The following is a 115343-nucleotide window of genomic DNA, read 5'->3' as shown; positions in this document are numbered from 1 at the left end:
CCGGAAGGGCTGGCCCCCGGGCTGCGGTACACGGTGACGTCCGCCCAGGAGCGGCCGGAGGTCAACCTGCTGGCCACGGCGGAGGTGCCGGCCGGGGCGGAGGTGGCGCGGGTGCTGCGGGTCGCCGACGGGGTGCCGGAGTCGCTGCGCCGGTTGGCGGAGCAGCTCAGCGAGTCGACCGGCGCCCCGTACCAACGGGCGGCCGCGGTGGAGCAGTTCCTCGCCGAGCACTACCGGCTGGTTCCGGACGCCCCGAGTGGGCACGCGTACCCGAATCTGGAGTTCTTCCTGTTCGGCCCGCGTAACGCGGGCGGGCAGCGGGGAACGTCGGAGCAGTTCGCGGCGGCGTTCGCGGTGCTGGGTCGGCTGGTGGGGTTGCCGACCCGGGTGGTGGTCGGGTTCCGGCCGTCGGGCGACGGGCCGGTGCGGGCCGGGGACGCGTACGCCTGGCCGGAGGTGTTGTTCGACGGGCTGGGCTGGGTACCGTTCGATCCGCTACCCCAGCCGGACACCGAGCCCCAGCCGGTTGAGGAGGGGTTGCGTCCCCCGCCGGAGGAGCCGCCGACGCCGGAGCCGGAGCCGAGCACGGAGCCGCCGGTCACTCCGCAGGCCTCCGGCGCGCCGGTGGGGCCGGCAGACGCCGTCCGCGGGTCACCGTCGGTGTTGCTGGTCGGCGGTGTTGCGGTCGGGGGTGGGCTGGCCCTGGCGGCACTGCTGCTGCTGACGCTGCTGTGGCTACGCCGGGCGCTGAGTCGGGGCCGGCTGGAGCGCGGCTTCCCTGGTGAGCGGGTGGGCGGCGCCTGGCGGGAGGTGACCGACGCGCTGCGGCTCGCCGGGCAGCCGGCCACCGGTGATCTGGCCGCCACCGAGGTCGCCGTGGTGGCGCGGGAGGTGTTGGCGCAGGCCCGCGGGGCCGACGCGGAGCCGGCGCCGGCCGCGGCGGTGGGGGTCACCGAGTTGGCGGACCTGCTCAACCGGGTCGCCTTCGCCCCGGGCACGCTCACCGAGCAGCAGGCCGAGCGGGCCGCGGCGATCGCCCGGGCGTATGTCACGGCGCTGCGGGTGGCCCGTCCCTGGTGGCGCCGTCTGCTGTGGCCGGTCCACCCTGGCCCGCTGCGTCGGGACCGCGCGGATCGGCGCCGGCGGAGCGCCCGGCCCTGACTGTCGACCCGGTCAGCCGACGAATGAGTTTACGCAGTCCGGCCTGCCAGCCGTCGGGATCCTCCGCGCGGCGGCGGGCGTATTCGGCGACCTCCGGGTGCGGCAAGATCAGGAACCGTTCCTCGGCGAGCCCGGTGATCACCGCGTCGGCCACCTGGTCCGGAGTGAGTACCGTGCCGGAGGCGGCGACGACCCGCGCGGCCAGGTGCCCCGCGGCCAGTCCTCCGGTGAGCATCGGGGTGGCGACGCCCTGCGGGCACAACGCGCTGACCCGGATGCCCTGGTCGCGGTAGGTGATGGCGAGCCACTCGGCGAAGGCGACCGCGGCATGCTTCGTGGCCGCGTAGGGAGCGTCCCCCACCGCGGTCAGCACACCCGCGGCCGAACAGGTCATGAGCAGGTGCCCACCGCCGCGGGCGAGCATCGCCGGCAGCACCGCCCGGGCGGTGTAGACGTGGGAGAGCACGTTGACCCGCCAGGCCCGATCCCAGTCGGCGTCCGGGGCGGCCTCGCCCCCACCGGTAGCCACGCCAGCGTTGGCGCAGAACAGGTCGATCCGCCCGTGGCGTCGCTCGGTCTCGGTGACCAGCGCGTGGACCTGCTCCTCGTCGGTGACGTCCACCTCGACGGGCCGGGCGACGGGCCCGACCGTGTCGGCGACCGCGCGGGCGGCCGTGGGGTCCAGATCCGCTACCACCACGGCCGCCGCTCCCTCCGCCGCGAACCGCCGGGCCAGTGCGGACCCGATGCCCCCGGCCCCGCCGGTGATCACCGCCACTCGGTCGGTGAGGTTCATCGGGGCTCACCCCCGCCCAGTCTGGCGAGCACGTCGAGGAGTACCGCTACGTCGCCGGTTGCCAGCTCGGGCGTTGGCAGCAGCGCCAGTACGGGGACGTCCACACCGGCCGAGGCGTACCGCTGCACCTGGGCCCGGCACTCCTGCGGGCTGCCGTGCAGGACGAGCGCGTCCACCACCTCGTCCGGCACCGCCGCCCCGGCGCCCCGTCGGTCTCCCGCGGCCCAGGCCGTCCACATCGGGTCGAGGACCTCGGCGCGCCCCAGCCAGCGGTGGAACTCCGCGTACGCCGGGACGGTCAGGTAGCTGGTGATGAGCCGGCGGCCCAGTGCGCGGGCGTACCCGGCGTCGGTGGTGGGGCAGACGAAGATCCGCGCGACGACCTCGAAGCCGGGGCGAGCCCGGCCGAGCGCGCCCAGCACCTGCGGCAGGTCGGTGGCGGCGAGCCAGTTGAGGATCACGCCGTCGGCTTCGGCGGCGGCGAGCCGCAGCATGCCCGGGCGCAGCGCGGCGAGCAGCAGCGACGGTGGTACGGCCGGCGGGCGTTCCAGGGTGAAGCGCCGGACGGCGAAGGTGTCGTACGCTCCGTCGACTGTCTTTCCGGCCAGGGCGGCGCGCAGGAAGCGGAGCACATCGCGGGTGCGCCGGTACGGCTCGCTGAACTCGCCGGCGTTCCAGTCCCGGACGATCACCGGCGACGAGGCGCCGATGCCGAGGGCGAACCGATCGGGGGCGGTCTCAGCGAGAGCGGCGGCGCTCATCGCGAGCAGCCCCGGTCCGCGGGTGAAGACCGGTGTCACCGCGGTGCCCAGCCGCAGCCGCGGCGCCCAGGCGGCGGCCAGCGCCAGCGGCGTGAAGGCGTCCGCCCCGGTCACCTCGGCCGACCAGACGTCGGTGAATCCGACCTGGTCGAGTACGCGGTAGACCGTGGCGTGGTCGGCCAGCGGAATGCCGCTCAACGGTACCGTCATGCCCCATCGCGTCGTCATCGGTCGATGATGTCCGGCCGACGGGCGGTGGGCAAGATCTGGCCGGGCCTCCCAGCCCGGTCACCGCGCTACGCTGCGGCTCGTGACTTTCTCCCTCGTCGCCCGCTCCGCCGACGGCAAGCTGCACGGAGTGGTCGTGGCCAGCAGATTCCTCGCCGCCGGGGCGCTGGTGCCGGCCGCGGAGGCCGAGGTGGGCGCGATCGCCACCCAGGCGCACGTGAACCTGGCCTACCGGCCGCAGGGCCTGGCGTTGCTGCGAACCGGGGTTGGCGCGGCGGGCGTGGTCGCCGGGCTGGTAGCCGCCGACGACGAGCGCGACCACCGCCAGCTCGGTGTCGTGGGTGCGACCGGCCCGGGTGCCGGTTGGACCGGGCCGGCCTGCCGCCCCTGGGCGGGCGGGCAGTCGGGAGATGGCTGGGCTGCGCAGGGCAATATCCTCGCCGGTCCGCAGGTGATCGACGAGGTCCGCGACGGCTGGCTGGGTGGCGAGGGGCTGCCGTTTCCGCAGCGCCTTTTGGCCGCGTTGCGCGCCGGGGACGAGGCGGGCGGGGACCGGCGCGGACGGCAGAGCGCCGGGCTGCTGGTCGTCGAGCGCGGCGCCGGGTACGCCGGCACCGGCGACGTCCTGATCGATCTGCGGGTTGATGACCACCCGGATCCGGTCACCGAGCTGGCCCGGCTTCTCGCCGCACACACTCGACTGTTCAGCCGTCCGGACCCGGGCACCCTGCTGGATCTCACCGGGCCGCTCGCGGTCGAGGTGGCCGGCCTGCTCACCGCCCTCGGGCACCCCGCCGATCCGGAGGCTCCGCAGGAGGCGCTGGTCACCTGGGCGGGTCTGGAGAACCTGGAGCGGCGGCTGGTGCCGGGCCGGATCGACCCGGTCGTGCTGGAGCAGCTACGCCGGACCGCCCCGCTGGTTCCCGCGCCCCGTGCTGCCCGCGCCCGGCCCGCGTCCTGAGCGAGCTGGCGCCGGTCCCAGCAGCACGGCGGTCTCGGGCGGGCCCGGGCGCAGCTCCACCAGCGGGAGGTCTCGGAGCCGCACCCGCAGCGCTCAGGGCGCGAAGCTCAGCCAGCGGAAGTCGACGGCGGCAGCGGTTGCCTGCTCGGCGGGGGTCAACGGCAACCGGCCGGTCGTCTTGCGAATCAGGGTCAGCCGGTCCCAGCCCAGGGCGGCCGGCACCGGCTGTCCACCGGTGAACAGGTCGGCCAGCACGGCGGCGGCGGCCGGCGTCAGCCAGGGTCGCCGTTCGAGCGCCGCGGCCACGTCCAGGCCGTGCACCCCCACCTCGACCACGCGGGTGCGCAGAAACTCCAGCATTGTCATCGCATCGCCGTGCCGGGTGCGGACCAGCCGGCCGGGGGGCTGCGCGTCGATCGCGTCGAGGGTGGCCCGCCGGGCCCGGTCCAGGTCGTCGGCGAGCGTCGCGGCGTCCAGGCACCGTCCCGCTCGGTGGCCGCCGTTGATGCGGTCGGCGTCTACCGACGGGGTGAACTTGGCCGCGCCGAAGTAGCCGGCGGCGTCGACCTGCGCCCGGGGCGGGGCGGGGGCGGCGAGCATCCCGGCGAGCCGGCCGACACCGGTGTGCACGTGGGCGAGCAGCTCGCGGACGGTCCACGGCGGGCAGTTGGTGGCCCGGTCCAGGTCGGTCTCGGTCAGGTCCCGCAGTTCGGCAGCGAGGCGGACGCATTCGTCCCGAAACGCCGCTCGCACCGGGGTGAGCTCCGGCGGGCTTCCGACGGCCGGTTCCCTCATGGCCGGTTCCGTCATGGCTCAGCCCGCGTTTCGGGGGATGAGGCGGTGCGCACTGACCAGGACCAGGGCCATCACGATGGCCATCGTACCGGCGATCCCGGCGGCACCGCCCGCGTAGCCAGCGAGGAGGGGCCGGCGGGCCAACGCGCTCGGGACGATTCGGGGGCCGTCGGCGAGCCAGGCCAGGGCGAGACCGCCGGCGACGACCGCGAGCAGGCCGCCCGTGCCGAGTAGCACGGCGGCGAGCCGGTGCGCGTCGCCGGGGTCGACCTTCGCCCGCTCGCGCTGCATGGTTAACAACGCCAGCCCACCGAGCGCCGCCCAGACCCCGACCACCAGGTACGCGGCGATGGCGTCGCTGGGTCGGTGCCATCCGGCGGAGAGGGTGGCCACTCCGACGGCGGCGGCGTAGCCGGTGCCGAGCAACGCGCCCAGGACTCGGACCGTCGGTGGCAGGACGAGGACCAGCGCCACCGCGAACGAGGCGGCGACGGTGGCGTGACCGCTCGGCAGGCTGTTGCCGGCGAAGATCCGTTGCGGGTCGATGCCGAAGTCAGGCCGGGCGAGGCCGTACTTGAGCGCCTGGGTGGTGAGGTTGGCGCCGACGACGAGCAGGGTTGCGGTGACCGCGAGCGCGACCCGGCCACGGATCAGCGCGATGAACCCGATCACGGCGGTCGCGGCCAGCAGCGCCGCCAGCGACATGGCGTTGAGGATGTGGTTGACCGGTCCGTCGATGCGGTCCTGGCCGATCCGGTTACCGGTGAGGGCGACCGTGTCGAGCCACTGGCCGAGCTCGGTGTGCACGGCGGTGCGCCACACCACGATGAGGGCGACGGTCTGTGCCAGCGCCAGCACGGCCAACCAGACCGCCGTCTCGCGCCTTGCCGTGTCATGCACCCGCACAACCTAACGGCAGGTGACATCGGCTGACCGGGTGACCCACACCGTTACGATTTCACCTGTTCAGCGGAGAGCGGCGGGAAGTCGGAGTGTCAGCAGCCGACACCCCAGATAGTTGACCCATGTCAGATCCGGCCGTGCGCTCGCGCCCGAGTAAACGGAGGGCACTGCTGCCGGGGCCAGACCCGCTGCTGGTCGCGGGGCCGCACGGCGGGCCGGGCCACCGGTACCAGCAAGCCGAACGTTGACGGGGGCCGCGATGCCCACGCGCCACGTCGGCACCCTGATCGCGGTGGTGGTGACCGTCGGGTGGCTCGTGATCGGCGGTGTGGCCCACTCCTTCCCCGGCCGCCTGGACCAGGTCGAGATCGATAACTTCCAGACGTTTCTTCCCGCTGATGCGGAGTCGCAGCAGGCGCAGCAGGACAGCCGTGACATCACCGGTGCGGATTCCACACCCGCCCTGGTGGTCTACGAGCGTTCGACCGGGATAACCGCGGCCGACCAGGAACGGGCGGAATCCGACCTGACCCGCTTCGGTCAGGTGCGCTGGGTTGTCGGCCCCATCGCGCCCCCCGTCCAGAGCCAGGACGGGCAGGCCCTGCTGGTGGTCGTGCCGATCGACAACGCCGTGGGGCAGGCGGAGAACGACGTCATCGATCAGCTGCGTGCGATTACCGGCGGCGACCAGGGCGGACTGACCATCGAGGTCACCGGCCCGGCCGCCTTACGGGGCGACCTGATCACGGTGTTGGCCGGGGTGGGCGGCGAGTTGCTGGTCGTCACCCTGGGCGCGGTGCTGGTGGTCCTGCTGATCATCTACCGTAGTCCGATCCTGTGGGCGCTTCCGCTGATCGCCGCCGGGCTCTCGTACGTGTTGGCCACGGTCTTCATCTACTGGCTGGCCGACGCGGATGTGATCAAGCTGAGTGGGGAGTCGCGGGGAATTCTCACCGTGCTCGTCTTCGGTGCGGGCACCGACTACGCGCTGCTGCTCATAGCGCGCTATCGGGAGGAGTTGACCCGGAGGGAACGCCCTGTTGACGCGATGAGGGTGGCGTGGCGCGGTGCCGCTCCGGCGATCATCGCCTCCGGCTCGACGGTCATCCTCGGCCTACTCGCCCTGCTGTTGTCGGTGCTCAGTTCCACCCGCTCCCTCGGACCGGTCTCCGCCATCGGCATCGCCTGCACGCTGCTGGTGCTGCTCACCTTCCTTCCCGCCCTGCTCGTCCTGGGTGGGCGGCGGGTGTTCTGGCCGCGGACTCCGCGCCCGGAGCAGCGGGCCGCAACCACCTCCCACCGCTTCTGGACCCCGGTCGCCCGCCTCATCGGCCGGCGGGACCGACTCGTGTGGGTGATCGCCGCCATCGGCCTCGGCGTGGCCGCGATCGGGGTCACCCAGCTCGGAAAGCAGGCGATCAACCAGGATGACCTGCTCTTCTCCGGGAACCGGTCGTCGGTCAGCGGGCAGCGTCTGCTTGACCAGCACTATCCCGGCGGTACCGGCAGCCCGGCCATCATCGTGACCAACGCGGAGACCGTTGACCAGGTCACCGCCGCGGCCCGTCAGGTGTCGGGAATCGCCTCCGTGGCACCGGTCACCGCGGCGGGCGGGGCCTCGACCACGGCTGAGCAACCAGGGGCCGCACCGAAGGTCGTCAACGGACGGGCCCAGCTGAACGCGACCATGAGCGACGCACCGGACGGTGACAGCGCCGAGCGGACGCTGCGGCGGCTCCGCACCGCCGTTCACGCGGTGCCCGGCTCCGATGCGGTGGTCGGTGGCTTCACGGCAACAAATGTGGACACGGCCAACGCCGCCGACCGGGATCAGCAGGTCATCTTTCCGGTCGTCCTGGCCGTGATCCTGCTCTGCCTGGCGGTGTTGTTGCGCGCCCTGCTCGCACCGGTACTCCTGGTCCTGACCGTGGTGCTCTCCTTTACCGCCACCGTGGGAATCTGCGTGCTGATCTTCCGGTATCTGCTCAACGTCCCCAAGGTGGACCCGGAGTTCCTCCTGTTCGCATTCGTCTTTCTGGTCGCCCTCGGGGTGGACTACAACGTCTTTCTGATGAGCCGGGTTCGGCAGGAGTCAGAGCGGCTGGGCACCCGACGCGGAGTGTTATCCGCACTCACCGTGACCGGCGGGGTGATCACCTCAGCCGGTGTCGTGCTCGCGGCGACCTTCGCGGCACTGACCGTGCTCCCGGTTCGGCTCCTGGTGGAGCTGGGCATCGCCCTTCCGGTCGGGCTTCTCATCGACACCATCGTCGTCCGTTCCCTGCTGGTGCCGGCCCTCACCCATGACGTTGGTCGCCGAATCTGGTGGCCGAGCCGCCTTGAGCGAAGCGACGGCGGTCCGCCGGGCACCGGATGACCGGAGTGGCAGCCGACCCAACTGTCGCCCGGGTCGCGGACGGGAAGGGGCGGCGCCGACCTTCGGAGCAGCCGGACGACAGAGGCCACGGACTGATCCGTGGGAAAGGGCCGTCACCGTGATCGGGAACGAGTGACCAAGTCGATCAGAACAGCGGCAAACGCGATGACGAAGAAGCAGATAATGACCGCCAGCGGTATTCGGAAGGCGAGGAGCCAGTCACCGGTTCGGTCCAGGCTGGTGAAGAGGGCGGTGCCGACGACGGCGACCCCGAACCCACCCCCGAAGCGCTGCCCCGTCTGCAGCATCCCCGCGGCACTGCCGCCCTGGGCCGGTGGCACGTGTGCCAGGGCCAGGGTCTGGTTCGGAGCAATGACCAGCCCGCCCCCGACGCCCGCGGTGACGAGTCCACCGCCCAAGCCCGCCAAGAGCAGGGGCAGGGTGGCTGCGTGCGGGGAGCGTGGATCCGGTAGGAACAGGTCTGCGATCAACAGCATGGCGAGCCCGACTGCTCCACAGGCCAGCCCCGCGGCGATCAATGGCCGCCCGATCCGGCCGGCCCTGGCGCCGGCGGCCACCGAGCCAAGGGCCGTGCCCAGAGCCAGCGGCATGAGGGCGATGCCCGCCACCAACTCGTCGTGTCCGAGCCCTTGCTGCAGATACTCCGACACCAGATAGTAGATGGCCTCGTAGCCGGCGAAGTAGAACGTGGCGATGAATGCGCCCAGGGCGAATGACCGGATCCGGAACAGGCCCAGGTTGAATATCGGCTCGCCGTGGCGGGCATAGGACCGTTCCCAGTAGAAGAAGGCGACCAGCATCGCCAGGCCGGCCGGGAGGAGCAGCCAGCGGAGCAGCCCCGGCCACTGCTCTCCCTGCATCAGCCACAGCAGCCCCAACCCGCATATCAGCAGGAGCGCCCCGACCAGGTCCAGGTCGGGGCGCTGTCCCCGCTCGGCGATGGGGAACAGCCGCCACCCGAAGCCGGCGACGACGATCCCCAGCGGAACATTGATCAAAAAGATCCACCGCCAGCCCTGCTCGCCACCGAGGGTGACCAGGGCACCGCCGAGTATCGGACCGGCCAGTCGGGAGCTACTGACTCCGACGGCCAGCAGCCCGAGCGGACGTCCGCGGTCTCGGGGCGAAAACATTCGCTGGACCGCCCCGAACACCTGGGGTAACGCGACGCCGACGCCAACTCCCTGTACCAACCGAGCGATGATCAGCCATTTTCCGGAGGGGGCGAACCCGGCAACCATGCTCGCCACGACGAACAACATGATGCCGGCCACGAATATGTTGCGCCGGCCACGCTGGTCGCCGAACCGGCCCGCCGGCACCAGTGCCAGTCCGAGCGTAAGAAAGTACCCGGAAACCAGCCATTGCTGACCACTCGAGCTCAGGTCGAACACACTCCTGATCGTCGGCAGGGCGATCACGACCAGGGAGATGTTCAACCCGACCAGAAACACCGTCAACAGCCCGACAGTCGTCACCGGCCATGGTCGGATCGGCCGCCCCGACCCGGTCCGGGGCGCCTCCCCCGCACCCAGCTCACCCTCGTTCATCCGGCTGTCCGGCACCAGAAAGAACCATCGTGGCCGCACTCTCCGGATGGGCGACGGAGAGTGCGGTCACTCCAATCCCCACGCCGACCCCACTCACCCGTACCGAAGGTCAGCCTCCGACCGAACAACATCGACTCGGCGGCGCAGCACCGGCGCTCCAACTCGAAGTCATAACCCGAACCCACCCTATGGGCGACGCCACCAGGCGGACCGATCATCGGAACCGACTCACCCCAACGTGCCGACCTTCCGGGCGCCGTTGCCGGCTATCTTCCGGGCAGCCGACGGGTGCACCACGCCAACGTTCGGGTGCCCCGACAAGGACATGCACGGGTACGGTCCCACCATGGTCGAGTTATCAACGCGGGCAGCGCGAAGCTTCGCGGGCCGACATCGCGCCCGCCGGCTCGCGCCCCGGGTGGCGGGAGTTACTCGATCCGCTCGCCCGCTCCGCAGGGCCTCGCCGCTGACGTGCACCGCTGCGGCTGTTTGGCTGGCACTGAGTGGATGCTCGGACTACCAGGAGGGCGATTCGCTGGCGCGGACCATCGCCGAGGACGAAGCCGCGCTCCTCAGCAAGGACCTCGGTTACCACGATCACATACGGGGCGCCGAGCACCTCGCCGCGACCTGGGTCCGCAGGGAGGGGGTGGGCGCCGGGTCCACCGTACGGCGGGAAGCGGTGGGTTGGTCCGATCGGACCGTCGGATCGGATCAGGTCACGATCGATGTCCGGTTCGTTGTGACGGCCGCACCGTCGAAGAACCCCTTCGAACCCCGCGCCGATCAGACGGTCCCGGCGGCCCGATGCTACCGCTACCTGCTTAAGGTAGATCGCCACCCGACGTATCACGAGATCGACTGTCCTTCCGGACCCGCTCCAGCGCTGCCCTCCGCCTCGCCGGCCCCGAGGCTGCCGGACGACGGGCGTCAGCGGCTGGCCGCGGCGCTACGCACGGCCACGCCCGACACCTTGGCGAAGGCGGTGCGAGCAGCTTTTCCCGAGCCACACATCCGGGTCGATACCGTCACCCACGAGGGTGTCCTCGTCGCCGCGGTCGGCGTACCCGCCGAACGGGACTGTCTCCTCCTGATCCGCACTCCGAGCGGGGACATCGAGTCGCCCGGATTCAACAAGATCTGGTTGGAGCCCGGCGAACTGGGGTGTAACACCGGGCTGTATCTCTCACCGCCCAGATAGCAGGCATCGACGCACCCGACCGGCGGCGACCACGGCCGGTCGATTGGCACTCGGCTGTGGATGGACTCCGCCCCTAGGATCGCGACCATGGAGATCCTACGGTTCGCCGCGTTCACCACCGACCCCGCCGGCGGCAACCCGGCTGGGGTGGTGTTGGACGCCACCGGTGCGGACGACGCGGAGATGCAGCAGGTCGCGGCCGAGGTCGGGTATTCCGAAACGGCGTTTCTCGTGCCCGGCGACGCGGGGCATTTCGCGGTTCGCTACTTCAGTCCGAAAGCGGAGGTCCCGTTCTGTGGCCACGCGACCATCGCGTCGGCCGCGGCGTACGCCGAGCGGCACGGCCCTGGGGTGTTGCATCTGAGCACCCCCGCCGGCCCGGTCGAGGTCTCCACCACCGTACGGGCGGACGGCACCATCACCGCGACGCTGGTCAGCGTCGAGCCGCGCACCCAGCCGATCGCCACGGACGACTTCACGGCCCTACTCGAAGCGTTGCGCTGGAAGTCGGCGGACCTGGCGCCGACACTGCCACCACGGGTCGCCTTCGCCGGGGCATGGCACCCGATCATCGCCGCTGGAAGCCGAGCCCGCCTGGCCGATCTGGACTACGACATGGCCGCACTGTCCAGCCTGATGGCCGAGCGTGACTGGACCACCATCAACCTGGTGTACCGAGAGTCCGCACAGGTCATTCATGCACGAAACCCGTTTCCCCCCGGCGGCGTCGTGGAGGACCCCGCCACTGGTGCGGCCGCCGCGGCGCTCGGTGGCTACCTGCGGGAGCTCGGCCTGGTCGCGCCGCCCACGACGGTCACCGTGCACCAGGGTCAGGAGATGGGCCGCCCGAGCCTACTCACCATCGACATCCCGGCCCGGTCCGGAACCGGGATCGCGGTGAGTGGCGCCGCGGTTGCCCTCGCCCCACGCCGCGATCCGGACCGTGGCGCGCAGACGGCCACGATGTGAGCCCCCGAACAGCACACCGATCTGACCGAGGCTGAGCCCGCGGTCGAAGGGGAGCAGGGCCAGCACGGGCAGGGCCAGGCCAACCGGCAGCCACCGAAGGAAGTGGCACGTCCGGTTGCCCTCGACGGCCGGGTGGCTCGACACGGTAGCCGCTGGGGCCGGCCAGCTGGCGTCCCGCCTCCTGGCTGGCCCCAGCACCTCCGGTCCGACGGTGTCGGGCCACTGGCCCTGACACCGGGTGCGTGCCGGCCGAGCCGGGCAGCGAGTGCTGCGGGATACATCCCCCCGTTGCGCTCCAAATGGAGCTGATCCATCCCGCTGGCAATCCCCATCCGGGTCAGCGACCCGTCGCCCGACGCCTCTGAAACATGCGTTCCGTGTGCGGCGCTGCCGCTAAACACACGTTTCTCAGCGCAGAGTCGATCTTACGCTCACGTTCGGTACTCCTGTCAACAGCTATGTCGCGGCGCCCGTGGCCGCGACGCTGTCATCTATGTCACCCTCCGGCCAGGGACGACAACCTCCGGCCGCGCTACCGACCTGTTGCCGAAAGCCGCTACGGAGCCAGGAGCAGCGCTTCGGCGCCCACCGGTCGGAACCCCGCCGCCTGGAACGCACGCACACTGCGGGCGTTGCCCGCGGCCTGCTGTGCCCAGACCGGCTGCCCGGTCGGCGCCAGGTGCCGAGCGGCCCTCGCCAACGCCCGCCCGAGGCCCGCCTCGCGCCGCCCCTCGTCAACCTCGATCGCCGCTTCCCACCGGCCGGCCACACCCCGGCCTAGGATGACCACTCCCCCATCAGCCGCCCAGACCCGGACGTCGTCCCGTCGCTGGCGCGCCCGGGCTTCCCGGGGATGGGCGAGGTCGGTGAGCTCGGTGAGCCGCAGCGGGGGTGCACCAGCCAGCGGGCTCGCGACCGTCAGTAGGTCGATCGTGTCCATGGAACGTCCGGTGCGCTCGAGCAGCGCGCCCAGGAAGCGTGGGTGCATTGTGGCTGCCAGGCGGTCACAGTCGAGAGCGGCCAGAATTCCCCGGACCCAACGCGGATCCTCGTCGGTGAAGACCACGGAGTGAGCGGTGAACGCGATCACGCCGGCGTCGCGGTCGCCGGGCTGCGGCAGCACGGTCGTCCCACCATCCGGCGATGGGAAGCGCCCGACGGCCGCCGCTTCCAGGAGCTCGGCCAGTTCGCTTCCCATGGTCATTTCCTCTCGGCGCTACGGAGCCCGGGGCTGGATCGGTGGCGGACCACGCCTCCCCCGCGCCGACGGCCAGCATGTTCCAGCCGGAGCTGCCAATCGAGGGTAGGCCTCCTCCGGGGAACCAGCTTCGCATTCCGGGCCAACGCGGGGCGGGACACAGCGAAGGGCCCCGGCCCGGGGCCCTTCGTGCTGCGTCGGGCTAGCTCGACCGTGGCCATTGCTGGCGGACCGACTGCCAGCCATTCACTGCTTGTCGTATGCCTCCATCACGCCGACCGGGATGCGTCCACGGTCCGACACCTGATATCCGTTGGCCCGCGCCCACTCCCGGATCTCCTCGTTACGGGCGCGGGTGGAACGCTGCGCGGTCGCGGCTGCCCCCCGCACCGCCCTCGTGATCCCACCGTGGCCGCTGGCCCTACCGACGCGCTGACCAACGGCGATATAGGGGGCGAGCGCCTGCCGGAGCGTGGATGCGTTCTCGTCCGAGAGTTCGATGGTGTAGGCCCTGCCGTCGAGACCGAACTCAATCGTCTGGTCGGCCTCACCACCGGTTAGGTCATCAATCAGTTGGGTGATTACCTGTCGCGCCATGCTCGGGTTAACTCCATTTCACGAGTGCGAAGAGGAGGACATTAGCATCCAGACAGGGTGGTTGCTAAAGGACCCACAGTCGGGTTTCGCTCCACCACCAAATCTCCCTCATGGGTAGCGGTTACCACACCCGCCGTGGCTGTTCCTCCGGCCACCAATTGCGAGCCACGACCGCTTGTCATCGAGGCGGCTGAGCTCGCATTCCCGCCGACCGCGCTGCCGCCGCCAGATCCCGACCGCAGCGGTTCGGCGTCCAGCGGCGCCACCCGCGCCGACCACCGAGGCAGCCCGCCGTCCCGACCGATCCAGCCACCCGTAGCTTCAGACCACATATCAGCAAATTTTCCTATATCGTCCGGTTATGCACTCCCGGTCCCGCGGGTCGCCTCCGTCCCGACGGGTCGCCCTGATCAGCCTCTGCACCGCCGCCATGCTGGTGTGGCTCGCGTTCTCCAACCTCGGGGTGGCGTTACCGACCATCGCCACCGAGCTGAGCGTCAACCTGACCGACATGCAGTGGGCGAACAACGCCCTGAGCATCGCCTGCGGAACCCTCCTGCTGGCCGGCGGTCGTCTCGCCGACCTACACGGTCATCGAAAGATGCTGCTACTCGGCCTGCTGATCTTCGGTGTCGCCGCCCTGGGGACCGCCTTCACGCCCAACCTCGCCGGTCTCATCGCCGGCCGCGCGTTGATGGGCGCCGGTGGCGCACTCATCCTGCCCGCCACGCTGGCGATGATCCCGGCGCTCTTCAAGCGGACCGAGCAGCCCCCGGCCTTCGCCGCGTGGGCCGCGGTGACCTGGGCCGGGCAGGCCGTCGGGCCCGCCGTCGGCGGAGCCCTGACCACGCTGCTGGGCTGGCGGTCACTGTTCTGGTTGACCGCGCCGGTGGTACTCGTCCTGTACGTCCTGACCACACGAAGCGCACCCGAGGCGCAGAAGGGCCGGGGCAGGGTCGACCTGATCGGGCTGGCCACCGGGGCCGGAGCCGCCCTGTGCCTGCTCTTCGCGCTGACCGAGGGGCAACAGGTCGGCTTCGACGATCCGCTGATCATCGCGCTCTTCGGCGCCGCCGCGGCGCTCACCCTGGCGTTCGTGTTCGTCGAGCTGAGGATCACCGACCCGCTGGTGGATCTACGGCTGTTCCGCACCCGCAGCTTTGACGGCGCTCTTCTCGTCAACCTGACGATGAACCTGTCCTTCGCCGGCGCCCTCTTCGTGCTGTCCCTCTACCTGCAGGACGTCCGGGGCTACAGCGCGATCGCGGCCGGTCTACTCCTGGTTCCGGCCGCCGGAACAATCCTGATCTTCAACGCCGTCGGCGCACGGATCGTCAGCCGACACGACGCCCGCTCCCCCTCGATCTGGGGCCTCGTCCTGGTCGGCGTCGGCAGCTTCGCCGTCAGCGCCCTGCTGCCCTCCATCTCGGTACTCGCGGTGATCCTGGGCCTGCTCATCATCGGTGTCGGGCTGGGTCTACTCTCCGTGCCCGTGGCCGACACCATCGTCGGCGGCCCACCGGTCGCCCTCGCCGGCGCCGCGTCCGGCCTCTACAAGACCAGCAGCATGCTGGGGGGCGCGCTCGGCGTCGTCCTGCTGACCGCCGCGACCACCCGCTTCGGTCGGGCCGACGCCGCCCCGGTTAGCACCGCGGCCGGGCTCACCGAAGCCGAGTCGAGCCAGGTCGTCAATGCGCTGACCAACTCCCAGACGGCGATCGCCATCCTCGACAAGCTGCCAGCGAACGAGCGGAGCCTCGTGATCGCGGTCTATCACCAGGCATTCTCGGACGGAGTGTCGACAGCCCTCGTGCTCGGTGGGGTGATCGCGGTGATCGGCGCGATCCTGGCCGCCTGGATCTGGCCCCGCCAGCGAAAGAGCGGTAGCCCGCGGCAAGCCCAGCAGACCTGACCGCTCAGCCGGGGTCGTGTCGTCGCACGTCAGCCCAGGTCCTGTCGTCGGACGCTAAGCCCCTTGCCCCCGAACTCCGTACAGACGAAAGCGGGCTGGCGGGGCTTACTGAGAGCCGGTTCGTGGCGGTAGCCGATCTCGGCGAAGTCCACGATATCCGCCGGGTCCTCAACCTGGGCGGTCAGTAGCCATCGGGCGAAGGCGCCCCGGGCGATCTTGGCGTGTACGACAACGAACCGCGGCTCACCCGTCTTCGGATTGATCGTCAGAAAGCGGGGGCTGACGAACCGGTCGTGGGGCAGGAATCGGGTGACGATCCGGTTGTACTCGATGGCGGCCAGATCAATGATGACGCCGGTCGGCGGTAGGCACCGGGCAACGGCATCGCCCCAGAACTGGTAGAGGTTGGCATACGGCGGGTCCGGCAGGCGGTACCCCATCTCCAGCCGGTACGGCTGGATGCCATCGTCCGGGCGCAGAATGCCGTACAGCCCGGATAAGATCCGCAACCGCCCTTCGGCGTACGCCCGGTCGGCGGGGGTGAGGTCGGCGGCGCGGAGCCCGCTGTAGATGTCACCGGCGAAGCTGTCGATCGCCGGTGACTGCCGCCCCGGATCGGTGCCCCAATCGGCGAAGAGCCCGTGTGTTCGGGCGGCCAGTTCCGGAGAGAGCTCCATGACGGCGGCGAGTTGCTCCACCGAGAGCGTCCGGAGGTATGCCGCCAACTCCTCGGCCCGGTCCCGTAGGGCAGGCACGGTGAGGGTCGCGCCGCCCTGGGGCGCCGGTCGCATCGCCTTGGAGGTGTGAATCAGAATGATCATTTTCGCCTCGTGCCGAGATCAAGATCCCCTGAGCATAGCGGCCCGACCGGTGGCTCCGCGGCGACGAACCGAGAGCGCCAAGCCGACCAACGTGCCCCACCGGCCACCTCGCCCCCACCCACCTCGACGTCAGCCCCGGCGCCCGACGACGGAGATTCGCTACCGACAATCCAGGCGGCCCCGGGGCACGACTGCGGGACATTACCGCCAGTGCACCCGGGTCACCTCCAGGTGTTGTCAAGCCCCTCGGCGAGATCGTCTTCGCTGCTCGGGTTGTAATGTGGTTCCGCCACCTGCCACATTCGGCGGTAGCCTTCACCTCCTGGAGGAAGCTGTATGCCGGGAACGAACCTTCAGGAGCGTACGACGCCGACCACCGCCGCGCCGCCGCGGATCGTGCAGGCCGCCAATACCGTGACAGCGGTACGTACGATCGGCGCGGTCGCGGTCGCGATCGGCGCGATCGTCACCCAGGACCCGGTCCTGGCGGTAACCGCCTATCTAATCTACTGGGTCGGCGACACTCTGGATGGCTGGACAGCCCGCCGGCTGAACCAGGAGACCCGCTTCGGTGCGGTCTTCGACATCCTGGCCGACCGGCTCTGCTGCATCCTCTGTATCATCCCGCTGCTTCAGGCACGACCACAGATGGTGGCTCCCATCGCGGTCTTTCTGCTGCAGTTCGTCGTCGTCGATCTGGTGCTCAGCCTGTCGTTTCTCCGTTTCGGGCTACTCAGCCCAAACTATTTCTTCCACGTGCACCGTGGTGTCTTCCGGTGGAACTGGTCCCCGCCGGCGAAGGCTGCCAACACCAGCGCGCTGGTGCTGCTCGCGCTCTTCGTGCCGAGCCCCTGGCCAGCGCTCGCGCTGGCCCTGGCGGTGACCGTGATCAAGGTCGTCTCCCTGGTGGTGGTACGGCGACTACCCAGCAGCCGTCCACCGCAGCGCGGCCAAGCCCCCGACCCCGGCTGGCCCCCGTCCGCATGAGCGGGGCCGCGTCATGATCGAGGCCGGGATCGCGACCTTCCTGATGGCGTTCGCCTCGGCCTTCATCCCGGCGGTGCCGGTGGAGCCGTACCTCATCGGCGCGGCCACCGTGACCGGGCAGGGCGCCCTCCTGCTGGGTGTCACCGCCGGCGCCGGGCAGACCACCGGCAAGGCGCTGATGCTCCTGGGCCTACGCGGCACCCTCCGCTCCACGAGGCTGCGCCGCTGGTTGGAGCGGCACACCGCCCGCTTCGCGCCGGAGCCGGAGCCGGCGGCGGCGGCAACCGTGGCGGTGGCGCCGAGCGGTCCGGCACCGAGCGCGACGGCGCCGAGCGGTCCGGGTCTCGGCGCTGCGGAGCCGGCGGCCGTGCCGCCCCGAGTGACCGTCCGGACGATCCTCCGCCGGTCGATCACCGCCGTCGTCGCGGTGACCCGCCGCTGGAACAACCGACTCATCACCCTGCTCGACCGGCCTTTCGTGGCGGTACCGGTGGTGTTGCTGAGCGCGGCGGTCGGCCTGCCCCCGCTCCTGCTGGTCGTCTTCTGCATCAGCTCGACCCGGATGTCGGTGGCCATGTTCGCGGTCACGTGTTTCGTCGGCCGCACGACTCGATTCGCCGCGGTCAGCGTGTTGCCGGACCTCGCGCACCTCCTCGGATAACGCGTGGGGGTATCCGCCGTCCGGCGGATACCCCCAAGGCCGCGCTGGTCAGCACCGACGCCACGCCCGAGCCGCAGCTGCCCACCCGGCCGTGGGAGCTGGCGGCAACGCTCAGTCCCGGGCCATCATGGCGGCCGCCTCCCGCTCGACGTCAACGTAGGCCTCACCGGAGACATCCGCGATGACCTGCTTGATCGTGGCACCGGTCAGCTTCCAGGGACGGGCGCCGGAGTAGTCATAGGTGACGGGCGCGCCGCGGTCCTGGCCGACGTTGAAGCCTTCCCCGGCGAGCGCGAACTTGCCGAGTTGGGTCTGCATTCCCTTGCACTCACCCACCTTCTTCTTGCCGATGAACAGCGAGGCGTTGCCGATGCAGGCACTGGGCTGGTCGGAGCCGGGTGGAGAAATCAACTTGTCTTTCTCGAACGCGACGCCGAGTACCACCTTCCCCTTCGGCACATCGATGTTCGAGGAGATAACCTGCTCCTTCTCCCCCAGGTAGTTGTAGACGTACTTCAGTTTGCCGTCCTTGAGGTAGAGGGCGTGCCCGCCGAAGTTGGAGCCCTGTGCGAAGAGAACGCCTTCCGCGTCGGGACCATCGATGACAACGTCGGCTGCCAGGATGTAGGACCGCCCCCGGATGTTGACCGCGACCGCCTCGGGGACCTCCAGCGTGTTCGGATAGTAGACGTAGTGGTCTCGCGGTGGCGCCACCTGCGGTCGCGGCGTGCTGAGCAACTCGGCAATGGGCCGGTCGTCCACCGGGAGACCGAAGAACATGCCGGCCTGGTGATACCAGAGTGCCGCCAACTCCGCGGCCAGCTCGGGGTGTTGGTCGGCCACGTTATGGATCTCGGCACGGTCGACATCGGTGTGGTAGAGCGCCCACTGATCCAGACCGAAATGACCCCAGTCCGCCGGTGAGCTCGGGTGCAGAGCGTCGACCTTCCAGCCGTCCCGCCACAGCGCCCGGGTACCCAGCATCTGGTAGAACTGGCTTTGCTTCGCGGTCTTGGCCTTCGGCTTCTCGAAGGTGTGTTTGAAGCTGGAGCCCTCCAGTGGCCACTGTTTGAAGCCCTTGACCGTCTCCGGCAACTCGATGCCGAGGCAGTCATACACCGTGGGCACGATGTCGGTCACGTGCGCGTACTGGTCGCGTAGCTCGCCTTTGGCCTTGATCCCGGCCGGCCAGTGCACGATCATCGGGTCACAGATTCCACCCTCCCACGCGTCCTGCTTGAACAGCTTGAACGGGGTGTTGAAGGCAAAGGCCCAACCGGTCGAATAGTGGTTGTACGTGCCGGGCGAACCGAGAATATCGAGCATCTTGATATTCTCGTCGATATTACTCGGGACACCGTTGAAGAACGTGTTCTCATTAACGGCGCCGTCCGCCCCACCCTCACCTGACGCTCCGTTGTCTGAGATCACGAAGATGAGGGTGTTGTCCAGCTCTCCGGTGTCCTCGAGGTAGGCGATCAGCCGGCCGATCTCATGGTCGGCATAGCTGGAGAAGCCGGCGAAGACCTCCGCCATCCGCGTCTGCAGCTTCTTCTCATCGTCGCTGAGCGAGTCCCACGGCCGTACGTCGCTCATGGCGGGCGAGGGTTTGCCGTCCGCGCTGCGCACGTCGCTGAGCGGGTTGATCGGCGAGAGCTCGGTCCCCTTCGGCAGGATCCCCATCTTGATCTGCTTTGCCAGGATCTTCTCGCGGATCGCCTCGTACCCCATGTCGAACTTGCCCTTGTACTTGTCCGCCCAGGCCTTCGGTACGTGGTGCGGGGCGTGGTTCGCCCCGGGGCAGAAGTACATGAAGAAGGGGCGGTCCGGTGCGACCTGCTTGGCGTCGCCGATCATGCCGATCGCCCGGTCGACAAGGTCGGCGGTGAGCAGATACCCGTCCTTGCCCTCCTTCCACTCGTCAATACTTACCGGGTCGGTGGGCTGGTCGACGAACTGCTGGTCCTGGACGAGGTTCGGGTAGTACTGGTTGGCCTCTCCACCAAGGAAGCCGTAGAAGCGTTCGAAGCCACGGTGGGTGGGCCAGTTCCGCCTGGAGGAGGCCATGTTGGTCTCGTCTTCGGCGACACAGTGCCACTTGCCCAGCGCGTAGGTGTTGTAGCCCCGGTCGCCGAGGATCTCCCCGATAAGAGCCGCCTCCCCGGGAATGTGCCCATTCATCCCCGGGAATCCCTGGGTCGCCTCGGCGACGCAGGACATGCCGACGGTGGTGTGGTTGCGCCCGCTCAGCAGCGCGGCCCGGGTGGGCGAGCAGAGCGCGGTGGTGTGAAACTGGGTGTACTTCAGTCCGTTGTTGGCGAGCTTGCTCATGTTCGGCATCTCGATGGGCCCACCGAAGAAGTCCCAGGAGCCGAAGCCCGTGTCGTCCCAGACCAGGAACAACACGTTCGGCGCGCCTTTCGGCGCCTGGGGTTGGGCGTAGGGGTCCCAATCCGGCGTCGAGTCCTTGGCGCCCAGGTTGATAACGCCCTTGAATGCTTTACTCATGAACGGCTTCTCCTTCTCCCGCTCCCACGGCGAGACCCGCGGCCTGCCCGTACTTTGCCAATCAACTCTTCGCGGTGTCGGATGGCGCCACCTGGCCGGTGACCAACATTCGGATGCTCACCAGCAGAACCCAGGCCGGGAAGATGAGCGTGAACCAGAGATTCTGGTTGGTGAAGATCAAGAGCAGCACGGCCAGAATGTAGGTCAGGATCCAGAGCCACTTCGGCATCAGGCGGGTCTTCATCCCCACCGTTCCGAGCGCGAACATGAACACCGCTGCCATACGTACCGCGTAGATCCCACTCGCCTCAAGCATGATCGAGCGACCGAACCCCACCGTCTCGGTACCCAAGGACTGGGACCCACCTTCGGGAACACCATCCACAATGGCTCCCGCCACCACGACGGCGACAAATATCATGGCCAGGAAAAGAACCCCGCTCCCGATGAGCAGAGTGGAGAAGAACCAGTCTCCCAAGTTGCCCATGTACTCGCGCACCACGCCCATGAACCAGAGGAAGAAGATTCCGGCGAACGGGATGAGGAACAACGCCACCCGCATCCGGCCAGCTTCTTGCCGTACCCACTCCACATCGGCAAAAGGCTCCTTCGGGAGCGCCGACCGAAGCAGGATGATACTGATGGCGAAGACCACGGCGAAAAGTATGCCCGCGATCGCGACCCCGCGCGGATTTCGGAGCGCCCGCAACGTTTCTTGATCAGAACTCTTGCCCATCGGCAACACCCTTCACCAGCCGTTTCAACGGTCCCATGGAATGCACGCCCCTCCTTTTCTCGTTCTACCAGAGAACGGGGCACCCAGTGGCCGGAATGCCTCCGGCCACGAGCCGGGCTCGGAGCCGGAGCCTCACCCCCGGCCCGGACCGCCGATTCCCTGCCGGTCCGGCACCACGGCCCGGTCGTGGTCGACCTTGCCCCCGAAGCTCGCGGCCAGGGTCTGGTCCAGCCGGTCAAGCTCGGCGTCCACCGCCGGTCGCCGGTCGGCCGGAAGTACCTCGCGGAGATCCTCGAGCATGGCGCGGAGCCGCCGCAGCACCTGGACGGAGCTGGCCCCGTACTCGCGGATCTCGGTGACCGCCAGCGTGAGGTAGTCCTCCCACGTCCGGCCGGGCACAGTCAGCCGCGGCTGGCCGGACTCGTCGCAGTACCGCATCGTGCCGAGGGGCCGCGCCCCGATCATCCGCAGCAGCTCCTCCAGGTAGTCCATCATCTGCACCGCTGTTGTCGGATCGTTGATGGCCGAGGAGAGCGCCCGGGCCGCGCTGTCCACCAGAATCCGTACCGGAAAGGCCGGATCACGCTCGATGGTCCGCTCGATCCCCAGGGCCACCATGGCGTGGATCTGCTTGGTGGAGTCACCCGACGGCCTCGTCCCGAATATCTCCATCACTGGTTGGCCGGCGATGATGTAGTCGCCGGCCGCCACCTTTGACCGGAGCTGACAGTCGTGCTGGCTGGCCCAACGGACCAGGGCTGCCTCATTCAACGCCTGCACCGACCCGGACCGTTGGGACTGAATCACCAGAGTTGGATCCCCGGCCGGCTCCTCCTTGGTCACCACCGACCCGCCCGACTGGTCGCGCGCCGCCATCAGCTTCCGGGCGGTCTTGGTCACGTCGGCCGCGACCGCCACCGGTCGAAGTTGATGCACCAGATGGTTGAGGAAAACCACGAAGAGCACGAAGCTGACGATGAGGAAAATCCCCGAGATGCCGACACCGAGCGGCGGGATCTCCGCTGACCCACCAAGAGCCAGGAGCGTGAAAGCGAAGGCGACCGTCCCGAGGATAAACGTCACGACGGCCAGGTGGAATCGGTCCCGGTACAACAACCGCAGGTAGCGCGGAAAACTGTCGGCGTGGAGTTCGAGTACGACCACGCTCACGGCCACCACAAATCCGGCCAGCACCCCGGCGACCTCGACCACGATCGTGAGGAGCTCCTGTGCCGCGGACGGCTCGAACTCCCACGCCGACGGCAGGGTAATGACAGCGTCGACCTCGCGGACCACCAGGGCGAGCAGCCCTCCCACCACCAGGCCCAGCAGCGGGAAGAACCACATGCTCCCCACCAGGTTCTGGCGGATTCGGAAGAACTTCGCCCACAGCATCATCGAACTCCTCACCGCTTCGGGTAGGGACCCGACCGGAGCGTGTTGACGACCCGCCGCCGAAATTGCGTTGGGCAACCCATGTCTGCGGTTTTCCGCTGCGGGCCGAAACCAGCCCGGGCCAAGCGGCTGTCGCCTGCGAGCCTTCCACACGTTCTGGTTCGGATTGGGCGGAACCGTCAATCCGGGCTGCGGTGGACCGATCGGTCCCGCGCTACCTCGCGTGGGCGTAGCGGACGGTGGCCAGCCGGTGACCGCTGATCTCGTAGCTGCCGGTCGCCCCGTCCAGGACGAATCCCCGGCGCTCGTAGAACCTTCGGGAGCTGTTGTTCGCCGCGGCACACCAGAGCCGGACAACCGCTGCGTCGAGTTGGGCGATGGCGGCGTCCAGCAGGGCCGCACCGACCCCCTGGCCCTGGAACTCCGGTAGCACGTAGATCGCGTAGACCTCGGCGGATCGCGGATCCTGCCGGTCCGGCCCGGCCATCACCACACCAACGACGCGACCCGGGGTGAACGCCAGCAGTGTGCTCCGGGCCGGGTCCCGCCGACTGCGGAAACGCCGAGCCCAATCCGCCTCGTCCAGGGATGCCAGCACCTCGGTGGGCAGGAGTTCCGCGTAGGCGGCACGCCAGCTCCGCACGTAGACCGCCGCGACCGTCGCCGCGTCCTCGACGGTGGCCGGCCGGATGGCGGCGCCGCCAGCCGCTAGCGAGCCGTTCATGATCACGATTGTGCCCCATCCGGGATCACAGCCGGGTCGGGCCCCGCGCCACCGGTGTCGGTGCGTTGGGCGATTCCCACGGCGAGAGATCGCATCGGTGCCAGACTGTGAGGCACGGAGGAAGGAGGGTCCCTCCCTCCCGGCCCGGACCACACCGATTGCGGAGGCAGGGTGGCGGAGGAGACGGAGACCCGCTGGCGGCGCCGGTACGCCGAGCTGTTGCAGGAGCTGCGGATCGCGCAGACGGGGGTGCAGATCCTCTTCGCCTTCCTGCTCGCCCTCCCGTTCAGCTCCGCGTTCGGCGAGACCAACGCCTTCCAACGGACGCTCTACATCATCTCCTTCCTCGCCACCGCCGCCGCGGCGGTGGCGACCATCGCCCCGGTGGCGTTCCACCGGGCGCTGTTCCGGCAGGGGCGTGATCCGGAACTGGCGCGCTTCACCCACTGGATGACCACCACCGGCTTGTTGCTGATGATCCTGGCCGTGATCGTTGCGGTGCTCCTCGTCACGGACTTCATCCTCGAGCTGCCGCTCGCGCTCGCGCTGACCGGCCTGACCCTGATCTGGCTGCTGCTGCTCTGGGTGCTCGTGCCGATCGGTCGCAGCCGGACCGGCAGCGACTCCGGTACTACCGGATGACGCACCGGAAGCCGAGGTGGCAGGTCGAGGTGTCGATCGCTTCGCCCTGCCGGGCCGCCGGCCGATATCGCATGCAGTAGTTGGGGGCGCACAGGTGGGACCCGCCCTTGATGACGTGGCGGGGAATGCCCGCGCCCGGTCCGTCGGCGGTGACCGGCGTCGTACAGCACGCCTTCGCCGACGGGTCCGCGGGGTACGTGAAGACGTCCCGGGTCCACTCCCAGACGTTGCCGGCCATGTCGTAGAGGCGGTGACCGTTGGGCGGGAAGGCTCCCACCGGCGAGGTTCCCGCGTACCCGTCGAGGAGCAGGTTCTGCCAGGGAAACGCGCCCTGCCAGGTGTTGGCCATCATCTTGCCCTCGGGGGCGAACTCGTTGCCCCAGGTGAAGGCGGCACCGTCGAGCCCGCCACGGGCGGCGAGCTCCCACTCGGACTCGGTGGGGAGTTCCTTGCCGGCCCAGGTCGCGAAGGCCACCGCGTCGGCGTACGCGACGTGGGTGACCGGGTGCAGGTCTCTGCCGTCGATGGTGCTGCCCGGCCCCTCGGGATGACGCCAGGTCGCGCCCGGCGTCCACGACCACCAGTTGCGGTAGTCGGCGAGGCTGACCGGCCCGGAGGCCTTGCGAAACACGAGGGAGCCGGGGACGAGCAGCTCCGGGTCGGCGTCGGGGTAGTCCGCCGCCGTCGGTGCCACCTCGGCCATTGTCACGTGGCCGGTCTCCCGGACAAATCGCTCGAAATCTCGGACGGTCACCAGGTACTGGTCGATCCAGAACCCATCGACCTCGACCCATCGCACGGGCCCTTCTTCAGGATAGAAATCCGTTGATCCCATCCGAAACCGACCGCCCGGGATCCAGACCATCTCCGACCCCGGGCGGGTCGTCGCCGGGGAGCTGAGCGCCTCGTGCACCACGCCCCTCACCCTAAGCCACCCAAAGCACTGCAACTTGCCAATTATCGGATCACCTGGGTGAGCAGGGTGTTGCCGGGCGGAAAGTTCACCAGCGCCACCGAGATAGGCGATCGCGCCGATTTAGACCCGCTTTGTCTGGCTATCTGCGCCAAGCTGGGGACGAGTCATCCCATCGGGTGTTCTCGCGGTCACCGGTGAGGAATGAGGCGAATGACGGGCACGACGGAGCATGCGAGCCGGGCGTTGCTGGCCGTGGGCGGCCTGGTTCGCCGGGCCGAGGTCGCCCCCGACGGCCGGGCCCTCTACCAGGTCGGTGGGCGCCAGGCGGATGCCTTCTACCGAGACCGTTGGTCGTACGACAAGGTGGTGCGCTCCACCCACGGGGTGAACTGCACCGGTTCCTGTTCCTGGAAGGTGTACGTCCGCGACGGCATCATCACCTGGGAACAGCAGCAGACCGACTACCCGAGCGTCGGCCCGGATCGGCCGGAGTACGAGCCGCGGGGCTGCCCACGCGGGGCGGCGTTCTCCTGGTACACCTACTCCCCGACGCGGGTGCGCTACCCGTACGCCCGGGGTGTGCTGATGGAGATGTACCGCGAGGCCCGGCAGCGGCTGGGTGATCCACTGGCGGCGTGGGCCGAGATTCAGGCCGATCCGCAGCGGCGACGCCGCTACCAGCAGGCACGGGGCAAGGGCGGCCTGGTCCGCGTCTCCTGGGACGAGGCGCTGGAACTGGTCGCCGCGGCGCATGTGCACACCATCGCCGAGTACGGGCCGGATCGGATCGCCGGCTTCTCCCCCATCCCGGCGATGTCGATGGTGTCGCACGCGGTGGGGGCACGGTTCCTGTCGCTGATCGGCGGATCGATGCTGTCGTTCTACGACTGGTACGCGGACCTGCCGGTGGCGTCCCCGCAGATGTTCGGCGACCAGACCGACGTGCCGGAGTCCGGGGACTGGTGGGACGCCTCCTACTTCATCATGTGGGGCTCCAACGTGCCGGTGACCCGCACCCCGGATGCGCACTGGATGGCCGAGGCACGATACCGGGGCCAGAAGGTCGTGGTGGTCAGCCCGGACTTCGCCGACAACGTCAAGTTCGCCGACGAGTGGATGCCCGCCCAGCCCGGCACCGACGGGGCACTGGCGATGGCGATGGGGCACGTCATCCTCAAGGAGTTCTTCGTCGACTGGAACACGCCCCGGTTCTTCGACTACGTGCGCCGCTTCACGGACCTGCCGTACCTGGTCAGCTTGGAGCCGGCAGCCGACGGCGGCTACCGCCCGGGGAAGTTCGTCACCGCCGCCGACCTGGGGGAAGGCGACAAGGAGGCGGCCTTCCGGCCGGTGCTGTGGGATTCCGTCGCGGACGGGCCAGCGGTGCCGAACGGGTCGCTCGGGGACCGCTACAGCGAGACCGGCGTCGGCCGGTGGAACCTGGAGCTGGGCGAGATCGTGCCCCGGCTGAGCTGTACCGGCGGCGAGGCGGTGGAGGTGCTGCTGCCCCGGTTCGACACCGACCAGCCGGCGGTGCTGCGGCGCGGCGTGCCCACCAGCCGGGTCGGCGACCGGTTGGTCACCACCGTGTTCGATCTGATGCTCGCCCAGTACGGCGTCGCCCGTCCCGGCCTACCCGGTAGCTGGCCGACCGGGTACGACGATACGGCCGAGCCGTACACGCCGGCGTGGCAGGAGCCGCTCACGGGCGTACCGGCGGCGCAGGTGGCCCGGGTGGCCCGGGAGTTCGCGGACAACGCCGAGCGCTCCGGTGGCCGCTCAATGATCGTGATGGGGGCCGGTACGAACCACTGGTTCCACTCCGACACCACCTACCGGGCGATGCTGGCGCTGACCACGCTGACCGGCTGCCAGGGGGTCAACGGCGGCGGGTGGGCACACTACGTGGGGCAGGAGAAGTGCCGGCCGGTGACCGGCTGGCAGCAGCTCGCGTTCGCGCTGGACTGGGTCCGCCCGCCCCGGCAAATGATCGGCACCGCCTTCTGGTACGTCCACACCGACCAGTGGCGCTACGACACGTACGCCGCCGACGCCCTCGCCGCTCCCACCGGCGCCGGCGCCTTCGCCGGCAAGCACACCGTCGACCTGTTGGCTCAGTCGACCCGGCTGGGCTGGATGCCGTCGATGCCCACCTTCGACCGTAACCCCCTTGATCTGGCCGACGAGGCACTGGCCGCGAACCCGGACGACCCGGCGCGTTACGTCGCGGACGCACTGGTCGATGGCCGACTCGGTTTCGCCGGCACCGACCCGGACGCCCCGGAGAACTGGCCCCGGGTGTTGACGGTGTGGCGGGCCAACCTGCTCGGCTCCTCCAGCAAGGGCAACGAGTACTTCCTGCGTCACCTGCTCGGCACCGAGTCGAACCTACGGGCGGAGCAGGCTCCGGCCGGCAACCGCCCGGCCGATGTCGTATGGCGCGACGAGGCCCCGGAGGGCAAGCTCGACCTGCTGCTGAGCCTCGACTTCCGGATGACCTCGACCACGCTCTTCTCCGACGTGGTGCTACCGGCGGCCACCTGGTACGAGAAGCATGATCTCAGCACCACCGACATGCACCCGTTCGTGAACGCCTTCACCCCGGCGATCAACCCGCCGTGGCAGACCCGCACCGACTTCACCGCCTTCCACGGGATCGCCAAGGCCTTCTCCGCCCTGGCCCGCCGGCATCTCGGTGTACGCAGGGACCTGGTGGCGACGGCACTGCTGCACGACACCCCGGATGCGATGGCTACTCCGGGCGGGGTGGTGCGCGACTGGAAGACCGGCGACGCTCCCGCGGTGCCGGGCCGCACGATGCCGAAGTTCGTGGTCGTGGAGCGGGACTACGGCGCGGTCGCCGACCAGATGGCCGCTCTCGGCCCCCTACTGGACCGGCTGGGCACCACGAACAAGGCGGTCACCGTCGATGTGCACCGGGAGGTCGACTACCTGCGGCGGGTCAACGGCGTGGTGCGGGGTGGCGCCGCCGACGGCCGGCCCCGGCTGGACACCGACATTCGAGCCTGTGAGGCCATCCTGGCGCTGTCGGGCACCACGAACGGCCGCGTCGCCACCGAGGGCTTCCGGTTCCTGGAGCGGCGGACCGGTCAACGCCTGGCGGACCTCGCCGCCGAGGCGGAGGGGAAACAGATCACCTTCGCGGACACCCAGTCCCGTCCGGTTCCGGTGATCACGAGTCCGGAGTGGTCGGGCAGTGAACACGGCGGTCGCCGGTACTCGGCGTTCACGATCAACACGGAGCGGCTGAAGCCATGGCACACGTTGACCGGGCGGCAGCACTTCTTCCTGGACCACGACTGGATCCACGAGACGGGCGAGGCGCTGCCGATCTTCCGGCCGCCGCTGGACCTCCACCGACTCTTCGGCGAACCGCGGCTCGGCGCCAACGGAGAGTTGGAGATCACCGTTCGGTATCTGACTCCACACTCGAAGTGGGCTATTCACTCGGAGTACCAGGACAACCTGCTCATGCTGACGCTGTCCCGCGGTGGGCCGACGATGTGGATGAGTGAGGCGGACGCGGCGAAGATCGGGGTGCGGGACAACGAGTGGATCGAGGCGGTCAACCGCAACGGGGTGCTGGTCTGCCGGGCGGTGGTCAGCTACAAGATGCCCGAGGGCACCGTCTACGTCTATCACGCGCAGGAACGGGTGATAGACGTGCCGAAGGCACAGCTCAACGGCCGCCGCGGCGGGATACACAACTCGCTGACCCGACTGCTGGTGAAACCCACCCACCTGATCGGCGGATACGCGCAGTTCGCCTTCGCGTTCAACTACCTCGGGCCGACCGGCAACCAGCGCGACGAGGTGACGGTGGTCCGCCGCCGTTCGCAGGAGGTGCGGTACTGATGCGGGTGATGGCGCAGATGGCGATGGTGATGAACCTGGACAAGTGCATCGGGTGTCACACCTGCTCGGTGACCTGCAAGCAGGCGTGGACCAACCGATCCGGGGTGGAGTACGTCTGGTTCAACAACGTGGAGACCCGCCCCGGCCAGGGCTACCCGCGCACCTACGAGAACCAGCAGCGTTGGCAGGGCGGCTGGGTGCGCACCCGCTCCGGGCGGCTCAAGCCCCGCTCGGGCGGGCGCCTGAAGCGGATGTTCACCGTCTTCGCCAACCCGAAGCTGCCCTCCATGCAGGACTACTACGAGCCCTGGACCTACGACTACGAGCACCTGATCACCGCGCCATCCAGCGACGACATCCCGGTCGCCCGGCCGAAGTCCCTGCTCACCGGCGAGGACATGAAGATCACCTGGAGTGCAAACTGGGACGACTCCCTGGCCGGCGGGAACGAGATCACGGCGGGTGATCCGGTGCTGGCGAAGGTGTCCGAGCAGGTACGGCAGGAGTACGAGAAGACCTTCATGTTCTTCCTGCCCCGGATCTGCGAACACTGCCTCAACCCGTCCTGCGCCGCCTCCTGTCCCTCCGGGGCGATCTACAAGCGCAGCGAGGACGGCATCGTGCTGGTCGATCAGGACCGCTGCCGCGGCTGGCGGATGTGCATCACCGGCTGCCCGTACAAGAAGGTGTACTTCAACCACCGCACCGGCAAGGCGGAGAAGTGCACGTTCTGTTTTCCCCGCATCGAGATCGGGCAGCCGACCATCTGCTCCGAGACCTGCGTCGGCCGGCTGCGCTACCTCGGCCTCCTGTTCTACGACAGCGACCGGGTGGCCGAGGCCGCCGCCACCGAAGCCGAACAGGAGCTCTACGCGGCGCAGCGCTCGGTCTTCCTCGACCCCCACGACCCCGACGTCGTGGCCGCCGCGCGGGCGGGCGGGATCCCCGACGACTGGATCGAGGCCGCCCAGCAGTCCCCGATCTGGGACCTGATCATGAAGTACGAGGTGGCGCTGCCACTACACCCGGAGTATCGGACCATGCCGATGGTCTGGTACATCCCACCCCTGTCCCCCGTGGTGGACGTGCTGCGCGACACCGGCCACGACGGTGAGGAGGCCGGCAACCTCTTCGGCGCGATCGACGCTCTCCGCATCCCCGTCGACTACCTCGCGGAGCTCTTCACCGCCGGCGATCCGGCACCTGTCCGCGCGGCGCTCGGCCGGCTCGCCGCCATGCGCGCCTACCAACGCCGCGGCAACCTCGGCGAGACACCGGACGACGCCATCCCCGCCAGCGTCGGCATGACCGCCGACGAGATGGACGACATGTACCGCCTCCTGGCGGTCGCCAAGTACGAACAGCGCTACGTCATCCCCGCCGCCCACGCCGAGGACGCCCACCGGCTGGAAAAGATCGCCACCGAGTGCTCCCTGGACTATGTGGGCGGCCCCGGGATGGGCGGCGGCGGACCCTACGGGCAGGGCCCCTTCGGGGAATCCTCCGGCACGCCCGTACCGATCCAGGTGGAGACCTTCGACGCGCAACGCAGCCGGCAGCGGGCCGACTCCCTGACCGAGGCCGGCGACCCGGCCCAACGGACCAACCTGATCGACGCCGGTGGTGCGGGCGACCGGACCGGCGCCCGACCGCGGAAGGATCCGGCCGGCGAGGGCGGCGACGTGACCGGCCCGGGCGTCCTCGACATCAACCGGGACCAGCCATGACGACCGAACCGACGACCTGGCGGCCCGTCGCCGCCCGCGCCGCCTCGCTACTGCTGCGCTACCCCGACGAGGAGGTCCTCGCCGCGCTGCCGATCATCCGGGCCGCCCTCGACGCGCTCCCCGACGCCGTGGCGAAGCCGCTCCGACAGGTGCTAACCCACTGCGAAGCAACCGCCCCCGGCGAGCTGCGCGCCGCCTACGTGCAGCTGTTCGACTTCCGCCGCCGGTGCTGCCTGCACCTGAGCTACTACACCTGCGGCGACACCCGCCGCCGCGGGGAGGCGCTCGTCGGCTTCGCCGCCGCGTACCGTGCCGCCGGCCTGGCGGTGGTCGACGGCGAGTTGCCCGACTACCTGCCGGCGCTGCTCGACCTGGCCGCCGAAGACGACACCGGATGGCGGCTACTGCACGACAACCGGGTCGGCCTCGACCTGCTCGCCGAGTCGCTGGGCCGGGAGGAGTCCCCGTACCGGCACGCGGTCGAGGCGATCCGGACCATGCTGCCCGCCCCGCGCCCCGCCGACCTCGCCGCCGCGCTCCGGCTGGCCCGCACCGGTCCGCCGGTCGAAGAGGTTGGTCTCGAACCGTACGGACTCGTTGACACCACCGGGGGCCGCAGATGAACACGGTGCACGTGCTGCTCTGGGTGGTCTACCCGTACCTGGCCATCACGATCCTGATCGGAGGGCTGATCTGGCGCTATCGCTACGACAAGTTCGGCTGGACCACCCGCTCCACCCAGCTGTACGAGACCGCCTTGTTGCGCTGGGGCAGCCCCCTGTTCCACTTCGGCGTACTCATGGTGTTGATCGGACATGTGGTCGGCCTCCTCATCCCCAAGTCCTGGACCGAGGCCGTCGGCATCACCGAGCACAACTACCACTTCATGGCCGTCTTCATCGGGACCGTCGCCGGCTTCTGCACCCTCGCCGGAATGGTCATCCTGATCGCCCGCCGCCGTTTCACCGGCCCCGTCTTCGCCGCCACCACCCGCAACGACAAAGCGATGTACGTGTTCCTCGCGGCCGTCATCGTGCTGGGACTCTGGAACACGGTGCGGGGCAACATCACCGAAGGGGGCTACGACTACCGCGCGGACCTCTCGCCCTGGTTTCGGTCGCTGTTCTACTTCAGCCCCGATCCCGAACTCATGACCAGCGTGCCGATCGGTTTCCAACTCCACGTCGTGGCCGCCTTCGCCCTCTTCGCGTTCTGGCCGTTCACCCGGCTGGTGCACGCCTTCAGCGCGCCGATCGGCTACGTCACCCGGCCGTACGTCGTCTACCGCAGCCACGGGACCGGACCGCGCCCGTCTCGGCCGGGCTGGGAAGGACCGCCGACGCTGCCGACCCGCTCCTCGTCCCGAAGCCGACGGTGACGGGCTCCGCACAGAATCCAGGACCTTCGGCCCTGATCTGGGCTGTTGTGTGTCTGTTCGGTGGAACCAGGTCATGTTTCCGCAGACTCGTCCGGTAGACGACCGTGGAACACGATCTTTACGCCGATCGATGCTCTCAAAGGAGTGGTCTTGCTCTCGCAATCCTCAGCAGCAGTGGTAACGGCGACCCTGCCCGCTGTGCAGGCGCACGGTGAAGCGATCACCAGCCGGTTCTACCAGCGAATGTTCAAGGCCCACCCGGAGCTACTGAACATCTTCAACAAGGGCCACCAGGCCACCGGGGAGCAGCCGGCCGCGCTCGCCGCCTCCGTGGTCGCCTACGCCGAGCACCTCGTCAACGGCGACGACGAGAAGTCGTGGGAGCTGATCCTGCGCCGGATCGCCCACAAACACGCCTCGCTCGGCATCACCGCCACCCAGTACACGATCGTCGGCCGCCACCTGCTCGCCGCGGTCGGCGAGGTGCTCGGTGCGGCCGTGACCGACGAGGTCGCAGCCGCCTGGGACGAGGTGTACTGGCTGCTCGCCTGCGAGCTGATCGCCCGGGAGGCCCGGCTCTACACCCAGGCCGGGGTGGGCGAGGACGGGTCGGTGTGGCGGCACTGGCAGGTCGTGGAGTGCATTCAGGAGACCGCGGATGTCATCTCCTTCCGCCTGGTCCCGGCCGACGGTGGCCCGCTTCCCACCTTCACGCCCGGGCAGTACGTCTCCGTCGCGGTCGACCTGGACGGCGGGCGGCAGCAGATCCGGCAGTACAGCCTCTCCGGCCCACCCGGCGAAACCTACTGGCAGATCACCGTCAAGCGGGTACGCGCCACCGGCGACGCCCCCGAAGGCGTGGTCTCGACCCTCCTGCACGACCGGGTGACCGCCGGTGACACGCTCCGCCTCAGCCCCCCGTTCGGCGAGGTCAGCGCGATCGGGGATGGGGGCCCGCTGGTGCTGGTCAGCGCCGGTATCGGCCTCACCCCGGCGATGTCGGCCCTGCACCACCTGGCCGCGACCGAGACCGACCGGGAGGTGGTGCTGGTACACGCCGACCGCAGCGCCGCCGCCCACGCCCGCCGCCACGAGCTGCCGGAGTTGGCGGAGCAGTTGCCGAACCTGTCGGTGCTGTTGTGGTACGAGGACGCCGCCAACGGTGAGTTGGACCGGCTGAAGGCGGGGGTCAGCGCCGGCCAGCTGGATCCGAGCCGGGTCCCGCTACCGACCGAGGCCGACATCCACCTCTGCGGGCCGGTGCCGTTCATGTACCAGGTCCGCGCCGAATTCCTCCGCCGAGGCGTGCCGAAGGACCGGATCGGCTACGACGTCTTCGGCCCGGGAATGCTACGCGACTGAGTCCTTCGGGCTGACCCCACGGTTGGATCCTGCGGGCTGACCCCACGGCCACCCGGCCGTGGGGTCAGCCCGTCAGGAGACCAACACCAGCGTGCCGAGCACCAGCACCGAACAGGCGATCTCGATCATGCCGACCGGGGCGGGACGCAGCGCCCGGCCGGGCAGCAGCCACGCCCGGATCAACAGCACCAGGAAGATCGGGGCGAGCCCGACGTCGAGCAGGGTCGCCACGACGAGCGCCGCGAGGTGGAAGCCGATGGACAGGCGCCGGTAGGAGGTGCTGCCGCGCTCCCGGATCATGGTCTTGACGTAGCAGACGGTTCCGGTCAGGTAGAGCAGCAGCACCACGAAGGCCGGGACGACCCGCTCCGGCGACACCCCCGCGATCGTGGCCACGACAAAGATCAGCAGGCAGCTCTGCAGCACCGAGGCGAGGTCGTTGAGCAGGGCCCGCTCGCGCCGGCGCCACGCGTACCCGGCGTTGACCGCCAGCAGCGCCGCAAAGGCCGGGGCGTACCAGAGCACAGCCGGCCGAACGAAAACCACCGCCAGCGCCAACGGCGCCGCGACCAGGGCGTAGAGCCGAATCTGGGCAAGATAGCGACGCGGTCGACGACTCTTGATGGCCTGGAAGACGTAGTAGGACAGCAGGTAGCCGGCCAACCAGGCGCCGAGCAGCGGCAACTGCGGCCATCCCGGTCCGACCACGACGACCCCGACCAGGTACGGCAGGAGCAGCATCGCCCAGGCGCCGTGCTGCGGCGGTAGATAGCGGCGGAGCACCCGCTGGCGGTTGCCGGGCCGGCGGCTGGTGGCGGGGCCGGTGGTCTTGGGTGCCGCCGACGACTGGGTGCTCATACCGGTCGGGTGGCGTCCGACGGGAGGGAGAGCCGCACCACACAGGCGGTGGGCGCGCCGAACGGCTCCAGCACGGTGTCGCCCGCCGGGGCGCCCGCCTGCTCCAGCGCGCCCCGGACGACGCCGACGTGCAGCCCGCAGATGGCGTCTGGATTCTGACTCACCAGTTCGAGGAAGGGGCAGGTGTGCAGGTGGATCTCGGTGTGCCCGTCCGCCGTCTGCTTCAGGTCCGGGTCGAAGCCCAGGCCGCGCAGGACCGCAATCGCGGTGTCGACCGGCTTTTCCCCTCGGGGTGTCGCCGCCGCGAGATGCCGCCCCCAGTCGTGGCCGGCGCGGACGGCCTCGGCCCGGGCGTCGCCCCGGCTCTGCCGGGCCAGGTGATCGAGCAGAGCCGCGGTGAGGGCGCGGTACGGCGCCGGCGCGGGGGCCTCCTCGGGCACCGTCCGGTAGCGCCAGGCCGGCCGCCCCGGCTGCCCCCCGCTGGCGCGGGCCTTGACCAGCAGCCCGGCGTTGACGAGCCGGTCGAGGTGGCTGCGGGCGGTGGAGGGGTGCAGGCCGGTCCGCGCACTGATCTCGGCGATGGTGAGGCCACCCTCGGCAGTGCGGGTCAATTCCAGGATTGACGCCCGGCTAAAGGTGCCGAGCGCCCGATGCCGGGTGGTGTCGATGGCCTGCCCGGTCGGCCCAATGTTCACGGTTGTCACGCTTGACCATGTTACAACGTCAAACATCGTCAAAACTTGAGGCGAATCCGCCTCGGGCACGCCGCACCCCCGCTGCGCTGCACCGACTGGCCGAGGTCGGCCGGGCCGGGAATGGTCGGGCCGGGGCGGGGTGGCCGGGTGGGCCGGAGCCGGGTGGGTCGGGGGCGGGGCCGGGTGGGCCGCAGCGGCGGGGCGCGGCTACGGTCGAAGGATCCGACGCGCGGAGGGGTGGGCCGGTGCGGCTACTCAGCTGGTTGTCCGAGTCCGTTGACGAGCGGCCGGACGCGGTCCAGATCAACGACCGGGGCGTGTCCTGGGGAGAGCTACGGCGGCTCGCCGCGGCCGTCGCCGACGACCTGTACGGCCTGGACCGGGTGGCCGTCGAGGCCAGCACGGATCTGGCGACGGTGGTCGGTGTCGCCGGGGCGCTGCTGGCAGGCGCGGCGGTCGTGCCGGTGCCGCCGGACGCCGGGCCGCGGGAACGGGACCACATCCTGCGCGACTCGGGCGCCGAGGCGGTACTCGTACCGGCGCACGGGAAGCGTCGGGGCGACCACCCCGGCCGACCCCTCATCCCGGTCGACCTCACCCGCCGGGCGGACAGCATCCGCCCGGAGCCCGACCCCGCCGACCCGGCGCTGATCCTCTACACCAGCGGCACCACGGGGGCACCGAAGGGGGTGGTGCTCTCCCGCCGGGCCGTCGCCGCCTGCCTGGACGGGCTCGCCGACGCCTGGGGCTGGACGCCGGACGATCTGCTGGTGCACGGGCTGCCCCTGTTCCACGTGCACGGCCTGGTCCTCGGTGTGCTCGGCCCACTGCGGCTGGGCAGCCGACTGCACCACGTGGGCCGGCCCACCCCGGAGCGGTATGCGGGCGCGGCCGGCTCGCTCTACTTCGGGGTGCCGACCATCTGGTCCCGGATCGCCGCCGCGCCGGCGGCCGCCCGGGCTCTGCGCTCGGCCCGGCTGCTGGTTTCGGGCAGCGCCGCCCTGCCCACGGCCGTCGGCACCGGTCTCGCCGCGCTGACCGGGCGCCGACTCGTGCAGCGGTACGGCATGACCGAAACGTTGATCACGGTCAGCGCCCGCGCCGACGGTCCGCACCGGCCGGACGCGGTGGGGCTGCCGCTGCCCGGGGTGCACACCCGCCTGGTGGACGACGGCGACGCCCCGTTGCCCGCCGACGGGGAGAGCATGGGTGAGTTGCAGGTGCGCGGTCCCACCCTCTTCGACGGGTACCTGCGCCGACCGGAGGCCGATGCGGCCAGCCGCACGTCCGACGGCTGGTTCCGCACCGGCGACGTGGCCACGATTGGTCCGGACGGCTGGCATCGGATCGTCGGTCGGGCCGGCACCGACCTGATCAAGAGTGGCGGCTATCGGATCGGGGCCGGCGAGGTGGAGGACGCGCTGCTGGCCCATCCGGGGGTCCGGGAGGCTGCCGTGGTCGGCATCCCCGACTCCGATCTCGGCCAGCAGGTAACGGCATACGTGGTGAGCGACGGCGTGGCGGAGTCGGAACTGATCGATTTCGTGGCCCGACAGTTGTCGGTGCACAAGCGCCCACGGCAGGTACGGCGGGTCGACGCCCTACCCCGCAACGCCCTGGGCAAAGTGCAGAAGTCTCGCCTGACCACGGAGTGACCGGCCGCACCGTCGGGCCCCAGAATTGGATCTGACCGGGTCCGGAAACCACCCTCGACGCCGCCCAGGGTCCGGAACCCCGACCCAATTAAGATCTTTGACCCTAGGAAGATAAATGAAAATTGACATATATCTTAACAAGCAGTTAACTTAACTGTGAGAGCGCTCTCGTGATCCCACCACCACCCCCTGGAGGTCACGCGAATGAGCCGCAAGCTGAGCGCACTGATGGGTCTCGCCCTCGGCACCTGTCTCGTGGTCACTGCCACCCCCGCCCCTGCCAGCCCCGCCACTGTCAGCCCGGCCGTCGTCCCACCCGCGGTCGCGTCCGCCACTGCAACGACACCCGCTACCACGGCGGCCACCACACCGGCCACCGCTGCGCCGGCGTTGGTCCCGGCCAGCCAGCTCGACGCGCTGCGCCGAGACCTTGGACTGACCGCCGAGGAGCTGGCCACGCGACTGGCCGTTGACGCCACCGCGTCTTCGATCGAGCCGCGAATGCGGGCCGAGCTGGCCGACGCGTACGCCGGAACCTGGGTCGCCCCCGACGGACGCACCACGGTGGTCGGGTTGACCGACCCCACGCTCACCGCCAAGGTACGCGCGGCCGGGGCGAAGCCCCGGATCGTCACCCACAGCCTCGCCGAGCTGCGCCAGCTCACCACCAAGCTGGACCGGCGGGCGACGGTCGCCGGCTCCGCGGTACATGCCTGGCATATCGCTCTGCCCAGCAACACGGTGTCGATCGAGGCCAGCAACACCGCGGCGGCCATCACGTTCGCCCGCGCCGCGGGGCTGCCCGACGACGCGCTGTCGGTGGTGGCCAGCACCGAGGCCTACCGCCCGTTCTACGACATCCGCGGCGGCGACCAGTACGTCATCAACAGCCGCCTCATCTGCTCGATTGGCTTCGCGGTCGCTGGCGGGTTCGTCACCGCCGGACACTGCGGCAACGTCGGCGAACCCACCACCGGCTCCGGGGCCGCGCAGGGGGTCATCCGGGGCTCCTCGTTCCCCGGCGACGACCTCGGCTGGATCGAAACCAACGCCAACTGGATCCCCCGGCCGTGGGTGTCCACCTACGACGGCAATGTGGTCACGGTGACCGGCTCGCAGGAAGCCGCGGTCGGTGCCGCGGTCTGTCGGTCTGGCCGGACCACCGGTTGGCAGTGCGGCACCATCACCGCCAAGAACGTCACCGTCAACTACTCCGCCGGGCCCGTCTACGAGATGGTCCGCAGCACCGCCTGTGCCCAACCCGGCGACTCCGGCGGGTCCTTCGTCGCCGGCTCCCAGGCGCAGGGCGTCACCTCGGGTGGCTCGGGCAACTGCACCACCGGCGGCAGCACCGTCTACCAGCCGGTCAACGAGATCCTGTCCCGCTACGGACTGTCACTGACCACGCCTGGCGGCGGATCAACCCACCAGATCATCGGGCTCGCCAACAAGTGCGTTGACGTGCCAGGCGCCAACGGAGCCGACGGTCAGTACCTGAACCTGTGGCACTGCAACGGCACCAACGCCCAGGACTGGACCTTCCCGGGCGACGGCACGATCCGGGCGTTCGGCCTCTGCATGGACGTGGCCTGGGGATCGGTCCAGAACGGTGCAGTGGTGCAACTGGCCTACTGCAGCGGCAACCCGGCCCAGCAGTGGGTGCTCACCAACACGGGAGAACTCGTCAACCCCCAGGCGAACAAGTGCCTTGATGTCAAGAATGGAAACAGCGCCGACGGTGCTCGGCTGCAGACCTACCAGTGCCATGGTGACGCCAATCAGCGGTGGCGCCTCGGATGAGCAGATCCGCACTCCGGTTCGCTGATATTGCGACCGGTGGACGATAGGAGCGCGGAACTGCGGTGAACGCGTCTGCGTTCACCGCAGTTCCGCGTGGGGAATCACCGTGGTGATGACCCGGTCACTTGACCGAGACCTGTCCCAGCCGGTCGATGTCGTCCCGCAGCGCGGCGCGTACCGTCGCCCACGTGTCGTCGCCGGGATTGAGCGCGCTGCGCAGGTACGCCGTGGTGAGCTGCTGGACGAGGGCGACTCGCTCGGGACTTTCGTCGGTCGTTTCCGTGACGGTGTAGCCGGCGATTCCGCCCAGGGAGTGCTCCGCCCCGTACAGGGTGAGCAGGCCCTTGGGGCCGGGGCTCAGGTGGTACGGATCGGTGAACCAGTCCGGCCCGCGTACGGAGAGCGGCGACTGGTCCTTGTCCCCCGCGACCACGAGCGCCGGCGTTGTCATCTCCGCGAAGCTTGGGCTCATGAACGGAAAGTGCTCGACCGCGAACGGACTCAGGTCGGCCCCGCCGGTGCCGGTCGTGGAGAGCAGCACACCGGCGGTGACCCGTGGGTCGGACATGTTCTCGCCGGGAAGGCCATCAGCTCCGAGGACCCGCGCCCCCAGCAGCATGCCGACCGTCTGGCCACCCCAGGAGTGTCCAACCGCGGCGATCCGGCCACGGTCGAGTCGCCCGGCGAGACCGGGAACGGCGGCCTCGATGACGTCGAGGTGGTCGAGCGTGCGCTTCAGGTCGGCGACGCGGAAGCGCCAGATCTCCGGGTGTCGGGGATCGTCGGGCGCGATGTTCAGCGTGCGGGAGTCAAGGTGGGTGGGCTGGGCCACCACAAAACCGCGTGCTGCCCAGTAGTCGACCAGCGGGGCGTATGCCCGCATCGACTTGCCGAAGCCGTGCGAGAAGATGATGATTGGTAGTTCGCGTCCAGCCACGGGGGCCGAGATCCGGATCTGCAGGTCCTCGCCACGGTCCGCGGCCGGCAGGGTCACCGGGCTGACCGAGACGATCGGGGTGGGCGCTCCTGCCGCTACGTCGCTGTTGAACATGGATGAAGCTCCTTGAAAGTGCTGGGTGAGGCGCAATACGTGGACCTGAGCGGGCGGTCCGACGCACAATCAAGCGGAACCCCGTTCCGCTTGCCCCAACAATACGGAACCTGACTCCGCATGCCATTGATTGTGATGGAGGTAACAGCATCGTGAGCGCATCCGACCACGGGCCGCAGACGTCCGCGCGGAAGCGGGCCGATGCCCGACGCAACGAGCAGAGCCTGCTCGACGCGGCCGCCGCCGCCTTTCTCGCCGCCGGCGTGGACGCGCCGGTACGCGAGATCGCCGCCCGGGCCGGGGTGGGTGTCGGCACGATCTACCGCCACTTCCCGACGCGCGCCGACCTCGTCATCGCCGTCTACCGACACCAGGTCGAAGCCGCCGCCGAGGCCGGCCCGACACTGCTGGCGACGAGCGACACCCCATTCGCCGCCCTCGCGCAGTGGATCGACCTCTTTGTCGACTTCCTGGTCACCAAGCACGGCCTCGCCGAAGCGCTCCAGTCCGACGACACCACCTTCGAGGCGCTACACGCCTACTTCCTCGACCGCCTCGTCCCCGTGTGCACCCGGCTACTCGACGCCGCGGCCACCGCGGGGGAGGTGCGCCCCGACGTGGCGGCCTACGAACTCATGCGCGGCGTGGGCAACCTGTGCATCGGCGCCGGTAGGGACCCCCGCTACGACGCGCGCCGTCTGGTTGAGCTCCTCATCGCCGGGCTGCGCCTCAACCCCTGACTGTGGGTGAACGATTCCCGGGAATGCGCCAAGTGCGGCCGCCGGGCCGGCCAGAACTTCCGCCGCCGCGCTGATCACGATCTTGCGCGGCGGCGAAGGGCCGGCCCCGCCCGGGGCCGGCCGACGAGCCGGTGATTAGGAGGCGGCAGTGGGCCGCCGGCGTCAGGGCCGGTCGGTGAGGTAGCCGCCCATGGACGTGAGGTACTCCGTCGCGGGCAGCTCCCGGCCGTCCTCGGTCCGTACGCGGGTGATGGCCAGACCATGGTTACGGCCCGTACGGGCATCGGCGCCGGCGACGATCGCCACGCCGTCACCCTCCCGGTAGAAGATGCGTCCAGGGGTGCCGCCGTACCGGCCCTCAGACACGACGGCGGCCAGGATCTCCAGGCGCTTGCCCTTGTGGAAGGTGAAGGCCGCTGGATACGGAGCGGACTGGGCGCGGACAAGCCGCTCCAGGACCTCGGCGGGCCAGTCCCAGTTGATCCGGATGTCTTCCTCGGCCCGCTTGTGGAAGAAGGTGGCCTGAGCGCGGGACTGCGGGGTGAATTCGGTCTCGCCAGCCGCGATGCGGGCCAGGGCTCCGATCGTGACGGGGGCGATCAGTTCGACCGTCTTGTGGAACAGGTCGGTCGTCGTGTCGGTGGGGCCCACGGGTACGGCGCGCTGGTCCACGATGTCCCCAGCGTCGAGCACGTCGTCCATCATGTGGGCCGTGACACCAACCTCGGTCTCCCCGTTGATGAGTGCCCAGATCAGTGGGGAGAAGCCGGCGTACTTGGGCAGCAGCGAGTCGTGGATGTTGAGGGTGCCGTGCCGTGGCAGGGTGTAGATGCGCGGCGGGATCCAGGTCCGCCAGTTGTTGGCGACGATGATGTCCGGGTCGGCTTCCTTGAGCCGCTGGAGAAGCTCCTCGTCGTCGGGACGGTTGCGGATGACGACCGGGACGCCGTTCTCCTCGGCCAGTTCGGCGACTGAGTCGCTCCAGATCTTCTCGTAGGCATGCTCGCTCTTGGGGTGTGTCACGACCATCACCACGTCGTGCTCGGAGTCCAGCAGCGCCGTCAGGGTGCGATGGCCCCAGGTCTGATAACCGAACATGACGACCCGCATCGGGTTCCTCCTCAGAAAGAGCGAATGCTAGGCTAAGTAAAGCAAGCCTTACCTAAGCAGCGCAACAAGGCTGTTACCGGACTGACTTGCCCCCGAACTAGTGAACTACCCGCTTTGCCCATCGACAACATGGTCAACTAAGGTTAGCCTTACCTGGGCTCCGCTCGGCATGTCGGCCTCCGACGTGCCTCGCTCCCCCTTGCCCCACCCTGAAACGACGCCTGGTGGGCGACCATCCCGGACGAATGGGAGTGACATGTCACAGACTCTTCCTGGCGACGCACCACTGATCCACGATCTGATCGGCATCGGCTTCGGCCCGTCGAACCTTGCCATGGCCATCGCCCTGAACGAGCACAACGCGCGCGTGGGAAGGCAGGAGGCGGTCACCGCCCACTTCTTCGAGCAGCAACCCCGGTTCGGCTGGCACCGCGGCATGCTCATCGACGACGCGACGATGCAGGTGTCCTTTTTGAAGGACCTCGTGACGCTGCGGAACCCACCAAGTGAGTACAGCTTTCTCTGCTACCTCCGGGACAAGGGCCGCCTGATCGACTTCGTCAACCACAAGACCCTCTTCCCGCTCCGGGTCGAATTCCACGACTACTTCGAGTGGGCCGCGGCGAAGGTCGACGACATGGTCTCGTACGGCCACGAGGTCCTCACCGTCGAGCCCGTCGTCCGCGACGAAGTGGTGGAATACCTCGACGTGACGGCCCGGTCCGGCGACGAGGTCGTGGTGCACCGCGCCCGCAACCTCGTCGTCAGCACCGGGCTGCGCCCGGTCATGCCGGAGGGCGTCGAGCCGACCGAGCGCATCTGGCACAGCTCCGAACTACTGACGAAGGTGGACGGCCTCGAAGGCACCAACCCTTCCCGCTTCGTCGTTGTCGGCGCTGGCCAGAGCGCCGCCGAGAACGTCGCCTACCTGCACCGCCGCTTTCCGGAGGCCGAGATCTGCGCCGTCTTCTCCCGCTACGGCTACAGCCCGGCCGACGACAGCAGCTTCGCCAACCGCATCTTCGACCCACAGGCGGTCGACGAGTACTTCACCGCGCCCGACGAGGTGAAACACAGGCTGATGGACTACCACGGCAACACCAACTACTCCGTGGTGGACATCGATCTCATCGAGGACCTGTACCGACAGTCGTACCAGGAAAAAGTGCTCGGCACCGAGCGCCTGCGCTTCCTGAACGTCTCGCGCCTCACGCACGTCGAGGAGACGCCCGACGGGGTCCATGTCACCGTCAGGTCCCTCGCTACCGGCGAGGAACACGGGTTGGACGCCGACGTCGTCGTGTACGCCACCGGGTACCGGCCCGCCGACGGCCTCGGCCCCCTCGGCGCGGTCGCGGACCGGTGCCACCGCGACGACCAGGGTCGAGTCCGCGTCGAGCGCGACTACCGCGTGGCGACCGACCCCGAACTACGCTGCGGCATCTACCTCCAGGGCGACACCGAGCACACCCACGGCATCACCTCCTCCCTACTGTCCAACACCGCGATCCGGGTCGGCGAGATCCTGGAGTCGATCCTCGACCGGGACCTCAAGGTCATGCCCGACGCCGCACCGTCGGTCGCCGCCGCCCGATAGGAGCCCCTGGCCGGGGTGGCCCCCGGCCGCTGGACCGTCCTGCCCCAAGCCCAGGCCACACTGCCCGGGCCGCCCGTAGCGCCGTCATTCCCGGCAGCTCGGGAGCGCACTGTGACCCCTCGTGAAAGGAATATCCGTGTTCCCTGGTACCCGCCTTGGTAGAACTCTCCCCCGCGTGGCCATCGCCACCCTCGCTACTCTCGCCCTCGCCGCCTGCGGCGGCGGCGCGGAGAGTTCCGAATCGACGCCCTCGGGCGAGGCGAGTGCGGACTCGGCCGCGGTATTCCCCGTGACAGTCGAGCACAAGTACGGCAGCACGACGATCGACCAGGAGCCGAAGAGGATCGTCACGCTGGGCCTGTCCGACCATGACACGGCCCTCGCCCTGGGCGTCAAGCCGGTCGGCGCGGTGGACTGGTTCAAGGAGCAGCCCTACGGCAAGTGGTCCTGGGCCAAGGAGAAGTGGGGTTCGACCCCGCCCGAGATCGTCGGTGAGCGCGACGAGTACAACATCGAGAAGATCGCCGCCCTCGACCCGGACCTGATCATCGCGCAGTACTCCGGCATGAAGAAGGAGCAGTACGACACCCTGTCCAAGATTACCAAGGTCGTCGCCCAGCCCAAGGGCGCCGAGGACTACCAGGCGGACTGGAAGGTCATGACCCAGCAGATCGGTAGGTCGCTGGGCAAGGAGGCCGAGACCACCAAGCTGATCGCCGACGTGGACGCCAAGTTCAAGGCCGTCCGTGACAAGCACCCGGAGTGGAGCGGCAAGACCGTCGCCGTCGGCGAGCCCTACGAGCCGGGCACGTTCACGGCCTTCTCCCCGAAGGACCCAAAGGTCGTCTTCCTGACCGAGATGGGCTTCACCACCTCCGAGGAGTACCGCGCCGCCCTCGGCACGGAGAACCTCATGGACTTCAGCGTCGAGCGCTTTGACGTCATGGAGGCCGACCGCACGGTGTGGCTGGGCACCCTGGACACCGAGAAGGCGATGAAGGCCGACCCGCTGTACCAGAAGACCAAGGTCAACCAGGAGCAGCGGGACCTCTTCCTGCCCTACGACAGCCCGGACATCGGTGCCGCGCTCTCCTTCAACACCGTGCTGTCGATCCCGTACGCGATCGACCAGGTCGTCCCGATGCTCGAGGCCATCGAGTAGGCCGTCGAGCAGGCGGAGACGGATCCCGCACCCCCCGTGGGATCCGTCTCCGCCGAACCCCGCCCGCCGGGTGAGCACGCCTCCCCCGGCCGGGCGTTCCTCGCCCCCTCTCACAACCATCACTGACACACCACCAGGGAGAGGTCACACGAGCGATGGTCAACGCCGAGTCGGACCGGACGCGGGCTGCCGGTATCCCCGTCACCAGTGGGCAATCCGGCATCTGGCTGGCCCAGCAGATCGAGCCGGACAGCTCGGCGTACACCGTCTCATTCACCGTGCATCTACGCGGGGACGTCGATCTCGACTGTTTGGCGGACGCCATCCGGCAGGTGAGCGAGGAGGCTGACTGCCTCCATGTGCGGATCGGAGACGAGGACGGCCGCCCGCGCCAGTGGCCCCGGCGCTTCCCCGTCGAGGTCCGCACCGTCGACCTGCGCGGTGCGGACGACGCCGAACACATCGCCTGGGAGTGGATGGAGGCCGACCGCCGAGGCGCGCCCGGACTCGATCAGGACGGTCCGCTGTTCGCACACACCCTGATCCGGCTTGAGGACGACCGGCTCCTATGGTGCCAGCGTTACCACCACATGGTCATCGACGGCGTGGGCGTGGCGCTGATCTCCCGTAGGGTCGGCGACATCTACACCGCCGCCGAGCCGGCGGGCGAGGTCGACTGGTCGCTGAGCAGGCTGCTGGACTCCGAGCGGGCCTACCGTGCATCCACGCAGTACCACGCCGACCGGGACTTCTGGCTCGACCGGTTCGCGGACCGGCCCGAACCGGTCCGCCTCGTCGAGCGCTCCGCATCGCTGATCTCCCGCCGCTTCCGGCACACCACGGAGCTGTCCCAGCAGGACACCGCCCGCCTCCGGAGCACCGCCGCGGATGCCGGTGTCCGCCTGTCCGCGCTCCTGGTGGCGGCCGTCGCCGCCTACACGCACCGGGTCACGGGAGCGAGGGACCTCGTGCTCGGGCTGCCAGTCACCACTCGCCGGGATCCCACGGCCGCGGACGTGCCCGGCATGGTGTCCAACACTCTCCCGCTCCGGCTGAGCGTCCACCCGGGTATGAGCCCGGTCGAGCTCATGGGCCAGGTGAAGGTCCGCATCGGTGAGACCATCACGCACAGCCGCTACCGCGCCGAGGAACTGGCCAAGGACCTCGGCCTGGCCGAGGGCGTGGCTCAACTCGTCGGCCCCACGGTCAACATCCTGCCCGGCACCGACTGGCTCCGGCTCCGCGACCACACCTCCGACCTACACCCGCAGTGGGCAGGACCAGTAAGCGACCTGGCCGTGATTGTCGGCGAATGGCAGCGCGACGCGGTCCGGATCATTTTCGACGTGGACGCCCACATGTGCGACGAGGAGACCCTGGCCGACCACCAGCGCCGCTTCGGCGTCGTCCTCGACGCCTTCGCCGAGGAGTCCGGCAGCCCGCTCGGCCGCATCGATCTGACCGCTGAGTCCGAACGTGAACTGCTGCTCGGCGAGCTCGGTACGGCGCCCCACGAAGCGCCGGAGCTGTCCTGGCCCGCCGCCTTCGAGCGCCAGGTCGGCCTCGCCTCGGACTCCGTTGCCCTCGTGTACGAGGACCGGAAGCTCACCTACGCCGAGCTGAACGCCGCCGCGAACCGCCTCGCCCGGCTACTCGCCGCCCGGGGCGTGGGTGCCGAGGACATCGTGGCCGTAGCCCTGCCGCGCTCCCCGGAACTCGTGGTCTGCCTGCTGGCCGTCATGAAAGCCGGCGCGGCGTACCTGCCGCTCGACGCCGACCACCCGCCGGACCGCATTGCCTACATGCTGGACGACGCGGGCGCCCGGACGGTCGTGACGACGCGGGAGCTGTCCGCCGACCTGCCCACCACTCCCCGCATCGAGCGGGTGTTCCTCGACGAGCCGTCGGTGGCGGCCGAGTGCGCCGCCCTCGACGCCGCCAACCCCAGCGTGCCGGTCGCCCTGGACCAGGCCGCGTATGTCATCTACACGTCGGGCTCGACCGGCCGCCCCAAGGGCGTCGTGCTCTCGCACGACGGTGTCGGCAGCCTGATCGCCACCGCGACCGAGCGGATCGGCATCACCACCGACAGCCGCGTGGTGCAGTTCGCCTCCGTCGGGTTCGACGTGACGGTCTGGGAGCTGATCATGGCGCTGTGCGTGGGCGGACGGATCATTGTCGTCCCCACCGAGCGCCGTGTCGCCAGCCCCGCGCTGACCGACTACATCGCCCGTCACCGTGCCACCCACATGGCCCTGCCGCCGTCGCTGGTCTCCGCGCTGCCGCGGGACTGTGAACTGCCCGACGGCGCCGTGCTGCTGGTCGGCACCGAGGCGGTGCCCAGCGAGCTTATCGCCCGATGGGCCGGGCGGCTCCAGGTCGTCGTCGCCTACGGACTCACCGAGGCGACCGTCAACTCCACATTGTGGATCGCCGAGCAAGACCGGCCCGGACCCGCCCCGATCGGTCGGCCCGACCCCAACACCCGGGTGTACGTGCTCGACTCGGCCCTGCGACCAGTCCCGGTCGGCTCCGAGGGCGAGCTCTACGTCTCCGGCCGCGGACTCGCCCGCGGCTACCTCGGCCGTCCCGGCCTCACCTCGGAGCGCTTCGTCGCCGATCCCTTCGCCGAGCGCCCGGGTACGCGGATGTACCGCACCGGTGACCGGGTGCGCTGGAGCGTCGATGGCAACCTGGAGTTCCTGGGTCGGACGGACGGCCAGATCAAGATCCGTGGGCACCGCATCGAACCCGGCGAGATCGAGAGCGCCTTCATGGCCTGCCCAGGCATCGCCCAAGCCGCAGTCCTGGTCCGCGAGGACCACCGGAAGGTGAAGCGGCTGGTGGCGTACCTCGTGGCCGAGTCCGGCACAGACGCCGAGGCCGCCGTGGCCGAGGCCCGCGCCACGATCGCGGACGTGCTGCCCGACTACATGGTCCCCTCCGCCGTCGTACGGCTGGACGGCCCGCTGCCGCTGACACCCAACGGCAAGCTCGACTCCCGCGCCCTGCCCGCGCCCCAGTGGACGGTGCTGGGCGGGGACGACGCACCCACCACCCCGGCCGAGTCCACGCTCGCCGGGCTGTTCGCGGACGTGCTCGGCCTGTCGTCGGTGGGCGTGCACGACAGCTTCTTCGAACTGGGCGGCGACAGCATCATCGCGATCCAGCTCGTCAACCGCGCCCGCGAGGCCGGTCTCCCGCTCGCTCCACGCGACGTGTTCCGGCACCGTACCGTCGCCGCCCTGGCCCGTCACGCGGCCGGCGCGGCGGACGCTCCGCACCCGGCCGGCGCCGCACTGCCCGCGCCGTTCTCCCTGGTCGAGCTGACGGACGCCGAGCGCGCCGAGTGCGCCGCCGCCGTGCCGGGATTGGTGGACGCCGTGCCCGCCACCCCTCTCCAGGAGGGCTTCGTCTTCCACGCCACCGTCGATGAGGCGGGTGCCGACGGATACGCCGTACAGAACACCCTCGAACTGGCCGGCGACGTCGACCCCGAGGCGCTGCGGGCCGCCATCCAGGGCCTCCTCGACCGCCACCCGCTGCTGCGCGCCGGCTTCCACCAGCTGGCCGACGGGCGCATCCTCCAGCTCGTCGGAGGGCGCGCCGCCCTGCCCTGGCGCTACGCCGACCTGTCCGACCGAAACCCCGAAGCCCGGCAGGCGGCCGCCGAGGCCATCGCCGGCGAGCAACGGGCCGAGGCCTTTGACCTGGCCGTACCGCCCCTGCTGCGGGCCGCACTGGTCCGGCACGGGGCCGACCGCTCCCAACTGGTACTGACCCTGCACCACATCGTGGTGGACGGCTGGTCGGTCTCGCTCCTGATGCGCGAGCTGCTGGACGGCTACCGTCCCGGTGCCGAGCCCGTGCGGCCGCGGGACGACCCGGCGTACCGGGCATACGCCGGCTGGCTCGCCGGACGCGACCGCCTGGCCGCGTTGGACGCGTGGCGCGAGGCGCTGGCCGGCTACGACGGCCCGGCCCGGCTCCCCCTGCGGGCCGCGGACACCGAAGCGCACCGCACCGACACCGTTGCCGTCGACCTGTCCACCGAGGACACCGCCGCGCTCACCGCGCGGGCCCGGTCGCTCGGGCTGACCCTCGGCAGCGTCGTCCAGGGCGGCTTCGGCCTTCTACTTGGCGATCTGACCGGCACCCGTGACCTCGTCTTCGGCAGCACCGTCTCCGGCCGCCAGGCCCCTGTCGAGGGCGTGGAATCCGTGGTCGGCCTCCTTATCAACACCCTGCCCGCGCGGCTGCGGTGGCGGCCCGAGCAGTCGCTGGCCGACGTGCTCGCGCGGTTCCAGGACGAGCAGGCCGATCTGCTGGAGCACCAGCACGTCGGACTCGCCGAGATCCAGCGTGCCCTCGGCCGCGGTGAGCTGTTCGAGGCGCTGGCCGTCGTGGAGAACCTGCCGGAGGCGGGCGAGCCCGCCGACCCAGCCGGACTGGTGCGGGTGACCGGCTCACACATCCGGGACGCGGTGCACTATCCGCTGGCCCTGACCGTCGTGCCTGGCGAGAAGCTCCAGCTGCGCCTGGACCACGACCCGGCCCGCGTCGCCCCCGCCGCCGCCACCCGGTTCGCCGGCCGGTTGCGGGCGTTGCTCGGCCGGCTTGTCACGGACCCGCTCTGCCCGGTGGCGCGGCTCGCGCTCAATGCTCCCGGCGAGGACCGGGCCGCCCTCGACCGGATGGCCGGTGAGGACCTGCCCCTGCCCGACGACACCGTGCACGGGGCATTCGGCCGGCAGGCCCGCCGGACCCCGGACGCCACCGCCCTGATCCACGAGGACGGGCGGACCACGTACGCCGACCTGGACGCGCGCGCCGAGGCACTGGCCGGCCGACTGGTCGCGCAGGGCGTGACGCCCGGGTCCGTCGTCGCCGTCGCCGTACCCCGATCCGCCGAGGCCCTGGCAGCCCTGCTCGGCGTCCTCAAGGCCGGCGCCGCCTACCTGCCGGTCGACGTCGACCACCCGGGCGACCGGATCCGCTACCTGCTCGAAGACGCCGGGGCGCGGACCGTCGTCGTCACAGCCGCGTCCCAGACCCGGCTGCCCCTCCTCGACGGCGTGACGCACGTTCTCCTCGGTGCGGACCAGCCGGTCCCGGCGCCCGTGGCCATGTCCGTCCACCCGGACGACGCGGCGTACGTGATCTATACCTCCGGGTCCACCGGCCGCCCCAAGGGCGTCGTCGTGTCCCACCGCGCGGCCACCAGCCAGCTCGCCTGGACCGCCGAGCGGTTCGGGTTCGGCCCCGGCGAGCGGGTCCTGCACCAGTACTCGACCAGCTTCGACCCGTCCCTGCTGGAGATCTTCACCCCGCTGCTCACCGGCGGAACCGTGGTGATCGCCCGCCCCGACGGGCACCGCGACCCGGCGTACCTGGTCGACCTGGTCCGCCGCGAGCGGGTCACCAGCATCGACCTGGTGCCCTCACTCTATGGTGCGCTACTCGCCGAGGTAGGCCCGGACGAGTGGTGGGCCACGCTGCGCCGCGCCTTCAGCGGCGGCGAGTCCCTGCCGGCGCCGCTTGCCCGGCGCTGGCGGGAGCACACCGGGGTGCCGCTGTTCAACGTGTACGGCCCCACCGAGGCCACCATCCAGGTGACCAGTTGGGAGGCCGGCTCCTGCACCGAGGACGCCGGCACCATCCCGATCGGACGAGCGGTGTCGAACACCCGCCTGTACGTCCTCGACGCCTACCTGCGTCCGATGGCGGCGGGCGAGCCGGGTGAGCTCTACATCGCGGGCGCACAGCTGGCCCGCGGCTATCTCGGTCGCCCCGGGCTGACCGCGGAGCGCTTCGTCGCCGATCCGTTCGGCGGTCCGGGAGAGCGGATGTACCGCACCGGAGACATGGTTCAGTTCAGTGGAGACGGCGTGCTCACCTACCTTGGGCGCACCGACCACCAGGTCAAGATCAGGGGTAACCGGGTGGAACTCGGGGAAATCGAGGCCCGGCTGCGTGACGAGCCGGCCGTCGGCGACGCGGTCGTCGTGGCACGCGAGGACGAGCGGCGAGTCAAGCAGCTGGTGGCCTACCTGGTACCGGCAGCAGGAGCGCGGGAACTGGACACCGAGGCGGTGCGTGCGGCGCTGACCGGCTCGCTGCCCGCCGCGATGGTGCCCGGCCACTTCGTACGGCTCGACGCGCTACCGCTGACGCCCGGCGGGAAGACCGATCTCGCAGCGCTGCCCGCGCCCGAGGTCCGCAGACGGCCGGCCCGCGACGCCCGCGAGGGTCGCGAGCAGCAGCTCTGCGGCATCTTCGCCGACGTGCTCGGTATCGACGACGTCAACGCCGACGAGGACTTCTTCGTCCTGGGCGGTGACAGCATCCTGTCCATGTCGGTCTCCAGCCGCGCCCGCCGGGCCGGCCTGGCGGTGACTCCGCGCGACATCTTCGCGCACCGCACCCCGGCCGCCCTCGCGGCCGCCCTCAACGGCACACAGGCCACCCTCGCGCCCGTGGCCACGGACTCCGACGGCGTCGGCGACATCACCCTGCTGCCGATCGTCCACCAGCTCCGCGAGGACGGCGGCACGATTGGCCGCTTCAACCTCTCGATGCTGCTCCAGGCACCCGCCGGCGCGGACGCCGGCAAGCTGGCGCAGGTCCTCCAGGCCGTCCTCGACCACCACGACGGGCTGCGCCTCACCCTGGCCCGGATGGACCTGGGTCCGGCCATCCCCGCGCTGTGGTCCGCCCGGACGACCCCCGCCGGATCGGTGGACGCCGCCGAGCTGCTGCGCCGCGTCGACGTGTGCGACCTGACCCAGGCGGGGCTGCGCAAGGCCGTCACCGAGGAATCCGACGCCGCCGCGGACCGGCTCGACCCCGACAGCGGTGTCACGGTGCAGGCCGTGTGGTTCGACGCGGGCGCCGAGCGGCCCGGCCGGCTGCTACTCGTCGTCCACCACCTCGTGATGGACGGAGTGTCCTGGCGGGTGCTCCTCGGCGACCTCGCCACCGCGTGGGAGGCCATCGTCCACGGAGAGCGCCCGGCCCTGGAGCCGGTGCCCACCTCCCTGCGCCGCTTCGCCCGGGAGGTCGCCGAGCAGGCCTCCTCGCCGCAACGGCAGGCCGAACTGCCCCACTGGGCCAAGACCCTGGCCCCCGGCGCCGAGCTCGTCGCCGGAGCCACCCGCACCGGAACCGCGGGTGCGGCCCGGGAGCACGTCGTCACGCTGCCCGCCGACCCGACCCGGGCGCTGCTCACCACCGTGCCCGCGGCCGCCGGCGCCGACGTCACCGAGGTGCTGCTCGCCGCGCTGCGGCTGGCCGTGTCGCGCCACCGCTCGGGCCAGGACGGCGACCTGCTGGTCGACCTGGAACGCCACGGCCGCGATGGGGTCGGCGACGCCGACCTCTCCCGCACCGTGGGCTGGTTCACCAGCCTCCACCCAGTCCGGCTGCCCGCCGCCGAGGACCCCCTCGACGTGCTGAAGCAGGTCAAGGAGTCGGTTCGTTCCGCGCCCGACTCCGGTGCCGGGTACGGCATGCTGCGCTACCTCAACCCGCAGCTCGCCCCGGTGTTCTCCCAGTTGTCCACCGCCCAGGTGCTGTTCAACTACTTCGGCCGGCTGCCCGCCGACCAAGCCGTGGACTGGGCCCCGGCCGTCGAGTCCGATGCGCTGGCTGTCGAGCCGGACGCTGATCTGGCCATGCCGTACCCGCTCCAGGTCAACGTCGTGTGCGCGGAGACCCCGGACGGCCCCGAACTGCGCGCCACCTGGACCTGGCCAGACGGCACCGCACTGACCGAGGACGACGTCCACGCCCTGGGCGAGGCCTGGGCCGACGCCCTGCGTGGCCTCGTCGGCCGGACCGCCGCCCCCGGCGCCCGCCCCGGCCTCACCCCCTCGGACGTCTCGCTGGTCACCCTCACCCAGGCCGACATCGACCTGGTCGAAGGGGTCAGCCCGGCGCCGGTGGCCGACATCTGGCCGCTGTCGCCGCTCCAGGAGGGGATCTACTTCCACGCCAGCTACGACACGACGGCGCTGGACGTCTACACCGCGCAGGACACCTTCGACTTCGACCGCCGGCTCGACGCCGACCGGCTGCGCGCCGCCTGCGCGACCCTGCTGCGCCGGCACCCCAGCCTGCGCGCGGGCATCGTCAGCGACGGTCTCCCGGAGCCCGCGCAGTTCGTCTGCCCGCCCTCCGAGTTGCCCGCACCGCTCACCGAGATCGACCTGACCGGCCTGCCCGAGACCGAGCGGCGGGCCCGGCTCGTGGCGATCTCCGACGCCGACCGGCACAAGCGGTTCGACCTGGCGGCACCCCCGCTGTTCCGGCTCACCCTGATCCGGCTCACCGACACCACCGACCGCCTGATGCTCAGCCACCACCTGATCGCGTGGGACGGCTGGTCCCAGTCCCTCTTCCTCGACGAGTTCCTGGAGCTGTACGCGGCGTCCGGCGACGACAGCGCCCTGCCCGCCGCCGGCAGCTACCGCGACTACCTGAGCTGGCTCGCCGGCCAGGACTTCGACGCGGCCCTCGAGACCTGGCGTAGCGCCCTCGCGGGATTGGACGAGCCCACCCTCATTGCCCGGGAACGCGGCGACGAGCCGACCATCCCGCACCGCCGCACCCTCAGCCTGGGCCGGCCGCTGAGTGAGCGGTTGCGATCCTCCGCCCGCGAGCACGGCCTGACCATCAACGCGGTGCTGTCCGCCGCATGGGCGCTGGTCCTGTCCGCCACCGTGGGCCGCGACGACGTGGTGTTCGGCGCCACCGTTGCCGGCCGCCCCGCGGACGTAGCCAGGGTCGAGACCACCATCGGCATGTTCCTCAACACCGTGCCCCAGCGGATCACCCTCGATCCGGCCGAGCCAATCGGTGACCTACTGCGTCGCATCCAGGCCGAGCGGGTCACGCTGATGGACCACGAGTACCTGGGCCTCGCCGAACTCCAGCGCGCCGGCGGCCATCCGACTCTCTTCGACACCCTGTATGTCCTGCAGAACTTCGCTGACGAGGGCGCCTTCCGACAGCTGGCGGAGAGCCACGGCATCACCGGCGTGGGTAGCGTGGACGCCACCCACTACCCGATGACGCTGATCGTCAACCCGGCCGAGACGGTCCAGGTCAAACTGGAGTACCGCCCCGACCTGGTGGATGACGAACAGGCAGCGGCCACTCTGGACCGCTTCGGCGCCCTCGTGGAGCGACTGATCGGCGACCTGACCGCCCGCACCGGCACCCTGGACCTGCTGCTACCCGGCGAGCGCGAGTCCCTCGCCACCGACTGGGCGGGAAGTCAGGAGCCGTTGCCGAACGAGACCGTCGCGGACATGCTGACCGCCCAGGTGGCCCGTACCCCGGACGCCGTCGCCCTGGTCTTCGGCGAGCGCGCCCTCACGTACGCCGAACTGGACGCGCACATCAACCGGATCGCCCGGCTGCTGCTCGCCCGGGGTGCCGGACCGGAGAAGACCGTCGCCCTGGCACTGCCGCGTTCCATCGAGATGGTGGCCGCGCTGTTCGCCGTACTGCGCACGGGAGCGGCGTACCTGCCGCTGGACCTGGACCACCCGGCGGACCGGCTACGGCTGATGATCGCGGACACCGGGCCGCTGTGCCTGCTGTCCACCACCGCCGTGGCCCCGGCCCTGCGCGGCGAGGCCGGCCCGCTCGCCCCGGAAGTACTGCTGGATGACGAGGCCGTGGTGGCCGAGCTGGTCGGGCTCCCGGGTGGCGAGGTCAGCGACGCCGAGCGGCCCGCGTTCGCCCAGGACCGGGTGGACCGCCTTGAGCACCCGGCGTACGTCATCTACACGTCCGGCTCCACCGGCACGCCCAAGGGTGTCGTCACCCCCTACCGGGGCCTGACGAACATGCAGCTCAACCACCAGAAGGAGATTTTCGACCCGGCGATCGCCTCGGCCGGTGGACGGCGACTACGTATCGCGCACACCGTCTCCTTCGCCTTCGACATGTCCTGGGAGGAACTGCTTTGGCTCGTCGAGGGCCATGAGGTCCACGTCTGCGACGAGGAGCTCCGCCGCGACGCCGAGGCCCTGGTCGCCTACTGTGACAGCCACCGCATCGACGTGGTCAACGTGACGCCCACCTACGCCCAGTTACTCATCGAGGAGGGCCTCCTCGATCACGACGAGGAGGCCGGGAAGCACCGCCCCGCGCTCGTCCTGCTCGGCGGCGAGGCCGTCTCGGACACGGTGTGGACGAAGCTGCGTCGCACTGACGGCACGTACGGCTACAACCTGTACGGCCCGACCGAGTACACGATCAACACCCTGGGCGGCTCCACCGCCGACAGCGCCACCCCCACGGTCGGCCTGCCCATCCGTAACACCCGCGCCTACGTCCTGGACGCCATGCTGCGACCGGTCCCGCCAGGTTGCCCCGGCGAGCTGTATATCGCGGGCACCGGCCTGGCCCGCGGCTACCACGACCGGCCCGGCCTGAGCGCCGAGCGGTTCGTCGCGGACCCGTTCGGGGCGCCGGGGATGCGGATGTACCGCACCGGAGACCTCGTTCGGCAGCGCCCCGACGGTCTGCTGGACTTCCTCGGCCGCACCGACGACCAGGTGAAGATCCGCGGTTACCGAATCGAACTGGGTGAGATCGCCGCCGCCCTGTCGGCGCACCCCGAGGTGGCGCACGCCGCCGTGATCGTCAGCGAGGCGACCGGCAGCAAACGCCTGGTCGGATACTTCGTACCTGAGGCCGGCGCCGAGGCGGGGGAAGAGCTCCTGCAGCGCCTGCGCGAGCAGGTGAAGGCCGGGTTGCCGGACTACATGGTTCCGGCCGCCTTGGTGCCCGTCGCCGCACTCCCGCTGACCGTCAACGGCAAGCTGAACGTCCGTGCGCTGCCCGCCCCCGATTTCGGCGGGACGGGCCCCAGCCGCACCCCGCGCACCCCAGCGGAGGAGACGCTGTGCGCGCTGTTCGCGGAGATTCTCGGCCTGCCCGTGGGCAGCGTCGGCATCGACAGCGACTTCTTCGAGCTGGGCGGCCACTCCCTGTTGGCCACCCGCCTGATCAGCCGCGCCCGCACCGCGCTCGCCGCCGAACTCGCCATCCGCGACCTGTTCGAGGCGCCCACCGTGGCGGAGCTGGTGGACCGCGCGGCCCGCTCCGGGGGTGCCGCCCAGCCCGCGCTGACCATCGGTGAGCGGCCCGCCGAGCTGCCGCTGTCTCACGCCCAGCAGCGGCTGTGGGTCATCCAGCACATCGAGTGCACCTCCACGGCGTACAACTTCCCGCTGGTCATGCGGCTGCGCGGGGCCCTGGACCTGGACGCCTGGACCGCGGCCCTCGCCGACGTGACGGCCCGTCACGAGGCCCTGCGCACCGTCTTCGCGGAACGCGATGGCCAGGCCTTCCAGCGGGTCCTATCCGCCGAGGAGTCCCAGCCCGCGGTCGAGCACCTGCGGGCCGCCGAGAACGAGGTGCCCGGCCTGGTCGACGCCGCGATCAACCGACCCTTCGACCTCGCCGCCGAACTGCCGCTGCGGGCCACGGTCATCGAGGTGACGCCGGACGAGCACGTCGTTGTGATCCTGCTGCACCACATCACCACCGACGAATGGTCGGACCGGCCATTCCTGCGCGACCTCGGCACGGCCTACGCGTCCCGCCTCGACGCCGGCACCGCTCCCAGCTGGGAGCCGCTGCCGGTCCAGTACGCCGACTACGCGCTGTGGCAGCAGCGGCTACTCGGCGACCCGGCGGATGCGGACAGCCTGGCCGCCCGCCAGCTGGACCACTGGCACTCGGTCCTGGACGGGGCGCCGGAGGAGTTGGAGCTGCCCACCGACCGGCCCCGCCCGGCCCGCCCCGCCTTCACCGGCGCCGAGTTGGACATCGCGTTCGACCCAGACATCCACGAAGGACTCAGGCGGATCGCCCGCGAGACCGGCGCCAGCATGTTCATGGTCGTACACGCGGCCGTCGCCGCCCTGCTGCACCGGCTGGGGGCGGGAACGGACATCCCGCTCGGTTCACCCATCGCGGGCCGCGGCGACGAGGCGCTGGACGACCTGGTCGGCTTCTTCGTCAACACGCTCGTCCTGCGCACCGACCTGAGCGGCGACCCGAGCTTCACCGAGCTGCTGGCCCGGGTCCGCGAGACGGACCTGGCGGCGTTCTCCCACGCGGACGTGCCGTTCGAGTCGGTCGTCGAGAAGCTCAACCCGACCCGGTCACTGTCCCGGAACCCACTGTTCCAGGTGATGGTCGGCTATCACGCCCGCGTCGGCGAGGAGCTGGATCTGGCCGGGCTCGGCGTGGAGCCCGTGCCGTTCCGCATCCGCTCCGCCAAGTTCGACCTGGTCTTCAGCTTCACCGAGCACACGGAGGCCGACGGCAGCGCCGGATCGCTGGTCTGCCGGCTGGAGTTCGCCACCGAGCTCTTCGACCAGGAGACGGCCGAGCGGATCGGGGAACGGCTGCGCACCCTGGTCGCGGCCCTGGTCGCGGCGCCCGGCGAGCCTGTCTCGCAGGCGGAGGTCCTCAACCCCGGCGAGCGTCACCTGGTCCTTGAACGCTTCAACGGCGCTCCCCGCGAGGTCGACGAGGAGACCCTGCCGGCCCTGTTCGCGCGGCGGCTGGCCGAGCGGCCCGACGCGGTCGCCGTCGTGGACCACGCGCGCTCGCTGACGTACGAGCGGCTGGACGCCCGGGCCAACCGGACCGCCCGGCTGCTCGCCGCGCACGGTGTGGGCGCCGAGAGCGTGGTCGGCGTGGCCGTGCCCCGCTCGGCCGACATGATCGCCACGGTGCTGGCCGTGCTCAAGCTGGGCGCCGCGTTCTTGCCGCTCGACCTGGCCCAGCCCGCTGACCGCCTCGCCCACATGATCGAGGACTCGGGGGCGGCGCTGGTCGTCGGCACCGAACCGGTGGCCGGGAAGATCCCCCCGGTGGCGGACGTACCGCTGGTGCTGCTCGACGCGCCGCAGACCGCCACCGAGTTGGAGGCGCTGTCCGAAGCCGCCATCGAGGGCGTGCGGGTAGGCCTGGACCAGGCCGCGTACGTCATCTACACCTCCGGTTCCACCGGCCGGCCCAAGGGCGTCGTCGTCCCGCACGAAGGCATCGCCAGTCTGGTGGCCACCGCCGTTGATCGGATGGGTCTGGAGCCGGACAGCCGGGTCCTGCAGTTCGCCTCGATCGGCTTCGACGTCTTCGTCTTCGAGCTGGCGATGGCCCTGTGCCACGGCGGACGACTCGTCCTCATCACCGACGAGGCACGGGTCGCCGGCCCCGCGCTCACCGACTTCCTCACCGATCAGCGGATCACCCACATGATCCTGCCGCCGTCGCTGGTGTCGGCGCTGCCGCCGGGCTGCGAGTTGCCCGAGGGCTCCACGGTCCTCGTCGGCACCGAGACGGTGCCGCCGGACCTCTTCGAACGCTTCGGCGCCACGGCCAACCTGATCTGCGCGTACGGGCTCACCGAGGCGACGGTCAACTCCACGCTGTGGGCTGCGCGCGAGTACGGCGGCCGACCGGGCGGCCGGGTTCCCATCGGCCGGCCCGACCCCAACACCCGCTGCTACGTCCTGGACGACCAGCTGCGTCCGGTCCCGCCGGGCGTCGTGGGCGAGCTGTACGTCGCCGGCCGCGGCCTGGCGCTCGGCTACCTCGGCAGGGCGGGGCTCACCTCGGAGCGCTTCGTCGCGGACCCCTTCGGCGCCGCCGGACGCCGCATGTACCGCACCGGCGACCGCGCCCGCTGGCGCGCCGACGGCAACCTCGACTTCCTCGGCCGGGTCGACACGCAGGTGAAGGTGCGCGGCTTCCGCATCGAGCTCGGCGAGATCGAGGCCGCGCTCGCCTCGCACCCGTCAGTCGCCCAGGCCGCCGTACTGCCGGACCGGGACGGCGACATCGTGCGCCTGATCGGATACGCGGTACCGGAGTCGGGGGAACCGGACCCACAGGAGCTGCGCGCCCACGTGGCCGGGCTGGTGCCCGAGTACATGGTCCCGACGCTCGTCGTGGCGCTGGACGGCCCGCTGCCGCTCACGCCCAACGGCAAGCTGGACCGCAAGGCGCTGCCCATGCCCGACTGGTCCACGATGACCGGCGACGCCCGTCCGGCCACCGAGACGCAGGCCCGCCTGGCGGCCCTGTTCTGCGACATCCTCAGACTGGACAACGTCGGCATCCACGACAACTTCTTCGCGCTGGGCGGCCACTCCATGGCCTCGATGCGGCTCCTGGGCCGCATCCGCGCCGAGTTCGGCGTGGAGCTGAGCATCCGCGACGTCTTCGACGCGCTGACGGTGGCCGGTCTGGCCGGCAAGTTGGAGGGCGCGGCAGCCGCGCGTCCGGCACTGCAGCCGACCGAGGACGCGGGCGGCGGCCTCCTGCCGGCCGCACCGGTCCAGCGCTGGCAGTGGGAGTCGCACCGCCGCGCCCCCGGCTTCGACGGTGCCCTGGTCCTGCGCTCCCCTGAGGGCGGCGTGGACGCCGAGGTCCTGGCCACGGCCCTCGCCGACCTGGTCGCCCGGCACGAGCCGCTGCGCACGGCCTTCACCGAGCACGACGGCGGGTTGCTCCAGCTGCCGGTCGAAGGCACAGCCCTCGCCGTCGACCGGTGCGCCGACCTGGACGCCCGACTCGCGGAACTCGCCGCGGCGAACCCGGACCTGGAGCACGATGCCCCGCTGCGGGCCTGCCTGCTGACGGACCCGGCTGGCGCCCAGGCGCTCCTGCTGACCATGCACTACCTCGCGGTGGACGAATGGTCGGTGGTACCGCTGTTCCGCGACCTCACCACGGCGTACGCGGCCCGCGCGATGGGCCGGGCACCCGAGTGGGAGCCGTTGCCGGTGACGTACCGGGACTACACCCGCTGGGCGCATGAGGTGCTGGGCGACCTCGCCGACCCTGACAGCCGGGGCGGGCAGCAGCTCGCGTACTGGCGGCGGACGCTCCACGACGCCCCGCCGGAACTGGCGCTTCCGACGGACGGCCCGCGCCTGTCCGCCGAGGGCGGTGACTACGTGGGCTTCGTCCTGGACGAGCACCTGCACGCGGCCGTGGACGAGCTGGCCCGGGCAACCGGCACCAGCATGTTCATGGTGCTGCACTCGGCCCTGGCGGCCCTGCTCACCGGCCATGGTGCGGGCACCGATCTGCCCATCGGTACGATGGTCGCCGGCCGTGGCGATGACCAGCTGGCCGATCTGGTCGGCTGCTTCCTCAACACCGTGGTGCTTCGGACCGACACGGCCGGCGACCCGGCCTTCACCGAGCTGCTGACCCGGGTGCGGGAGACCACGCTCAGCGCGCTGGAACGGCAGGACGTGCCGTTCGACGCGGTCGTCCGGGCCACCGGTCTGCCACCGCAGGGCCCGCAGGTCATGGTGATCCACCACGAGCAGGCGAACCTCGGGCAGCTGGAGGGCGGCATGGGATCCTTCCATGCCGTACCAACCGGCACGGCGCGGACGGAGCTGACCCTCAGCTTCTACGAGCCGCCGGGCGACGGCCCCGTGCACTGTGAACTCAGCTACGCCCACAGCCTGCTCGGCCCGGCCAAGGCCCGGCAGCTTGCCGACGAGCTTCAGACACTGCTGCGCACCGCCGCGGCCGACCCCGAGCAGCCGCTCTCCGAGCTGTTCATCGCAGAGTCCACGAGGAGTGACGACGTATGAGCACCAACCCGTTCGAGGACCCGCAGGGCCGCTTCCTGGTCCTGGTCAACGAAGAGAACCAGCACTCGCTGTGGCCGTCCTTCGCCGAGGTCCCCGCCGGGTGGCGGACCGCCTTCGGTGAGGACACCCGTGCGGCCTGCCTCGCCTATGTCGAGTCCAACTGGACCGACCTGCGCCCAGCGAGCCTGATTGCCCAGCAGGACTGACAGTCAGAAGGTGAGATGTTCTCCGCCGGGTCTGGCTCACGGGCGGACCGCCGCTGAATGGCGGTCCTGGCAGACCAGGTGGGACAGATCTCACGTGACGAGCCGGCGAGCCGGTGGTGGGCAGAACGACCGTTCGGTCAGGACCTAGTCCGCCGCCTCGCGCTGCGTGGGCAGCGGCTGATCTCGGCGGCTGTCGGACCAGGCAGCCCAGAGGGCCGCATAGCGGCCGTCCGCCGCGACGAGTTCCTCGTGCGTGCCGGTCTCCACGACCCGACCGCTGTCGAGTACGACGACGCGGTCAGCGGTGGCGGCCTGGGGGAGTCGGTGTGCCACTATCAGGCCCGTCCGCCCCTCCAGGGCGCGAACCGCCGCCGACTCCAGGACACGGGCCCCGGCGCTGCCGGCATCGGCCGTCGCCTCGTCGAGGATGGCGATTGTCGGATCCGCCAGGACCAGACGCGCCAGGGCCAGATGCTGGGCCTGGGTGACCGTGAGGCGGTGGCCGCCCTCACCGACGACGGTGGCGAGACCTTCGGGAAGTGCCTCGACCCAGTCGAGGGCGTCCACGCGGGTCAGTGCGGCCCGCAGTTCCTCATCCGTGGCCTGGGGCCGGGCCAGCCGCAGGTCCTCGGCCAGTGGGCCCGCGAAGACGTGCACCTCCTGACTGACCAGTGTCACGGCGCGCCGGACCCCGGTCGGGCCGAGGTCCCTGGTGTCGATCCCGCCGATGACGATCGAACCGCCCGCCGGCTCGTGGATGCCCGCGAGCAGCTTCGCGAGGGTGGTCTTCCCAGCCCCGCTCGCGCCGACCAGCGCCACCCGTTCGCCGCTGCGGACCTCCAGGTCCACATCGCTGAGAACTGGGTGACCGTCGACGTACGCGTGCCGGAGTGCGGAGATCTTGACCGAGCTGTCCGCCGGCGCCGGCCCGCTTCCTGAGGTGGACCCGGGCTCTGCCGGCAGATTCGACACACCCACGATGCGGGCCAGGCTGGCGCCCGCTGACTGGACGTCGTCGATGAGAAAGAGAGCGGCATTGATGGGGTTGAAGAGGCCGTGGAAGTACAATGCCGCCGCGGTCGCCGTGCCGATGCTCACCGAGCCGGCGTCCACCAGCAGGAAACCCGTCACAAGGACCGCCGCCAAGCCGACGAACTCGCCTGCGTTGAGCCGGGAGAAGAAGCCGGCGACCAACCGTATCCCACGCAGCGCGAGGTCGACGGCCTCCCGGGACCGCCGCTCCAACGACTGCGCGTGCGCCCCGGTCAGCCGGAACGCACGTACGGTGCGGACGCCGCCGATGCTGTCGAGGAGTTGGTGCTGGAGGGCACCGCCCGCGACCCGGTGCCGGGCGTACACAGAGGCGGCACGCGGGATGTACCAACGGACCGTCAGGATGTGCACCGGCACCGCCAGCAGTACGGCGACCAAGAAGCGCCAGTCCAGCACCGCGAGGCCGGCCAGTGTCAGCACGATGGTCAGCAGAGCGGCGGCGAATTCGGGCAGGGCCACCCGCACCGCCTTTGTGATCATCATGACGTCACCGGTCACCCGGGAGGTCAGGTCGCCCGATCCGGCCCGCTCGACCCGGTCGAGGGGCAGGCGCAGTGCCCGGCCGACGAACCGCTCGCGCAGGTCCGCGAGGACGATCTCGCCAAGGCGGGCCACAAGGGAGCGGCCGATCCCGGCGGCCACGCCCCGGGCAACGGCGACCGCCACAAGCAGCACCATCGGTACGGTCAGTGCGCTCGTGCCGCGTTGGGCGACGACCAGATCGACGAGGCGTCCGAGCAGCGGGGCGGTCAGCAGACCGATGCCGGTCCCGGTGACCAGTACGCCGATCGCGAGAGCGGCGAGGAGCCGGTGCCTCCGCAGCGGCGCGCCGAGGGCGGCGAGCGTCTGGGCACCAGTCGCGGTGGGCAGCAGTTCGCGGCTGGTATCGCGTTCGCTGGTTCTGCCCGCAGCGGGTCCGCTCATCTCGGGTCCTTCGTTCGCGTCGGGCCGTCGCCCACCGGTTGACCATTCGTATCCGTCATCCAAGCACCGCCGAGCGGTACGCCTCGCAACCGGCGACGAGTTCGCCGTGGTGACCCTCGGCGGCCACGATGCCCCCGTCGAGCATCACCACGCGGTCGGTCTCCGCGAGTAGTGTCGGGCTGCTGGTGACCAGGATCGTCGTACGGCCGTCCCGCACTGCGCGCAGGCGGGACGCGATGCGGGATTCGGTGACGGTGTCGACGGCGACAGTCGGGTCGTGAACGACGAGCACCGGGGGGTCGGCGGCGATAGCCCGGGCCAGCGCCACGCGCTGGCGCTGGCCGCCGGAGAGGGAGCGGCCGCGTTCGGTGAGGACGGTGGCCGCGCCCTCGGGCAGGGCGCGTGCGACATCGTCGGCCGCCGCCGCGGAGAGGGCCGGGGCGAGGTCGGCCTCGTCGGCATCTGTTCCGGCCCGCACGTTGTCGAGGAGGCTGGCCTCGAACAGGTCGGCATCGTGGTGGGCGACCAGGATCGCGCGGCGGACGCTGACGGGATCCAGTTCGGTCAGCCGCACGCCGTCGAGTTCGACGGTGCCCTCGTCGGGGTCGAGTTCCCGGCCTAGGCAGAGCAGCAGGTCGTGCGCCGCTGCTGGATCCTTCGCGACGACGCCGACGGTGGTGCCGGGGGCGATGTCCAGGTCGACGTTGTGCAGGGCGCCGTGTCCGAGTCCGCGCAGCCGGACCCGCCCAGCGGCCGGACTGGTCGGCACCGCCTCGCCGGTTGGCACGGCGGGCGGCGAGGAGAGCACGTCGGCGATCCGGTCGGCGGAGGCGCGGCCCAGGGCGAACTCGCCGTTGACGTAGGTGAGCAGTTGGAAGGGGCCGAGCAGGTACTGGGCAAGTCCGACGGCGGCCACCAGTTCGCCCACGCTGATCGCGCCGCTCATGGCCAGGTGCGCTCCCACCAGCCCGATGACCGCGATGAAGACGCCCGTGAGGGCGAGGATCGCACCATCGTGCCAGGCTCGGCTGCGGGCGGCCCGCAACGCGGCGGTCAGGGAGTCCTGGCTGGTGCGCCGGTAGCGGGAGTGGGCGGCCGTTTCCGCCCCGATGCCCTTGAGGACCCGCAGGCCCGCGACGAGGTCGGCGGCGACGCCAGAGGCGTGGGCCGCGCGTTCCTGCTCGATCTCACTGCGCTGTTCGAGGGGCTGACTGATCCGATGGCCCAGCCAGAGCAGGGGCGGGACACCGAGCAAGACGAGCAGGCCGAGCGGTACTGACACCCGGAGCAGCATGACCGCGCTGACGGTCAGGCCAGTGAGTGCTGATACCGCGTACGGCACGGCTGCCGCGACCGCTCCGACACGGGTGGCGTCACCGGTGGCTATGGCAGTCAGCGCGCCGGGGAGCCTGCCGGCGTCCGCCCCGCCGCGGGGGTCGAGCACGCGGGCGCCGATGGCGATGCGCAGCCGGTGCGCCGCGTGCTCGCCGGCGCCGTCGGTGATGAGGGCGGCGGTCCGGTAGCTTGTGGACAGGACGAGAAAGAGGCCGGCGAGGACGAGCAGCCAGCTCAGGAGCGAGCTGGCGTCGCCGGTGGTCACAGCCCGGTCGATGATCAGGCCGATGACGACCGGGACGAGGGCCTCGCAGGCCTGGTGTGCCATGCCGAGGAGCGAGGCGCCGGCAAGGCGTCGGCGCTGACCCCCGATCGTGTTCCGGAGGACTCGGGCCCCCGTGGGCCCGCCCTCGGTCGGTCCCCCCAGGGACATCCGGCACCTCCGCCAAGGTGGGCGACAAGTTAGGTGAGGCTACCTTAAGCAGGTAAGCCCGGCCGAGACAGCCGGTACCTACGCGCGCCCGCCGCCGGTCCATCGCATTGACCTTACGCCGGTCGTTCGGTTAGGCTCACCTAAGTCAAGTCGGCTCACGCCCTTCGAGTGCCCTGACTTGTCGTAACACGCGTTGCCGCCAGGGGAGTTGTCGTTGTCGGTCGAAGCCCGGGCGGAATCCGGGAGCGGGGCCGATGCCCCGGTCTCGCCGAGGATCCGCCGGTCCGTGATCGCGCTCCGTGGCACGGGGATTCTTCTCACCCTCGCCGCGCTCATCTTCCTCGGGCTGCTCAGCGTGTGGGTGGGTACCCGGGGCATCCCCTTCAGCGCCACCTGGCACCTGCTGTGGCACCCTGACGGTTCCGAGGCCGCGATCATCATCCACGACTACCGGATCCCCCGGACCATCCTCGGGCTTCTCGTCGGTTTGGCCCTCGGGCTATCCGGCGCGCTGATGCAGTCACTGACCCGCAACCCACTTGCCGACCCCGGCCTGCTCGGCGTGAGTCTGGGCGCATCCAGCGGAGTCGTCGTGGCCATCGCCTTCCTCGGTGTCGGCAGCGTCCTCGGCTACGTCTGGTTCGCCTTCCTCGGCGCGGCGCTGGCGTCCGTACTCGTCTACGTACTGGGCTCGTTCGGACGCTCCCTGGCGACGCCGGACCGACTGGTGGTTGCCGGAGCCGCGGTGACCGCGGTGCTCTTCGCCCTCAACTACGCCGTGCTACTGCTGAACCCGCTTGCCTTCAACCAGTTCCGGTTCTGGACGGCCGGGGCGCTGGCCGGCCGGAACATGGACGTCGTGCTGATCGTTCTGCCGTTCGTCGTGGTGGGCATGCTCCTCGCGCTCGGCCTAGCCCCTGCCCTGAACGCCCTGGCCATGGGCGACCAGATGGGTCGTGCACTGGGTGTGAACGTCAGCCGTTCCCGGGCACTCGGCCTGCTTGCCGTGATCCTGCTGTGCGGCGCGGCGACCGCCGCGGCGGGCCCGATCGGCTTCGTGGGTCTGGTCGTACCGCACGTCGCCCGCTTCGTCGTGGGCGCCGACCAGCGATTGGTGATCGCCTACTCGATGCTGTTCGCGCCCGTCCTGCTGCTGGGGGCCGACGTCCTCGGCCGGGTCGCCGGCGCCCCCGGCGAGATCGAGGTCGGCATCGTCACCGCCGTCCTCGGCGCCCCGCTGTTCATCGCGTTGTGCCGTCGCCGGAAGCTGGTCATGCTGTGAAGGCCGTACCGGAGACCGCCGCCCCCGCTCCCACCCCGGGCCCGCACCGGAAGCCCACGACACCCGCGGCCTACCCAGCCCCGTCGCGGCCCCGGATCGTCACCGGAAGGGTCGTCCGCACCCGGGGTGGCGGCCTGTCCCTGCGGTTCCAGGGACGCGCCGCGGCCGGCACGGCAGCCCTACTCCTCGCACTCGTCGTCGTCATGGGCGCCATCCTGACCACTGGGGACTTCGAACTCTCCATCGGCGAGGTGATCAAGGCCCTGACCGGCAACGACACCGGGATCGCCGACTTCATTGTGAACACTGTGCGTATGCCCCGGCTGCTTACCGCCGTGTGTGTCGGTGCGGCCCTCGCGGTGAGCGGCGCAATCCTGCAAAGCTTGACCGGCAACTCACTCGGCACGCCCGACATCATCGGCTTCACCAACGGCTCGGCCACCGGTGCCCTGCTGGTCATCGTCGTATGGCACGGCAGCATGACGCAGATCGCGCTCGGTGCGCTAGCCGGCGGTCTGGCCACCGCCGCGGCCATCTCCCTGCTGCTACTCGGCCGCGGACTGCAGGGCTTCCGGCTGGTGGTCGTCGGCATCGGTGTCAGCGCACTGCTGCTGGCCCTCAACTCGTACCTGATCACCAGGGCCAGCTGGCAAAAGGCGCTGGAGGCGCAGGCGTGGCTGGTGGGAAGCCTGGGCAATCGCGGCTGGGTCCATGCGAGCGCCATCGGCCTGGCCGTCCTTGTCCTGCTTCCGCCTGCCCTCTTCCTCTCCCGCCGCCTGTCGATGGTGGAGATGGGTGACGGCATCGCGACAGCCCTGGGCGTCAACGTGCCCCGCACCCGCGCCATCCTGCTCGTCATCAGCGTCGCCCTGGCCGCGTTCGCCACCGCGGTGACCGGCCCGATCCTGTTCATCGCGCTCGCCGCGCCCCAACTGGCCCGAGGGCTCACCCGCTCGTCCGCCCCAGGGCTCGTGTCCTCCGCTGTCATGGGTGCCCTGCTGCTCGCCCTAAGCGACCTGGCCGTGCAGCGCCTCTTCGCGCCCGCGCTCCTCCCGGTGGGCACTGCGACCGGGACCATCGGCGGGTTGTACCTCATCTGGCTACTGATCACCGAGTCGCGAAAGAGCCGCTCATGACCCGACCGAACACCCCGACGCCCCGCCTACGCGCCGAGGACCTCACGCTGTCCTACGACCGACGGACGGTGGCCAGTTCCCTCGGCGTCGACATTCCCGACCACTCGTTCACCGTGATCCTCGGGCCCAACGCCTGCGGCAAGTCCACGCTACTCAAGGCCCTCACGCGAATGCTCAGGCCGGCGGCCGGCCAGGTCTACCTGGACGGGCGGGCCATCTCTTCGTACCGGTCCCGGGAAGTGGCCCGGCGGCTCGGACTGCTTCCGCAGTCCTCCAACGCGCCTGGCGGCATCACCGTCGGCGACCTGGTAGCCCGGGGCCGCTATCCGCACCAGCGGCTACTCAAACAGTGGTCCGCCGAAGACGAGGAGGCGGTGGCGGAGGCGCTGCGCCAGACCGGTGTCCTCGACCTCGCGGACCGGCCCGTGGACGACCTCTCGGGCGGCCAGCGCCAGCGCGTCTGGCTCGCCATGGTGCTGGCCCAGCAGACATCCATCCTGCTGCTGGACGAGCCCACCACCTTCCTGGACGTCGCGCACCAGGTCGAGGTGCTGGACCTGTGCGCCGGCCTGCACGCGCGCAAGGGGCACACGATCGTCGCGATCCTGCACGACCTCAACCAGGCCTGCCGCTACGCGACCCACCTGATCGTCATGCGGGCGGGTGGCACCATCGCCGCCCAGGGCGATCCGGCCAGCGTCATGACCGCCGAACTGGTGGAGGACGTCTACGGACTGCCCTGCCGGATCATCGACGACCCCGAGACCGGCACACCCCTGATGGTGCCCGCCGCACCAAAGTGGTACCAGCCCGAAGCTGGCTCGGCCGACACTGCCCAAACCGTCGCCGGCGCCATACTGGCTGAGGCCTCCTAGCAACAGACGGACTGCCCATGCTCTGCACAAGGCTGACGAACGCGAACATCCTCACCATGGACCCGGACCATCCGGTCGCCCACGACCTGGGCATCTGGCGGGGCCGGATCGTGGGCCTGGACGAGGCGGTGACCTCCCTCCCGGTCCGTGAGGTCATCGACCTGCGGGGCGCCACCGTGCTGCCCGGATTCATCGACAGCCATGTCCACCTGGCGTGGGCCGGGCTGAAGCAGAGCACCCCGAGCGTCGCCCCGTTCACGCGGATCGACGACGTGCTGGCGGTCGTGGCGGAGGCCGCCTCCCGCATCGGCGGGATCAGCGCCTGGGTGGACGTGATGGGCTATGACCAGCGGACCCTGGGCCGCCACCTGACCGCGGCCGAGCTGGACACGGTCAGTCGCGGGCGCAGGGTATTCCTGATGCACGACTCTGGCCACGGATGTGTCGTCAACAGCGCGGTCCTGGACCTGCTTCCCGCCGACATCCCGCACCAGGACGGGTTCCTGGCCGAAGGCGCCATGGCCGCCGCGCGGCGGCTCCGGCTGCCCTACGCCCAGACCGAACTCGCCGACGCCGTCGAGCGCGCTGCCCGCACCTGCCTGGCCGAAGGGGTGACCGCTGTCGCTGAGGCGGGCATCGGCGGCGGTCTGCTGGGACACAGCCCGGTTGAGCTCGGCGCCTATCAGCTGCTGCGAGACCAGGGACGGTTACCTCTGCGGGTCCAGCTGATGGCGGCCGGCGACACGTTACGCCCACTCGAGGCGCACCGGGATGACGGCATCCCCCGTTCCCTGGACCTGGGGCTGCGCACCGGGTTCGGCGACGACTGGCTGTCGTTGGGGGCGCTCAAGATCTACACCGACGGCGGCATGATGGCCCGTACCGCCGCACTCACCGCCCCGTATGCGGGCATGGACCACAACGGGCAACTCCAGGACGATCCCGACCGCCTCGCCCAGCTCATCGTGGACGGCCACCTCGCCGGCTGGCAGCTCGCCATCCATGCCATCGGCGACCGTGCCGCCGACCTGGCGCTTGACGCGGTGGAGCGGGCCCAGAGGCGGCGGCCCCGCCCGGACGCCCGACACCGGATCGAGCACGCCGGGCTGATCCGCCCCGACCAGCTCCCGCGCTTCGCGCGCCTGGGCCTCAGCGCCGTCGTCCAGCCAACCTTCCTGTACTCCTTCGGGGACGATTACGCCGAGGTGATGGGCGAGAGGCGGGCACCCTGGATGTACCGGGGCCGAGGATTCCTGGACCACGGAGTGACGCTCGTGGGCAGCTCTGATCGGCCCGTCACGGACGGGTCGCCGCTGCGGGCCATCCAGTTCATGGTCGAGCGCGGCTCCGTCTCCGGCCGGCTGGTCGGGCCCGATGAGGCCATCACCGTCGAAGAGGCGCTGCGCGCCTACACAGTCGCCGGCGCCTATGCGTGCCGATGGGACGACAGCGCGGGCAGCCTCACTCCGGGAAAGCGCGCCGACCTCGTCGTCCTGGGAGATGACCCACGGCACATCGATCCCTCCCGGATTGGCGGCATCGAGGTCGTGGCGACATTCGTCGACGGACACGAGGCGGCGATGGGGAAGAAGCTGTGATCGGTCGGATGAACCTTCCGCAGCGGCTTCCTCCCGCCAGGACGGTCGTGAGCACTGGCCCCATCCTCGAGGCCCCTCCTGGGTAGCCGCGTCACCGACGCGCTGGCCCTCTCCGGCCACCAGGTGGGCTGTACCGGCCACGCGGGTCGACTTGGCTCAATCCAAAGGTAAGGTTAGCCTTACCTTTGCCGTCGGGGTCTCGGCAAGCCACCGCGTCATCCGGACTTGCGTCCGGGAGATCCTCGCGGCCGTGAACGGTGCAACCCAAGGAAGGAACGCCTTGACCACGGCCACGCAGTTCCCCTGCCTCCCCACCGTGCTGCCGCCCAGAGCGCCCGCCACCCGATCGCACCGCACCTCCGAATTCTTGGTACGACCAGCGCACGAGGGGGACGGCACCACACTCGCCGCGCTCTCCTCGCCGTTCGCCCACACCGGAGCGCTCCGCGAACGCCCCCTGTCCCTCTACCTGTCGAGGGCATCAGAGTTTCTTGTCGCCCAAGCCCCCGACGGAACCATCGAAGCCTGCGTCGGACTGAACGAACACCCCGCCGCCGGTGTGCTGTACAACTTCTGCGTCGCCGCCCACCGACAGAGATCGGGCATCGGCGCCCGCCTGCTGCACGCGGCGTTCGCCAGGGCGCGGAGCCGCTCGCTGCCGACGCTGTTCACCGCTACCACCGGAAGCGGCCAGCTCTTCCTCCGCCACGGCTTTGTCCTGGCCTGCCCCAGCCTGGCCCCGGCCGCCTGGACGCAGTCCCTGGACCCCGGCCGCAACGCGCGCATCCTGGCCCGCTCCCTGCGCATGGCGAACGGACAGCTACCTGGCCCAGTCCCACCGCCATGAAGTGCGCCCGCAGCCCCCTTGGTGCGCGCTGCGGGCCACCGGCGATGACCTTGGGAAGAAAGAACCGGACCCCACCCGAGGTCAACTCGGCGATGCGCTCCACCTGGTCCAGCAGCGCCCGGTCGTGGCTGACAGCAGCGAAGATCGGGTCGGTTGCCTCGACCGCGATCAACACCACGAACAGCCCGAACTACGCTTCAGTATTCACGAAGTATAGGTCCCATGTAAGCTCCGTCGAGCTGTGGCCACGATGCTGCACTCGCGACATGGGGTGCCTATATTGGCGGGCAACACACCGGACAACGACGGGATGGTGATCATGGCACAGGCGGCCCAGCCCAGGGCGACCGACGGGGCGAAGGGGTGGACCTTCCTGACCAATCACGCACATGTGCTGCTGGCCATCGCCCGAGAGCCGACGACGCGACTGCGCGATGTCGCCACCGCTGTCGGCATCACCGAACGCGCCGCACAGGCCATCGTCGCCGACCTGGAAGCCGCCGGCTACCTGCACCGAGAGCGGGTTGGCCGGCGCAACGCGTACACCGTCAACCCAGCCGGCCGATTCCGGCACCCGGCCGAGGCCGACCACCGCATCGGCGAACTGATCGACCTGTTCACCGACGTACCGAAGCCCTGACCCCTCGCCCCGACACCTGCCCGTTCCACCCCTCGCCCACCGCCCGGCCCAGACCCGAGGAGCACGTACGAATGAGGATCGGGGTCTCCGGGACGCACGGGACCGGAAAGACGACCCTGGTCGAGGCGCTGTGCGCCCGGTTGCCGGGCCATGTGGCGGTGGACGAGCCGTACTACCTGCTCGAGGAGGAGGGGTACGAGTTCCAGTATCCACCGTCGCCAGCGGACCACCGGGCGCTGATGGCACGCTCGGCCCGAATTCTCTGCTCGCCGCCGTCGCCGTCCGCCACGATCTTCGACCGCACCCCGTTGGACTACCTGGCGTACCTGGTGGCGACCGGGGCGGACCCGTCGGAGGAGGCGGGCCACACGCCCCTCCGAGCCGCCTTCACCCACCTCGACCTGCTGGTCATCACGGTGATCACACCCGAGACGGAGCGCCGGCTCCCCGGAACGGAATGGCCCGGCCTCCGGGCACGAATGAACGACGCGCTGCTGGAGCTCGTCTATGCCGACCCGCTCGACGCCTGGCCGGAGCTGCCGGTGCTGGAGCTCAGCGGCCCGCTGGATGGCAGAGCCGACCTGGTCCTCGGCGCCGTCGCGCAGCTCGGCTAACCGGGATCGGGAGCCCCGCCGACCGGGCCGGCGAGGGAGACCAGTTTCCGCACCGTGTTCCAACTGCGCATTGTCATGTTCGCGCCGAGCTTGTGGACGCGGATCGCCTTGCCGAGGGGGGAGTTCTGGGGCCCGTCGGCGAACCACAGGTAGCACGTGCCGTCGCGGACCATGATTCGATCCGCGCCGAGCTTCGTGGCGTCGATCGAGTCCAGGCGTTCCTGCGACGGCGCCGGGTCACAGAATCCCACGTGGAAGAAGTTCGGCGCGCGCTCCGCCTCCCCGGGCATGGGGTTACGCTCGATGACCGACTCGACCAGGGCGCGACTGCGCACCATGACGGCGATCGACAGACCGAACGCGTCGCTGATCCCCCTCTGGATCCGGCGCGCCGCTGCGGCCGGATCCGGGTCCGGCGTCGTGACCACGGCGTTCCCGCTGTTGAGCAAGGTCCGCACCCCCGTGTAGCCGAGGCCGGTGAGCAGGGCTTTGAACTCGGTCATCGCGATCCGGTTGTGCCTACCGACATTGATGCCCCGCAACAGGACGATGTGCCTGGCCATAGCTCCCTCGACTCGTCAGATGATGGCCGGGCTGCGGCGTTCCAGCAGCACCACGTCGCGCCACCGGCCGTGCTGACGGCCGACACGGCGATCCAGCCGAGGACCGTATCGCTGTCGTCAATGGCGACGTAGCGGTGCTCGGGCAGCCGGCCGGCATCAAATTCCGTCCAGGCCGGGGCCTTGGTTTCGAAGCTGGCGTCGCCGGAGGAGGCCCGCCTGGTAGATCCGTAGGATGACCTCCGCGTCATCGCGGCGCATGGGCCGGACAGCGGTATCGTCCATCAGCACACTCCTCGACTTGGTCCGCCCGGAGGCCCGGATCAGGTCCCGGACTACGGTATCGTCCTGTTGAAGCGCCTTTCTCACGTCTGTCGAACCAGCGCTTGCGGGCTGATTCCCCTGCGGGCTGACCCACTTGCGGGCTGATTCGAGAAATGTCAACCTAGACGGATGCCGAAGCAAGTGACACCGCTCCCCCACACCGTCCTCGGCGACGACACTCCCTGCTGCCCACCCCTGGCGCAGCAGCGCCTTCCCGCGGAAGTCGCCACCGCACTCGCTCCGGCGTTCAAGGCACTCGGCGACCCGGTACGGCTCCAGCTTATGTCAATGATCGCTTCGGCCGAGAACGGCGAGGCGTGCGTGTGCGACCTGACCCCCGCGTTCGACCTGAGCGGGCCGACGATCTCGCACCACCTCCGGACCCTGCGCGAAGCGGGACTCGTGGACGCCGAACGGCGGGGCACCTGGGTGTACTACCGGGCTCGCAAGGCCGTCCTCAGCCAGCTCGCGGCGCTACTGGCGAGCGGAGGCGGGACGACAGCCGCGTAGGCCGAAGCACCACCGCGCACAGCTCGGCTCCACCACCACTTTCACCCGACCACGCTGTCACCCAGTCGCGAAACCCCCACCATCAGAGCCGACAAAGTTGGCACACTCCTCTCATCTGTACATGAAACACCCGGCAGATGAGGAGCAGCTGTCGTGCGCGACTGGAGCCACCTGGTACCGGGCTGGGCGCTGTTCCTCATCTTCCTGACACTCTTCGTCGGAATCGCGGTGCTGGGTGCGCTCCTGCTACACGGGCGAGCCAGGCGGACATTCAGCGCCGAGCCGAAGTGGCTGAACCTCATCACGCACACCATCATGATCACCGGCACCTTCTACGCGCTCCTGCTCGCCCTGACCGCCTTCTCCGCGTACGGGACCTACACCCAGGCTGGCCTCGCGGTCGCCACCGAGGCGGCGGACCTGAGCGCCCTCTACCGCACGGTGTCCAAGCATCCCGAGCCCGCCCGAACCCAACTTCAGGGCCTATTACACGCCCATGTCGACTTCATGGTCGACGAGGCCTGGCCCGCCTACCAACAAGGGCGCAGCGCGGATGGCGAACTCAAGGCAGAGAACAACGTCCACGACGTGTTGCTGACGTTCAATCCAGAGTCAGGGAAGGACGGGCAGCTCAACAGTCTCGCCTTGGGGGAGCTGGAGAAGTGGAGCGAAGCGCGCCAGCTCCGCTACACCTACACCACTGCCGCGCTTCCGACGACGCTGTGGTTCGCTCTCCTGTTCGGCGCACTGGTCGTCATTCTGCTGTCCTGTCTGATCCCCACCCGGACCCGACGTGCCCTCCTGGTTCTCGTCTGCGCCGTCGCCACCATGATCAGCCTCCTGCTCTTCGTGGTCGAGGGCATAGACGAGCCGTTCCGCGGTTCGATGATCGTTTCTGTCGATCCCTACCTCAAAGCCGGAGAAACATTCAACTAACCGGCACAGGCCACGCGACGACCTCAGCCGAGGCTGGTGCGATAGGTCGCGAAGGTCCACACATGCCCCTGCGGGTCACGGCAGGTGAACTCGTAGGAGTCGTGCGGCTTCACCTCCGGTTCGAGCAGGATCTCCGCACCGGCGGCCACCGCCCTGCGGTGCAGCTCCCTCACCTCCGTGTCCGTCTCCCGACGGACGAAGGTGCCGGCCAAAACGACGACACTCTACGCCTGCTCCATTCCCCGTGCGGTACTCCGCGCGCTATTCAGGCATGGTTACCGATTGACCCACCTCAAGAGCATGCCAGTTATATCTGTTGTGGACGGCTTCGCGACATGACCCTCATCGACGGGTCCGGCGGGTGGCACGGTGTCTGCCCACGGGTGCGGCAGGGTCGGTAGCCGGCCCAGCCCTGGAAGCAGTTCGGTGCCGTGACACGGGAAGGTACCCTGACTGGCCGGTTGGAGCCCCTTCCCGCCCGTACCCACGCTCCACCACCCTCAGGAGGGAAACACATGACAGACCTACCGCCGGCTCAGCACTCCTCGCCGGCACCGAACCCGATGCCGGGCCAGCCGCCATATCCGCCCCATCCGTATGCTGCGCCATTCAACACCTATGCGATTCTCGCGCTGGTGTTTGGCGTGATGGTGTTCCCGCCGTTGGGCATCTACTTCGGCAAAAAGGCCAAAAACCAGATCGCCCAGACGGGCGAACGCGGAGCGGAGCTGGCCACCGCTGGTGTGGTGGTTGGTTGGATCTTCACCATCCTCTACGGACTGATGTTCGTCGTCTGGTGCGGCGTGGCTGCGGTCTTTCTCAGCTCCGAACCAGGGGTACAACCCTGAGGCGAATCACCGGTCGCGCTATCACCGTACGGTGACTGGCCGCCCCACCCTGGTCGTCGTGAGCGGACCTCCCGGCTCGGGGAAGACCCTCCTCGCGCACACTTGCCCGGCAGATCGGCGCTCCGCCGATCTGCCGGGACGAGATCAAGGAAGGAATGGTGCACGCGTCGACGTCCGCCTCCGGCCTGTTACGGCTGGAGCGGTCGACGAGTTGGCGCGGACCCTACCGACCTTCTTCGGCGTGCTGGAGCTACTGCTTCGCGCCGGGGTGACGCCAGTACCGCCGAGGAAGTCGGCCAGCGATGGCGGCAGGACCCGACCATGCAGTCTGATCTGGATAGCGCGCTGCACCGCTGGTCCCACCAGCCGGCCAGCCGACACGCCGATGGCTCGCGGACGTGAACGCCGAGCTCGCCGGGCTTGACCGGGCCGCGGCGCGGCTACGCCCAGTCCAGGAACCGGCGATACAGATCCGCGTTCCGGTGAACCTGCGACAGGTGTACATCAGCCTCCGCCATCAGCGCCGCGAGGTAGACGCGTAGCGCGACGCGGTCCGCGTGGTATTCGGCCAACAGGGCGAGGCGAGCTGAGCGGCAGGGCCACTCAGCCTGACAGGTGTCGCAGCCCCACAAGGGCCGCATCGGCAGGTGCCGCTTGTTCGCCATCAGGCGGCCCGGATCCGCGCCAGCGCGGCGAGCAGGACCACACGTAGCGCGTGCTCGTCGAGCCTCGGCGGATAGCCAACCTGGGCTACCCCGACCGCCCGGCCAACCGATAGCGGACGATCCGCCGGCTGGGCGGTCACCGCAGCGCCCCGATCGCGATGGCGGCGACGACGATCACCACGATGAGGACGGCCAACGTCTTCTGTCTGGTAGTCGGTGGCGGGGTGTGCCCGGTCGGGGTAACCCGCCGTACTCGATCGCCGTCGGGCACCGGCGGTGCTCCGTGCGGATCGTGGTTGGCCCGCACCTCGGCGGGGTTGTTGTCGTCGGCCATCACAGCCTCCGGAGCCCCGCCACCACGGCCGCGAGCACGTCGTCGCTCGGGCGCATACAGCCGACACCAGCGCAGCCGACAACACGGCCGAGAAGCAGCCGTTGCTCCGCATCGACTCCGGTCACGACCGCGAGCTGTTCGCCACTGGTCGGGTCGGGCGGCGCGGTTCGGCGGGTGCGCTGCGGCACTCGGTCGTGGGATAGGTGTTCCGTAGCAGTCCTCATGATGCTCCTGTGTGAAAGGTGTACTGCTGTCCTTGCTCCACCGCGGGCGGTGGCTTTCCCCACTGCCCTACGGCCCACGATCAGCGCGATTGATCTCGAATACAACGTCTTGGACTACGAACCTCTATGCAGGACGACGCTTTTAGGGAATGATGCGATCGCTATCTCACGAAATGCCGGCCAGCGCATCAGAATGAGACAGGGAGACACCCACCAATGACCGACGTCGGATCGACAGTGCCGAGGCGGCAACTTGGCAGGCTGCTTCGACAGGCACGGGAACAGGCTGCCATCGGGCTGGAAGCCGCTGCCAGTGATCTTGAATGGTCCCGCGCCAAGATGTATCGCATCGAGTCGGGACAGGCGCCCGTCCGTGTGTTGGACGTTGATCAGATGTGCCGGCTGTATGGCGCGTCGGCCGAGATGACGGAGGTCATGAAGAGCCTCGCCAAGGAGTCGAAGAGTAAGGGCTGGTACCACTCCTACGGCGAGGCGATCCCCCGCTGGTTCGAGCTGTATGTCGGGCTGGAGTCCGCGGCCAGCCGGATCCGGACCTACGAGCATGCCGTCGTGCCAGGGCTACTCCAGACGCCGACATACGCCGAGCAGGCCATCCGCACCGAGCCGGGCAACCCTCCGGAGGAGGTGGCGAAGCTCGTGGAATTACGCGCCGAGCGGCAACGCCTGCTGCACCGGAAGCGGCCCGCCGCCCCGACCCTGGACGTCATCCTGGAAGAGGCGCTCCTGCACAAGAACGTGCCCGGGATGCGTGAGCAGATCGATCGACTGCTCGACGCCGGCACGGCCCCGAACATCTCCGTGCGGGTGCTGCCCCTCGGCAGCGAGCTCAGCCAGATGGTGACATCGGGAAGCTTTGTCATCCTGGACTTCCCCACAATCGGGCTTCGGCCCTCCGAACCGACGACGGTCTACAATGAGGGGCTGTCCGGTGCCCTCTACCTCGATCGCATAGCGGAGGTGCGAACCTACGCTGACGCCTGGAATGGGCTGACCGCACTAGCGCTGGACGCCGACGAGTCCCGGAAAGCCCTACACACGATCAAGGAGAAGTACTATGACCAAGCTCAATGATGCGAGGTGGCGCAAGTCCGGCCGGAGCTCGGGTCATGGGAACTGCGTGGAGGTTGCCGACAACCTTCCGGGTGTCGTGGGTGTTCGGGACTCCAAAGACCCGACCGGGCCCGCCCTCACCTTCGGTCCGGCGGCATGGCGCAGGTTCGTCACCTTTACGAAACAGCGCTGACCCGCAGCCAGAGAGCGGGCCCGGCCTCCCCCTGGGGAGACCGGGCCCGCTACCGCACTATCTGAGCTGCTGATCGTCGGCTGTGGCGGGCCACCGGATGGCGGCCGGCGTCCCGCCACAGTCGGTTGGATCAGTAGACGTCGACGCCGTAGGCGTTCAGGGCTTCCACGACCGGCTGGAAGAAGGTCGTGCCACCGAAGAAGCAGTTGCCGCTGCCGCCGGAGGTGAGGCCGACCGCGGTGGAGCCACTGAACAACGAGCCGCCGCTGTCGCCCCGCTCCGCGCAGACGTTGGTGCGGATCAGGCCACGAACCGTGCCCTCGCGGTAGTTGACGGTGGCGTTGAGCCCGGTGACCGAACCGCTGTGCAGGCCGGTGGTCTGACCAGAACGCCGCACGGACTGGCCGACGAAGGCGTTACCGGCGGTGGTGATGTCCTGGTATCCGCCATTGTAGAGGTACACGTTGCCCGGCTCGTAGCCGCTGAGGCGCACGATGCCGTAGTCGTTGCCGGGGAAGCTGGACCCGACCGTGGGGCCGAGATAGGTGTTCTGCGCGCTGTCTTCGTACCAGTTCGAGATGACGTCGGTGCAGTGCCCGGCGGTGAGAGCGTAGTAGCTGCTGCCGCTGCGGACGTTGAAGCCGAGCGAGCACACACCGCCGCCGCCCCAGATCGCCTCGCCTCCGGAGATCTGGGTGCTGTACACACCCACCTCCTGCTCGACGCGCACCGCGCCGCCGATGCGGGCCGCAACGGCCTCGACCCGCGCCAACTTGGTGCCGGTCACCGTGCTGTCGACGGAGACGACGACCTGGTTGGTCTCTGGGTCCGTCCACCATGCGGTGCCGGGAATCGTGGTCAAGCTTTCCAGCTTTGCGGTGGCACGCCGCAGTTCGGCGGCATCCCGCTTGACGATCTTCGGGGTAGCGCCGGCTTTGGCGACCTGCCGGGCGGCAGCGTCGTCGGTCACCGCGACGGTGACTGCGCCATTGGCGTCGGCGAATACACCGGCGGCGCGATCGCCGAGCTGCTCGGCGAGGTCGACGGCGACCTCCGGTGAAGCATTGGGAGCCGCGTGCGCCGGGCTACCGACGAGCGCTCCGACCACCAGGGTTCCGGCCACGGCCACTGCCGCGGCACGACGCAACATGAACCTCGTGGGTCGCATGTAGTACCTCCGTTTGGGGGTTAGGGAGGAACGGCCCCACCGAGGTCGGCGGAGCCGGTGAACAACCTGACCAAGTGGCTAGGGGGTCAGGCTGAATGAAGTATTCAGATATTCACATTGCTTGGCAAGACTGTTGGTTTCCAATTTGGATGACTCGGCGCAGCATTTTGTTCCGTTATGACCCAACATGTGGCGAAAGATCACTGCGTCCTCGGGCGGCGAGACCGGCACCTGCTGGGCCGTGACCGTTACGGAGAAGTTAATTCGCCGCCGAACGGGGCAATATTTGACAAAAACCAAGCCATCACGTGATCATCTCTCCAATGTCCGAGGTCGATGCCTGGGCATGAAGAGAGGGCGGACCTGGCCGGCTGGGCCAGCTACAGCTACTGCGCCTCCCCCTCCCGGCTCTCCTGGCGACTGCGGCTGTACCTGGTGTGCACCCCGACCGGGATGCCGATCCTGTGAGCACCGGCCAACCCGAAGCTCGGCCAACGGGAAGTCCTCGCCGCGACGCTGCAGGCCAAGGCAGGCGTGGTCGCCGAACCTGACGGGATCCTGCTGACCTCGGACAAGGGCTTCGCCGCCACGCCGTTCGAGCAGCAACTGGCCGATCAGGGCATCGAGCTGTGTCCTACGTCACGCAAACAGGAGAAGGCCCGCCACAGCGAGGCGACACTCACGAAGGTCCGCCGGTTGACCGAGTCGGTCAACGACACCCTCTGACGCAACAACACCACCGGCGCCCCCGTCACCCGGGTCACTGACGCCTACGACCACCGAAGGACTTCGGACCAACTCGTCTAGGTTTGGAGGCCGGTCCGCTGATTCGCCACGTCCGCATGGGTTGTCCGTGCTGGTCGCGACGACGGGAGGAGAGAGAGTGGGCAGCACTTCGGAGCACCAGACGCCGACACCGGAGCCGGAGTCCCTCACCGACCTACTCGGTGGGCGACGTGGCGCGATCGACGCCACCGTGCCGCCGGTGGCGTTCGCGGCCGGCTGGCTCCTCGGCGGCGAGTCGCTGCAGATCGGGGTCGGCACCGCGCTGGTGACCGGCGCGGCCGTGGCGGGCTGGCGCTGGCGCCGTGGACATCGGCCCCGGTCAGTGCTGGTGGGCCTGCTCGCCGTCTGCGTCGGCGCGCTGATCGCGCTTCGGACCGGACGGGCCGAAGACTTCTTCCTGGTACAGCTCCTGGCGAACGCGGCGAGCGCACTCGCCTGGATGGTCAGCATCGTGATCCGCTGGCCACTACTGGGAGTGGTCGTCGGCGGCGTGCTGCGCCAGCGGACCCGCTGGCGCCGAGACCCGGCGCTCCTGCGGGCCTACGGGCGCGGCAGTTGGGTCTGGACCGCCAGCTTCCTGCTACGGGTTTCGGTCTTCCTGCCGTTGTGGCTCGGCGGCCAGGTGGTCGCGCTGAGCGTGGCCCGAGTAGCGCTGAGCTGGCCGCTGGTCGCCGCCGTGCTCGGGGTGAGTTGGGTGGTGGTGCGCCGTTCACTGCCGGCCGGCCATCCGGGGCTACGGCATCCGGTACTCCCGGGCGAAGCATCGACGCAGGCCGAACAGGTGTCGCGGCGCGAGTCGACGGGCAGCCCGGGCTAGTGCCGTCCTCACGGCACGGATGGAGTCTGGCTCAGCTGCGCGGGTGACGGGTTGGCCCCAGCGTTGTTGGCGTTGCGCCAGCGCAGGTAGGACTGCAACCGCCGGGTCAGGACGGGATGCGGCAGCTCACGTACTCAATCCGGGCGGGCTTGGCGTCCCGGTCCGGGTCGTTGGACTCCTTCCACGTCTCCGTCCGTCGGAAGGTGATCTCGACCGATACGGATCCGGCGGGCGGCATCAAAGCTCAGAAGTTCGGCGAGCACGACGATGGCCCGTCGTAGTCGGATCGAGGAACCAGTTCCCCCGCGGGTCTGAGTAGCTGCTGACCTTCCTGGTCACTCACCCGCCGCACGCGTACAGGTTTTGCCACCGCTACAGCCTGACCGCCCCGACGCCGCCGCGCCGACCGACCCACAGCGGGTCATTCCACACTGTGAACATTCGTGGTCACGGCACCAGACAGTAAGGGAGAGGCCGCCACGGGGGGAGCGGCCTCTCCGTGACTTACATTACCTCGTCGGGATCAGCTCCGCGCTCCCGGGGCACACGTTTTTTGGCCAGTTTGCATATCGCGCACACTCCGGCTAATCGGGCGTCCCGGAACCAGGCTGAATCGGGGCCCCAGATCGCCCCGCCTCCTCTCGTATCGACCCAGCGACCCGGGGGTAATGTCCGTTACATCACTTATCTGTGGTTAGTCGTTCGGAAAGAGCCGCCCAAAGTCGGCGTACGCCATCGCGACATCGGCCTGGGCCCAGAACCGGTGGTAGCGGAACGTCGGCTCCGCGCCGCCGTCCAGATATGCCTGGACCTTCGGCCAGTCCGGATCGTTGAGGTAGAACGAGCGGATCTCGACGAAGCTCCTACCCGCCTCGATCACGTCGCCGTTGGGCATCGTGCCCGTCCAGCCCGGCGGCAGATAGAGGCCCTGCCCGGTGCTGGTGTCGTAGACATCGTCGAAGCGCTCGTAGTCGCCCCGCGTCTCCACCGTCGACACCCCCAGGGCGTCACTCGCCGCGTGTAGCGCGTCCAACAACCCCTTGGCCGTGTTCTTCGCGGCCGCGTCCCCCGACCTCACCGCGTACGCGGTCAGGGTCCGGGCGTAGGCGGCGGCGGCACCGACGTCCTGGCCGGTCTCGGTCACCTCGACGTGCAGGTCGGTGTTTGGCTCCGGGTTGGTCGGGTCCCACGTGTTCGGCTGGCCCGTCCAGGTGAGCTCGGCCGGGATCGACCAGTCGGCGCCCAGCGTGGTGTTGGCGATCGCCCACGGCACCCACCGGTCCAGCAACGCCTCGGCCCGGGCGTCACCGGTCTCGAGGTACAACTCGGCGATCCGGTGCATCGACCAGACCTGCATGCCGAACCACTGGTTCGACGGCGGGTCGTGATACACCGGCTTCTCGTCGTAGAACATGCCGTAGAAGGTCGGCGTGCCCGCGGGCGGCTGACCGTACCGGCCGCCCCAACTGTTGGTCGCACCACCGGCGATCGCGCCCTCGGCGGACTGGAGCCAGGTATACAGCTCCAGTTGCCGCTCCAAACTCTGGGCCCAGTCGGTGGTCGCGCTCGGCGACCTCGGCTCCAGCTCCGGCACGGTGGTCAGGGCCCAGGCGGCGAAGGGGTTCTGGTAGCCGAAGTGGTTGTGGCTGGAGCCGATCCGCCACGACCAGTTCTGACCCTGCTCGTACGCACCGCCCCAGGCGTAGTACCAGGACAGGAGGTAGTGCGCGGACTCCCGGCCACTGCCGGCGGGGCAGGTGGACGCCCCGACACAGTTGCCGATCTGCTTGAAATACTTGTCGAACATCGCGTACCGCAGGTAGTCGCCCAGCTTGGCGGCCTTGGCCACGGTGTCCGCCACCTCCGTGGCCCGACCCTGCTGCGTGGCCCAGGTCAGCGCCCAGTAGGCGGCCTGCACCGCCCGGGCGTCGGCGTCCGGCGCGTTCGTGTACTTCCACTGCTTCGCCGGTGCGTTCTGCTCCTGGACGGCGATGTCCAGGAAGCCGTACTGCCCGCCGTGGGTGAACGTCTCGCAGGACGGCTGCGGGACGGTCTCCCAGACCGACTCCTGCTGTCCACGCTGGAAGGTGTTGAGGTACGCCGGCCGGGTGGTGCCGTCGCCGCACCGACCGAAGCCGTAGGTGTTGTCCACGTCAAGCAACCAGTGCATGCCGTAGATGTCACCGGTGCCGTAGGTGGACTGGAGTTCGGCCCGCAACGGGTCCTGGCCGACCGGGACACCCGGTTGCAACTGCGCCGGGTACTGGCTGGGCAGGTCGTACTCGGCGGCGTACTGCGCGGTGCCGGGAGCGCCCGCGGTCGGCTGGTCGGCGGAGGAGGGGATGATGTGGTTCTCCAGCACCGTCCAGGCGTTGTTGAACGGCACCCAGTCCTCGGTCACCCGGCCGTACTGCGCCTCCAACCAGAGCCAGAAGCTGAACGCCTCACTCGTGGTCTCGTGGCCGTGGTCCGGCGCCTCGACGATCAGGGTCTCGATGGAGTGGTACGGCACCCCCTCGGGGCTGAAGTACCCAGAATTCTTGATCTTGCCGTACTGGGTGAGGAACCGTGCGATGTACTCGTTGTCGCCGCCGGGAACGTCGTTGTCAATCTCCGTCGCGGTAATCGTCAAGGCGGCGAGGCCGGCGGCGGAGGCGGTGATCGTCGCACTCCCCCCGGCGGTGTCGGCGTCCTCGGCCGCCGACACGGTCACGTCGACACCGGTGTTCCAGTTTCCGGCGGTCAGCGTCAGCGAGGTGGGGGCGACGGTGAGGTCGGCGTCACCGGTACGGCCGAGGCTCACCGGGACGTTCGCGGCCGGCGCCGCACTCAACGTCAGGGTCACGTTGGCGCTGCCGCCTTCCGGTACGCCCACCGTCGCTGGGGTGGCGACCAGTTGCGGGCCGGCGGCGGGCGCGACAGTGAAGGAGTGCTCCGCGATCGCGCTGAGCCCGGTGTCGTCGTACGCCCTGGCCTGCACGGTGTAGGAGCCGGATGGCAGCCCCGGCAGGGTGTACGCGTACGGCGCGGTGGTGTCGGTGTTGACCAGCAGACCGTTGCGGTAGAACTCGACCTTGCTGATGCTCCCGTCCGGGTCGCTGGCGGTGGCCGTCAGCGGCACGTCGGCCGGCGCCTCGAAGGGCCCAGCCGGCACGTTCAGCGAGACCGTCGGCGGCTGCTGTGCAGCAGCGCAGGGAACACCGTTGACGGAGAACGAGGTCGGGTCGGCGTTGGTACCGCTGTACGCGGCGTTGAAGCCGATCTGCGCGGTGCCGCCGGCGCCGAGACTGCCGTTCCACGACTCGTTGGTGGCGGTGACGTCGCTGCCGCTCTGGCTCCACCGCGCCGACCAGCCGTGGGTGATGGTCTGGTTGCCGGCGAAGGAGAACCGCAGGGTCCATTCCGTGATCGGGTCGCCGAGATTGGTGAGGGTGATGTTCGCGGTGAAGCCGCTGCCCCAGTCGTTGGTCGTGTAGCCGACGTCACAGGCGGGCGCGGCCGACGCGGCTGACGCGGGTAGGGCCGCCCCGCCGGTTACCGCCAGCACCGCCGCGGTGGCTGTCGCCCAGCCGCGGCGTCGGTTCATGGGTCTCATGCGCGGTGTCTCCTCGGGCCAGGCCGGAGCCGAGACTCCGGCGGGGCGCCTGGCCGTTCTTCCTGCGGTGGGCGAGGCACCCGGGGTGAAGGACTCCCGGCCAAGGCCGGGGCCGGTGATGTGGCGTGGACGGGCGCCCGTCCACCTCGGGTGCCGCACCGGACGTCCCGGCTGCCCTCGGCCCCGCGCTCCCGCGACGGCGGCTCATCCATCAGCTTGCCATGCCTGGAAACGCTCCCACAAGGAGTAACGAATCAATTCAGTCGGATGTGTCAATTTTGTTAAGCCGCTTTCACGAAGCAGTTACGAGACGTTACAGTCACACCAGAAAATTGGGAGCGCTTCCACCTCGCCTCCCACTTCCACAGTGGAAGGAGGTGACCCACAAGCCACTCGCGTGACCCGGCTCCCAGGTGACACGCGCGGGCCAGACGCCACCGTCCGACCCGGCGGGTCCAGCACCGATGGGGGCGGGGGCTGCCCTCCCCCGCCCCCATCTCGCACCCCGGCGACAGCACGACCGGGGCACACCACCCCCCACCCTGTCTAGAATCCCCTCACCTCCGGGCTCCCGCCGGGAGAACCGAAGGCGTACTCTGTCCTTGGGAGCGCTCCCGGTCCGGTTCAGAACTAACAGAGGAGACTCCCCCGATGTCGACCCTCCCCCACCCCGCGCAGCCCGACAGCTCGGCGCACCAGCCAGCAGGCACCCTGCGCTTCCCACCGAACTTCGGCTGGGGAGCCGCCACCTCCGCCTACCAGATCGAGGGCGGGGCCAAGGAGGACGGCCGGGGCGAGTCGATCTGGGACACCTTCAGCCACACCCCCGGACGGACCCGTAACGGCGACACCGGTGACATCGCCGCCGACCACTACCACCGGTACGACGCGGACCTCGACCTCATGGCCGAGCTGGGCCTGCGCAGCTACCGGTTCTCCATCGCCTGGCCCCGCGTCCAGGCCGACGGCACCGGTACGCCCAACCAGCGCGGGCTGGACTTCTACCGGCGGCTGCTCGACGGACTACATGACCGCGACATCCAACCGGTGGCGACGTTGTTCCACTGGGACCTCCCCCAAGCCCTCCAGGACCGGGGCGGCTGGGAATCCCGGGAAGTCGCCTACCGCTTCGCCGACTACGCCGAACACGTCTTCCGGGCCCTCGGGGACCGGGTACCGACCTGGCTCACCATCAACGAACCGAAGACCGTGGTGCAGAACGGCTACCTCTCCGGCCATCACGCCCCCGGTCACCAGGACCAGCAGGCCGCATATCTGGTCGCGCACCACCTGCAACTCGCGCATGGACTCGCCGTCCGGGCGTACCGGGCCGGAAGTGGGACCGGGCGCATCGGGCCGGCGTTCAACCTGCACCCGTGCTACCCGGCCGGCTCCTCCCCCGACGCGACCGAGGCCGCCTGGCGCCACGACGGCTACGAGAACCGGCTCTACCTCGACTCGACGCTCACCGGCCGCTACCCCCAGGACGTGCTCGACGATCTCGGCCCGGGCCACCGGATGATCGGCGGCATCCACGACGGCGACCTCGGCATCATCTCCGCTCCCGTGGACCTACTGGCCGTGCAGTACTACACCCCGTACTACGTCACCGCTGCGGGCACCACCGTGCGACGCTGGCCCACCTCCGAGGCCTCCTGGCAGCAGATCTACCCCGAAGGCATGTACGACATCCTCAGCCGGATCACCCGGGACTACGGCCCGATCCCGCTGACCGTCACCGAGAACGGCCTGCCCACCCCGGACACCCTCGGCGCAGACGGGACGGTTGACGACGGCCGCCGGATCCAGTTCCTCCGCGACCACCTGGCCGCCGCACACCGTGCCCTCGCCGCCGGCGTACCGCTGGAGAGCTTCCACGTCTGGTCCCTGCTGGACAACTTTGAGTGGGCCGAAGGCTACGACCAGCGCTGGGGGCTGGTCTACGTGGACTACCCAACCCAACGCCGAGTACCCAAGCGCAGCGCACACTGGTACCGCGAGGTGATCGCGGCGGGCGGGTTCTGAGCGCGAGGCGTACCCGCGCCGTACTCGGGAGCGGGGCGACAGCGTCGGGGGCGCGGAGTGCGGCGGCGCGCAGGTCAGGAGGGAGCGGTCAGCTCGCCGCTCCGGTCCAGGTCGGCCACCCCGGCCGCGTCGCCGATCCGCCCGAGTGCCACCAGCGCCGCGCCCGTCGCGCCGATCTCCGGGTTCCGCTGGTACCAGACCGACCGGGGAGCGAGGGCCACGGCGAAGGCCCGACGCCACCACTCGGACGCCACCATCGCCCCACCGCCCAGGACCACCTCGACCGGCCGCGAGCCCAGCTCCGACTCCAGGGCCGCCAGGTCCACCGCGACCAGCTCACTCAGACCCCGCATCAGGCCTGCCAAGATCTCCACGGCAGTGGTGTTGAAGCCAAGCCCGGCCAACACCCCGGAACCCGCCGGAGCCAGTCCCGGTGGCCGGTCGCCCCCGAAACAGATGTTCACCAGGGGCCCACCACCGACGACGGGCACCCGGGCCAGTGCCGCGCTCAGCTCGGCCCGGTCGGGGAGCCGCAACTCCCGGTTGGCCCAGGCGAAGAGGTTGCCGCCAGCGGAGTACGCATTCCCGGTGACGATGTGCCGCTGGTCAACCCGGTACCGCCAGCGGCTCGGCGCCAGCCGGGGCAGTGGCTCCCCCGGCGCGACTGCCCGCACCACCCGGACCGCCGCCGAGGTGCCCACCGTCACCGCCGCCCGTCCCGGGTCAACGCAGCCCGAGCCGATGTTCGACGCGGCCCCGTCACCGATCGGGGCCGTCCACCGCGCCCTGGCCAACGACGGCCAGCGGCGCGCGTACTCCGCGCGCAGCCGACCATGCCAGTCCGCCGGCGCCAACTCCGGCAACTCTCCCGGGCCGGTGTCGGCCAGCGCACACGCCTCCGGGTCCCAGCCCATCGTGCCGAGGTCGAGCAGGCCGGTGCCGGAGGCCTGCGACACCGACATCGGGACCGGGTCCAGCAGCACGCCGAGGACGTACTCGGCCAGCCCGGCGAAGCGGGTGGCGGAACCACCGACTCTCACCCGTAGCCAGGGCAGCCGGACCGACCAGTAACAGCGGTGCCACCAGGTGCCGGTGCGCTGGTGGAAAGCCTCCGGGTCGCGCGGGCCGGATTGCCCGGGCAGCGGCACCGCTCGGGTATCCAGCCAGGTGAGCACCGGGCCGATCGGGGCACCGTCGGCGGCGAGCGCGACCACCGAGTGCCACTGCGCGGAGGTCGCCACCAGTTCGACGCCGTCCAGGTGCCCGCCGGCGGCCAACTCGTCCAGGCACTGCCCCAGGCAGGCGAGGTAGCTCTGCGCATCCAGCGTGCCGGCGCCGTCCGCACCGATGACAGGGCTCACCGGCCGCCGGGCCAACGCCCCGGGCAGCAGCCGGACTGCCTCGTCGAGCACCAGACCACGTACCGAGGAGGTGCCCAGTTCCAACGCGAGTGTGGTCATCGTCGGTCACGCTATCCGGCCCGGCGGGGTGAAGCTCTCGCTTCCGCCCTGTGGTCCTCGTCGTCACGCTGCCGGCGAGGTGAGGCTCTCGCTTCCGTACTCGGCGACGACCGCGTAAGCTGGTGCGCATGCTCGCGCACCCGCACCGCTGGTGGCCCGCCAACCCGGCGGCCACTCTCCGCGCGTAGCTTCACGCGGCCGCCCGTCGAGGCGGCCGTCGGTCTCGGACCGGCACCGGACGCCCGTCGGGTGGCACCGGACCGAGGAGACCCGATGACCCACCTTCCCCCGCTACTCGCCGCCGTCGCGGCCGGCACCGACCCCGGGCCGTTCGCGCTCGTCCGCCGGGAGGGCGCCGACCACCTCGACCTCTACACCGGGTCGGTACGGGTGGTGGAACGACTCGCCGACATCCCGCTGCCGACCGGGGCAGCGGGGCCAGCCACCCTCGCGCTGGTGCCCTACCGGCAGGTGATCGAACGGGGCTTCGACTGCGTTGACGACGGCGCCCCGCTGGAGTGCCTGGTGATCGACCGACACGAGGAGATCGACCTCCCGACGGCGCTGGCGGCGCTGCCGGACGACGCGGTGGTCACCCAGAACGCGGGCTTCGACAGCTCCGACGAGGAGTACGCGGCCACCGTTGACCGGGTCCTGGCCGACGAGATCGGTCAGGGAGCAGGCGCCAACTTCGTCATCCACCGCACCCTGCACGCCACCGTGCAGGGTGCGCCGCTGCGGGCGGCGCTGGCGGCGCTGCGCTCGCTGTTGCTACGCGAACGCGGTGCCTACTGGACGTTCATCGTGCACACCGGCGCTCGGACGTTGGTGGGGGCGAGCCCGGAGCGGCACGTCAGCGTGGACGACGGGCTGGTCCTGATGAATCCGATCAGCGGCACCTTCCGCCACACCGGCGCTGCTGCCGACCGGGCTGACCTACTGCGCTTCCTCGCCGACCCGAAGGAGACCGAGGAGCTGTACATGGTCCTCGACGAGGAGCTGAAGATGATGGCCTCGGTGGCCGAGCGGGGCGGCCAGGTGGTCGGCCCGTACCTGAAGGAGATGTCCCACCTCGCCCACACCGAGTACCTGCTGGCGGGGCGGGGGTCGAAGGACGTCCGCGACGTGCTGCGGGAGACGATGTTCGCCCCCACGGTGACCGGCAGCCCGATGGAGAACGCGTGCCGGGTCATCGCGCGACACGAGCGCACCGGGCGCGGCTACTACGCGGGGGTGCTGGCGCTGCTCGGTCGGGACGAGAGCGGCCGGCAGACCCTCGACGCCCCAATCCTGATCCGTACCGCCGAGCTCTCCCCCACCGGTGAGCTGCGGGTGTCGGTCGGGGCGACCCTCGTCCGGCACTCGGTCGCCGCCGGGGAGGTCGCGGAGACCCACGCCAAGGCCGCCGGGGTGCTCGCCGCGCTGGGCCTCGGCCCGCAGGCACCCGCAGCAGCCGCGGGGGCGGTGCCCCGGCTCGCCGACGACCCGGAGGTACGCGCGGCGTTGGCCGCCCGCAACGCGCCGCTGGCCCGGTTCTGGCTGGACCAACGGCCGGCGGACACCCCCGGCCGTCCCGGGCTCACCGGCCGCCGGGCATTGATCGTGGACGGGGAAGACACCTTCACCGGCATGCTCGCCCATCAGCTACGGGCGCTCGGCCTCAGCGTCACCGTGCGGCCCTGGGACGCGCCCGGCCCGCGGGACGGATACGACCTGGTGGTGGTCGGCCCGGGGCCCGGCGACCCAGCAGCGCTGACCCAGCCGAAGATGGTGGCGCTGCGCCGGCTGCTCACCGAGCTCCTCGCCACCGGCCAGCCAACCCTCGCGGTCTGCCTCGGCCACCAGCTGCTCTGCGGGCTGCTCGGGCTGCCCCTGCACCGCCGGGACGCCCCGTACCAGGGGCTGCAGCGGGAGGTGGAGATCTTCGGCGTCCAGCGGCGGGTCGGCTTCTACTCGACGTTCACCGCCCGAGCGGACACGGATCGCCTGCCCACCCCGTACGGCCCGGTGGAGGTGGCCCGGGACGACACGAGCGGTGCGGTCAACGCGCTGCGCGGCGCCAGCGTGGCCGGAGTGCAGTTCCACCCCGAGTCGGTGCTCAGCCCGGACGGCGTGGATGTGCTCGCCGACCTCTTGGACGACCTGCTGCCCGCGGCGAGCCGCCGGTGCCCACGACCCGTGGCACCGTGACACCGGTAACCCGGCGGAGAGCCTCACCCCGGCGCCACGCGGGTTAACCGACGTACGAAGGGGAAGTCCACCCGCGCGTTCTGCCACGACTCGGGGGGGGTGCCAGTGCGGGATCCAGAACCGACCGTCTCACCGATTGTCGATGCATGGACCACGTCTCGGACGTCATCGGCGCAGGATTGGCACATCGAGCGGCTGATGGAGGCGAAGGGGGAGAACCGGGTCAGCGTGGTGCTACCCGCCTACAACGAGGAGGCGACGACCGGGCCGATCGTCTCGACGATCCGCGAACACCTGATGGAGCAGGTCCCCCTCGTGGATGAGCTGGTCGTGGTCGACTCCCGGTCCACCGACCGAACCGCGGAGGTGGCCCGGGCCGCCGGCGCGGAGGTGGTCAGCCAGGACGAGATCACCCAGGGCCTGCCCCGGCTGGCCGGCAAGGGCGACGCGCTCTGGGCCGGTTTGGCCGCCACCGACGGTAACCTCGTCGCCTTCGTCGACGCTGACCTGCGCGAATTCCGGCCGCACTTCGTACGTGGTCTGCTCGGCCCGTTGCTGACCGACTCGTCGATCGATTTCGTGAAGGGCTTCTACCACCGACCGCTGGAAGACCAGCCCGGCCCCGAGGAGGACAACGAGGGTGGGCGGGTGACGGAGCTGATGGTCCGGCCGCTGCTGAACCTGTTCTGGCCGGAGCTGGCCGGCTTCGTGCAGCCTCTGGCCGGCGAGTACGCAGGTCGACGTCGGGTGCTGGAACAGCTGCCGTTCGTCACCGGCTACGGGGTGGAGACGGCCATGCTGGTTGACCTGCTGGAACTGGTCGGCCTCGACGCGCTGTCCCAGGTTGACCTTGGCCTCCGGAAGCACCGCCACCACGACACCGAGGCGTTGGGGCGGATGTCCGCACAGATCATGCACACCGTCTGGGCACGGTTGCAGCAGCAGGGCTGGGCCGTCCCGGGAACCAACCCAGCCACCCTGCTGGCCCAGTTCCGCCGTGGCGACTCGGAGGAGTTGCCCAACCTGGACCGGGAGATCGTCGTCAACGATGTTTCGGTGCAGGAACGGGCGCCCCTGCGGGAGCTGCGCCACCTGGTGCCGCGCCGGTAGCGGCGACACCGGGTGCCGCAACCGGTAGCGGCGGTGTCAACACCGCGGCCGTGGAGTCACCCTTGGCCGCCCGGGCAGCGGCGTAGCTCGGTCGGGGGTCAGGGGATCCGGACCAGCAGCAGCGCGGCCACGGCGCTACCGGCCGCGATGCCCAGGAGAACCCGCATGATGCCGGTGGCGAGGTTGCCCTGCTCGATCAGCGTGCCGGCCGTCGCGATCGCGATGCCCGAGCCGGCGGAGAGAATCGAGAGCGTGGTCCCGGATGCCTCGCCGGCTCGCTCGGCCGGGACCATGGCCTGCGTGCCCAGGTTGGTCAGGGTGAGCCCGGTCCGGTAGCCGAACCCGGCGACGGCCAGACCGATCAGGTACGGCACGATCTCACCGCCAATGGCCACCACGACCAGGCCGACCGCGCCGACCAGGGTGGCCGCGGCGATCAGTCGACGCACCGCGACCCGTTGGCTGAGCCGACCCGCGAACGGACCGGCGATGCCACCGCTGATCGAGGCGGCGAGGACCGCCAGGCCCGCGACGAACGGCGAGTAGCCCCGGACCTGTTGTAGGTGGATTGTGGTGGCGAAGATCGTGACCACGAAGGCGATGTTGGCGACCAGCCCCATCAGGGTCACCGCCACGAACCTGGCGTCGTGGAAGAGATCCAGCCGGACCAGTGGACTTTCGGCGGCCCGTTCCCGGAGCACGAACGCGGCCAGCAGCACCAGCCCACCGACAGCGAGGGCGGTGGCCACCACCGGTCGCCAGGCGTTCATCCGGTCCGCGGCCACGGTGATCGCGAGGATCCCGAGCACCACCACGACCAGACCAGCCAGGTCAATCGCCCGCGACACCGTGGGGTCCCGCGACTCCGGCAGCCAGGCGACGATGGCGACGATGGCGACAACGCAGAGCGGCACGTTCACCAGGAGCACGCTGCGCCAGCTGAGCCACTCGGTGACCCCGCCGCCGAGCACCGGCCCCAGCGCCAGCGCCACCGCCCCGATGCCGTAGGCGTTGCCGATCGCCCGCTTCGCCCGCTTCCCCGGGTAGGCCTCGGTGATCACCGCGAAGGCGAGGGGGAACACGATGCCCGAACCCATCCCCTGCACGGCCCGAAAGGCGATCACGATCGGCGGGTCGGAGCCCAGACCGGCACCGAGCGAAGCCGCCCCGAAGATGAGCAGGCCGACCAGCAGCATGCGGCGGCGACCGAGGATGTCGCCGAGCTTGCCGCCGGGGATGAGAAACGCCGCCTGGGCCAGGATGTAGCCGCTGACCACCCAGTGCAGATCGGTGGTGGTGGTACCCAACTCCGCCGCCATCGCCGGCAACGCCAGATTCAACGCATAGAAATCCAGCTGCACGAGGAAGATGCACGCAGCGGCCGCGATCAGGGTCAGCTCGCGCCGGGGCCGGTCCGCCTCTCCCGCCGATGCGTCACCTTGGCCGTGGGGCCGGGGCAGACGCGGACGGAACGACACACCGAACCGTACCATTCATACGAAAATGTCTTCCTTGTTTCGAGAGACTCCGCACGGTGCCCGCGGCCAGCACGACCCGGAAAACGAAACATCGACAACTCTTCTGGACCACTCTCCGCCAGCAGGCTGCCGAATAGGCTTGAACGTGATCTGCCACCAGATGTAGGTGTGGCCATACACCGCAGCTCGGCCAGGCTGATGACATCCACCCGGACGGTCGCCCGAGGAGGTGACAGTACCGGCGCACCTACTCCATCACCGGTCTGGCCATGATGAGTCGACATTTGTCCGCGATTCTGGCGTGAGGATCGAAGGTCGCGGGACAAACGGCAAGCAGGAAATAGGGGAAATCGATGAAATACACCCGCGAACTGGTCGAGCCCGCCAACTATCACTTCGCTCTTTCTTCGCCGGAATGACGGCGGGTCAGCCAACCCGGAAACTCCTCGCCAGGACAGTCGCGGCCACGGCACTGCCGACCGCGGTCCCGAGGAGAACCCGCGTGATGCCGGTGGCGAGGTTGCCCTGCTCGATCAGCGTGCCGACCACCGCGACGGCGATACCCGAGCCGGCGAAGAGGATTGTGAACGTCACTCCGGATGCCTCACCGGCCCGCTCGGCCGGGACCATGGCCTGCGTACCCAGACTGGTCAGGGTATACCCACTCTGGTAGCCGAACCCGGCGACCGCCAGCCCAAGCAGGTACGGCCCGATCTCACCCCCGACGGCCACCACGAGCAGACCGAGGGCGCCGACCAGGATGGCGATGCCGATCAACCGATGCACCGCGAACCGTTGGCTGAACCGACCCACGAACGGACCGGCAATTCCACCACTGATCGAGGCGGTGAGTACCGCCAGGCCCGCGACGAACGGCGAGTAGCCCCGAACCTGCTGCAGATGAATGGTCGTGGCGAAGATCGTGACCACCAAGGCGATGTTGGCGACCATCCCCAGGAGGGTCACCGCCACAAACTTGGTGTTTCGGAACAGATCCAGCCGGACCAGTGGACTGTCGGCCACCCGTTCCCGAAGCACGAACGCGGCCAGCAGCACCAGCCCACCGACAGCGAGGACGGCGGCCACCACCGGTCGCCAGGCGTTCATCCGGTCCGCGGCCACGGTGATGGCCACAATCCCCAGCACCACCACGACCAGACCCACCAGGTCAATCCGGCGCGACACCGTGGGGTCACGCGACTCCGGCAGCCAGGCGACGGCGGCCACGATCGCCACGAGGCAGAGCGGCACGTTCACCAGGAGCACGCTTCGCCAACTGATCAGCTCCGTAACCCCACCGCCGAGCAGCGGCCCCAACGCCAACGCCACCGCCCCGATGCCGTACGCGTTACCGATCGCCCGCTTCGCCCGCCGCCCCGGGAACGCCTCGGTGATCACCGCGAAGGCAAGCGGGTACATGAATCCGGATCCCATCCCCTGCACAACCCGAAAAGCGATCACGATCGGCGGATCGGAGCCCAGACCCGCACCAAGCGAGCCCAGCCCAAAAATCACCAAACCCACGACCAGCATGCGCCGACGACCAAGGATGTCGCCCAGCTTGCCACCAGGAATGAGAACCGCCGCCTGCGCCAGGATGTAACCACTGACCACCCACTGCAGATCGGTGGTAGAGGAACCCAACTCCGCCGCCATCGCCGGCAACGCCAGATTCAACGCATAGAAATCCAACTGCACCAGGAAGATACACGCAGCGGCCGCGACCAACGTCAGCCGCCGTCGCGGCCGCCCACTCCCCACCGACCCGACACCACGGCCCGGCAGCCGAGGAAGGCTCGGGCGGAACGACACACCAATAACCTAGCATTCGCCCGAAAAAAACCTTCTTTGTTCCATCTGGCTCCGGCAAGGGGGCACGCCTGCGGCACCGCCGCCACCCGAGGGCGAAGGGATTGCGTCGTGCGTCGCGAATGACTCGACACAAACACTCTGGACACAAATAATTAATAGTCTTAATAATAAGACAGTGTGACGACGTAGCTACCGACAGGTGTCTGTCCGGGCGTGGAGGCTCCCATGAAACGTCGCAATTCCCTGATCCTGTCCCTGGTCACCGTCCTGATCGCCGCGCTCGGCGCGGCCTGGCTGGCGAAACCGGCGCACGCCGCCGGCCCCACCGCAAGCTTCGCCAAGGTCTCCGACTGGGGCACCGGGTGGGAGGGTAAGTACACGATCACCAACGGCGGCAGCAGCGGCGTGACCGGCTGGAGCGTCGCCTTCGACCTGCCCGCCGGCACGACGGTCGGCACCCACTGGGAGGCGCTGCTGCACTCCTCCGGCCAGCGCTACACCTTCCGCAACCAGTCCTGGAACGGCACCATCGCGCCGGGCGCAGCGGTCTCCTTCGGCTTCATCGGCAGCGGGCCCGGCTCGCCGACCAACTGCCAACTCAACGGCGCGGAGTGCGGCGGCGCACCACCGCCCACCACGTCTCCACCACCTCCCACCACCGCGCCGCCCACCACCAGCCCACCGACCACCGCGCCGCCCACGACCCCACCCCCCACCACCGCTCCCCCGAACGACGACCTGCCCGCGCACATCCTCACCGGCTATTGGCACAACTTCGCCAACCCGGCGGTCGAGTTGCGCCTGCGGGAGGCCCCCGCCGAGTACGACGTGGTCGCCGTCGCCTTCGCCGAGGCGACCGCCACCCCCGGCGAGGTGACCTTCGCCGTTGATCCGGGCCTCTCCGCCGCCCTGGGTGGCTACACCGATACGGACTTCTCGGCCGACGTACAGACGCTCAAGAGCCAGGGCAGAAAGGTCATCATCTCGGTCGGCGGTGAGACCGGACGGATTACCGTCAACGACGCGGCCTCCGCGGTCGCCTTCGCCGACTCCGTGCACGCCCTGATCCAGCAGTACGGCTTCGACGGGGTGGACATCGACCTGGAGAACGGCCTCAATCCCACCTACATGGCGCAGGCCCTACGGTCTCTGCGGGCCCAGGTCGGTGCTGGACTGATCATCGCGATGGCACCCCAAACCATCGACATGCAGAACCCGACGACCAGCTACTTCAAGCTGGCGCTCGACATCCAGGACATCCTCACGGTGGTGAACACCCAGTTCTACAACTCCGGCGCGATGCTCGGCTGCGACCAGCGGTTCGCCTACAGCCAGGGAACGGTGAACTTCATCGTCGCGCTGGCCTGCATCCAGCTGGAGGCGGGGCTGCGGCCGGACCAGGTCGGGCTTGGCCTGCCAGCCGGCCCCGGGGCGGCCGGTGGGGGGATCGTCGCACCCGGTGTGGTCAACGCCGCGTTGGACTGCCTGACCAGGGGAACGAGTTGCGGCAGCTTCCAGCCACCCCGCACCTACCCGGGGCTGCGCGGCGCGATGACCTGGTCGGTGAACTGGGACGTGACCAACGGCAACAGCTTCGCTCAGACCGTCGGCCCGCACCTGGACACCCTGCCCTGACTCCGCTGAGGCGGCAGCGAACGTCCAAGGGTCGGCACCGCCGCATCCGGTGGTGCCGACCCTCGTGTTTCCCATCACCGGCTCAGCCGAAGAAGCTGAGGTAGCCCAGGAGCGCGCCGTAGCCGATGAAGGCGGCCCCCAGCACCCGAAGCCCCCGCGCGGACCCCCGACCCTGTTCCGCCGGTCGGAGCACCAGCTGGGGGATCCAGTAGTAGCTCATACCGCGCAGGGTGAAGAAGACTCCCAGCAGGGTCACCAGCACCTCCGGCAGGCCACCCCACTCGAAGTGGGTGACCAGTACGCCGAAGCCAACAAAGAGGTGCACCATGCCGGAGATGTTCACCGCCATCAGGTCCGACCGGTCGGCCCGCTGGGTGAGCCGCAGATAGAACTGGGTGGCCACGATAAACGCGACTCCGGAGGTCAACAGATACAGCGAGAGGATTTTTCCGAGCGTCTGGGTCAGGTCCATGTCCGCCGCCTCAGGGGTGTGAGTAACAATCGATCAGGTGCGAAAGATCCCGCTACCGAGTAGCTCCGACGCGACGCGCCCGTAGGTTGACTCCACCGTTGCCGCACCTCCGAGTGCGGTCAGGTCAACGCCGAGCAGCCGCTGCACATGTTCGTGGAGTGCGAGTGCGCCCAGGGACCAGATCGCCAGGAGCGCCGCCCGTTCGTAGGGGTGATCCGTCGGTCGCACCAGGCCCGAGGCGACTCCGTCGGCGAGGTAGCCGACCGCGTCATTGACCATCTCATCAACCAGTGCGGCCGTGTGCGGGGAGCCGTCGGCCAGCGTCCGGGCCAGGTATCGCAGCAGCGGCGGCCCGTCACCCAGGTCACGCAGCTCCGCCGGATCAAACCTTCCGGCCCTCATCACCTGCTGCTTGTGCTCCCGCACGAAGGCCGCGACGTGCTTGTCGCAGGCCACCCGCAGCCCGTCCTTCGAACCGAAGTAGTGAATGATCAATGATGGGTGGACGTCGGCTGCCGCCGCTATGGCACGGACCCCGGTGGCCGCCACGCCCTGATCGGCGAAGAGGGTGATGGCGGCAGCGAGGATGCGACTCTTTGTGGAGGACTTGTCGCCTCTCGGCGGCGATTCATCGGACACCCTCCAACACTAAACGAACGTTCGATTAATGTCTAGCTATCACAATGACTGCCATGATCAGGTCCACTACTCACACCGGCTGGGGCCATCGAGTGTGGTTGACGTCGATCAGCACCCGGTGGGTGTGCACCCACGCCACTCCATTCCACTCGGCATCGGCCAGGTGCGCGCGATCGGCGCCGACGCCGTGCTGGTGCCGGAACACTTCGGGAAGGCCAGCGGGCCAGAGCCGGCGGGCAGAGAGCCCCGCCACGAGCACCAAGCCCGCCAGGAGCGCCCACGCCGTGGTCAAGCCGGCGCCCGCGCCGACCCAGCCGACGAGGGGGTAGGTGAGCAGCCAGCAGAGGTGGGACAGGGAGAACTGGGCGGCGAACAACGCGGGCCGATCAGCGACCGCCGACGAGGCGCGCAGCACCCGGTTGACCGTGACGACAATCAGGCCACCGGCGAAACCGATGAGCAGCCAGACACCCATCGCCAACGGCCAGGATGGCGACGTCGACAACAGCAGCGATCCGGAGAGGGCGAGCAGAGCCGTGCCAGCCCCGATGAGCAGCACACCTCGATCCGTGCGTCGGCGCAGCAGCAGCGGCGCGCCGAGCGCCGCCGCGACACTGCCGAGACCGGAGACGGCGAGCAGAAGTGGAACCTGCGCCTCGGTGGCGTTCAGCAGGTCACGCACCACGTTGACCGTGCTGACCAGAGTGACGGCTCCGGAGCCCGCGACCACCATGTTCAACGCCAGCACCGCCCGCAACCGTGGCGCGCCCGCGAACATCCGCATCCCCACGAAAAGGCGCTCAGAGAACCGGACCCGGCTACTACGTTGCGCCCTGGGCACCGTTGCCGCGCCGACAAACAGCGCGGAGGCGAGAAATCCCACCGCGGTCCCCACAAACAGAAGATTGAACTTCAGAACGAGCAGCAACGCGGCGGCGATGACCGGACTGGCGATATTTTCCAGTGCGACGGCAAGCTGCGACGCGGAGAGCGCCTTCGTGTAGTCCCCCTCATCCGGAATGATATCCGGGAGCACGGACTGGAAGGTCGGCGTGAAAGTGGCCGACGCGGCCTGCAGCACCGCGATGAGCAGGTAGATCTGCCAGATCGCCTCGACCCACGGCAGCAGCAGGACGACGCCGAACCGGACCAGGTCTGCAGCCACCATCACCCCGCCCCGTGGCACCCGGTCCAGCACCGCTCCCACCAGCGGCGACACACACACGTACGCGACCATCTTGATCGCCAGCGCGGTGCCGAGGACCGCTCCGGCCCGCGCGCCCGCGAGGTCATAGGCGAGCAGCCCGAGCGCCACCGTAGCCAGTCCGCTGCCGATGAGTGCGATTATCTGGGCGGTGAACAGCCATCGATAGGTACGGTTACACAACAATTCACGCACAATAATTCGATCGCCTTTCTGAAGCTCCCCGCCGAGGAGATTACCGACCGAAGTTGAATGCGACAATGCTGCTGTTGCCAGATTGGGGCAACGAGTAATCTGCCGTAACTGCGGGTCGGCACAACTGCCGCCGCGTGGTCGTTTCGAGGAGTCGGCCCACCCCACCGTCACCGGCGGCACCCGCGACGGCGACGCCGGGCTTCGTCCGCGCCCCACCGCTGCGGGGGAGGCCCCGGCGTTGATGAAACGGAACGACGATCCGTATAGTATCGTTGCGGAACGGCGCTCCGTTTTGGTGTCCGGGGCACCAGGCCCCGCGCGGGCAGCCGAGACGGGCTATCCAACGAGAGGACCAGACGAGATGAGTGAGCCGACGCAGCCTGCCTACACCTTCGGTGTCAACCCCACCCCCGTCCTGTCCGTCAGTCCAGTGGTGCTGCCAGCTCCCGGCCGAGCCGTGGATCTACAGGTGCGCGTCTCCGCGCCCACGACCGGAGGCGAGCTACCGATCCTCCTCCTGTCACACGGGCACGGCCCCTCACACCACCTGTCCTCACTCAACGGCTACGCCCCGCTCGCGAACTACTGGGCGGCCCACGGCTTCGTCGTCATCCAGCCCACCCACCTCAACTCAAGAACGCTGAGCCTGGACCCAGGTGCTCCCGAGGCCCCCCTGTACTGGCGGTCGCGGGGTGAGGACATGAAACGGATCCTCGACCAGCTCGACCAGATCGAGGCCGCCATCGGGCAGCTATCCGGGCGCCTGGACCGGGACCGCGTCGCCGTGGCCGGGCATTCGATGGGCGGACACACCGCGAGCCTGCTGCTGGGCGCACGGCTGACCGACCCGCACGACGGAACGGAGGTGGACCTCTCCGAGCCCCGGATCAAGGCGGGTGTGCTGCTCGCCGCGCCCGGCCGGGGAGGCGACGCCCTCACCGACTTCACGCGCGACAACTACTCCTTCTTCGCCACCACCGACTTCTCCACGATGACGACACCCGCGCTCGTGGTCGCCGGCGACCACGACACCTCCGCCCACCTGACGGTCCTGGGCCCGCAATGGCACACCGACCCCTACTTCCTCGCCCCCGGCCCCAAGTCCCTGCTCACTCTCTTCGGTGCGGAGCATGGGCTCGGAGGCGTCGCCGGATACGACGTGGCCGAGACCACGGACGAGAGCCCCGCGCGGGTCGCCGCCGTCCAGCGGCTCACCGGGGCCTACCTCCGCTCGACCCTCTACCCCGGGGTACCGGCCTGGCAGGAGGCACAGGACGAACTGACCGGCGGGCCCAACCCGGTCGGCCGCGTCGAGTCCAAGTCCACGCCCGCACGGTAGCCGGGGCGCGCTATCCCCGCGCCGCCAGCGGAACGGCCGCGATCAGCCGCCAGAGGTAGGTGTGGTCGTCACGCCGCAGCTCGACCAGGCTGACGGTCTCGACCTGGACCACCACCGGCGGGATCGACCGCACGGTCGCCACCTGCTCGATCACCGGTTTCGCGACGGTGGGTCGACGGTTGTAGGCGATGCTGACGTGTGGATCGAAGGTCGTAGGGTGGTCAGGTACGGCCCCGGCTCCTCGCACGTGCGCGGTCGCGGCGACCACGGCGTGCCGGAGAAGGTGAAACGGCCGGTGCGGGCCCACGCTCAGAAAGACCGAGTTCGCCGATCCGGTGAGGGGGCCGACCGTCGCGGCGAAAGGCCGGATGGACGCACACCGCCCGGTGGCCGCGGCGGCCACCGCGAGCGCCTGTGAGCTGGTGATCTCGTCGGTGAAGGAGACCCGTTGCACGGTCAGGTGCAGACTCTCGACGGGAACCAGATCCAGGGTTTCCAGGTGCCCCAGCCGGGCCTGACAGCGCTCGACGAGCCGCTGGACCGCCGGGCGCCCGTCAAACCGAACAATCCAGTGGTAGGAGCGGCGGCCCGCCTCCCAGCCGGGCCGCTCCCAGTGGTTGACGAGCCGGTCCAGCTGTCGGTAACGGTGCCAATCCGACCGGATGTACCCGTACTCGTCGGGGCGGTCCGCGGCGCCGTCAACCCGTCTCATCGGTGGGCCTCCCCGGCCGGTCGCGCCGCGCCCCGAGCACCGCACCGACCACGGCGCTGGTGTCTCGGAGGTCGGGAAGAACCGCGTTGGCTCCGCTGGCGGTCAGTGCGTCGACACCGTACGCGCCGGTGGCCACCCCCACCGCGAACACGCCGCTGGACCGACCAGCCCTGATGTCCCGTGGGGTGTCCCCGATCAGCACCGTAGGGGCCGGCGGGAATGGGATCCCGTACTTCGCCGTGGCCTTCCTTCGCGCGACCGGCACCAGGTCGGCACGCACCTCGGTGTCCGAGCCGTACGCGCCCACCTCGTAGTCGAGGGCACCGGCCAACCCGAATACGGAGACCTTGACCTGGGCGTTGTGCCGCGTGTTTCCCGTCAGCACGGACTGGACCACGTCGCCCCGCCCGGCCAACGCCGCGATGGCCGCCGGTGCCCCCATCTGGACGTGTCCACGTTCCGCCAACCGCGACGTGAGCGATTCGAACACTCTGTTCAGTTCCTCAACCGCCTGTGCCATCACATCCGGTGTGGCGTCGATGCCGTGCTGTCGCAGCACCAGCCGCAGGACCGCGGGATCGGTCCTGCCCGCGGGAACAATCGGGTGCTCCGGGGGCCGGCCGGTCAACCGGGTGAAGGTCAACGCGTACGCCTCCTTGCTCACCCCACCGTTGTCGATCAGGGTGCCGTCGATGTCCCAGAGCACCAGCAGCGGTCCGGCGGCACCGGGCGCAGACTCCCGTCCGGTGTGGTCACCGTGCTCGACGGATGGAGTTCGCTCGCCCTTGGCAATCACGTGATTCGTTTTAGCACCGGTCCTACCGGGTACGGACCGATTAGCCGTATCTGCGGCTGGCCCGGCGGCGAGGTCACCGCGACACCCGAGTGGTACGGGGCAGACCCCAGGCTGATACCGGGGTACGACGGCGGCAAGCGACACGAGCCCTGTCGTCATGTGATACGAGATTGGCGTATTCCGCCAGTGCCGTGGCGCCGTTCGTGGATCAGACTTGCTGACACGGACGACCAAAGGGGGAGGTTCGGTGGAATATACTCGCGAATCTGTTCCGGACCTGACCGGCAGCACGGCGGTGGTCACCGGCGCGAACGGGGGCCTGGGGTTGGAGACCGCGAAGGTGTTCGCCAGCCGGGGTGCGCATGTGGTGATGGCGGTGCGTAATCAGGACAAAGCGACGAAGGCGGTGGCGAAGATCCGGGCGGAGACCCCGACCGCCTCCCTGGAACTGGTCGAGCTCGATCTCGGCTCACAGGCGTCGGTGAGACAGGCCGCCGAGCACATCCTGGCCCGGCACGACCAGATCGACATCCTGGTCAACAACGCCGGGCTGATGGCGCTGCCAGAGCGCCGGACCACCGACGGGTACGAGATGCAGTTCGGAGTCAACCACCTCGGGCACTGGACGTTGACGGCGTTGCTGATGCCGGCAATCCTGGCCGCTCCCGCCGCCCGGGTCGTGACCGTGACGTCAACAGCCCACCACTTCGGGCGCTCGGTCGATCCGAACAATCCACACCTGAACGGCACCTACGGCCCGTGGCGCGCCTACGGCCAGTCCAAGCTCGCCAACTACCACTTCGCCATCGGCTTGCAACAGGAGTTCGACCGGGCCGGAGCGAAGGCCCAGAGCCTCCTCGCGCACCCAGGCCTGACCAGCAGCGACCTACAGGTCCACACGGTCGAACAGGGTGGTGGTGGTTGGCTGGGCGCCCTCTTCGCCTGGATGGCCCGGCGCACCGGCATGGGGGTCGTCAACGGCGCGATGCCCCAGATCCGCGCCGCCACCGACCCGGACACCAGGGGTGGCCAGTTCTACGGCCCGCGGTTCGTCAACAGCGGCCGCGCCGTCCGGCTGCCGGTCCTACGCCCCGGGGCCGGTGCCGCCATCCGCACGCTGTGGCAGGTCTCTGAACGAGAGACGGGCGTTGCACTCACGGTGTGAGCCCCTGAGGCCGACCAGGGAGGGCACACCATGCCGACCACCGAGCACTACCGACTGGACCCGAACGCCCGGGTGCTGCTGTCCGATCTGGGCCTGTCCGTCGGCAACATCCTGCGCCGGGCCGGGCTGCCGGGAAACACGCTGTCCGACGGCCCGGCCACCCTCGCACCAGAGCGGTTCTTCACCCTGTGGGAGGCGGTCGCCGCCGAGGCCGCCGACCCAGGGCTGCCGATCCGCATCGGTCAGGCCATCTCCGTCGAGGCGTTTCATCCGCCGCTCTTCGCGGCGCTGTGCAGCCCGAACCTCAGCGTGGCCGCTGCCCGCATCGCCAGGTACAAGGCGCTCATCGGACCGCTACGACTCACCATCACCACCACCGGTGCAGGGCTCGAGGTGGAACTGCACTGGCCGCCACACCACCGGCCCCCGGAAGTCCTGACGACGACCGAGCTCGTCTGGTGGGTCGCTCTGGCCCGACTGGCCACCCGGACAAGGGTGGTGCCGATCGCCGTCACCAGCGCCCAGCCACCGTCCGCCGCCGCCGCACTCGCCGACTACCTCGGAATCCGCGTACGGCAGACCGAGCGTTTCACCGTGACCTTCAGCGCCCGGGACTCGGCCCGACCGTTCCTCACCGCGAACGAGCCGATGTGGGAGTTCTTCGAGCCGGAGCTCCGCAGACGACTCGCCCACCTGGAGCGCGGCTCCACCGTACGTCAACGGGTACAGGCCGCCCTGCTCGAACTGTTGCCCAGCGGCCGGGGCACCGTCGACGGCGTGGCCCGCGAACTGATGATGGGTACCCGCACCCTGCAACGTCAGCTGAAAAGCGAAGACACCACCTTCCAGACCGTACTCAACGACACCAGGCGAGCGATCGCCCACCGCTATCTCAGCGAAGGGCACCTCTCGGTGGCCGAGATCGCGTTCCTCCTCGGCTACGGCGAACCCAGCTCGTTCTACCGTGCGTTTCACGCCTGGACCGGACGTACCCCACTCGACGCCCGAGCAGAACTCGGGACGCGGTGGCACCGGCCGTAGAGCGGGGCGTTGTCCAGTTTCCACCTGGGTGCGCCTCGGCCGACGAGCTACCGTCCTCGCCGCCGCACCGTCGGCAGGTCGCCAGGCGATCCCGGGTACCACCACGCCCGGGCCGTACAGGTGACCCCACCGCCGAGCAGCAGCCCAGACCGGCACCGAGCGAGCCCACACCGAAAGTCACCAACCCGGCGACGATGACGCACGCGGAGGCTGCGATCAGCGTCAACCCACGGCGGGGCCGGGCGGTGTCAGCCGCCGTAGATCCCAGTCGACAACCCGCCCTTCGCGGGCAAACACACAGGCCGTAGGGTTTCACCGGGAGGTTCCTGATGCGCGTGTCGGTGTTCAGCACAAAGCCGTACGACCGGGAGTTCCTGTCGGCAGCCAACCCAGCAGACGGCCACGACCTGGAATTCCTCGAGCCCCGACTGACCCCGCAGACCGCCAAGCTCGCCAGCGGCGCAGCGGCGGTCTGCGCGTTCGTCAACGACGACCTCGGCACCGAGGTGCTGGAGCGGCTGGCCGCGGACGGCGTCCGCCTGATCGCGCTCCGCTCCGCCGGCTTCAACCACGTGGATCTGGCCACCGCCCGCCGGCTCGGCCTCACCGTGGTCCGGGTGCCGGAGTACTCCCCGTACGCCGTGGCCGAGCACACGGTTGCCCTGATCCTCGCCCTCAATCGCAAGGTCTACCGGGCCTACAACCGGGTCCGGGAGCACAACTTCGCGCTCACCGGGCTACTCGGCTTCGACCTGCACGGCCGGACCGTCGGCGTCGTCGGCACCGGGAAGATCGGCTTCTGTGTGGCCCGCATCCTGTCCGGGTTCGGCTGCCGGGTCATCGCCAGTGACCCGTACCCGGACGACGCGGTGGCCGCGGCCGGGATCGAGTACGTGCCGCTGCCCCGCCTGCTGAGCGACTCGGACGTCATCACCCTGCACTGCCCGCTGACCCCGGACACCGAGCACCTGATCAATCCCGAACGGATCGCCCAGATGCGCCGGGGGGTAATGCTGATCAATACCAGCCGTGGGGCGCTGGTGGACACCCGGGCGGTGATCGACGGGCTCAAGAACGGCCAGATCGGCTATCTCGGTCTCGACGTGTACGAGGAGGAGACCGACCTGTTCTTCGAGGACCTCTCCGACCGGGTCCTCGATGACGACGACTTCTCCCGGCTCAACACCTTCCCCAACGTGTTGATCACCGGTCACCAGGCCTTCTTTACCGAGGACGCGATGCGCAACATCGCCGCCACCACGATCGACAGCCTCACCACCATCGAGCGGGAAGGGGCGGACGCCGTCTCCCAGTCGGCCCGGGTCCGCTGAGCGCGCTAACCGCACACCGGCGCACTGTGCGATATTGACTGCCATGTCTGCACTGCGTACTCCGGACAGCCGGTTCACCAACCTGCCCGATTTCCCCTACGAGCCCCACCACGTCGACCTGGACGGCCTACGGATGGCCTACGTCACGGCCGGCCCGGCGGATGGCCAACCGGTGCTGCTGTTGCACGGGGAACCCAGCTGGTCATTCCTGTACCGGAAGGTCATCCCGGTGCTTGCCGACGCCGGACTGCGGGCCATCGCACCGGATCTCATCGGCTTCGGCCGGTCCGACAAGCCGGCCGAGCGCAGCGAGCACAGCTACGCCCGGCACGTCGAGTGGATCCGCAGCTTCGCCTTCGACAAGCTGGGCCTGACCGGGGTGACGCTGGTCGGGCAGGACTGGGGCGGCCTGATCGGACTCCGCCTGGTCGCCGAGCACCCGGACCGCTTCGCCCGGGTGGTGGCTGCCAACACCGGGCTGCCCACCGGTGATCAGCCGATGCCGGAGCTCTGGTGGCAGTTCCGGCGGATGGTCGAGACGGCCCCCGAGCTGACGGTGTCCCGGCTGGTGCAGTCGGGCTGCCAGAGCGAGCTGACCGAGGCGGAGCTGGCAGCGTACGACGCGCCGTTCCCGGACGAGTCCTACCTCGCCGGCGTCCGCACCATGCCCACCCTGGTGCCGACCGCACCAGACGATCCGGCCAGCACCGCCAACCGCGCCGCCTGGACCGAACTCTCCCGTTGGGAGCGCCCGTTCCTGGTGGCGTTCAGCGACCAGGATCCGATCACCGGGGGGATGGCACCGGTGCTGCGCCGCAGCGTACCGGGTGCTGCCGGACTCGACCACCCGGTGCTCAGGGGAGCCGGGCACTTCCTCCAGGAGGACGCGGGAGAGCAGCTCGGTAAGGTGATCGTGGAGTTCATTCGGTCCACCTCGACCGCATCCTAGCCGGGCAACATCTCGTCGAGTGAGCGAACAGTTACCCAGAGCGCACCAGGTGGACTAGCCTTACCTGCGCGTTCGCCAGCGACGTCGACACGCCTCGGCCAACCCTGCCCGCCCGATCGGCCGGTTTTCCGGCGAACCCACACCGCTGCGTCGCTGATTGGGCAGGATCGTCCGCAACAAGGAGGTGCCGTTGTGCAGGACACCCGCGCTGTCGCCCTGACCGTCAAGGTGAGCGGCCTGCCACCGGTCAAAACCGAAGCGTTGTCCATCTTCGCCGCCGGGCATCGGCAGGCAACGAGGGTCCGTGCCCTACTTCAAGCGGCCTGTGCGGCGGCTCAGCACACCGGCTGGACCCCGTTGTCCGGGCCGATCGAAGTAGACCTCGTGCTGCGCTGCCCGCCGGGGCACCGCACATCCGACGCCAGCACGCTACTCGGCGGGGTGTGTGCGGTGCTCCAGGACAAGAAGCGGGTGGCCAGCATCGGTCTGGCCCACCTCGGCGTCCTGGTGGACGTCGCACTCTACGACGATGACCGGCAGATCAGAACAATGACGTACCGGGAGGAGCCGGCGGAGGACTACTCGTACGAGGTGCGGGTCGCCGCCGTGCCGACCGCGGTGTAACCGACGCCAACGGGCGGGGTACCCGGTCGCCGAGGAAGGGAGCGCCGATGTCCGAGCCACACGTCACGCTGGATCCCCGGGACCCGGTACAGAAGAAGCTGCGTGGCCCGTTGGAGGAGCAGCTGACCTCGGCGCTTCAGGCCGCCACCGACCGGGTCCGGGAAAGCTACGCCGGCGAGCCGGTCGAGCAGGTCTGCCAACGGCTGCTGGACGAGACCCGCTCCGGTCTACACCCGGACATCGCGGCCGGGTTCCAGCCCGACATGGACGAGTTCTGTCGGGTGGCGGTGGCAATCGTCCGCGGCACGGACGTGTGAGCGCTCCGCCCACCAGCAGCGGCGGAGCGCTCCACATCAGAAGTGACGCAGCAGGTCGGGGAAGGCGGTGAGGTGTAGCACCGCCGCGTCGTCGTGGTCCAACGCGTCGTCCTCCAACACCCAGGTGTGCTCGTTCGGGAGGTAGACGGCGTTCATGCCAGCCGCCCGAGCCGGAAGAATGTCCGACTTCGGGGAGTTCCCGATCATCCAGGCACGCGACGGCGCGAAGTCGTGCTCATTGGCCAGCCACCGGTAGGTGGTCACGTCCTTCTCCGGCACGATGTGCGCGGCCCGGAAGTGCTGCAGCAGGTCCGAGGCGTCCAGCTTTCGCTGCTGTTCCTCCTGGTCGCCCTTGGTGAGCAGGAACAGCTCGTGCCGGCCGGCCAACTCGTCCAACGCCGCGGCCACCCCCGGCATCAGCTCCACCCGGTGCTCGACCAGGGCGACGGCCAGCTCCTCGATTCCCCGCCGCTCGGCGGCCGTGGCCGGCCGCTCCCGCAGCCGCTCGAAACACTCACCGAGACTGCGCAGAAAGACCTTGCTGCCGTAGCCGTGCACGACCGCGTTGGCCCGCTCGATGTCGTCGAGGATCGTACGGATCTCGGTGCGCTCCAGGGTCGGGTGCTCCACCCAGGTCAGAAAGTCCTCGATGACCCGCTCGAAGACGATGTTGTTCTCCCAGAGCGTGTCGTCGGCATCGAAGATGAGCACCTGCCCGTGTCGGCGTGCACCTGTCATGTCGCCCTCCCGTCAACAATCGGCGCCACCGTAGCCGCCCCCACCAACCCGGTCACCTCATTTCTCGCCCCAGGGCCGGGGCAGCCAGCGGCCGGATCCGAGCTCCTCCGGACCGTACCGTCCCGTTCGGAGGCGGGTGCGCTCCCGAGTGGTGCCCCCACTGCACTACAGTGACGTAGCTGCTGGGCGTCCGGGATCCGGGGAGGGTGAGCGGGCATGATGGGACCGTCGCACGCGCTGTCTGGCGCGACGGTGTGGCTGGCCGGCTCCTTGGCGCTGGACCACTTCGCCGGCTACGAGCAGTCGCCGCTCGCACTCGCCGTCGGCACCGCGGTCTGCGCGGGGGGTGCGCTCTTTCCGGACCTCGACCTCTCCGGCAAGGTCACCCGAAACCAGGGTGGCGCCACGGTCGCCCGCACCTTCGGCGTCGTCTCCCTCTTCGTCGCCGAGGTGACCGAGAAGGTGTCGCTCGGCGTCTACTATGCGACGAAGCTGAGTCGGGACCCGCGCCGCACCAACGGGCACCGCACCCTGACCCACACCATCCCCTTCACCGTGCTGGTCGGCTGGGGCACCACCGCGCTCTGCGCCGCGTACGGCAAGTGGGCCGTGATCGGCATCCTCTTCTTCATGTTCGGTCTCGCCCTGCGCGGCCTCTTCGACGATTGGGCCGAACGCGCCGGCTGGCTCGTGGTGACCCTCGCCTCGCTCGCCGCGGCGTGGTTCACCTTCGCCACCCTGCCGGGAGACCGCGGATACCCGATGATCGGGCTGGCCGTCGGCGTCGGCTGCTTCGTCCACATCCTCGGCGACATGATCACTCGGGCCGGGGTGCCGATCCTCTGGCCAATCCCGATCAAACGTCGGATGTGGCGGATGATCAGTCTGCCGGACTCGATCGCACTCCGGGCGGGCGGCAAGACCGAGGTGGTGTTCGTCCGGACCGCGCTCACCATCGTCGCGGTGCTCTCCGCCATCGGGCTGGTCGCCCCGCACCTGCTCAATCGCTTCAACATCGAGGTCTGACGGCGGTGCCGGTGACCATCGACGAGGCCAACGACGCCGACGTCCCGGCGTTCTGGCAGGGGCTCGGCCTACCCGGCATCGCCGACGTGCACGTGCACTTCCTCCCGCCCCGGCTGCTGCGTCGGGTGTGGGCGTACTTCGATGGGGCCGGTCCACTCCTCGGTACCACCTGGCCCATCCGCTACCGGTGGAGCGACGCGGAGCGGTTGGCGCACCTGCGCCGGATGGGCGTACGGGCGTTCACTGCCCTGGCGTACGCGCACCGCCCCGCGATGGCCGCCGACCTGAACTCCTGGACCCTCGACTTCGCCCGCGCGAACCCGGATTGTCTCCCCTCGGCCACGTTCTTCCCCGAGCCGGCGGCACCCCACTACGTCACCGAGGCGCTCACCGCCGGTGCCCGGGTGTTCAAGGTGCACGTGCAGGTCGGCGGGTTTGCCCCGACCGATCCGCTGCTCGATCCGGTGTGGGGGCTGCTCGCCGACGCCGGGGTGCCGGTGGTGGTGCACGCCGGACACGCTCCGGCCGGTACCGCACACACCGGCCCCGGCCCCTTCGCCGCCCTACTCGCCCGGCACCCGCGACTCGCCGCGGTGGTGGCGCACCTCGGCGCACCCGACTACACGGCCTTCCTCGACCTCACCGACCGGTACGAGAACGTACGGCTGGACACCACCATGGCCTTCACCCCGTTCTTCGACCAGGCCGTGCCTTTCCCCGCCGCGGAGCTGCCCCGGCTACGCGAGCTGGGCCTGGCTGGCAAGGTGCTGCACGGCAGCGACTTTCCCAACCTGCCCTACGCGTACGCCGCCCAGCTCACCGCGCTGGCCCGACTCGACCTGGGCGACGCCTGGTTGCGGCGGGTGTGCTGGACCAACGCCGCCGACCTGTTCGATCTGCCGGGCTGACTACGCGCCGACCCGCTGCGGCGGGATGGTCAACCCGTACAGGGCCATCAACTCCGGGCTGTCGACCCGGCTGCCGTCGGCGACGGTGTCACAGGAGATGTCGACGATCTGGTCCTTGTGTGCCAGCAGGTACGGACGGGCGCCGACGTCCGCGCTGGCCAGCGTGGCGATGCCGGACCAGTGCCGGCGGCCGAACAGCATCGGGTAGCCGCGCAGTCCGCCGTAGGTGGCGCAGACCAGCACGTCCGGGTACGGCAGTGCGGCGACCCGCTGGACCGCCGCCGCGGTCAGGCCCGGCATGTCCACCGGAACGACGACCATCGCTTCGATGGCGTCGTCGTCGATCGCCGCGAGGCCAGCCTTGATCGAGGAGCCCACTCCGGTTCCCCAGGCCCGGTTCACCACGACGGTGGCCGGGGTGAGGTCAGCGGTTTCCTGTACCTGGTCGGCGGCGGCGCCGAGGACGACCACGATCTGCTCGCAGCCCGCCGCCGTCATCGTGTCGATCATCGTGCTCACCAGCGGCTTCTCGCCCTGGCACAGCAGCGCCTCGGGGCCACCGATCCGGCGCCCGCCACCCGCGGCGATGATCATTCCTGCGGTCCGGTTCAGCGGTGCCACCTCCGTCTTGGTAACGGACCGGGCAGGCCACCCGCCCGGTCCGGGACGCACAACGGACCCAACGAGCAGTCAGCGTTCAGGTTCCGGCCGTGAATCGGATATTCCGACCATTAGAGACAAAAGGCAAGAGTCAGGTGTGTGGCCGGGACTGACGGCGCTGCCCGGGACTGACAGCGTCCCCGGGCGCGGGCCGAACCAGCAGCTCCGGCCCGCCAGCCCGCCCACACCCCGAGGACCGGTGTCAGTAGGCGTCGGCGTAGCACTCAACGGTGGAGAGATCGAGCGGGAAACGCACCGGCGTCCGCCCGAAAAGCAACGCGCTCGCCCGCTCCCCGCACCGGGTCACCGCCGCGGCCACCGCCGCGGCCCGCTCGGCGCGGCAGTGCACGATCACCTCGTCGTGCTGGAAGAAGACCAGCTCGGCGTCGCCGCCGGCCAGCCTGGCGTCGCTGCCAGCCAGCTCCCCCCGGAGCATGGCCAACAGCGTCGCGGCCCACTCGGCGGCGGTGGCCTGGATGACGAAGTTCCGGGTGAACCGGCCACGCGCCCGCGCCCGCGCCGACCGACCCCCCTCGCCCCCGGCCGGGACCGAATCCACCTCAGCAAGCTCGACCGAGCCGGGTGGGCAGGTACGGCCGAGCCAAGAGCGAACCAACTCGCCGGCCTCGCCACTGCGGGCGGCTGTCTCCACATAGCCGAAGGCCGCCGGATAGTTACGCCGCAGCACCTCCAACGCCGGTGCCGCCGAACCGCCGGTCTGCCCGTACATGGCGCCGAGCAGGGCCACCTTGGCCCGCGCCCGGTCCCCGCCGAACGCATCGGCGGCCAGAGCGGCGTACAGGTCGCCCGCCCGGGCCGCGGCGGCGAGCCGAGTGTCACCGGAGACCGCCGCCAGGATCCGCGGCTCGAGCTGCCCCGCGTCGGCCACCACGAACGTCCAACCCGGGTCCGCCACCACCGCCCGCCGAATCACCTTCGGGATCTGTAGCGCCCCACCACCTCGGGTCGCCCACCGGCCGGAGACCACACCGCCGGGTACGTACTCCGGGCGGAACCGACCCTCCCGCACCCAGGCGTCCTGCCAGGCCCAGCCGTGCGCCGTCCAGATCCGGTAGAGCTCCTTGTACGCCAGGACCAGCGGCGCCGCGGGGTGGTCAACGCCACGCAGCACCCAGGACCGGGTGTTCGGCACCTCCACCCCCGCCCGGGCGAACGCCCGCACCAGTTCCAGCGGCGAATCGACGTGCAGCTGCGGAACGTCGAAGGCGGCCGCGATCCGGGCGGCCAGCTCCGCCAGCCGATGTGGCGGCCCACCCACCGGGGAGGGGGCACCGAGTAGCTCGCCGAGGAGGGCGTCGTGCACGTCCACCCGCCACGGCAGCCCCGCCGCCCCCAACTCGACGGCGATCAGCGCCCCCGCTGACTCGGCCGCCACCAACAGCCGGAATCGGCCCGGCTGCTCGGTGGCGGCGATCCGAGCGAGTTGGTCGGCGTAGACCCGGGTCAGGGCCGCGATGCCAGGACCCGGCGGAGCCGGCAGCGACTCGAAGAGCGCACCCTGGCCGTAGCCCGGGGGCTCGGCCAACCGCGGCGGCGGATCGGGCGGCACCGGCGCGCCGGTCAGGCGCGCCCAGGCGGCGGCGAGGGAACGCGGCTCACCCCACCGGCCCGCGTGGCCGAGGAGCAACGCCTCGGTCAGCTCGACGTCGTGGCAACGGTCAACCCGCACCCCGGCCCGCAGCAACACGGGGTAGAGCGCCGCACCGGACGCCCAAACCCAGCGAGGGCGCTCCCTTCGCTCGCGGTCGGCCACCGCGGCAGCCAGGTCGGCGACCTGCTCCGGCAGCCCGATCGGCGCTCCGGCAGCGTCGAGCGGTTGCAGCACTCCCCCGCCGACCCCGGTGCCCGCCCCCGGAGCAGCGGGGAGTCGATGGTCCGCACCCGCCACCACCGCCACCACCGCCGCCATGATCGCGATTCTGCCCGCCCGGTACGACATCGCCGGCCAGCCCGGCAACAAATCAGTCGCGAGGCTGGCCGACAACCGATCCACCGGGCTGGTGGGCCGGATTCGCTGGGCGGGCGGCGGTTCGCCGGAATGGCGGCAGGCTACTTGCCGACGCCTGCGGTCAAGCCCGACTGCACCTGGCGTTGGAAGACGATGTACACGATCAACACCGGCAACATCGCCATGGTGACCCCGGCGAAGAGCCCGGACCAGTCGGATTTGTACCCCTGATTGACCGACAGGTCGATCAGGCCCTGGGCGATGACCTGGTTCTTCGACTCACCATCTACGGACTGCATCAGCAGCGTCGGCAGATACCACTGGTTCCACTGCCCGAGCATGTTGAAGATACCGATGCTGATCAGGCCCGGCTTCGCCATCGGCAGCATCACGCTGAAGAACAGCCGGGTGTGTGAGGCCCCGTCGATCAGACCCGCCTCGGCGATCGCGTTCGGCAGGGTCCGGAAGAAGGAGTGCATGAAGAAGACCGTGAACGCCAGCGACCACGCCACGTACACCAGGATCAGCATCAGGTGCTTGTTCGGCCCGAGCGGCGGGAAGAACACCCCGGTGTTGAAGACGCCCTTGTACAGCGGCACGGCGGCGAGGTAGATCGGCAGCGTGAGGCCGGACAGGAACATGTAGTAGATCAGTCGGTTACCGGGGAAGTCGTAACGCGCCAGCACGTACGCGGCCATCGAACCGAACAGCATGGTCAGCGTGACGCTACCCGCCAACACGAGCACGGTGTTGAGGAAGAAGTCGCCGAGTTGCCCCTCGGTCCAGGCCCGGCCGAAGTTCTCCCAGCGTAGGGTCTCCGGAAGCAGCGACAGCGGCTGCCGGATCACCTCCGCGTCGCTCTTCAGGGCCGACATGACCACCCAGATCAGCGGGTAGACGACCATGATCGCCCAGACCAGCAGGAACAGGTGGGAGAAGCCGTTGAAGATCTGCGTGCCGGGCCGCCGGCCGCCAGACCCAGAACGGCGGGCCGACGTGGTGCGGGCCGGCGGAACAAGATCCGGCCCGACGGGACCGGGGTCGTGGGTCACCGTACTCATCGTCGGCTCCTCAGTACTCAATCCGCTCGCGGCGGGTGATTTTCAGCTGCGCCGCGGCCAGGAGAATCGCGAAGATCGCCAGCGCCACACCCATCGCGCAGGCGTAACCGAACTGGCCCTTCTGGAAGGCGGTGAAGTTGAGCACCGACGCGAAGATCTCGCTGGCGTGGTTCGGGCCACCCTGGCTGGGCGTCATCACGAAGACCAGGGCATACATGTCCAGGGCGATGAAGCCCAGATAGATCCAGGCGACCGAGACGGTGTCCCGCAGCAGCGGCAGCGTGACCCGGAAGAAGGTGTGAAACCGACCGGCACCGTCGAGAATGGCGGCCTCGAAGACGTCCTTCGGAATGGACTGCATCGCCGCGGAGAAGAGCACCATGTAGAACCCGGCGCCGCTCCAGACCGCGATCAGCAGCAGCCACCAGAGCACCGCGGGGACGCCGAGGAAGGGTTCCGGGTCATTGGTGAACGCGATCGGGTTGTCCCGATCGACCAGCCCGACCTTCATCAACACGCCGTTGATCAGGCCCTGCCCGTCGGCCCGGTAGATCTGCTGCCACATGACGGCGACGACGACCAGCGACAGCACCTGCGGGAAGAAAAAGATAATCTTGTAAACACCGGAGCCGAGGACACCCCGGATGCCGGCCCTGTCCTCGCGTCCGCCCACGTTGAGCAGGAACGCGAGAAACAGAGCCAGCGCGATCGTGAACAGCGGCACGGTGACCAGGAAGAAGACGTTGTGCCAGAAGGCCTTCCTGATCAGCTCGTCGGAGAGGAGCCGGACGTAGTTCTCCAGCCCGACGAACTGCTGCCGATCGGAGTAGCCACCCCAGTCGGTCAATGAGTAACCAGCCGCCTGGGCGAATGGCCAGACCACGTAGAAGAGGTAGAGCGCGACCGGCAGGGCCAGGAAGCCGATGACGAAACGCGCGACACCATGCCGCATGGGACTCACTCTTTCCGTTCGGCTCAGGCGGAGCGGGTCTGCTTCTTGATCGACGAGTCGCCGGCGACCTTGTCGGCGGCGCCCTGCATGCCGTCAACGAACTGCTGGGCGGTCAGCCGGCCAGCCATCAGCTCCGCGGAGAGGTTCTGGCTCTCCTTGTCCAGGTCGGCGTAGAAGTTCCAGAACTTGACCGAGACGAGATCCTGCGGAGCGTTGCTCATCAGCTCGTTGGCGCTGGCCAACGCCGAGTCCTGGACGTTGTCCCCGGAGCCCCTGGTGGAGGCGAGGGATTTGGTCAGCTCGGCGAACTTCGCCGAGCCCTCCTTGGAGAGCACCGCCCGCAGGAACTCCTTGGCGGCGGCCTTGTTCGGTGCCTTCGAGGGCACGACGATGCCCTCGCCCGCACCGGCGTAGACGTCGTTCGGCGCCTTGTCGCCCGCCCCCAGGCTCCAGTAATCCGACAGCCTCATCTCGAAGCCCGGGGGAATGGTCTCCGCCATCTCGTTCTTCAGCCAGGTGCCGAGCTGGATGAAGGCGGCCTTGCCGTCGAGCCACGCCTGCTGCGACTGGGTGTGGTCGAGCTGGCCGGGGAGCAGCAGCTTGTCCTTGACCAGCTTCTCCCACACCTCCAGGGCCGGCAGCACCCCGTCGGCCTTCCAGGCGTTCTCCTTCAGGTTGTCGATGTCGATCACCGCCTGCTTGCCGGCGGACTTCCAGATCGTCGCCATCAGCGCCCAGCGCGGGTAGTAGCCGTGCACCGCGTCGTAGACGTACGGGGCCATGCCCTTCGCCTTGATCTTCGGCGCGAGAGCGAAGAAGTCGTCGAAAGTCTTCGGCGGCTGCCAACCCTCCTTCTCGAAGAGGGCGGCGTTGTACCAGTTGCCCCAAACCGTGTAGGCGACGTTCACCACGTAGAACTTGCCCTGGTAGGTGCCGTCGTTGACGGTCCCCGGCAGCAGGGTGTCCGCCACCGTGCCCTCGCTGTCCCACGCCGGAGCGGCGAGCAGATCCTCCAGCGGCTCGATCGCACCCTCGTTGACCAGAGTGCTGATGTCCATAATGTCGGCACCGGAGTTCATGACGACGTCGCTGGGCTGGGTCGCCATCTTCGGCTGCTCTTCGGTCTTGATCTTCTGGGTCGAGGACATGTTGACCGTGACGTTCGGGTGCTTGGCCTTGAAGACGGCCTCGTCCTCCTTGGCCCACTGGTCGCCCAGCCCGCCGTTGAAGATGACCACCTTGACGGAGCTGCCGTCCTGGACGCCGAACGGGTTGTCCTTGCTCTTCTCGACGTCGGAGCTCTGCTCCTGGGCCGGCTCGCTGCCGGCGCAGGCGCTGAGCAGGCCGGCAGCGGGGATGGTCAGCAGACCCGCGGCTGCGGCGCGTCGCAGCAGGGTCCGACGGTTGAGATCGGGGGTAGCGGACATGCGATTCTCCTTAGCGGTAGAACGGGGGTACCACTGCGGACTGGTGAATCCGTCGTACGGCCTCGGCGGTCAGCGGGACCGCTTCGACGTACCGAGGTGCGCTGGTCATGAGCTGGCCTCCTTCGCCGCCTTGTGCCCCTCAACGGCCTGGGCGGTACGTCGCAGGGCCGCGTGGGCTCGGTCGTGGGTGCGCTGGGCGACGGCGATGTAGAGCAGGTCGAGTACGACCAGTTGGGGGTGCCGGGCGGACAGCGCGTCGGGGCGGAAGGTGGTGGCACCGCTGGCGGTGAGCAGCACGATCTCCGCCAGCTCGGCGAGCGGCGAGCGGGCGAAGCCGGTCACCGCGACGGTGGTCGCGCCCCGGCTGCCGGCCTCCGCCAGCATCTCGATGGTCTCCCGGGTCCGGCCGCCGTACGAGACGCCGAGGGCGACGTCCCCGGCTCCCAGCAGGGCCGCCGAAGCCAGCCCTTCGTGCACGTCGTTCCAGGCCCAGGCGGCGACTCCGATGCGGTGCAGCATGAACTGCATCTCCTCGCCGACCAGGGCACTACCGCTGGCGCCGAAGATGTTCACCCGGCCCGCCGCGGCGATCGCCGCGGCGGCCCGCTCCACCTCGGCGAGGTCGAGCAGGGCAGCGGTGTCGTGCATCGCCCGGGTGTCGGCGGCGATGATCTGTTCGAGCACCCGGCGCAGCGGATCACCGGGCTGGATCTCGCGGCCGATGTCGACGGCCCAACCGGCCAGGCGGGCCCGACCGCTCTCGGCGGCGATGCCGAGCCGAAGGTCCGCATAGCCCTCGAAGCCCATTGCCCGGCAGAAGCGAGTGATGGTGGCCGGGGAGGTGCCACTGCCCTCGGCCAGCTCGACGATGGTGGCGCGGGTGACGGCCTCCGGGTCGCTGAGCACGTGTTCGGCGACCCGGCGCAGGGCCCCGGTCAGGTCGCCCACCCCGGCCCGGACCCGGGCCAGCACGCCGTCGGCCGCATCAGCACGGACGCCGCGGCGGTCGAGCCCGTCGGCGTTGGCCACCACGGGCTCCGCGGTGGTGCCCACCTCGCGATCAACCATCCGGGACTCTTTCCGCAAAGAAAGTTTACTGTTGGTAAAATTTCTTACTGACCCCCACTTCATGTCAAGACCATGGATGAAGTTTTCAAAACGTTATCTTTGGCGCCGACCCGCCGGGCCGGCCGGCACGCTCCCGGACCGCACCGACCGGGCGTGATCACATCCGGACAACTCGGCGGGGGGCGCGTGGTTTGAGCCTTCCCGGACCCTGCAGATGGTTTCGCGTGACTCATGCCGGTTTGGGGTGTGGTCGGGGGCACGGTGGTGGCGGAATCCCGGCCGCCGTCAGGGCGTTACACCATGCGTACGACCGAGCCGGCGTTCCGCCGATGGCGGATGCCAGCCGTGCGTGAGCCCCGGAATGTTGGCGGCCCGCCGGTCGTTACATCTGGACCCGGCGCCGTGCGTGTCCCCCCGGCCGCGGTAGCCGAGGATCTTCTCTTCCCTGTTTGAGCGCCGGACGGTGCTTGCACCCGCCCCTTTGCCGCCTGAAGGCCCCCCTTTTCCTTCGGGCGTGCGTGTGGGTGTCGACCCCCGAATGGAGCAACCCTCATGATGAACACGATTCTGCGTCGTAGCGTCCTTGGT

General features: G+C 69.8%; 90 protein-coding genes and 2 pseudogenes (1 of these 92 cut by a window edge). 49 read left to right on the top strand and 43 right to left on the bottom strand.

The features are described from left to right. On the top strand, positions 1 to 1161 hold the final stretch of the coding sequence (locus SALPAC3_RS26120) for a transglutaminase TgpA family protein (RefSeq protein WP_198290354.1). The gene continues 1206 nt to the left of window position 1, outside the view; the window shows 1161 of its 2367 coding nt (coding positions 1207–2367); its start codon lies off the left edge, out of view; it ends in the stop codon at positions 1159 to 1161. On the opposite strand, the gene SALPAC3_RS0123240 is transcribed toward SALPAC3_RS26120, so the two are convergent. Together SALPAC3_RS0123240 and SALPAC3_RS0123235 are read right to left on the bottom strand one after the other, a co-directional pair. Then, a complete protein-coding gene (locus SALPAC3_RS0123240) occupies positions 1049 to 1957 on the bottom strand; it encodes an SDR family oxidoreductase (RefSeq protein WP_018811254.1) in 909 nt (302 codons plus the stop codon). The genes SALPAC3_RS26120 and SALPAC3_RS0123240 overlap by 113 nt on opposite strands. Beyond that, a complete protein-coding gene (locus tag SALPAC3_RS0123235; RefSeq protein ID WP_018223572.1) occupies positions 1954 to 2928 on the bottom strand; it encodes an LLM class F420-dependent oxidoreductase in 975 nt (324 codons plus the stop codon). The genes SALPAC3_RS0123240 and SALPAC3_RS0123235 overlap by 4 nt, the downstream gene beginning before the upstream one ends. A gap of 100 nt (positions 2929 to 3028) precedes the next feature. Between SALPAC3_RS0123235 and SALPAC3_RS0123230 the strand changes: the two genes are divergently transcribed. After that, on the top strand, positions 3029 to 3907 hold the full coding sequence (locus SALPAC3_RS0123230; RefSeq protein WP_018223571.1) for a DUF1028 domain-containing protein: 879 nt from the start codon (positions 3029 to 3031) through the stop codon (positions 3905 to 3907). Positions 3908 to 4000: 93 nt separating this feature from the next. On the opposite strand, the gene SALPAC3_RS0123225 is transcribed toward SALPAC3_RS0123230, so the two are convergent. Beyond that, positions 4001 to 4717 carry a maleylpyruvate isomerase N-terminal domain-containing protein gene (locus SALPAC3_RS0123225; protein ID WP_196231364.1) on the bottom strand — a complete coding sequence of 239 codons (717 nt, stop codon included), beginning with the start codon at positions 4715 to 4717 and terminating at the stop codon, positions 4001 to 4003. 3 nt (positions 4718 to 4720) lie between these two features. Beyond that, complete coding sequence (locus SALPAC3_RS0123220) at positions 4721 to 5608, bottom strand: phosphatase PAP2 family protein (protein ID WP_018223569.1); 888 nt, start codon at positions 5606 to 5608, stop codon at positions 4721 to 4723. Positions 5609 to 5864: 256 nt separating this feature from the next. Between SALPAC3_RS0123220 and SALPAC3_RS0123215 the strand changes: the two genes are divergently transcribed. Further along, complete coding sequence (locus SALPAC3_RS0123215) at positions 5865 to 7982, top strand: MMPL family transporter (RefSeq protein ID WP_018223568.1); 2118 nt, start codon at positions 5865 to 5867, stop codon at positions 7980 to 7982. Between the two features lie 113 nt (positions 7983 to 8095). On the opposite strand, the gene SALPAC3_RS0123210 is transcribed toward SALPAC3_RS0123215, so the two are convergent. After that, positions 8096 to 9553 (bottom strand): MFS transporter, encoded by a 1458-nt coding sequence (locus SALPAC3_RS0123210; RefSeq protein WP_026185842.1) that lies wholly within the window; start codon positions 9551 to 9553, stop codon positions 8096 to 8098. A gap of 346 nt (positions 9554 to 9899) precedes the next feature. Between SALPAC3_RS0123210 and SALPAC3_RS0123205 the strand changes: the two genes are divergently transcribed. Further along, a complete protein-coding gene (locus tag SALPAC3_RS0123205) occupies positions 9900 to 10754 on the top strand; it encodes a hypothetical protein (RefSeq protein WP_232430532.1) in 855 nt (284 codons plus the stop codon). Between the two features lie 87 nt (positions 10755 to 10841). Further along, positions 10842 to 11723 carry a PhzF family phenazine biosynthesis protein gene (locus tag SALPAC3_RS0123200; RefSeq protein ID WP_018223565.1) on the top strand — a complete coding sequence of 294 codons (882 nt, stop codon included), beginning with the start codon at positions 10842 to 10844 and terminating at the stop codon, positions 11721 to 11723. Between the two features lie 556 nt (positions 11724 to 12279). Here the strand turns inward: SALPAC3_RS0123200 and SALPAC3_RS0123195 are convergent. Both SALPAC3_RS0123195 and SALPAC3_RS0123190 read right to left on the bottom strand, forming a co-directional pair. Beyond that, complete coding sequence (locus SALPAC3_RS0123195; RefSeq protein WP_026185841.1) at positions 12280 to 12921, bottom strand: hypothetical protein; 642 nt, start codon at positions 12919 to 12921, stop codon at positions 12280 to 12282. A 246-nt stretch (positions 12922 to 13167) separates the two neighbouring features. After that, positions 13168 to 13518: a histone-like nucleoid-structuring protein Lsr2 gene (locus SALPAC3_RS0123190; RefSeq protein WP_018223563.1), complete on the bottom strand. Its 351-nt coding sequence runs from the start codon at positions 13516 to 13518 to the stop codon at positions 13168 to 13170. Positions 13519 to 13879: 361 nt separating this feature from the next. Here SALPAC3_RS0123190 and SALPAC3_RS0123185 point away from each other — a divergent pair, with 361 nt between their 5' ends. After that, entirely contained in the window at positions 13880 to 15430 is a 1551-nt protein-coding gene (locus SALPAC3_RS0123185; protein ID WP_018223562.1) for an MFS transporter, read from the top strand. Between the two features lie 29 nt (positions 15431 to 15459). On the opposite strand, the gene SALPAC3_RS0123180 is transcribed toward SALPAC3_RS0123185, so the two are convergent. Further along, positions 15460 to 16251, bottom strand: coding sequence for a YaaA family protein (locus tag SALPAC3_RS0123180; RefSeq protein WP_018223561.1), 792 nt, complete (start codon positions 16249 to 16251; stop codon positions 15460 to 15462). Positions 16252 to 16587: 336 nt separating this feature from the next. Here SALPAC3_RS0123180 and SALPAC3_RS0123175 point away from each other — a divergent pair, with 336 nt between their 5' ends. Both SALPAC3_RS0123175 and SALPAC3_RS0123170 read left to right on the top strand, forming a co-directional pair. Further along, complete coding sequence (locus SALPAC3_RS0123175; protein WP_018223560.1) at positions 16588 to 17238, top strand: CDP-alcohol phosphatidyltransferase family protein; 651 nt, start codon at positions 16588 to 16590, stop codon at positions 17236 to 17238. Between the two features lie 13 nt (positions 17239 to 17251). Beyond that, the gene (locus tag SALPAC3_RS0123170; protein WP_018223559.1) at positions 17252 to 17899 is read left to right on the top strand and encodes a hypothetical protein; all 648 of its coding nucleotides are present in this window, start codon (positions 17252 to 17254) and stop codon (positions 17897 to 17899) included. A 111-nt stretch (positions 17900 to 18010) separates the two neighbouring features. On the opposite strand, the gene SALPAC3_RS0123165 is transcribed toward SALPAC3_RS0123170, so the two are convergent. The 4 genes from SALPAC3_RS0123165 to SALPAC3_RS0123150 form a co-directional block, all read right to left on the bottom strand. Continuing rightward, a complete protein-coding gene (locus tag SALPAC3_RS0123165) occupies positions 18011 to 20407 on the bottom strand; it encodes an arylsulfatase (RefSeq protein ID WP_018223558.1) in 2397 nt (798 codons plus the stop codon). Positions 20408 to 20468: 61 nt separating this feature from the next. Further along, complete coding sequence (locus SALPAC3_RS0123160; RefSeq protein ID WP_018223557.1) at positions 20469 to 21143, bottom strand: hypothetical protein; 675 nt, start codon at positions 21141 to 21143, stop codon at positions 20469 to 20471. Positions 21144 to 21275: 132 nt separating this feature from the next. Continuing rightward, positions 21276 to 22541, bottom strand: coding sequence for a DUF2254 domain-containing protein (locus tag SALPAC3_RS0123155; protein ID WP_018223556.1), 1266 nt, complete (start codon positions 22539 to 22541; stop codon positions 21276 to 21278). 211 nt (positions 22542 to 22752) lie between these two features. Beyond that, positions 22753 to 23262 (bottom strand): GNAT family N-acetyltransferase, encoded by a 510-nt coding sequence (locus SALPAC3_RS0123150; RefSeq protein WP_026185840.1) that lies wholly within the window; start codon positions 23260 to 23262, stop codon positions 22753 to 22755. Between the two features lie 171 nt (positions 23263 to 23433). On the opposite strand from SALPAC3_RS0123150, the gene SALPAC3_RS0123145 reads away from it, so the two are divergent. Next, positions 23434 to 23904: a DUF6328 family protein gene (locus tag SALPAC3_RS0123145; RefSeq protein ID WP_018223554.1), complete on the top strand. Its 471-nt coding sequence runs from the start codon at positions 23434 to 23436 to the stop codon at positions 23902 to 23904. Here SALPAC3_RS0123145 and SALPAC3_RS0123140 read toward each other — a convergent pair. Beyond that, positions 23894 to 24829 carry a formylglycine-generating enzyme family protein gene (locus tag SALPAC3_RS0123140; RefSeq protein WP_026185839.1) on the bottom strand — a complete coding sequence of 312 codons (936 nt, stop codon included), beginning with the start codon at positions 24827 to 24829 and terminating at the stop codon, positions 23894 to 23896. The genes SALPAC3_RS0123145 and SALPAC3_RS0123140 overlap by 11 nt on opposite strands. Positions 24830 to 25030: 201 nt before the next feature. Here SALPAC3_RS0123140 and SALPAC3_RS0123135 point away from each other — a divergent pair, with 201 nt between their 5' ends. The 5 genes from SALPAC3_RS0123135 (at position 25031) to SALPAC3_RS0123115 (ending at position 33163) form a co-directional block, all read left to right on the top strand. Next, positions 25031 to 28696 (top strand): nitrate reductase subunit alpha, encoded by a 3666-nt coding sequence (locus tag SALPAC3_RS0123135; protein ID WP_018223552.1) that lies wholly within the window; start codon positions 25031 to 25033, stop codon positions 28694 to 28696. Continuing rightward, positions 28696 to 30423: a nitrate reductase subunit beta gene (gene narH, locus SALPAC3_RS0123130; RefSeq protein WP_018223551.1), complete on the top strand. Its 1728-nt coding sequence runs from the start codon at positions 28696 to 28698 to the stop codon at positions 30421 to 30423. The genes SALPAC3_RS0123135 and narH overlap by 1 nt, the downstream gene beginning before the upstream one ends. Then, positions 30420 to 31046 carry a nitrate reductase molybdenum cofactor assembly chaperone gene (gene narJ / locus SALPAC3_RS0123125; protein ID WP_018223550.1) on the top strand — a complete coding sequence of 209 codons (627 nt, stop codon included), beginning with the start codon at positions 30420 to 30422 and terminating at the stop codon, positions 31044 to 31046. Before narH ends, narJ begins: the two co-directional genes overlap by 4 nt. Then, on the top strand, positions 31043 to 31801 hold the full coding sequence (gene narI / locus SALPAC3_RS0123120) for a respiratory nitrate reductase subunit gamma (RefSeq protein ID WP_018223549.1): 759 nt from the start codon (positions 31043 to 31045) through the stop codon (positions 31799 to 31801). Before narJ ends, narI begins: the two co-directional genes overlap by 4 nt. A 126-nt stretch (positions 31802 to 31927) precedes the next feature. Further along, entirely contained in the window at positions 31928 to 33163 is a 1236-nt protein-coding gene (locus tag SALPAC3_RS0123115) for a globin domain-containing protein (RefSeq protein WP_080635268.1), read from the top strand. Positions 33164 to 33235: 72 nt separating this feature from the next. On the opposite strand, the gene SALPAC3_RS0123110 is transcribed toward SALPAC3_RS0123115, so the two are convergent. Both SALPAC3_RS0123110 and SALPAC3_RS0123105 read right to left on the bottom strand, forming a co-directional pair. Then, a complete protein-coding gene (locus SALPAC3_RS0123110) occupies positions 33236 to 34021 on the bottom strand; it encodes a YwiC-like family protein (protein ID WP_018223547.1) in 786 nt (261 codons plus the stop codon). After that, positions 34018 to 34716 (bottom strand): helix-turn-helix transcriptional regulator, encoded by a 699-nt coding sequence (locus SALPAC3_RS0123105; protein WP_018223546.1) that lies wholly within the window; start codon positions 34714 to 34716, stop codon positions 34018 to 34020. Before SALPAC3_RS0123105 ends, SALPAC3_RS0123110 begins: the two co-directional genes overlap by 4 nt. Before the next feature lie 245 nt (positions 34717 to 34961). Here SALPAC3_RS0123105 and SALPAC3_RS0123100 point away from each other — a divergent pair, with 245 nt between their 5' ends. Continuing rightward, positions 34962 to 36371 carry an acyl-CoA synthetase gene (locus tag SALPAC3_RS0123100; RefSeq protein WP_018223545.1) on the top strand — a complete coding sequence of 470 codons (1410 nt, stop codon included), beginning with the start codon at positions 34962 to 34964 and terminating at the stop codon, positions 36369 to 36371. A 204-nt stretch (positions 36372 to 36575) separates the two neighbouring features. After that, positions 36576 to 38171 (top strand): ricin-type beta-trefoil lectin domain protein, encoded by a 1596-nt coding sequence (locus SALPAC3_RS0123095; RefSeq protein WP_018223544.1) that lies wholly within the window; start codon positions 36576 to 36578, stop codon positions 38169 to 38171. A 121-nt stretch (positions 38172 to 38292) separates the two neighbouring features. On the opposite strand, the gene SALPAC3_RS0123090 is transcribed toward SALPAC3_RS0123095, so the two are convergent. Then, a complete protein-coding gene (locus SALPAC3_RS0123090; RefSeq protein WP_018223543.1) occupies positions 38293 to 39222 on the bottom strand; it encodes an alpha/beta hydrolase family protein in 930 nt (309 codons plus the stop codon). Between the two features lie 152 nt (positions 39223 to 39374). Here SALPAC3_RS0123090 and SALPAC3_RS0123085 point away from each other — a divergent pair, with 152 nt between their 5' ends. Continuing rightward, positions 39375 to 39962 (top strand): TetR/AcrR family transcriptional regulator, encoded by a 588-nt coding sequence (locus SALPAC3_RS0123085; RefSeq protein WP_018223542.1) that lies wholly within the window; start codon positions 39375 to 39377, stop codon positions 39960 to 39962. Between the two features lie 162 nt (positions 39963 to 40124). Here the strand turns inward: SALPAC3_RS0123085 and SALPAC3_RS0123080 are convergent, their stop codons facing one another. Further along, positions 40125 to 41072 (bottom strand): methionyl-tRNA formyltransferase, encoded by a 948-nt coding sequence (locus SALPAC3_RS0123080; RefSeq protein ID WP_018223541.1) that lies wholly within the window; start codon positions 41070 to 41072, stop codon positions 40125 to 40127. 256 nt (positions 41073 to 41328) lie between these two features. On the opposite strand from SALPAC3_RS0123080, the gene SALPAC3_RS0123075 reads away from it, so the two are divergent. From SALPAC3_RS0123075 to SALPAC3_RS0123060, 4 genes are all read left to right on the top strand, one after another. Beyond that, positions 41329 to 42669, top strand: coding sequence for a lysine N(6)-hydroxylase/L-ornithine N(5)-oxygenase family protein (locus SALPAC3_RS0123075; RefSeq protein ID WP_018223540.1), 1341 nt, complete (start codon positions 41329 to 41331; stop codon positions 42667 to 42669). A 175-nt stretch (positions 42670 to 42844) separates the two neighbouring features. After that, entirely contained in the window at positions 42845 to 43831 is a 987-nt protein-coding gene (locus SALPAC3_RS0123070; RefSeq protein ID WP_018223539.1) for an iron-siderophore ABC transporter substrate-binding protein, read from the top strand. A gap of 155 nt (positions 43832 to 43986) precedes the next feature. Continuing rightward, positions 43987 to 59478, top strand: coding sequence for a non-ribosomal peptide synthetase (locus SALPAC3_RS0123065; protein ID WP_018223538.1), 15492 nt, complete (start codon positions 43987 to 43989; stop codon positions 59476 to 59478). Continuing rightward, a complete protein-coding gene (locus SALPAC3_RS0123060; RefSeq protein WP_018223537.1) occupies positions 59475 to 59684 on the top strand; it encodes an MbtH family protein in 210 nt (69 codons plus the stop codon). Before SALPAC3_RS0123065 ends, SALPAC3_RS0123060 begins: the two co-directional genes overlap by 4 nt. Positions 59685 to 59828: 144 nt before the next feature. On the opposite strand, the gene SALPAC3_RS0123055 is transcribed toward SALPAC3_RS0123060, so the two are convergent. Beyond that, complete coding sequence (locus SALPAC3_RS0123055) at positions 59829 to 61661, bottom strand: ABC transporter ATP-binding protein (protein ID WP_018223536.1); 1833 nt, start codon at positions 61659 to 61661, stop codon at positions 59829 to 59831. Between the two features lie 55 nt (positions 61662 to 61716). Next, positions 61717 to 63324, bottom strand: a complete 1608-nt coding sequence (locus SALPAC3_RS0123050; protein WP_033667937.1) for an ABC transporter ATP-binding protein — start codon at positions 63322 to 63324, stop codon at positions 61717 to 61719. A gap of 391 nt (positions 63325 to 63715) precedes the next feature. On the opposite strand from SALPAC3_RS0123050, the gene SALPAC3_RS0123045 reads away from it, so the two are divergent. The 7 genes from SALPAC3_RS0123045 (at position 63716) to SALPAC3_RS0123015 (ending at position 70421) form a co-directional block, all read left to right on the top strand. After that, positions 63716 to 64711: a FecCD family ABC transporter permease gene (locus SALPAC3_RS0123045; protein WP_018223534.1), complete on the top strand. Its 996-nt coding sequence runs from the start codon at positions 63716 to 63718 to the stop codon at positions 64709 to 64711. After that, positions 64708 to 65847, top strand: a complete 1140-nt coding sequence (locus SALPAC3_RS0123040) for a FecCD family ABC transporter permease (RefSeq protein ID WP_018223533.1) — start codon at positions 64708 to 64710, stop codon at positions 65845 to 65847. The genes SALPAC3_RS0123045 and SALPAC3_RS0123040 overlap by 4 nt, the downstream gene beginning before the upstream one ends. After that, positions 65844 to 66722, top strand: a complete 879-nt coding sequence (locus SALPAC3_RS0123035; protein ID WP_018223532.1) for an ABC transporter ATP-binding protein — start codon at positions 65844 to 65846, stop codon at positions 66720 to 66722. Before SALPAC3_RS0123040 ends, SALPAC3_RS0123035 begins: the two co-directional genes overlap by 4 nt. Before the next feature lie 17 nt (positions 66723 to 66739). Continuing rightward, positions 66740 to 68320, top strand: coding sequence for an amidohydrolase (locus SALPAC3_RS0123030; protein ID WP_018223531.1), 1581 nt, complete (start codon positions 66740 to 66742; stop codon positions 68318 to 68320). Between the two features lie 280 nt (positions 68321 to 68600). Further along, a complete protein-coding gene (locus SALPAC3_RS0123025; protein WP_018223530.1) occupies positions 68601 to 69167 on the top strand; it encodes a GNAT family N-acetyltransferase in 567 nt (188 codons plus the stop codon). 310 nt (positions 69168 to 69477) lie between these two features. Beyond that, positions 69478 to 69807 (top strand): helix-turn-helix transcriptional regulator, encoded by a 330-nt coding sequence (locus SALPAC3_RS0123020; protein WP_018223529.1) that lies wholly within the window; start codon positions 69478 to 69480, stop codon positions 69805 to 69807. A gap of 71 nt (positions 69808 to 69878) precedes the next feature. Next, positions 69879 to 70421 carry an AAA family ATPase gene (locus SALPAC3_RS0123015; protein ID WP_018223528.1) on the top strand — a complete coding sequence of 181 codons (543 nt, stop codon included), beginning with the start codon at positions 69879 to 69881 and terminating at the stop codon, positions 70419 to 70421. On the opposite strand, the gene SALPAC3_RS0123010 is transcribed toward SALPAC3_RS0123015, so the two are convergent. Both SALPAC3_RS0123010 and SALPAC3_RS28900 read right to left on the bottom strand, forming a co-directional pair. Continuing rightward, the gene (locus SALPAC3_RS0123010) at positions 70418 to 70984 is read right to left on the bottom strand and encodes a DUF1697 domain-containing protein (protein WP_018223527.1); all 567 of its coding nucleotides are present in this window, start codon (positions 70982 to 70984) and stop codon (positions 70418 to 70420) included. The genes SALPAC3_RS0123015 and SALPAC3_RS0123010 overlap by 4 nt on opposite strands. Positions 70985 to 71052: 68 nt before the next feature. Continuing rightward, a pseudogene (locus SALPAC3_RS28900) lies at positions 71053 to 71266 on the bottom strand (N-acetyltransferase family protein); the annotation flags it as partial. Positions 71267 to 71434: 168 nt separating this feature from the next. Between SALPAC3_RS28900 and SALPAC3_RS0123000 the strand changes: the two are divergent. Next, the gene (locus SALPAC3_RS0123000; protein WP_018827909.1) at positions 71435 to 71815 is read left to right on the top strand and encodes an ArsR/SmtB family transcription factor; all 381 of its coding nucleotides are present in this window, start codon (positions 71435 to 71437) and stop codon (positions 71813 to 71815) included. 153 nt (positions 71816 to 71968) lie between these two features. After that, positions 71969 to 72751 (top strand): bestrophin-like domain, encoded by a 783-nt coding sequence (locus tag SALPAC3_RS0122995; protein WP_018223524.1) that lies wholly within the window; start codon positions 71969 to 71971, stop codon positions 72749 to 72751. A gap of 23 nt (positions 72752 to 72774) precedes the next feature. Here SALPAC3_RS0122995 and SALPAC3_RS26110 read toward each other — a convergent pair. Then, positions 72775 to 72960, bottom strand: a pseudogene (locus SALPAC3_RS26110) (VOC family protein); the annotation flags it as partial. Between the two features lie 354 nt (positions 72961 to 73314). On the opposite strand from SALPAC3_RS26110, the gene SALPAC3_RS0122985 reads away from it, so the two are divergent. Continuing rightward, positions 73315 to 73599: a DUF4190 domain-containing protein gene (locus tag SALPAC3_RS0122985; RefSeq protein ID WP_026185838.1), complete on the top strand. Its 285-nt coding sequence runs from the start codon at positions 73315 to 73317 to the stop codon at positions 73597 to 73599. A gap of 440 nt (positions 73600 to 74039) precedes the next feature. Here the strand turns inward: SALPAC3_RS0122985 and SALPAC3_RS0122980 are convergent, their stop codons facing one another. Genes SALPAC3_RS0122980 through SALPAC3_RS0122965 form a run of 4 tightly spaced genes read right to left on the bottom strand, consistent with a single transcriptional unit; the run spans position 74040 to position 74822 of the window. Further along, positions 74040 to 74264: a hypothetical protein gene (locus SALPAC3_RS0122980; protein WP_018223521.1), complete on the bottom strand. Its 225-nt coding sequence runs from the start codon at positions 74262 to 74264 to the stop codon at positions 74040 to 74042. Beyond that, the gene (locus tag SALPAC3_RS28465; RefSeq protein WP_018223520.1) at positions 74264 to 74404 is read right to left on the bottom strand and encodes a hypothetical protein; all 141 of its coding nucleotides are present in this window, start codon (positions 74402 to 74404) and stop codon (positions 74264 to 74266) included. Before SALPAC3_RS28465 ends, SALPAC3_RS0122980 begins: the two co-directional genes overlap by 1 nt. Then, entirely contained in the window at positions 74401 to 74598 is a 198-nt protein-coding gene (locus SALPAC3_RS0122970; protein WP_018223519.1) for a hypothetical protein, read from the bottom strand. Before SALPAC3_RS0122970 ends, SALPAC3_RS28465 begins: the two co-directional genes overlap by 4 nt. After that, complete coding sequence (locus SALPAC3_RS0122965; protein ID WP_026185837.1) at positions 74598 to 74822, bottom strand: hypothetical protein; 225 nt, start codon at positions 74820 to 74822, stop codon at positions 74598 to 74600. The genes SALPAC3_RS0122970 and SALPAC3_RS0122965 overlap by 1 nt, the downstream gene beginning before the upstream one ends. A 216-nt stretch (positions 74823 to 75038) precedes the next feature. Here SALPAC3_RS0122965 and SALPAC3_RS0122960 point away from each other — a divergent pair, with 216 nt between their 5' ends. Continuing rightward, positions 75039 to 75914, top strand: a complete 876-nt coding sequence (locus SALPAC3_RS0122960; RefSeq protein WP_080635222.1) for a helix-turn-helix domain-containing protein — start codon at positions 75039 to 75041, stop codon at positions 75912 to 75914. Further along, a complete protein-coding gene (locus tag SALPAC3_RS27530) occupies positions 75898 to 76086 on the top strand; it encodes a DUF397 domain-containing protein (RefSeq protein ID WP_080635221.1) in 189 nt (62 codons plus the stop codon). The genes SALPAC3_RS0122960 and SALPAC3_RS27530 overlap by 17 nt, the downstream gene beginning before the upstream one ends. Positions 76087 to 76216: 130 nt before the next feature. On the opposite strand, the gene SALPAC3_RS0122955 is transcribed toward SALPAC3_RS27530, so the two are convergent. After that, positions 76217 to 77254, bottom strand: a complete 1038-nt coding sequence (locus SALPAC3_RS0122955) for a S1 family peptidase (protein WP_026185836.1) — start codon at positions 77252 to 77254, stop codon at positions 76217 to 76219. A 336-nt stretch (positions 77255 to 77590) separates the two neighbouring features. Between SALPAC3_RS0122955 and SALPAC3_RS28895 the strand changes: the two genes are divergently transcribed. The 3 genes from SALPAC3_RS28895 to SALPAC3_RS0122945 all read left to right on the top strand — a co-directional run bounded on the left by SALPAC3_RS28895 (position 77591) and on the right by SALPAC3_RS0122945 (position 78857). Further along, the gene (locus SALPAC3_RS28895; protein WP_018223515.1) at positions 77591 to 77722 is read left to right on the top strand and encodes a hypothetical protein; all 132 of its coding nucleotides are present in this window, start codon (positions 77591 to 77593) and stop codon (positions 77720 to 77722) included. Positions 77723 to 77788: 66 nt separating this feature from the next. Further along, positions 77789 to 77980, top strand: coding sequence for a hypothetical protein (locus SALPAC3_RS0122950; RefSeq protein WP_018223514.1), 192 nt, complete (start codon positions 77789 to 77791; stop codon positions 77978 to 77980). A 157-nt stretch (positions 77981 to 78137) separates the two neighbouring features. Continuing rightward, a complete protein-coding gene (locus tag SALPAC3_RS0122945) occupies positions 78138 to 78857 on the top strand; it encodes a DUF3159 domain-containing protein (RefSeq protein WP_018223513.1) in 720 nt (239 codons plus the stop codon). A 694-nt stretch (positions 78858 to 79551) separates the two neighbouring features. Here the strand turns inward: SALPAC3_RS0122945 and SALPAC3_RS0122935 are convergent. Then, positions 79552 to 82443 carry a glycoside hydrolase family 48 protein gene (locus SALPAC3_RS0122935; protein WP_018223511.1) on the bottom strand — a complete coding sequence of 964 codons (2892 nt, stop codon included), beginning with the start codon at positions 82441 to 82443 and terminating at the stop codon, positions 79552 to 79554. A 660-nt stretch (positions 82444 to 83103) separates the two neighbouring features. Between SALPAC3_RS0122935 and SALPAC3_RS0122930 the strand changes: the two genes are divergently transcribed. Further along, complete coding sequence (locus SALPAC3_RS0122930) at positions 83104 to 84477, top strand: GH1 family beta-glucosidase (RefSeq protein ID WP_018223510.1); 1374 nt, start codon at positions 83104 to 83106, stop codon at positions 84475 to 84477. Positions 84478 to 84551: 74 nt separating this feature from the next. On the opposite strand, the gene SALPAC3_RS0122925 is transcribed toward SALPAC3_RS0122930, so the two are convergent. Continuing rightward, positions 84552 to 85937: an FGGY family carbohydrate kinase gene (locus tag SALPAC3_RS0122925; RefSeq protein ID WP_018223509.1), complete on the bottom strand. Its 1386-nt coding sequence runs from the start codon at positions 85935 to 85937 to the stop codon at positions 84552 to 84554. Between the two features lie 273 nt (positions 85938 to 86210). Between SALPAC3_RS0122925 and SALPAC3_RS0122920 the strand changes: the two genes are divergently transcribed. Together SALPAC3_RS0122920 and SALPAC3_RS0122915 are read left to right on the top strand one after the other, a co-directional pair. Further along, positions 86211 to 88127 (top strand): chorismate-binding protein, encoded by a 1917-nt coding sequence (locus SALPAC3_RS0122920; protein WP_018223508.1) that lies wholly within the window; start codon positions 86211 to 86213, stop codon positions 88125 to 88127. A 198-nt stretch (positions 88128 to 88325) separates the two neighbouring features. After that, positions 88326 to 89237: a glucosyl-3-phosphoglycerate synthase gene (locus SALPAC3_RS0122915; protein ID WP_018223507.1), complete on the top strand. Its 912-nt coding sequence runs from the start codon at positions 88326 to 88328 to the stop codon at positions 89235 to 89237. Positions 89238 to 89335: 98 nt separating this feature from the next. Here the strand turns inward: SALPAC3_RS0122915 and SALPAC3_RS0122910 are convergent, their stop codons facing one another. Both SALPAC3_RS0122910 and SALPAC3_RS0122905 read right to left on the bottom strand, forming a co-directional pair. Continuing rightward, on the bottom strand, positions 89336 to 90730 hold the full coding sequence (locus SALPAC3_RS0122910; RefSeq protein WP_018223506.1) for an MFS transporter: 1395 nt from the start codon (positions 90728 to 90730) through the stop codon (positions 89336 to 89338). A 411-nt stretch (positions 90731 to 91141) separates the two neighbouring features. After that, positions 91142 to 92527 carry an MFS transporter gene (locus SALPAC3_RS0122905; RefSeq protein ID WP_018223505.1) on the bottom strand — a complete coding sequence of 462 codons (1386 nt, stop codon included), beginning with the start codon at positions 92525 to 92527 and terminating at the stop codon, positions 91142 to 91144. Between the two features lie 225 nt (positions 92528 to 92752). On the opposite strand from SALPAC3_RS0122905, the gene SALPAC3_RS0122900 reads away from it, so the two are divergent. Further along, entirely contained in the window at positions 92753 to 94162 is a 1410-nt protein-coding gene (locus SALPAC3_RS0122900; protein WP_018223504.1) for a chitinase, read from the top strand. Between the two features lie 82 nt (positions 94163 to 94244). Here SALPAC3_RS0122900 and SALPAC3_RS0122895 read toward each other — a convergent pair whose 3' ends face one another. The 3 genes from SALPAC3_RS0122895 to SALPAC3_RS0122885 form a co-directional block, all read right to left on the bottom strand. Beyond that, positions 94245 to 94634, bottom strand: coding sequence for a hypothetical protein (locus SALPAC3_RS0122895; RefSeq protein ID WP_018223503.1), 390 nt, complete (start codon positions 94632 to 94634; stop codon positions 94245 to 94247). Between the two features lie 33 nt (positions 94635 to 94667). Further along, positions 94668 to 95273 (bottom strand): TetR/AcrR family transcriptional regulator, encoded by a 606-nt coding sequence (locus SALPAC3_RS0122890; RefSeq protein WP_018223502.1) that lies wholly within the window; start codon positions 95271 to 95273, stop codon positions 94668 to 94670. 70 nt (positions 95274 to 95343) lie between these two features. Then, a complete protein-coding gene (locus SALPAC3_RS0122885; protein WP_018223501.1) occupies positions 95344 to 96672 on the bottom strand; it encodes an MFS transporter in 1329 nt (442 codons plus the stop codon). Positions 96673 to 97033: 361 nt separating this feature from the next. Here SALPAC3_RS0122885 and SALPAC3_RS0122880 point away from each other — a divergent pair, with 361 nt between their 5' ends. Then, positions 97034 to 98011, top strand: coding sequence for an alpha/beta hydrolase family protein (locus SALPAC3_RS0122880; RefSeq protein WP_018223500.1), 978 nt, complete (start codon positions 97034 to 97036; stop codon positions 98009 to 98011). Positions 98012 to 98021: 10 nt separating this feature from the next. Here SALPAC3_RS0122880 and SALPAC3_RS0122875 read toward each other — a convergent pair whose 3' ends face one another. Beyond that, a complete protein-coding gene (locus tag SALPAC3_RS0122875; RefSeq protein ID WP_018223499.1) occupies positions 98022 to 98723 on the bottom strand; it encodes a 2'-5' RNA ligase family protein in 702 nt (233 codons plus the stop codon). Beyond that, complete coding sequence (locus SALPAC3_RS0122870; protein ID WP_018223498.1) at positions 98710 to 99519, bottom strand: HAD family hydrolase; 810 nt, start codon at positions 99517 to 99519, stop codon at positions 98710 to 98712. The genes SALPAC3_RS0122875 and SALPAC3_RS0122870 overlap by 14 nt, the downstream gene beginning before the upstream one ends. A 247-nt stretch (positions 99520 to 99766) precedes the next feature. Here SALPAC3_RS0122870 and SALPAC3_RS0122865 point away from each other — a divergent pair, with 247 nt between their 5' ends. From SALPAC3_RS0122865 to SALPAC3_RS0122840, 6 genes are all read left to right on the top strand, one after another. Next, entirely contained in the window at positions 99767 to 100684 is a 918-nt protein-coding gene (locus SALPAC3_RS0122865; RefSeq protein WP_018223497.1) for an oxidoreductase, read from the top strand. 30 nt (positions 100685 to 100714) lie between these two features. Continuing rightward, entirely contained in the window at positions 100715 to 101725 is a 1011-nt protein-coding gene (locus tag SALPAC3_RS0122860; RefSeq protein WP_018223496.1) for an AraC family transcriptional regulator, read from the top strand. Positions 101726 to 102054: 329 nt separating this feature from the next. Continuing rightward, a complete protein-coding gene (locus SALPAC3_RS0122855) occupies positions 102055 to 103056 on the top strand; it encodes a 2-hydroxyacid dehydrogenase (protein ID WP_018223495.1) in 1002 nt (333 codons plus the stop codon). 43 nt (positions 103057 to 103099) lie between these two features. Next, entirely contained in the window at positions 103100 to 104005 is a 906-nt protein-coding gene (locus tag SALPAC3_RS0122850; RefSeq protein WP_018223494.1) for a haloalkane dehalogenase, read from the top strand. A 192-nt stretch (positions 104006 to 104197) separates the two neighbouring features. Then, positions 104198 to 104629, top strand: coding sequence for a RusA family crossover junction endodeoxyribonuclease (locus tag SALPAC3_RS0122845; protein WP_018223493.1), 432 nt, complete (start codon positions 104198 to 104200; stop codon positions 104627 to 104629). Positions 104630 to 104676: 47 nt separating this feature from the next. Next, on the top strand, positions 104677 to 104946 hold the full coding sequence (locus SALPAC3_RS0122840; RefSeq protein WP_018223492.1) for a hypothetical protein: 270 nt from the start codon (positions 104677 to 104679) through the stop codon (positions 104944 to 104946). Between the two features lie 36 nt (positions 104947 to 104982). Here SALPAC3_RS0122840 and SALPAC3_RS0122835 read toward each other — a convergent pair whose 3' ends face one another. Then, positions 104983 to 105684, bottom strand: coding sequence for an HAD family hydrolase (locus SALPAC3_RS0122835; RefSeq protein ID WP_026185835.1), 702 nt, complete (start codon positions 105682 to 105684; stop codon positions 104983 to 104985). A 216-nt stretch (positions 105685 to 105900) separates the two neighbouring features. On the opposite strand from SALPAC3_RS0122835, the gene SALPAC3_RS0122830 reads away from it, so the two are divergent. Next, entirely contained in the window at positions 105901 to 106710 is an 810-nt protein-coding gene (locus tag SALPAC3_RS0122830) for a metal-dependent hydrolase (protein ID WP_018223490.1), read from the top strand. A 5-nt stretch (positions 106711 to 106715) separates the two neighbouring features. Continuing rightward, positions 106716 to 107618: an amidohydrolase family protein gene (locus SALPAC3_RS0122825; RefSeq protein ID WP_018223489.1), complete on the top strand. Its 903-nt coding sequence runs from the start codon at positions 106716 to 106718 to the stop codon at positions 107616 to 107618. On the opposite strand, the gene SALPAC3_RS0122820 is transcribed toward SALPAC3_RS0122825, so the two are convergent. The 6 genes from SALPAC3_RS0122820 to SALPAC3_RS0122790 form a co-directional block, all read right to left on the bottom strand. Further along, complete coding sequence (locus tag SALPAC3_RS0122820; protein WP_018223488.1) at positions 107619 to 108212, bottom strand: nucleotidyltransferase family protein; 594 nt, start codon at positions 108210 to 108212, stop codon at positions 107619 to 107621. A 268-nt stretch (positions 108213 to 108480) separates the two neighbouring features. Then, the gene (locus SALPAC3_RS0122815; RefSeq protein WP_018223487.1) at positions 108481 to 110238 is read right to left on the bottom strand and encodes a bifunctional 3'-5' exonuclease/DNA polymerase; all 1758 of its coding nucleotides are present in this window, start codon (positions 110236 to 110238) and stop codon (positions 108481 to 108483) included. Positions 110239 to 110348: 110 nt separating this feature from the next. After that, positions 110349 to 111308 carry a carbohydrate ABC transporter permease gene (locus SALPAC3_RS0122810; protein WP_018223486.1) on the bottom strand — a complete coding sequence of 320 codons (960 nt, stop codon included), beginning with the start codon at positions 111306 to 111308 and terminating at the stop codon, positions 110349 to 110351. Between the two features lie 10 nt (positions 111309 to 111318). Continuing rightward, on the bottom strand, positions 111319 to 112260 hold the full coding sequence (locus tag SALPAC3_RS0122805) for a carbohydrate ABC transporter permease (protein WP_018223485.1): 942 nt from the start codon (positions 112258 to 112260) through the stop codon (positions 111319 to 111321). Positions 112261 to 112283: 23 nt separating this feature from the next. Next, positions 112284 to 113687, bottom strand: coding sequence for an N-acetylglucosamine/diacetylchitobiose ABC transporter substrate-binding protein (gene ngcE / locus SALPAC3_RS0122800; protein WP_018223484.1), 1404 nt, complete (start codon positions 113685 to 113687; stop codon positions 112284 to 112286). 105 nt (positions 113688 to 113792) lie between these two features. After that, positions 113793 to 114755 carry a MurR/RpiR family transcriptional regulator gene (locus tag SALPAC3_RS0122790; RefSeq protein ID WP_018223482.1) on the bottom strand — a complete coding sequence of 321 codons (963 nt, stop codon included), beginning with the start codon at positions 114753 to 114755 and terminating at the stop codon, positions 113793 to 113795. Positions 114756 to 115343 lie beyond the last annotated feature (588 nt).

It is taken from the genome of Salinispora pacifica DSM 45544 (genome assembly GCF_000378845.1).
Lineage (GTDB): Bacteria > Actinomycetota > Actinomycetes > Mycobacteriales > Micromonosporaceae > Micromonospora > Micromonospora pacifica.
This window is presented reverse-complemented; position numbering and strand designations above follow the sequence as displayed.

Excerpts from the sequence above, each read along its gene's own strand:
- SALPAC3_RS0123135 (WP_018223552.1), top strand. The coding sequence starts at position 25,031 with ATGACGGGCACGACGGAGCATGCGAGCCGGGCGTTGCTGGCCGTGGGC.
- SALPAC3_RS0123155 (WP_018223556.1), bottom strand. The coding sequence starts at position 22,541 with ATGATGCTGTGGGCGAAGTTCTTCCGAATCCGCCAGAACCTGGTGGGG.
- SALPAC3_RS0122860 (WP_018223496.1), top strand. The coding sequence starts at position 100,715 with ATGCCGACCACCGAGCACTACCGACTGGACCCGAACGCCCGGGTGCTG.
- SALPAC3_RS0123175 (WP_018223560.1), top strand. The coding sequence starts at position 16,588 with ATGCCGGGAACGAACCTTCAGGAGCGTACGACGCCGACCACCGCCGCG.
- SALPAC3_RS0122855 (WP_018223495.1), top strand. The coding sequence starts at position 102,055 with ATGCGCGTGTCGGTGTTCAGCACAAAGCCGTACGACCGGGAGTTCCTG.
- SALPAC3_RS0123205 (WP_232430532.1), top strand. The coding sequence starts at position 9,900 with ATGGTCGAGTTATCAACGCGGGCAGCGCGAAGCTTCGCGGGCCGACAT.
- SALPAC3_RS0122805 (WP_018223485.1), bottom strand. The coding sequence starts at position 112,260 with ATGCGGCATGGTGTCGCGCGTTTCGTCATCGGCTTCCTGGCCCTGCCG.
- SALPAC3_RS0122830 (WP_018223490.1), top strand. The coding sequence starts at position 105,901 with ATGATGGGACCGTCGCACGCGCTGTCTGGCGCGACGGTGTGGCTGGCC.
- SALPAC3_RS0122835 (WP_026185835.1), bottom strand. The coding sequence starts at position 105,684 with ATGACAGGTGCACGCCGACACGGGCAGGTGCTCATCTTCGATGCCGAC.
- SALPAC3_RS0123000 (WP_018827909.1), top strand. The coding sequence starts at position 71,435 with ATGCCGAAGCAAGTGACACCGCTCCCCCACACCGTCCTCGGCGACGAC.
- narJ (WP_018223550.1), top strand. The coding sequence starts at position 30,420 with ATGACGACCGAACCGACGACCTGGCGGCCCGTCGCCGCCCGCGCCGCC.
- SALPAC3_RS0122900 (WP_018223504.1), top strand. The coding sequence starts at position 92,753 with ATGAAACGTCGCAATTCCCTGATCCTGTCCCTGGTCACCGTCCTGATC.
- SALPAC3_RS0122970 (WP_018223519.1), bottom strand. The coding sequence starts at position 74,598 with ATGGCCGACGACAACAACCCCGCCGAGGTGCGGGCCAACCACGATCCG.
- SALPAC3_RS0123050 (WP_033667937.1), bottom strand. The coding sequence starts at position 63,324 with ATGGCACACCAGGCCTGCGAGGCCCTCGTCCCGGTCGTCATCGGCCTG.
- SALPAC3_RS0123020 (WP_018223529.1), top strand. The coding sequence starts at position 69,478 with ATGGTGATCATGGCACAGGCGGCCCAGCCCAGGGCGACCGACGGGGCG.
- SALPAC3_RS0122960 (WP_080635222.1), top strand. The coding sequence starts at position 75,039 with ATGACCGACGTCGGATCGACAGTGCCGAGGCGGCAACTTGGCAGGCTG.
- SALPAC3_RS0122840 (WP_018223492.1), top strand. The coding sequence starts at position 104,677 with ATGTCCGAGCCACACGTCACGCTGGATCCCCGGGACCCGGTACAGAAG.
- SALPAC3_RS0122810 (WP_018223486.1), bottom strand. The coding sequence starts at position 111,308 with ATGAGTACGGTGACCCACGACCCCGGTCCCGTCGGGCCGGATCTTGTT.
- SALPAC3_RS0122875 (WP_018223499.1), bottom strand. The coding sequence starts at position 98,723 with ATGAGACGGGTTGACGGCGCCGCGGACCGCCCCGACGAGTACGGGTAC.
- SALPAC3_RS0123030 (WP_018223531.1), top strand. The coding sequence starts at position 66,740 with ATGCTCTGCACAAGGCTGACGAACGCGAACATCCTCACCATGGACCCG.
- SALPAC3_RS0123065 (WP_018223538.1), top strand. The coding sequence starts at position 43,987 with ATGGTCAACGCCGAGTCGGACCGGACGCGGGCTGCCGGTATCCCCGTC.
- SALPAC3_RS0123215 (WP_018223568.1), top strand. The coding sequence starts at position 5,865 with ATGCCCACGCGCCACGTCGGCACCCTGATCGCGGTGGTGGTGACCGTC.
- SALPAC3_RS0123095 (WP_018223544.1), top strand. The coding sequence starts at position 36,576 with ATGAGCCGCAAGCTGAGCGCACTGATGGGTCTCGCCCTCGGCACCTGT.
- narI (WP_018223549.1), top strand. The coding sequence starts at position 31,043 with ATGAACACGGTGCACGTGCTGCTCTGGGTGGTCTACCCGTACCTGGCC.
- SALPAC3_RS0122980 (WP_018223521.1), bottom strand. The coding sequence starts at position 74,264 with ATGGCGAACAAGCGGCACCTGCCGATGCGGCCCTTGTGGGGCTGCGAC.
- SALPAC3_RS0123110 (WP_018223547.1), bottom strand. The coding sequence starts at position 34,021 with ATGAGCACCCAGTCGTCGGCGGCACCCAAGACCACCGGCCCCGCCACC.
- ngcE (WP_018223484.1), bottom strand. The coding sequence starts at position 113,687 with ATGTCCGCTACCCCCGATCTCAACCGTCGGACCCTGCTGCGACGCGCC.
- SALPAC3_RS0122880 (WP_018223500.1), top strand. The coding sequence starts at position 97,034 with ATGAGTGAGCCGACGCAGCCTGCCTACACCTTCGGTGTCAACCCCACC.
- SALPAC3_RS0123235 (WP_018223572.1), bottom strand. The coding sequence starts at position 2,928 with ATGACGGTACCGTTGAGCGGCATTCCGCTGGCCGACCACGCCACGGTC.
- SALPAC3_RS27530 (WP_080635221.1), top strand. The coding sequence starts at position 75,898 with ATGACCAAGCTCAATGATGCGAGGTGGCGCAAGTCCGGCCGGAGCTCG.
- narH (WP_018223551.1), top strand. The coding sequence starts at position 28,696 with ATGCGGGTGATGGCGCAGATGGCGATGGTGATGAACCTGGACAAGTGC.
- SALPAC3_RS0122790 (WP_018223482.1), bottom strand. The coding sequence starts at position 114,755 with ATGGTTGATCGCGAGGTGGGCACCACCGCGGAGCCCGTGGTGGCCAAC.
- SALPAC3_RS0123190 (WP_018223563.1), bottom strand. The coding sequence starts at position 13,518 with ATGGCGCGACAGGTAATCACCCAACTGATTGATGACCTAACCGGTGGT.
- SALPAC3_RS0122820 (WP_018223488.1), bottom strand. The coding sequence starts at position 108,212 with ATGATCATCGCCGCGGGTGGCGGGCGCCGGATCGGTGGCCCCGAGGCG.
- SALPAC3_RS0123240 (WP_018811254.1), bottom strand. The coding sequence starts at position 1,957 with ATGAACCTCACCGACCGAGTGGCGGTGATCACCGGCGGGGCCGGGGGC.
- SALPAC3_RS0123090 (WP_018223543.1), bottom strand. The coding sequence starts at position 39,222 with ATGTTCAACAGCGACGTAGCGGCAGGAGCGCCCACCCCGATCGTCTCG.
- SALPAC3_RS0122935 (WP_018223511.1), bottom strand. The coding sequence starts at position 82,443 with ATGAACCGACGCCGCGGCTGGGCGACAGCCACCGCGGCGGTGCTGGCG.
- SALPAC3_RS0122815 (WP_018223487.1), bottom strand. The coding sequence starts at position 110,238 with ATGTCGTACCGGGCGGGCAGAATCGCGATCATGGCGGCGGTGGTGGCG.
- SALPAC3_RS0123195 (WP_026185841.1), bottom strand. The coding sequence starts at position 12,921 with ATGGGAAGCGAACTGGCCGAGCTCCTGGAAGCGGCGGCCGTCGGGCGC.
- SALPAC3_RS28895 (WP_018223515.1), top strand. The coding sequence starts at position 77,591 with ATGCCTGGGCATGAAGAGAGGGCGGACCTGGCCGGCTGGGCCAGCTAC.
- SALPAC3_RS0122930 (WP_018223510.1), top strand. The coding sequence starts at position 83,104 with ATGTCGACCCTCCCCCACCCCGCGCAGCCCGACAGCTCGGCGCACCAG.
- SALPAC3_RS0123185 (WP_018223562.1), top strand. The coding sequence starts at position 13,880 with ATGCACTCCCGGTCCCGCGGGTCGCCTCCGTCCCGACGGGTCGCCCTG.
- SALPAC3_RS0123150 (WP_026185840.1), bottom strand. The coding sequence starts at position 23,262 with ATGAACGGCTCGCTAGCGGCTGGCGGCGCCGCCATCCGGCCGGCCACC.
- SALPAC3_RS0122920 (WP_018223508.1), top strand. The coding sequence starts at position 86,211 with ATGACCCACCTTCCCCCGCTACTCGCCGCCGTCGCGGCCGGCACCGAC.
- SALPAC3_RS0122895 (WP_018223503.1), bottom strand. The coding sequence starts at position 94,634 with ATGGACCTGACCCAGACGCTCGGAAAAATCCTCTCGCTGTATCTGTTG.
- SALPAC3_RS0123010 (WP_018223527.1), bottom strand. The coding sequence starts at position 70,984 with ATGGCCAGGCACATCGTCCTGTTGCGGGGCATCAATGTCGGTAGGCAC.
- SALPAC3_RS0123080 (WP_018223541.1), bottom strand. The coding sequence starts at position 41,072 with ATGCGGGTCGTCATGTTCGGTTATCAGACCTGGGGCCATCGCACCCTG.
- SALPAC3_RS0123225 (WP_196231364.1), bottom strand. The coding sequence starts at position 4,717 with ATGACGGAACCGGCCATGAGGGAACCGGCCGTCGGAAGCCCGCCGGAG.
- SALPAC3_RS0123180 (WP_018223561.1), bottom strand. The coding sequence starts at position 16,251 with ATGATCATTCTGATTCACACCTCCAAGGCGATGCGACCGGCGCCCCAG.
- SALPAC3_RS0122955 (WP_026185836.1), bottom strand. The coding sequence starts at position 77,254 with ATGCGACCCACGAGGTTCATGTTGCGTCGTGCCGCGGCAGTGGCCGTG.
- SALPAC3_RS0123170 (WP_018223559.1), top strand. The coding sequence starts at position 17,252 with ATGATCGAGGCCGGGATCGCGACCTTCCTGATGGCGTTCGCCTCGGCC.
- SALPAC3_RS0123165 (WP_018223558.1), bottom strand. The coding sequence starts at position 20,407 with ATGAGTAAAGCATTCAAGGGCGTTATCAACCTGGGCGCCAAGGACTCG.
- SALPAC3_RS0123015 (WP_018223528.1), top strand. The coding sequence starts at position 69,879 with ATGAGGATCGGGGTCTCCGGGACGCACGGGACCGGAAAGACGACCCTG.
- SALPAC3_RS0123060 (WP_018223537.1), top strand. The coding sequence starts at position 59,475 with ATGAGCACCAACCCGTTCGAGGACCCGCAGGGCCGCTTCCTGGTCCTG.
- SALPAC3_RS0122910 (WP_018223506.1), bottom strand. The coding sequence starts at position 90,730 with ATGGTACGGTTCGGTGTGTCGTTCCGTCCGCGTCTGCCCCGGCCCCAC.
- SALPAC3_RS0122925 (WP_018223509.1), bottom strand. The coding sequence starts at position 85,937 with ATGACCACACTCGCGTTGGAACTGGGCACCTCCTCGGTACGTGGTCTG.
- SALPAC3_RS0123210 (WP_026185842.1), bottom strand. The coding sequence starts at position 9,553 with ATGAACGAGGGTGAGCTGGGTGCGGGGGAGGCGCCCCGGACCGGGTCG.
- SALPAC3_RS0123200 (WP_018223565.1), top strand. The coding sequence starts at position 10,842 with ATGGAGATCCTACGGTTCGCCGCGTTCACCACCGACCCCGCCGGCGGC.
- SALPAC3_RS0123035 (WP_018223532.1), top strand. The coding sequence starts at position 65,844 with ATGACCCGACCGAACACCCCGACGCCCCGCCTACGCGCCGAGGACCTC.
- SALPAC3_RS0122915 (WP_018223507.1), top strand. The coding sequence starts at position 88,326 with ATGGAGGCGAAGGGGGAGAACCGGGTCAGCGTGGTGCTACCCGCCTAC.
- SALPAC3_RS0123055 (WP_018223536.1), bottom strand. The coding sequence starts at position 61,661 with ATGAGCGGACCCGCTGCGGGCAGAACCAGCGAACGCGATACCAGCCGC.
- SALPAC3_RS0123075 (WP_018223540.1), top strand. The coding sequence starts at position 41,329 with ATGTCACAGACTCTTCCTGGCGACGCACCACTGATCCACGATCTGATC.
- SALPAC3_RS0122965 (WP_026185837.1), bottom strand. The coding sequence starts at position 74,822 with ATGAGGACTGCTACGGAACACCTATCCCACGACCGAGTGCCGCAGCGC.
- SALPAC3_RS0122850 (WP_018223494.1), top strand. The coding sequence starts at position 103,100 with ATGTCTGCACTGCGTACTCCGGACAGCCGGTTCACCAACCTGCCCGAT.
- SALPAC3_RS0122985 (WP_026185838.1), top strand. The coding sequence starts at position 73,315 with ATGCCGGGCCAGCCGCCATATCCGCCCCATCCGTATGCTGCGCCATTC.
- SALPAC3_RS0123160 (WP_018223557.1), bottom strand. The coding sequence starts at position 21,143 with ATGGGCAAGAGTTCTGATCAAGAAACGTTGCGGGCGCTCCGAAATCCG.